Origin of the sequence: Chromohalobacter canadensis (assembly GCF_029544075.1) — a bacterium.
Lineage (GTDB): Bacteria > Pseudomonadota > Gammaproteobacteria > Pseudomonadales > Halomonadaceae > Chromohalobacter > Chromohalobacter canadensis_A.
Window position 1 is genome coordinate 1 of sequence record NZ_JAJQJH010000010.1, and the last position, 115,343, is coordinate 115,343.

The 115,343-nt window shown below is 58.1% G+C and carries 101 protein-coding genes and 1 tRNA gene (1 of these 102 running past the window's edge); 53 read left to right on the forward strand and 49 right to left on the reverse strand.

Translation table 11 applies throughout. From position 1 onward, the window contains the following. Window positions 1–214 precede the first annotated feature (214 nt). Window positions 215–1,486: an ATP-binding protein gene (locus LUN51_RS12310; protein ID WP_246894603.1), complete on the forward strand. Its 1,272-nt coding sequence runs from the start codon at window positions 215–217 to the stop codon at window positions 1,484–1,486. Window positions 1,487–1,503: 17 nt separating this feature from the next. Then, entirely contained in the window at window positions 1,504–2,043 is a 540-nt protein-coding gene (locus LUN51_RS12315) for a response regulator transcription factor (protein WP_246894602.1), read from the forward strand. 13 nt (window positions 2,044–2,056) lie between these two features. Here the strand turns inward: LUN51_RS12315 and LUN51_RS12320 are convergent, their stop codons facing one another. Then, a complete protein-coding gene (locus tag LUN51_RS12320; protein WP_246894601.1) occupies window positions 2,057–2,833 on the reverse strand; it encodes a 3-hydroxybutyrate dehydrogenase in 777 nt (258 codons plus the stop codon). 155 nt (window positions 2,834–2,988) lie between these two features. On the opposite strand from LUN51_RS12320, the gene LUN51_RS12325 reads away from it, so the two are divergent. The 3 genes from LUN51_RS12325 to LUN51_RS12335 all read left to right on the forward strand — a co-directional run bounded on the left by LUN51_RS12325 (window position 2,989) and on the right by LUN51_RS12335 (window position 5,132). Beyond that, window positions 2,989–3,822, forward strand: a complete 834-nt coding sequence (locus LUN51_RS12325) for an inositol monophosphatase family protein (protein WP_246894600.1) — start codon at window positions 2,989–2,991, stop codon at window positions 3,820–3,822. Window positions 3,823–3,941: 119 nt separating this feature from the next. Continuing rightward, a complete protein-coding gene (locus LUN51_RS12330; RefSeq protein ID WP_075368723.1) occupies window positions 3,942–4,214 on the forward strand; it encodes a GrxA family glutaredoxin in 273 nt (90 codons plus the stop codon). A 156-nt stretch (window positions 4,215–4,370) separates the two neighbouring features. Continuing rightward, complete coding sequence (locus LUN51_RS12335; RefSeq protein ID WP_277811499.1) at window positions 4,371–5,132, forward strand: DUF1338 family protein; 762 nt, start codon at window positions 4,371–4,373, stop codon at window positions 5,130–5,132. Here the strand turns inward: LUN51_RS12335 and LUN51_RS12340 are convergent. Beyond that, window positions 5,129–6,475: an MFS transporter gene (locus LUN51_RS12340; RefSeq protein ID WP_277811500.1), complete on the reverse strand. Its 1,347-nt coding sequence runs from the start codon at window positions 6,473–6,475 to the stop codon at window positions 5,129–5,131. The genes LUN51_RS12335 and LUN51_RS12340 overlap by 4 nt on opposite strands. A 481-nt stretch (window positions 6,476–6,956) precedes the next feature. On the opposite strand from LUN51_RS12340, the gene LUN51_RS12345 reads away from it, so the two are divergent. From LUN51_RS12345 to LUN51_RS12365, 5 genes are all read left to right on the forward strand, one after another. Further along, window positions 6,957–8,906, forward strand: coding sequence for an acetoacetate--CoA ligase (locus LUN51_RS12345; protein WP_277811501.1), 1,950 nt, complete (start codon window positions 6,957–6,959; stop codon window positions 8,904–8,906). 85 nt (window positions 8,907–8,991) lie between these two features. Continuing rightward, window positions 8,992–9,879: an acyltransferase gene (locus tag LUN51_RS12350; protein WP_277811502.1), complete on the forward strand. Its 888-nt coding sequence runs from the start codon at window positions 8,992–8,994 to the stop codon at window positions 9,877–9,879. Continuing rightward, a complete protein-coding gene (locus tag LUN51_RS12355; RefSeq protein WP_277811503.1) occupies window positions 9,810–10,736 on the forward strand; it encodes a LysM peptidoglycan-binding domain-containing protein in 927 nt (308 codons plus the stop codon). Before LUN51_RS12350 ends, LUN51_RS12355 begins: the two co-directional genes overlap by 70 nt. 131 nt (window positions 10,737–10,867) lie before the next feature. Beyond that, window positions 10,868–12,025 carry a glycosyltransferase family 4 protein gene (locus LUN51_RS12360; protein ID WP_277811504.1) on the forward strand — a complete coding sequence of 386 codons (1,158 nt, stop codon included), beginning with the start codon at window positions 10,868–10,870 and terminating at the stop codon, window positions 12,023–12,025. Continuing rightward, window positions 11,997–12,563, forward strand: a complete 567-nt coding sequence (locus tag LUN51_RS12365) for a phosphatase PAP2 family protein (RefSeq protein WP_246894596.1) — start codon at window positions 11,997–11,999, stop codon at window positions 12,561–12,563. The genes LUN51_RS12360 and LUN51_RS12365 overlap by 29 nt, the downstream gene beginning before the upstream one ends. Before the next feature lie 125 nt (window positions 12,564–12,688). Here the strand turns inward: LUN51_RS12365 and gcvT are convergent, their stop codons facing one another. Both gcvT and LUN51_RS12375 read right to left on the reverse strand, forming a co-directional pair. Beyond that, window positions 12,689–13,804, reverse strand: a complete 1,116-nt coding sequence (gene gcvT / locus LUN51_RS12370; protein WP_277811505.1) for a glycine cleavage system aminomethyltransferase GcvT — start codon at window positions 13,802–13,804, stop codon at window positions 12,689–12,691. Between the two features lie 56 nt (window positions 13,805–13,860). Next, entirely contained in the window at window positions 13,861–15,246 is a 1,386-nt protein-coding gene (locus tag LUN51_RS12375; protein ID WP_246894594.1) for an alanine/glycine:cation symporter family protein, read from the reverse strand. Between the two features lie 574 nt (window positions 15,247–15,820). Between LUN51_RS12375 and gcvH the strand changes: the two genes are divergently transcribed. Continuing rightward, window positions 15,821–16,216 (forward strand): glycine cleavage system protein GcvH, encoded by a 396-nt coding sequence (gcvH, locus tag LUN51_RS12380; RefSeq protein WP_040243435.1) that lies wholly within the window; start codon window positions 15,821–15,823, stop codon window positions 16,214–16,216. Between the two features lie 107 nt (window positions 16,217–16,323). Beyond that, a complete protein-coding gene (gcvP, locus tag LUN51_RS12385; protein ID WP_277811506.1) occupies window positions 16,324–19,224 on the forward strand; it encodes an aminomethyl-transferring glycine dehydrogenase in 2,901 nt (966 codons plus the stop codon). 90 nt (window positions 19,225–19,314) lie between these two features. On the opposite strand, the gene LUN51_RS12390 is transcribed toward gcvP, so the two are convergent. Continuing rightward, on the reverse strand, window positions 19,315–20,238 hold the full coding sequence (locus LUN51_RS12390; RefSeq protein WP_040243441.1) for a LysR family transcriptional regulator: 924 nt from the start codon (window positions 20,236–20,238) through the stop codon (window positions 19,315–19,317). 302 nt (window positions 20,239–20,540) lie between these two features. Here LUN51_RS12390 and ppnN point away from each other — a divergent pair, with 302 nt between their 5' ends. After that, window positions 20,541–21,905: a nucleotide 5'-monophosphate nucleosidase PpnN gene (ppnN, locus tag LUN51_RS12395; protein ID WP_277811507.1), complete on the forward strand. Its 1,365-nt coding sequence runs from the start codon at window positions 20,541–20,543 to the stop codon at window positions 21,903–21,905. Between the two features lie 191 nt (window positions 21,906–22,096). Then, on the forward strand, window positions 22,097–23,230 hold the full coding sequence (locus tag LUN51_RS12400) for an alkene reductase (RefSeq protein WP_277811508.1): 1,134 nt from the start codon (window positions 22,097–22,099) through the stop codon (window positions 23,228–23,230). A gap of 103 nt (window positions 23,231–23,333) precedes the next feature. Here the strand turns inward: LUN51_RS12400 and LUN51_RS12405 are convergent, their stop codons facing one another. The 12 genes from LUN51_RS12405 to LUN51_RS12460 form a co-directional block, all read right to left on the reverse strand. Beyond that, window positions 23,334–23,711 (reverse strand): hypothetical protein, encoded by a 378-nt coding sequence (locus LUN51_RS12405; protein ID WP_040243448.1) that lies wholly within the window; start codon window positions 23,709–23,711, stop codon window positions 23,334–23,336. A gap of 16 nt (window positions 23,712–23,727) precedes the next feature. Beyond that, window positions 23,728–24,189 (reverse strand): flavodoxin domain-containing protein, encoded by a 462-nt coding sequence (locus tag LUN51_RS12410; protein WP_040243451.1) that lies wholly within the window; start codon window positions 24,187–24,189, stop codon window positions 23,728–23,730. 161 nt (window positions 24,190–24,350) lie between these two features. Continuing rightward, entirely contained in the window at window positions 24,351–24,659 is a 309-nt protein-coding gene (gene ihfA / locus LUN51_RS12415; RefSeq protein ID WP_040243453.1) for an integration host factor subunit alpha, read from the reverse strand. A 28-nt stretch (window positions 24,660–24,687) separates the two neighbouring features. Next, window positions 24,688–27,069, reverse strand: a complete 2,382-nt coding sequence (gene pheT / locus LUN51_RS12420) for a phenylalanine--tRNA ligase subunit beta (RefSeq protein ID WP_246894591.1) — start codon at window positions 27,067–27,069, stop codon at window positions 24,688–24,690. A 26-nt stretch (window positions 27,070–27,095) separates the two neighbouring features. Beyond that, a complete protein-coding gene (pheS, locus tag LUN51_RS12425) occupies window positions 27,096–28,115 on the reverse strand; it encodes a phenylalanine--tRNA ligase subunit alpha (RefSeq protein ID WP_246894590.1) in 1,020 nt (339 codons plus the stop codon). Between the two features lie 146 nt (window positions 28,116–28,261). After that, the gene (gene rplT, locus LUN51_RS12430; RefSeq protein WP_040243460.1) at window positions 28,262–28,615 is read right to left on the reverse strand and encodes a 50S ribosomal protein L20; all 354 of its coding nucleotides are present in this window, start codon (window positions 28,613–28,615) and stop codon (window positions 28,262–28,264) included. A 52-nt stretch (window positions 28,616–28,667) separates the two neighbouring features. Continuing rightward, window positions 28,668–28,862 carry a 50S ribosomal protein L35 gene (gene rpmI / locus LUN51_RS12435; RefSeq protein WP_097023764.1) on the reverse strand — a complete coding sequence of 65 codons (195 nt, stop codon included), beginning with the start codon at window positions 28,860–28,862 and terminating at the stop codon, window positions 28,668–28,670. An 82-nt stretch (window positions 28,863–28,944) separates the two neighbouring features. Next, entirely contained in the window at window positions 28,945–29,514 is a 570-nt protein-coding gene (gene infC / locus LUN51_RS12440) for a translation initiation factor IF-3 (RefSeq protein WP_075368739.1), read from the reverse strand. Between the two features lie 7 nt (window positions 29,515–29,521). Then, entirely contained in the window at window positions 29,522–31,417 is a 1,896-nt protein-coding gene (gene thrS / locus LUN51_RS12445) for a threonine--tRNA ligase (RefSeq protein WP_277811509.1), read from the reverse strand. A gap of 275 nt (window positions 31,418–31,692) precedes the next feature. After that, window positions 31,693–32,574 (reverse strand): OmpA family protein, encoded by an 882-nt coding sequence (locus tag LUN51_RS12450; protein ID WP_277811510.1) that lies wholly within the window; start codon window positions 32,572–32,574, stop codon window positions 31,693–31,695. Window positions 32,575–32,838: 264 nt separating this feature from the next. Next, window positions 32,839–33,990 (reverse strand): amidohydrolase, encoded by a 1,152-nt coding sequence (locus LUN51_RS12455; protein WP_246942338.1) that lies wholly within the window; start codon window positions 33,988–33,990, stop codon window positions 32,839–32,841. Between the two features lie 21 nt (window positions 33,991–34,011). Continuing rightward, window positions 34,012–34,479, reverse strand: a complete 468-nt coding sequence (locus LUN51_RS12460; RefSeq protein WP_246942340.1) for a DUF2489 domain-containing protein — start codon at window positions 34,477–34,479, stop codon at window positions 34,012–34,014. Window positions 34,480–34,681: 202 nt separating this feature from the next. Here LUN51_RS12460 and LUN51_RS12465 point away from each other — a divergent pair, with 202 nt between their 5' ends. Continuing rightward, entirely contained in the window at window positions 34,682–36,127 is a 1,446-nt protein-coding gene (locus LUN51_RS12465) for an SLC13 family permease (RefSeq protein ID WP_277811511.1), read from the forward strand. A 155-nt stretch (window positions 36,128–36,282) separates the two neighbouring features. Here LUN51_RS12465 and LUN51_RS12470 read toward each other — a convergent pair whose 3' ends face one another. Together LUN51_RS12470 and LUN51_RS12475 are read right to left on the reverse strand one after the other, a co-directional pair. Next, window positions 36,283–37,011: an LrgB family protein gene (locus tag LUN51_RS12470; protein WP_277811580.1), complete on the reverse strand. Its 729-nt coding sequence runs from the start codon at window positions 37,009–37,011 to the stop codon at window positions 36,283–36,285. A 2-nt stretch (window positions 37,012–37,013) separates the two neighbouring features. Next, window positions 37,014–37,397, reverse strand: a complete 384-nt coding sequence (locus LUN51_RS12475; RefSeq protein WP_277811512.1) for a CidA/LrgA family protein — start codon at window positions 37,395–37,397, stop codon at window positions 37,014–37,016. Window positions 37,398–37,646: 249 nt separating this feature from the next. Between LUN51_RS12475 and LUN51_RS12480 the strand changes: the two genes are divergently transcribed. Further along, a tRNA-Pro gene (locus tag LUN51_RS12480) sits at window positions 37,647–37,723 on the forward strand. A 142-nt stretch (window positions 37,724–37,865) separates the two neighbouring features. Beyond that, window positions 37,866–38,069 carry a hypothetical protein gene (locus tag LUN51_RS12485; RefSeq protein WP_277811513.1) on the forward strand — a complete coding sequence of 68 codons (204 nt, stop codon included), beginning with the start codon at window positions 37,866–37,868 and terminating at the stop codon, window positions 38,067–38,069. 89 nt (window positions 38,070–38,158) lie between these two features. Here LUN51_RS12485 and LUN51_RS12490 read toward each other — a convergent pair whose 3' ends face one another. The 3 genes from LUN51_RS12490 to LUN51_RS12500 all read right to left on the reverse strand — a co-directional run bounded on the left by LUN51_RS12490 (window position 38,159) and on the right by LUN51_RS12500 (window position 39,504). Beyond that, the gene (locus tag LUN51_RS12490) at window positions 38,159–38,293 is read right to left on the reverse strand and encodes a hypothetical protein (protein ID WP_277811514.1); all 135 of its coding nucleotides are present in this window, start codon (window positions 38,291–38,293) and stop codon (window positions 38,159–38,161) included. Between the two features lie 96 nt (window positions 38,294–38,389). Further along, on the reverse strand, window positions 38,390–38,821 hold the full coding sequence (locus LUN51_RS12495; RefSeq protein WP_277811515.1) for a hypothetical protein: 432 nt from the start codon (window positions 38,819–38,821) through the stop codon (window positions 38,390–38,392). After that, window positions 38,818–39,504: a TetR/AcrR family transcriptional regulator gene (locus LUN51_RS12500; protein WP_277811516.1), complete on the reverse strand. Its 687-nt coding sequence runs from the start codon at window positions 39,502–39,504 to the stop codon at window positions 38,818–38,820. The genes LUN51_RS12495 and LUN51_RS12500 overlap by 4 nt, the downstream gene beginning before the upstream one ends. A 246-nt stretch (window positions 39,505–39,750) precedes the next feature. Between LUN51_RS12500 and xdhA the strand changes: the two genes are divergently transcribed. The 9 genes from xdhA to LUN51_RS12545 all read left to right on the forward strand — a co-directional run bounded on the left by xdhA (window position 39,751) and on the right by LUN51_RS12545 (window position 51,464). Further along, entirely contained in the window at window positions 39,751–41,193 is a 1,443-nt protein-coding gene (xdhA, locus tag LUN51_RS12505; protein WP_277811517.1) for a xanthine dehydrogenase small subunit, read from the forward strand. Continuing rightward, entirely contained in the window at window positions 41,177–43,576 is a 2,400-nt protein-coding gene (xdhB, locus tag LUN51_RS12510) for a xanthine dehydrogenase molybdopterin binding subunit (RefSeq protein WP_277811518.1), read from the forward strand. Before xdhA ends, xdhB begins: the two co-directional genes overlap by 17 nt. After that, window positions 43,573–44,451, forward strand: coding sequence for a xanthine dehydrogenase accessory protein XdhC (xdhC, locus tag LUN51_RS12515; RefSeq protein ID WP_277811519.1), 879 nt, complete (start codon window positions 43,573–43,575; stop codon window positions 44,449–44,451). The genes xdhB and xdhC overlap by 4 nt, the downstream gene beginning before the upstream one ends. 53 nt (window positions 44,452–44,504) lie before the next feature. Further along, on the forward strand, window positions 44,505–45,863 hold the full coding sequence (gene guaD / locus LUN51_RS12520) for a guanine deaminase (protein WP_277811520.1): 1,359 nt from the start codon (window positions 44,505–44,507) through the stop codon (window positions 45,861–45,863). A 138-nt stretch (window positions 45,864–46,001) separates the two neighbouring features. Beyond that, on the forward strand, window positions 46,002–47,384 hold the full coding sequence (locus LUN51_RS12525) for a uracil-xanthine permease family protein (protein WP_277811521.1): 1,383 nt from the start codon (window positions 46,002–46,004) through the stop codon (window positions 47,382–47,384). A 29-nt stretch (window positions 47,385–47,413) separates the two neighbouring features. Next, window positions 47,414–48,640, forward strand: coding sequence for an FAD-dependent urate hydroxylase HpxO (gene hpxO / locus LUN51_RS12530; protein ID WP_277811522.1), 1,227 nt, complete (start codon window positions 47,414–47,416; stop codon window positions 48,638–48,640). 99 nt (window positions 48,641–48,739) lie between these two features. Continuing rightward, window positions 48,740–49,345, forward strand: coding sequence for a hypothetical protein (locus LUN51_RS12535; protein ID WP_277811523.1), 606 nt, complete (start codon window positions 48,740–48,742; stop codon window positions 49,343–49,345). A gap of 56 nt (window positions 49,346–49,401) precedes the next feature. Continuing rightward, complete coding sequence (locus LUN51_RS12540) at window positions 49,402–50,067, forward strand: response regulator (RefSeq protein WP_277811524.1); 666 nt, start codon at window positions 49,402–49,404, stop codon at window positions 50,065–50,067. Continuing rightward, window positions 50,064–51,464 carry a sensor histidine kinase gene (locus tag LUN51_RS12545; RefSeq protein WP_277811525.1) on the forward strand — a complete coding sequence of 467 codons (1,401 nt, stop codon included), beginning with the start codon at window positions 50,064–50,066 and terminating at the stop codon, window positions 51,462–51,464. Before LUN51_RS12540 ends, LUN51_RS12545 begins: the two co-directional genes overlap by 4 nt. Window positions 51,465–52,608: 1,144 nt before the next feature. On the opposite strand, the gene LUN51_RS12550 is transcribed toward LUN51_RS12545, so the two are convergent. After that, window positions 52,609–54,261, reverse strand: a complete 1,653-nt coding sequence (locus LUN51_RS12550; RefSeq protein WP_277811526.1) for a phosphoethanolamine transferase — start codon at window positions 54,259–54,261, stop codon at window positions 52,609–52,611. Between the two features lie 13 nt (window positions 54,262–54,274). After that, window positions 54,275–55,015 (reverse strand): phosphatase PAP2 family protein, encoded by a 741-nt coding sequence (locus tag LUN51_RS12555; protein WP_277811527.1) that lies wholly within the window; start codon window positions 55,013–55,015, stop codon window positions 54,275–54,277. 159 nt (window positions 55,016–55,174) lie between these two features. On the opposite strand from LUN51_RS12555, the gene LUN51_RS12560 reads away from it, so the two are divergent. From LUN51_RS12560 to LUN51_RS12570, 3 genes are read left to right on the forward strand one after another with little or no spacing between them, the layout of a single operon-like run. After that, the gene (locus LUN51_RS12560; protein ID WP_277811528.1) at window positions 55,175–55,933 is read left to right on the forward strand and encodes a glycosyltransferase family 2 protein; all 759 of its coding nucleotides are present in this window, start codon (window positions 55,175–55,177) and stop codon (window positions 55,931–55,933) included. Then, window positions 55,926–56,213, forward strand: coding sequence for a lipid-A-disaccharide synthase N-terminal domain-containing protein (locus tag LUN51_RS12565; RefSeq protein WP_277811529.1), 288 nt, complete (start codon window positions 55,926–55,928; stop codon window positions 56,211–56,213). Before LUN51_RS12560 ends, LUN51_RS12565 begins: the two co-directional genes overlap by 8 nt. 4 nt (window positions 56,214–56,217) lie before the next feature. Continuing rightward, window positions 56,218–57,927 (forward strand): ArnT family glycosyltransferase, encoded by a 1,710-nt coding sequence (locus tag LUN51_RS12570; protein WP_277811530.1) that lies wholly within the window; start codon window positions 56,218–56,220, stop codon window positions 57,925–57,927. 123 nt (window positions 57,928–58,050) lie between these two features. On the opposite strand, the gene LUN51_RS12575 is transcribed toward LUN51_RS12570, so the two are convergent. Further along, a complete protein-coding gene (locus LUN51_RS12575) occupies window positions 58,051–59,463 on the reverse strand; it encodes a mannose-1-phosphate guanylyltransferase/mannose-6-phosphate isomerase (RefSeq protein WP_277811531.1) in 1,413 nt (470 codons plus the stop codon). A gap of 148 nt (window positions 59,464–59,611) precedes the next feature. On the opposite strand from LUN51_RS12575, the gene LUN51_RS12580 reads away from it, so the two are divergent. After that, window positions 59,612–60,316: a hypothetical protein gene (locus LUN51_RS12580; RefSeq protein ID WP_277811532.1), complete on the forward strand. Its 705-nt coding sequence runs from the start codon at window positions 59,612–59,614 to the stop codon at window positions 60,314–60,316. Window positions 60,317–60,344: 28 nt separating this feature from the next. Continuing rightward, on the forward strand, window positions 60,345–61,421 hold the full coding sequence (locus LUN51_RS12585; RefSeq protein ID WP_277811533.1) for a glycosyltransferase: 1,077 nt from the start codon (window positions 60,345–60,347) through the stop codon (window positions 61,419–61,421). Window positions 61,422–61,520: 99 nt separating this feature from the next. Here LUN51_RS12585 and LUN51_RS12590 read toward each other — a convergent pair whose 3' ends face one another. The 5 genes from LUN51_RS12590 to LUN51_RS12610 all read right to left on the reverse strand — a co-directional run bounded on the left by LUN51_RS12590 (window position 61,521) and on the right by LUN51_RS12610 (window position 66,553). Continuing rightward, entirely contained in the window at window positions 61,521–62,861 is a 1,341-nt protein-coding gene (locus LUN51_RS12590) for a UDP-glucose dehydrogenase family protein (RefSeq protein ID WP_277811534.1), read from the reverse strand. Window positions 62,862–62,923: 62 nt separating this feature from the next. Then, window positions 62,924–63,925, reverse strand: coding sequence for an NAD-dependent epimerase (locus tag LUN51_RS12595; protein WP_277811535.1), 1,002 nt, complete (start codon window positions 63,923–63,925; stop codon window positions 62,924–62,926). A 75-nt stretch (window positions 63,926–64,000) separates the two neighbouring features. Continuing rightward, on the reverse strand, window positions 64,001–64,462 hold the full coding sequence (locus LUN51_RS12600) for a hypothetical protein (protein ID WP_277811536.1): 462 nt from the start codon (window positions 64,460–64,462) through the stop codon (window positions 64,001–64,003). A gap of 246 nt (window positions 64,463–64,708) precedes the next feature. Further along, window positions 64,709–65,476: an SDR family NAD(P)-dependent oxidoreductase gene (locus tag LUN51_RS12605; RefSeq protein WP_277811537.1), complete on the reverse strand. Its 768-nt coding sequence runs from the start codon at window positions 65,474–65,476 to the stop codon at window positions 64,709–64,711. 102 nt (window positions 65,477–65,578) lie between these two features. Continuing rightward, complete coding sequence (locus LUN51_RS12610) at window positions 65,579–66,553, reverse strand: LysR family transcriptional regulator (RefSeq protein ID WP_277811538.1); 975 nt, start codon at window positions 66,551–66,553, stop codon at window positions 65,579–65,581. Window positions 66,554–66,692: 139 nt separating this feature from the next. Here LUN51_RS12610 and LUN51_RS12615 point away from each other — a divergent pair, with 139 nt between their 5' ends. The 6 genes from LUN51_RS12615 to LUN51_RS12640 all read left to right on the forward strand — a co-directional run bounded on the left by LUN51_RS12615 (window position 66,693) and on the right by LUN51_RS12640 (window position 72,942). Beyond that, window positions 66,693–67,826 carry an iron-containing alcohol dehydrogenase gene (locus LUN51_RS12615; protein ID WP_277811539.1) on the forward strand — a complete coding sequence of 378 codons (1,134 nt, stop codon included), beginning with the start codon at window positions 66,693–66,695 and terminating at the stop codon, window positions 67,824–67,826. Window positions 67,827–67,997: 171 nt separating this feature from the next. Continuing rightward, window positions 67,998–68,975: a tripartite tricarboxylate transporter substrate binding protein gene (locus LUN51_RS12620; RefSeq protein WP_277811540.1), complete on the forward strand. Its 978-nt coding sequence runs from the start codon at window positions 67,998–68,000 to the stop codon at window positions 68,973–68,975. Window positions 68,976–68,988: 13 nt separating this feature from the next. After that, a complete protein-coding gene (locus LUN51_RS12625; RefSeq protein WP_178999925.1) occupies window positions 68,989–69,456 on the forward strand; it encodes a tripartite tricarboxylate transporter TctB family protein in 468 nt (155 codons plus the stop codon). Between the two features lie 3 nt (window positions 69,457–69,459). Next, window positions 69,460–70,968 (forward strand): tripartite tricarboxylate transporter permease, encoded by a 1,509-nt coding sequence (locus LUN51_RS12630; protein WP_277811541.1) that lies wholly within the window; start codon window positions 69,460–69,462, stop codon window positions 70,966–70,968. Next, window positions 70,965–72,032: an Ldh family oxidoreductase gene (locus LUN51_RS12635; protein ID WP_277811542.1), complete on the forward strand. Its 1,068-nt coding sequence runs from the start codon at window positions 70,965–70,967 to the stop codon at window positions 72,030–72,032. Before LUN51_RS12630 ends, LUN51_RS12635 begins: the two co-directional genes overlap by 4 nt. 19 nt (window positions 72,033–72,051) lie before the next feature. Continuing rightward, window positions 72,052–72,942 carry an NAD(P)-dependent oxidoreductase gene (locus tag LUN51_RS12640; RefSeq protein WP_277811543.1) on the forward strand — a complete coding sequence of 297 codons (891 nt, stop codon included), beginning with the start codon at window positions 72,052–72,054 and terminating at the stop codon, window positions 72,940–72,942. Window positions 72,943–73,073: 131 nt separating this feature from the next. On the opposite strand, the gene LUN51_RS12645 is transcribed toward LUN51_RS12640, so the two are convergent. Beyond that, the gene (locus LUN51_RS12645) at window positions 73,074–74,042 is read right to left on the reverse strand and encodes a GntR family transcriptional regulator (protein ID WP_277811544.1); all 969 of its coding nucleotides are present in this window, start codon (window positions 74,040–74,042) and stop codon (window positions 73,074–73,076) included. A gap of 79 nt (window positions 74,043–74,121) precedes the next feature. Next, window positions 74,122–75,651 carry a UxaA family hydrolase gene (locus LUN51_RS12650; protein ID WP_178999920.1) on the reverse strand — a complete coding sequence of 510 codons (1,530 nt, stop codon included), beginning with the start codon at window positions 75,649–75,651 and terminating at the stop codon, window positions 74,122–74,124. A 321-nt stretch (window positions 75,652–75,972) separates the two neighbouring features. Here LUN51_RS12650 and LUN51_RS12655 point away from each other — a divergent pair, with 321 nt between their 5' ends. The 5 genes from LUN51_RS12655 (at window position 75,973) to LUN51_RS12675 (ending at window position 81,850) form a co-directional block, all read left to right on the forward strand. Then, a complete protein-coding gene (locus tag LUN51_RS12655; protein WP_075370379.1) occupies window positions 75,973–77,289 on the forward strand; it encodes an L-fuconate dehydratase in 1,317 nt (438 codons plus the stop codon). Window positions 77,290–77,495: 206 nt separating this feature from the next. Continuing rightward, window positions 77,496–78,566 carry a TRAP transporter substrate-binding protein gene (locus tag LUN51_RS12660; RefSeq protein ID WP_247620113.1) on the forward strand — a complete coding sequence of 357 codons (1,071 nt, stop codon included), beginning with the start codon at window positions 77,496–77,498 and terminating at the stop codon, window positions 78,564–78,566. Between the two features lie 101 nt (window positions 78,567–78,667). Further along, window positions 78,668–79,150 carry a TRAP transporter small permease gene (locus LUN51_RS12665; RefSeq protein ID WP_277811545.1) on the forward strand — a complete coding sequence of 161 codons (483 nt, stop codon included), beginning with the start codon at window positions 78,668–78,670 and terminating at the stop codon, window positions 79,148–79,150. After that, window positions 79,147–80,403, forward strand: a complete 1,257-nt coding sequence (locus tag LUN51_RS12670; protein WP_247640651.1) for a TRAP transporter large permease — start codon at window positions 79,147–79,149, stop codon at window positions 80,401–80,403. Before LUN51_RS12665 ends, LUN51_RS12670 begins: the two co-directional genes overlap by 4 nt. A 25-nt stretch (window positions 80,404–80,428) precedes the next feature. Then, window positions 80,429–81,850 (forward strand): FAD-binding oxidoreductase, encoded by a 1,422-nt coding sequence (locus tag LUN51_RS12675; RefSeq protein ID WP_261506411.1) that lies wholly within the window; start codon window positions 80,429–80,431, stop codon window positions 81,848–81,850. 35 nt (window positions 81,851–81,885) lie between these two features. On the opposite strand, the gene LUN51_RS12680 is transcribed toward LUN51_RS12675, so the two are convergent. Beyond that, the gene (locus LUN51_RS12680) at window positions 81,886–82,641 is read right to left on the reverse strand and encodes a FadR/GntR family transcriptional regulator (RefSeq protein WP_040243547.1); all 756 of its coding nucleotides are present in this window, start codon (window positions 82,639–82,641) and stop codon (window positions 81,886–81,888) included. 161 nt (window positions 82,642–82,802) lie between these two features. Between LUN51_RS12680 and LUN51_RS12685 the strand changes: the two genes are divergently transcribed. The 8 genes from LUN51_RS12685 (at window position 82,803) to LUN51_RS12720 (ending at window position 91,357) form a co-directional block, all read left to right on the forward strand. Next, window positions 82,803–83,543, forward strand: a complete 741-nt coding sequence (locus LUN51_RS12685) for an SDR family oxidoreductase (RefSeq protein ID WP_277811546.1) — start codon at window positions 82,803–82,805, stop codon at window positions 83,541–83,543. Window positions 83,544–83,583: 40 nt separating this feature from the next. Further along, window positions 83,584–84,426 carry a fumarylacetoacetate hydrolase family protein gene (locus LUN51_RS12690; protein WP_277811547.1) on the forward strand — a complete coding sequence of 281 codons (843 nt, stop codon included), beginning with the start codon at window positions 83,584–83,586 and terminating at the stop codon, window positions 84,424–84,426. Between the two features lie 228 nt (window positions 84,427–84,654). Continuing rightward, complete coding sequence (locus LUN51_RS12695; protein WP_277811548.1) at window positions 84,655–85,704, forward strand: zinc-binding alcohol dehydrogenase family protein; 1,050 nt, start codon at window positions 84,655–84,657, stop codon at window positions 85,702–85,704. After that, on the forward strand, window positions 85,701–87,341 hold the full coding sequence (locus LUN51_RS12700) for a UxaA family hydrolase (RefSeq protein ID WP_277811549.1): 1,641 nt from the start codon (window positions 85,701–85,703) through the stop codon (window positions 87,339–87,341). The genes LUN51_RS12695 and LUN51_RS12700 overlap by 4 nt, the downstream gene beginning before the upstream one ends. Next, window positions 87,338–88,474, forward strand: a complete 1,137-nt coding sequence (locus tag LUN51_RS12705; RefSeq protein ID WP_277811550.1) for a mannitol dehydrogenase — start codon at window positions 87,338–87,340, stop codon at window positions 88,472–88,474. Before LUN51_RS12700 ends, LUN51_RS12705 begins: the two co-directional genes overlap by 4 nt. 38 nt (window positions 88,475–88,512) lie before the next feature. Continuing rightward, the gene (locus tag LUN51_RS12710) at window positions 88,513–89,499 is read left to right on the forward strand and encodes a C4-dicarboxylate TRAP transporter substrate-binding protein (RefSeq protein ID WP_277811551.1); all 987 of its coding nucleotides are present in this window, start codon (window positions 88,513–88,515) and stop codon (window positions 89,497–89,499) included. A gap of 94 nt (window positions 89,500–89,593) precedes the next feature. Beyond that, on the forward strand, window positions 89,594–90,061 hold the full coding sequence (locus LUN51_RS12715; protein ID WP_277811552.1) for a TRAP transporter small permease: 468 nt from the start codon (window positions 89,594–89,596) through the stop codon (window positions 90,059–90,061). Between the two features lie 12 nt (window positions 90,062–90,073). After that, window positions 90,074–91,357 carry a TRAP transporter large permease gene (locus LUN51_RS12720; protein WP_277811553.1) on the forward strand — a complete coding sequence of 428 codons (1,284 nt, stop codon included), beginning with the start codon at window positions 90,074–90,076 and terminating at the stop codon, window positions 91,355–91,357. Window positions 91,358–91,411: 54 nt separating this feature from the next. Here the strand turns inward: LUN51_RS12720 and LUN51_RS12725 are convergent, their stop codons facing one another. Then, complete coding sequence (locus tag LUN51_RS12725) at window positions 91,412–92,602, reverse strand: ROK family transcriptional regulator (protein ID WP_277811554.1); 1,191 nt, start codon at window positions 92,600–92,602, stop codon at window positions 91,412–91,414. Between the two features lie 326 nt (window positions 92,603–92,928). On the opposite strand from LUN51_RS12725, the gene LUN51_RS12730 reads away from it, so the two are divergent. The 3 genes from LUN51_RS12730 (at window position 92,929) to LUN51_RS12740 (ending at window position 96,079) form a co-directional block, all read left to right on the forward strand. Continuing rightward, on the forward strand, window positions 92,929–93,666 hold the full coding sequence (locus LUN51_RS12730; protein ID WP_277811555.1) for an SDR family NAD(P)-dependent oxidoreductase: 738 nt from the start codon (window positions 92,929–92,931) through the stop codon (window positions 93,664–93,666). Window positions 93,667–93,713: 47 nt separating this feature from the next. After that, window positions 93,714–95,120: a sugar porter family MFS transporter gene (locus LUN51_RS12735; RefSeq protein ID WP_277811556.1), complete on the forward strand. Its 1,407-nt coding sequence runs from the start codon at window positions 93,714–93,716 to the stop codon at window positions 95,118–95,120. A 68-nt stretch (window positions 95,121–95,188) separates the two neighbouring features. Then, complete coding sequence (locus tag LUN51_RS12740) at window positions 95,189–96,079, forward strand: SMP-30/gluconolactonase/LRE family protein (protein WP_277811557.1); 891 nt, start codon at window positions 95,189–95,191, stop codon at window positions 96,077–96,079. A 115-nt stretch (window positions 96,080–96,194) separates the two neighbouring features. Here LUN51_RS12740 and LUN51_RS12745 read toward each other — a convergent pair whose 3' ends face one another. From LUN51_RS12745 to galE, 15 genes are all read right to left on the reverse strand, one after another. Further along, the gene (locus tag LUN51_RS12745) at window positions 96,195–98,315 is read right to left on the reverse strand and encodes a methyl-accepting chemotaxis protein (RefSeq protein ID WP_277811558.1); all 2,121 of its coding nucleotides are present in this window, start codon (window positions 98,313–98,315) and stop codon (window positions 96,195–96,197) included. Between the two features lie 4 nt (window positions 98,316–98,319). Further along, the gene (locus tag LUN51_RS12750) at window positions 98,320–99,501 is read right to left on the reverse strand and encodes an ABC transporter substrate-binding protein (RefSeq protein WP_277811559.1); all 1,182 of its coding nucleotides are present in this window, start codon (window positions 99,499–99,501) and stop codon (window positions 98,320–98,322) included. 123 nt (window positions 99,502–99,624) lie between these two features. After that, complete coding sequence (locus LUN51_RS12755; RefSeq protein ID WP_277811560.1) at window positions 99,625–100,869, reverse strand: NAD(P)/FAD-dependent oxidoreductase; 1,245 nt, start codon at window positions 100,867–100,869, stop codon at window positions 99,625–99,627. A 59-nt stretch (window positions 100,870–100,928) separates the two neighbouring features. Continuing rightward, window positions 100,929–102,959 (reverse strand): sensor domain-containing diguanylate cyclase, encoded by a 2,031-nt coding sequence (locus LUN51_RS12760; RefSeq protein ID WP_277811561.1) that lies wholly within the window; start codon window positions 102,957–102,959, stop codon window positions 100,929–100,931. A 255-nt stretch (window positions 102,960–103,214) separates the two neighbouring features. Then, the gene (locus LUN51_RS12765) at window positions 103,215–104,432 is read right to left on the reverse strand and encodes a hypothetical protein (protein ID WP_277811562.1); all 1,218 of its coding nucleotides are present in this window, start codon (window positions 104,430–104,432) and stop codon (window positions 103,215–103,217) included. 225 nt (window positions 104,433–104,657) lie between these two features. Continuing rightward, a complete protein-coding gene (locus tag LUN51_RS12770) occupies window positions 104,658–105,824 on the reverse strand; it encodes a hypothetical protein (RefSeq protein WP_277811563.1) in 1,167 nt (388 codons plus the stop codon). Between the two features lie 2 nt (window positions 105,825–105,826). Beyond that, window positions 105,827–106,465 carry an HAD-IB family hydrolase gene (locus LUN51_RS12775; protein WP_277811564.1) on the reverse strand — a complete coding sequence of 213 codons (639 nt, stop codon included), beginning with the start codon at window positions 106,463–106,465 and terminating at the stop codon, window positions 105,827–105,829. Further along, window positions 106,462–107,217, reverse strand: a complete 756-nt coding sequence (locus LUN51_RS12780; RefSeq protein WP_277811565.1) for an SDR family oxidoreductase — start codon at window positions 107,215–107,217, stop codon at window positions 106,462–106,464. Before LUN51_RS12780 ends, LUN51_RS12775 begins: the two co-directional genes overlap by 4 nt. After that, window positions 107,214–108,515, reverse strand: coding sequence for an FAD-binding oxidoreductase (locus tag LUN51_RS12785; RefSeq protein WP_277811566.1), 1,302 nt, complete (start codon window positions 108,513–108,515; stop codon window positions 107,214–107,216). Before LUN51_RS12785 ends, LUN51_RS12780 begins: the two co-directional genes overlap by 4 nt. Beyond that, the gene (locus LUN51_RS12790) at window positions 108,512–109,483 is read right to left on the reverse strand and encodes a lysylphosphatidylglycerol synthase transmembrane domain-containing protein (protein WP_277811567.1); all 972 of its coding nucleotides are present in this window, start codon (window positions 109,481–109,483) and stop codon (window positions 108,512–108,514) included. Before LUN51_RS12790 ends, LUN51_RS12785 begins: the two co-directional genes overlap by 4 nt. Continuing rightward, entirely contained in the window at window positions 109,480–110,352 is an 873-nt protein-coding gene (locus LUN51_RS12795; protein WP_277811568.1) for a decaprenyl-phosphate phosphoribosyltransferase, read from the reverse strand. Before LUN51_RS12795 ends, LUN51_RS12790 begins: the two co-directional genes overlap by 4 nt. Window positions 110,353–110,487: 135 nt before the next feature. Continuing rightward, entirely contained in the window at window positions 110,488–112,290 is a 1,803-nt protein-coding gene (locus LUN51_RS12800) for a hypothetical protein (RefSeq protein ID WP_277811569.1), read from the reverse strand. Window positions 112,291–112,350: 60 nt separating this feature from the next. Further along, window positions 112,351–113,727: a lipopolysaccharide biosynthesis protein gene (locus LUN51_RS12805; RefSeq protein WP_277811570.1), complete on the reverse strand. Its 1,377-nt coding sequence runs from the start codon at window positions 113,725–113,727 to the stop codon at window positions 112,351–112,353. 257 nt (window positions 113,728–113,984) lie between these two features. After that, the gene (locus LUN51_RS12810; RefSeq protein WP_277811571.1) at window positions 113,985–115,079 is read right to left on the reverse strand and encodes a glycosyltransferase; all 1,095 of its coding nucleotides are present in this window, start codon (window positions 115,077–115,079) and stop codon (window positions 113,985–113,987) included. Between the two features lie 157 nt (window positions 115,080–115,236). Next, window positions 115,237–115,343, reverse strand: the end of a protein-coding gene (gene galE, locus LUN51_RS12815; RefSeq protein ID WP_277811581.1) for a UDP-glucose 4-epimerase GalE. 1,015 nt of this gene lie beyond the right edge of the window; the window shows 107 of its 1,122 coding nt (coding positions 1,016–1,122); its start codon lies beyond the right edge, outside the window; the stop codon is at window positions 115,237–115,239.

Here is a 115,343-nt window from a genome sequence, read left to right on the forward strand (position 1 = left end):
CCACCGCTGGCCACGAAGTCCGTCGCCGGCAGCGGATGCGTACTTTACGGCCCACAGGGGCTGAACGCAAGGGGTTTCGTAAAGAGTGAAGATGGCACTCTCGCGGTTTGTTATATCGTGAATGCTGGGTGCGGCATTATTACCCTCCCCGTTTGGCTGTCGCTCTTTCGTCTATCGGTTATCATATCGTTCGTGTCGCACGCCCGGAGCCTACATGCATCAGCCCTTACCCCTATCCACCCCCAACCGTAATCTAGTACGGCTGACCATCGTGCGCGGCATCACCTGGACTGGTTTCCTAGGGGCGATCATTTTCGGGATAGAAGTACTGAGCTTTCAGCTACATGTGATGCCTGTCATTCTAGTCATCATCGCCATGGGATTGGTTAATGTCGCTACTTGGTGGCGACTGGGACGCCCAAGGGCCGTGACTGACATCGAATATCTCGTGCATTTATTGATAGATGTGGGCGGCTTGAGCCTCTTGTTTTACTACACGGGCGGATCCACCAATCCCTTCATTACCTATTATCTCGTCCCGGTAACCATCGCCGCAGCAACACTCCCCTGGCGTTTCGCCTGGGTCATCGCCGCCGCTTCCTTGACCAGTTACACCGTCATGATGCTGTTTTACGAGCCAGTCCCACAGTTAAGCAACGGATTTGTGGGCACCGGTATTCGCCTTCATATCATCGGCATGTGGCTGAACTTCAGCCTGTCCGCTGGTCTCGTGACATTCTTCATCTTCAAGATGGCACATGCATTGCGGCGGCGCGACCTCACGCTTTCGCGTACCCGCGAGACAGCTTTGCGCAATGAACAGGTACTCGCCGTGGCGACGCAGGCTGCGGGTACTGCCCATGAGTTGGGAACGCCGCTATCCACCATGGCAGTGCTGCTCAGCGAGATGCGGCAAGAAGCACGCGACAATACACCACTCGTGGAGGATATCGATTTACTGCGGCAGCAAGTCGACACCTGCAAGGCGCGTCTCCAGACCCTCGTGGCCAATGCCGACAGAAGACGCCTAGCAAAGCCGGAGATCGCTGCGGCCGAAACTTGGCTGCGTGATGTGCTACAACGTTGGCTGGTGTTGCGACCTGACGTAAGCCATCGAATCGATATACAAGGCAAGCGCGGCACTCCTTATATTGCTACCGATACCACGCTCGAACAGGCGCTCATGAACCTACTCAACAACGCCGCCGACGCCAATCCCATGGATATTTCCATCTTGCTCGACTGGACGCAGGATGACGTCATCATCGACATCCGCGACCATGGCCCTGGGGTCTCGATGGACATTGCCGACCAATTGGGCGAAACCTTCATTTCAACCAAGAGCAAAGGCATGGGGATCGGCTTATTTCTGACCCACGCCACCATCAACCGGTTTGGCGGCGGCGTCAGCCTCTACAATCACGAAGAAGGCGGTACGCTTACCGAGGTCAAACTGCCACGGGCGACGGCAGACAATCCTGCTTGAAAGCGACGGAGAACATCATGTCAGCAGATGCTGAACGGCTATTGATCATCGACGATGACGAACAGTTTTGCTTTGTAATGGCACGCGCCATGCGCCGGCGAGGTTTCGAGGTCACGACCGCCATGACCGAAGAGGAAGCGTTGGCCAGCGTGCGGCAAGCGCCACCTCACATGGCAACGCTCGACTTGAAGCTCGAACACTCTTCGGGGCTCAAGCTACTTCCTGAGCTGCTGGCGCTTGCTCCGTCCTGTCGTGTGGTCGTGCTGACCGGATATTCGAGCATCGCAACCGCTGTAGAGGCCATCAAGCTGGGCGCCGTCAATTATCTGTGCAAGCCAGCCGACGCCGACGAGATACTGGCGTCGCTGGAGCGAGAAGGCGGCGACCCCGATATCGACATCGCCGATAGCCCGCCTTCCGTGAACCGAGTGACCTGGGAACATATCCAGAAAGTGCTGCAGGAACATGATGGCAATATCTCTGCTACCGCACGCGCCTTAGGCATGCATCGCCGAACACTGCAGCGCAAACTGCAAAAGCGTCCCGTCAGGCGCTAGCCGACATAGCCATTTACTGCGCGGTCCAGCCGAGATCCATGCTCCAGCATGCCCCGGTCACCGCGCCGGCCTGTTCCGATGCCAGATAGCTGACCAACGCCGCCACCTCGTCGGGTTCGATGAGGCGTTTGATGGCGGCATTTTTCAGCATGACCTCTTCAATAACCTGCTGTTCATCCATACCATTGAGACGCGCCTGATCCGCGATCTGGCGTTCCACCAAAGGCGTGCGCACATAGGCGGGGCAAAGCGCATTGACCGTGATGCCTGCCGCGCCACCTTCCAGGGCCGCCGTTCGCGTCAGTCCCACTAAACCATGCTTGGCACTGACGTATCCCACTTTGCCCTGCGATGCGACGCTGGCATGGATCGACGCCATGTTGACGATCCGCCCCCACTGCCCTTGACGCATATGGGGCCACACTGCCTGCGTCAGCAAGAAAGGAGCCGTCAACATGAGGTCGATGATCTGGCGCCATTTGGCTTCGGGAAAATCTTCCAGCGCCTCCACGTGTTGAATGCCTGCGTTATTGACCAGTATATCGACGTGCCCGAAACGCTTGATGGCCTCCATCACCGAGCCACGGCAAGCTTCCGGGTCGGTGAGGTCTGCTTGGTAGAAGACGGCACCCGCTGCTTCTGCGATGTCCACGCCTTGCGGATTGGCATCCACTGCCAATACCTGCAATCCCTCTTGGCAAAACTGTTTGACCACCGCTTCACCGATACCGCTGGAACTGCCGGTTACGATCGCGACACGCGGATGGCCCAGTGTGGAAGGGGCTACCATGGCACTCTCCTCGATGACGAGACGAACTACGCTTAGCATAAGACGTGAGTTGCGAGATATGCCAGCACGGTGCATCACTTACGCCATGCGACAGGCCTGTTAGACTAAAGCTAACATTGAGCACTGGCAGCAACGCATTGACCCGAGGAGACTGCATGGAGCCTTCCCAACGGCTTGCCGAAGCCGAGCGTATCGCACGGCTAGCAGGAGAGCGCATCGTGGCGGCGCGCGAGTCGCAAGCGTTTCAGCAACGCTACAAACGCGGCGACGAACTCGTGACAGACGCCGATGTCGAAATCGACCGGCTCATCGCTTCCGAGCTCGATGCTAATTTCCGCGACGATGCACGCCTCACGGAGGAAATTTCTCCAGACCGCGATGTGCTCGAAGACAATGACGCTGTATGGATCGTCGATCCTATTGATGGCACGGTGAATTTTGCGTACGGACATCCCCATGTAGCGGTTTCTATCGCCTGGGCATCGGAGGGGAAGCTACGCTTGGGGGTCGTTCATGCTCCCTTCCTGGGAGAAACATTCACGGCGCTACGCGGAGAAGGCGCTTGGCTGAACGGCGAGCCCATTCAAGCCAGCAATGCGAGTGAATTGTCACGCAGTTTGGTTGCTACGGGATTCCCCTATCGCCGCGATGCGCGTGCCCCCTTGTTCCGCCGCCTCGCTGGCGTGCTCACCAGTTGCCGTGACATACGCCGCAACGGGTCGGCCGCACTGGATCTATGCCACGTCGCTTGCGGCCGTCTTGATGCGTATTATGAAAGTGTCTCGCCTTGGGATTTTGCCGCTGGCTTGCTGATCGCCCGTGAAGCAGGCGCCAAGACAGGGCATCTCTATCAGTGCCCCGACCGTATTCCGTCCGAACTGTATGGGGAAAACATACTGGTAGGCGCGTCGGGGATATACGGCGCGTTGCGCGAGATCCTCTTGAAAGCCGACGACGACAGGCTCGAAGAGATCGAAGCACAAAATTGATTTGCTATAGATCCCTCCAATAGCGGGTGTAGCAAGACTCTATTGGTATCCTATGCGTGATTCCGGAACAATGACTACCAATTTAATGTCTACAAATTCCTAAATTTAAGGAGACTCCTATGTTGACAGTGATTTTCGGCCGACCCGGCTGCCCTTTCTGTGTACGCGCCAAGGAGCTTGCCGAACAGCTGAGCGAAGCGCGTGACGATTTCGGTTTCCGTTATATCGACATTCACGAAGAAGGCATCACCAAAGCCGATATGGAAAAGACCATCGGCAAGCCCGTTGAGACGGTTCCGCAGATCTTCATCGACCATACTCATATCGGCGGCTTCACTGAGTTCGACCAACACGTTCGCGATAATGAACTGATGCCTGCGACTCAGAGCTAACGACCCTTCAGCGCCAACCCATCGTTACAGGTGTTGGCGCTGCCTATCTTTTGCCGGCCTTCCGCAGACACGTGTTAAAGCGTTGAATCCGCATCCGCCTATGCAATGAGAAAGCACTATACTGGGTGCATTGCGACAGGAGGCGAGGTGTCAATCATGCAACGCGATGAATTCCTGCAGCAACTTTGGCTGGACTATATCCATTGCCACCCCGATATAGGGGCCTTGTCGCTTTGGCCGCTCGAAAACCGTACTGAGTATTGCGTGCTGGTGACACTCAACCGGGCACCTTACCAAGCGCAGCGCTTGCTCCCAGCGCTTTATCATTTCGGTTATCGGCGTGTTGGTCACCATGCCATGGCCGACCGAGGCATACTGGCCCATGTGCTAAGCCCAGGTAATGACGATGCATGGATTTTGCTTATCGAGCTGCAACTGGACACGCTGACACAAGCACCACGCCAGCATTTGGAAGCGCTCATCAGCCGTGCTCATCCACAAGACAGCCAGGGCCAGAACCTTCTTTCTCGAGGCCGCCCTTGGCCAATGCCCGAGTGGGCGATTTACCAACAATTGCATGAAACCCACCCACTCGCCGCCTGGTTGGCCATCATGGGGCCCCGCATGCACCACGTCGGCTTCGATTGTCAGCGGTTAGGACACGATATCGCCGAATATGCCGACGTAATTGCCGAAGCGGGACTGAAGCCGGGAGGTCAGACACTTCTACCTATCTCCCCTCTGCTCGATCACCGCTACTATGCTTGCTGTACGCAGCGCGCCGTCTTCGCCGCCGGTGATGAGCATCGCGTCGCCACCGGTGGCCTTGCGCTCGTACAGAAGCGGCTTGCCGGAACCCGCGAACGCACGGCGGAGCTCTTGTTGCCGCAGCACACACGCTGCGAGCTGAGCGCCTAATATTGCGCCTCTTCTTCCGCTTCTGGCCGTGGCTCGCTATTATCGTACGCCGCCCAGTCGTCTTCGTAGGACGGCTCGAAATCGAGCTCGAATTGCTGAGGCTCGAAACGCGGGTCCATCTCACTGAGATAATGCGTTGACTCTACCATTGGCACTGCCGCCACATACGGCTCTTGTTCCACTTCCGGAGAAACTCCCTTATAGCTGTAGAGCCTCGCCATAACGAACATCGCCAAGGCCAGCGCGGCGCCTCCCAAGAATAGCCACAGCCCATCCGGGCCAGTCACTTCCATGATCACAGAAGCACTATAAGGCCCGACTACCGAGCCAATGCCGTACCAGATCAGTAGCTTGGCATTGGCCTGAATGGTTTCCTCGGGTTCGAGCCAGTCGTTGGTGTGCGACAGGCTCAAGGAGTAAAGCGTATGCAGCATCGCGGTATGGAAGCAGGCCACCACGAGTAGCACCCAGAAATCGAACCGTGCCGCCACCGAAATCATGGCACCGGACACCGCCATCACCAAAGCCATGCATAAGATCACTTTGCGGCGATCGAAACGGTCGGAGATACGCCCTAGCGTCCATTGAGCTACCAATGCCACTAGAGTCGTAATAGCCATGAACTGTGCCGTTTGTGACGTCGATAGACCGATCTCCTGCCCATAGTAGGGCGTCATCGCAAAAAAGGACTGAACCATCAACCCTGCCGTGAAGGCACTGACCAATCCAACCGGCGCGCGGCGATACAATTCTCGCAACGAGATTTTGCTGGAAACCTCATGCGACGAACGCGTCGGCCCCTGGATCCGGTAAATCGACAACGGTATCAGTGACAGCGTAAACAGGATCCCCGAGACCGAAAACAGCACGAATGTCGCTGGGTCGGCGACATTGAGCAGCCACTGGCCGACCGCCAAGGACGAGGTCGAAATGACCAGGTACCACCCCAACACTCGCCCCCGGTTATCATTCGTCGACTCACCCGAAACCCACGATTCCATGACCATCAGCAAGCCCGCAGTCGCTGCACCGCCGAATAGGCGCCACACCAACCACGCCCAGGGATCCACCCATAACCCATGCAGCATCGCCGTCACCGCCAGCACGGCCGCACAAGCCGCAAAAACGCGAATATGCCCCACCGTGCGGATGCGCTTCTCGATCAGATAACTCCCGATGACGAAGCCCAACGAGAAGCTCGACATCAACAAGCCCGCCATCTGTGAGGGAAACCCCTCCAGCGACATGCGCACGCCAAGCAAGGTCATGATCAAGCCGTGGCCGAGCAGGAAACTGATTTCACTGAGAAATAGAATGGGAAGGGTTGCGGGCAAGCTGCGCAAATCGACCTCCTGGCGATAGTGGCGTATGAGTTCGGCATGCCTCCCTGAGGCACGCCCTGGCAGTGCGTCGGGCAAGCGCACTAGTCTACCTGTTAGCGTGCATGACGACATCCGCTCCTACCTGAATATCGCTGTCCCCAGTTCAGCATAGAAGATCAGATATGCCCTTTTCAGAGGATGAGAAAAACCATCCACAAAAACTGTGGATAACGCTGTGCATGAGCGGCGTCGAAGACGCTATTTCGGCTTGTCGTTTCCCACCTCGTCCTGGATTGGTCAGATTTTCATCATCCCACTGTCATCATGACGCCAAATGCTTATGCCGCGCTATCACACTCCCCCTTTCGTCGAGTGGACAGCGCACTACCGACTTGTTTTTAATGACATCATGGTGCAACGCAACATCATCGCGCGGCTCCCATGCCGCTCCATGTAACGTCGACCTGAAGACAGGTAGCGGCATAGATGACTCGGAGGTCACATGACCACGCCCCTTTGGGAGCCGTCGACAACGGCCATACAAAGCACGCAAATGTATGCGCTGATGCAGCGCATCAACCGTGAGCATGGCACATCGCTGACGGACTATGAGGCACTACATGCCTGGAGCGTCGAGCATCTGGACACTTTTTGGGAGCTCCTGTGGGATGAGCTCGACATCGTCGCCGAGCGGCGTGGTGATGACGTTCTGGTACGCCCCGATGCCATGCCCGGCGCACGCTGGTTCCCGCAAGCACGCTTGAATTATGCTGCCAACATGTTGCGCAGGCGTGACGAACACCCCGCCTTGATCGTTCGCGATGAACGCCTTCGGCGACGCGTAATCAGCTATGCCGAGTTATACGCCAATGTCGCCAGGCTGGCCCACGCACTCAAGGCTAGCGGTGTCACGGAAGGCGATCGTGTCGTGGGCTTCGTCCCCAATAGTGAACATGCCATCATCGCTTTGCTTGCTTCAGCCAGCCTCGGTGCGGTGTGGTCTTCCTGCTCGCCGGAATTCGGGCTTAACGGCGTATTAGACCGCTTTGGGCAAATCGCCCCTAAGGTATTGATCGCCACCGATGGCTATACTTGGAACGGCAAGGCTATCGACACTCGGGAACGCATCGCCGATATCGCCAATGCCATAGACTCGCTCAAGCATGTCGTGGTGTTCCCCTTCCTCGAAGACGCACCGGTTCTCGATGATATCCCTCGCGCCATCGCCTGGGCCGACTACTTGGATAACAACACCAGCGAAATCGATTTCCAAGCACTGCCCTTCGAGCACCCGCTTTACATTCTCTACTCCTCGGGCACCACGGGTGTTCCCAAGTGCATCATCCACTCGGCAGGCGGCACCCTGCTGCAGCATCTTAAAGAGCACCGTCTGCATACTGATATCGACGCCGACGATGTCTTTTTCTATTACACGACCTGTGGCTGGATGATGTGGAACTGGCTGGTCTCCGGACTCGGCTCCGGCGCCACGCTCTTGCTCTACGATGGATCACCGTTTGCGCCATACCCCAACACGTTATGGCAAATCGCCAGCGATGAGGGCGTCACGGTTTTCGGCACCAGTGCAAAGTACCTCTCAGCCTGTGAAAAGGAAGGTCTGGCGCCCGGCAAGCAAGTGGACCTTTCACCGCTACGCGCACTGCTCTCCACTGGATCGGCCTTGCCCCATGAGTCATTCGATTACGTCTATGCCGAGATCAAGCGCGACCTCATGCTGTCCTCGATCTCCGGGGGAACGGATATCGTGTCATGTTTCGCACTAGGGTGCCCGATCCGCCCTGTCTACCGCGGCGAATTACAATGTCGCGGGCTCGGCATGGCCGTCGACGTTTTCGATGACCATGGACAAAGCATCACTGGTAACAAGGGTGAACTCGTTTGTACACGCCCCTTTCCTTGCATGCCTACTGGCTTCTGGAACGATCCCGATGGTGAGCGCTATCGCGACGCTTACTTTTCGACCTTTCCAGGTATCTGGGCGCATGGTGACTATGCCGAACTGACAGCCCACGGGGGCGTCATCATCCACGGGCGTTCGGATTCCGTCCTCAATCCCGGTGGCGTGCGTATCGGCACCGCCGAGATCTACCGGCAAGTCGAAAAGGTAGATGGCGTGCTCGAATCGCTGTGCATCGGCCAAACCTGGCAGAACGACGTGCGCGTGGTACTTTTCGTCCGCTTGCGCCCTCATGTTGTGCTCGACGAAGCCAAGCGCGACGAAATCCGGCGTACCATACGTCAGCATACGACCCCAAGGCACGTACCCGCCAAGATCATCGCCGTGGAGGACATTCCCCGCACGCTATCGGGCAAGATCGTCGAAATTGCCGTGCGCAACGTTGTCCATGGCGAGCCCGTCAAGAATCGCGACGCGCTGGCCAACCCCGAAGCCCTTGAACTTTTCGTAGATCTCCCTGAGCTCGCCGAGTGATACGCACACCATCGCCTTGTCCGAGACTGGGCAGCCGCTACACGATCCAGTAGCATAAGTTGCCAAGTCATTGAAGGAGAACGGCATGGCGACCCTCAAGGGGCTGATAAGCGTGCTGTTGCTGATCGCCAATACGCTTTTCTGGGGCGTGCCGCTTTATCTGCTGACGCTCCTCAAGATCATGACACCGACGAGGCGTTTGCGACTACGTGTACTGGCGGGACTCAACGCCATCGCCCTAGCCTGGATCGCCACCAATAACTGGTGGATCCGTCATTGGGTCAAGCCAAAGATCACCGCGCACTTACCCGAAGGCCTGTCTCCCAGCCAGTGGTGGCTGGTCATCGCCAACCACCGCAGTTGGACAGATATCTTCGTCATGCAGTACGTGCTGTACAGACGGACTTCGATGCCCAAATTCTTTCTCAAGCGAGAGCTGATATTCGTCCCCATCATAGGTCTTGCCTGGTGGGCGCTCGAGTTCCCCTTCATGCGCCGCTATGCACGCAGTGAGCTTACCCAGCGGCCACAGTTGGCAGAACGTGATCGCCGCGCGACGCAACGCATGTGCGAACGTGCGCGGGAAATGCCGATGACAATCTACAATTTCGTCGAAGGCACGCGCTTCACTCCCGCCAAGCGCGATCGGCAAGCGAGTCCGTTTCGACATCTGCTGCGCCCCAAGGCCGGCGGCACAGCTCAAGTCATACGTCTAATGGGTGATCGTTTAAGCGGCATTCTTGACGTCACGCTTCATTATCGCCATGCGGCCCCGAACTTTTGGCATTTCCTTTGCGGTCGCGAAACTCCCATACACATGGAGGCACGCCGGCTCGACGTGCCCGCCTGGATGAGCAATGGCGACTATCATCTGGATCCGCATTACAAGGAACGCTTCCATTCATGGCTGAACGCGCTATGGGAGGAAAAGGATCGTGCGCTCTCATCGCTCCCCTCCTCCTCTTTGTCTTGATACTCACTGGCTGCGCTGGCGGGCCTGGCGCCGGTGGCTATCGTGGCAGCAACATCGCTGGCAACTGGGTCTCCATCCAACGCGGCGACACACTAGGACAAATCGCCAAGCAAGCAGGTGTCCCGTTACTGCGCTTGCAACGATTCAATCCAGGTGTCGATGCGCGTCGACTGGCCATTGGCCAACGCATTTTGGTACCCACCCATCGCGAACGCGCGCCTGGTAGCGGCCCTTATCGCTATCAAGTGCGTCCGGGTGACACCTATTCAAGCATCGCCAAGCGCTTTGGTAGCACTGCGCGGCGCTTGCAAACAGCGAACCCCCAGTTTTCGGCCAACGCCCTGAATGTCGGCCAGTTAGTCAAAGTGCCGCTAGGAGGCTCTGCTCGTACCACCGCCTCAGCGGCCCAGGCCTCGTCGTCAACGTCGTCCAAGTCCACGACGCGAAGTCGTACGCTTCCCGATCCGGGTGCGCTACCCGATAGCGCTAACACATGGCACTGGCCGCTCAAGCAATATGAAATCGCACGTGCCTATGGCACCGATTCGCGCGGCACCCTACAGCCGATGTTGCTTTCAACCTCTACGGATGCCCAGGCACTTGCCGTTGCCGATGGCACCGTTCGCTTTGCCGATAGCATGCGGCAACTGGGACGTGTGGTGATCATTCATCACCGTGACAACATGCAAAGTGTCTATGCATTATGCGAGCGTCTACTCGTCGAAGATGGCGATGAGGTAACACAAGACACGCCCGTTTGTGATGTTGGTTACCGACACGACACAGGACGCCATGATCTGTTGTTCGATGTCCGGCATGGCGGAAAACCCGTGGACCCCAAACAGGTGCTACGCTAGACAAGGAATAACTGCCCCATCAACAACACGGTGATCCCGGTTGGCGACATCGTATCGTCACGATGCTGTCGCACTGCTGTCATCAGGATGCTTGAACCTGGCACTGTCTTGATAGGCCACGGAGGTGCATCATGCGAGTCGCATTGGTCAGTGAAACCTGGGCACCCGAGATCAACGGTGTGGCGCACACGCTGGACCAACTGGCCCATCACCTCGCCACCCGCAACGTCAACCTGCAGCTAGTGCGTCCGAGGCCCCAACAAGGCGGCCGAGAAGGACGCGCCGAGCGTGACATGCAAGTTCGTGCATTCTCCCTACCTGGTTACGCCGATGTGAAGGTCGGCTTGCCCGCCTGGCGGCGCTTATCAAACTTGTGGCGAGAGTCACGTCCCGATGTCATCTATATCGCGACTGAAGGTCCGCTGGGCTGGGCCGCGCTGGCCACGGCGCGTCATTTATCGATTCCTGTCGTCGGTGGTTTCCATACCAATTTCGACCAATACGCGGCGAACTATCACTTGAAGTGGGCCAGCGGCATCGTGGGCGCGGGATTACGTTACTTTCATAACCGCTGCCAGATGACGCTCGTGCCCACCCGCGCCCAGGCCGAGCGTTTATACCAAAGAGGCTTCCAGCGCGTGAACATATTGGGACGTGGCATCGACGCTCAGCGTTTTTCCCCTGCCCGACGCGACGCTCATCTGCGAGCTCAATGGGGAGTCGATGGCGACCAGCCCGTGGCCCTCTATGCGGGACGCTTGGCCAGTGAAAAGAATACGCCGCTGCTTGTGCGCACGCTACGCGCGATGCAGGAGGCATACCCGAGGCTACGGACTGTACTAGTCGGTGATGGCCCCGAAAGGCAGCATCTGGAGCACCAGCTTCCCGAGGCGATTTTTACCGGCTTTCTAAGCGGGGAAACCTTGGCACGCCACTACGCCAGCGCGGATATATTCCTGTTTCCATCGCACTCGGAGACATACGGCAATGTGGTCCCCGAAGCCATGGCCAGCGGACTTCCCGTAGTAGCTTTCGATCAGGCGGCCGCTAGCGAATTGATCGCGGATACCCACGAAGGATGCCTCATCGATGCCAACGACGACGACGCCTTTGTGCAGGCCTCCGTCGATCTCTGCCTCCAACCCGCCAGCCGCGCCCGCATGGGACGCGCCGCCCGCGAGAAAGTCGCCCACCAGAGCTGGGACCTGGTCGGCGAGCGCTTTTTCACCTATTTAACACTGACGGCCCAGGAGACGCCGCATGCGCTCACGACCCCTCATCATGTTTGACCGGCTCGATACCCTCGAATGGCAGCTATGCCAGCGTATCGCTCTGCTCAGTCATCGGCGTCTGGTCTATGGGGTGTTTCGGTTCTGCAGCAGAGCCGGGGATTGGCCGGCCTGGGTTGCCCTTGCCCTGCTGCAGCCGGTCGTACATGGCCAGACGGGATGGCGTCTGACGTTGATATGGGGCCTATGTGCCGCGACTGGGGCTACTTTCTATCGCTTCCTCAAGACACGCCTGTGTCGAGAGCGCCCTTACATCACTTTTTCGAGCATTCCCTGCACGATGCCAGCGCTGGATCGCTACAGCTTTCCAAGCGGCCACACGTTACATGCCGTCATGTTCTGCACGCTGTCAGCAGCTTCATCACCTTGGCTGCTCGTGGTGGTCTTGCCGCTGAGCGTCCTCATCGCCGCCTCACGGGTCATTCTCGGTCTGCACTACGTGAGTGACGTCGCCGCCGGCGCCATACTGGGGTTCAGCATTGCTCAAGCGGGCCTCTGGGTTGCCATGCGGGGTCAATGGCTACCTCTTCCCGTTTGAGGACGCTTGCTCCAGTCGTTTTTCCTTGCAGCTTTCCCTATACACCGCATAGAAAAACCTCAAGCACTGCTTGAGGTTTTAAAAACAAGATAACGGTATAACGTTCCTTCGTTACATGCCGCGAGCTATCCGCGATAATAGTTGGCAGGCACGAAAGGCATGCGCGTCACATGCATAGGCAAGCGCTTGCCGCGGACGTCCGCATATAGCGTCGTATCGACGACAGCCAACTCGACATCCACATACGCCATGGCTACGGGTTTGCCCAGTGTTGGCCCGAAGCTGCCGGAGGTCACTTGGCCGACATGACGGTCGGCAGTGTCGTAGAGCGATGTTCCCTCACGCACCGGCGCTCGTCCTTCACCAAGCAGACCGACACGCTTACGGGTGATCTGCTTGGTCTCGATCTGGGGCAGAATGACATCAGCCCCCGGGAAGCCCCCTTCTCGTTCGCCTCCGATGCGCCGAGGTTTGCCCACGGCCCAGATAAGGCTCGCCTCGGCGGGCGTCGTCTGAGTATCCAAGTCATGCCCATACAGGCACAGCCCGGCTTCCAGACGCAGCGAGTCGCGTGCACCCAGGCCGATAGGCTCAACCTCGGGCTGCTCTAGCAACCACGTAGCGAGGCGCTCGGCGGCATCCACAGGCACGGAGATCTCGAAACCGTCTTCACCGGTATAACCGCTGCGGCTGATCCACAATGAGGTACCGAGCGCCTCAAATTGGCCATGATGCATAAACACTAGATCGCAGGCCTCGGGGCACAGACGCACCATGACGTCTTTGGCTTGCGGCCCTTGCAACGCCAGCAAGGCGCGGTCAAGCACTTCCACCTGATGCTCGGCATCGAGCCCGGTACGGAGATGCGCCACGTCTTGGTCCTTACAAGCAGCATTGACGACGACATACAGATCTTCGCCGCGATTGACGATCATCAGGTCATCGAGCAGACCGCCTTCATGGCTGGTGAAGAGCGCATAACGCTGCATACCTGCTGGCAACCCGACGATATCCGCCGGCACTAGCGTTTCGATGGCACGCGCCGGTGAGGGCCCTGAAACGGTGAGCTGCCCCATGTGCGATACGTCGAATAAGCCGCACGCATGTCGGGTATGCTCATGTTCTTTTTTGACACCCAAGGCGTATTGCACCGGCATGCTGTAACCGGCAAAGGGCACCATCTTCGCACCATGCGAGACATGCATGTCATGCAACGGCGTATGGTGAAGGTCGTCGGACATCGTCGCTTCCTCGTCGTTATCCGTGAAGGGGCGACGATTGCCGCCCCCAAGACAGCTCAGCGTTTATCGTCCAAGTCTTCGCCAGGCAAGACGGTCTTGCCGGCAAAGTGATCATTGGTGAGCTTGAAGACCACCGGCGAGAGTAGAGCCAGTGCAATCAGGTTAGGGATCGCCATCATGGCATTGAAGACGCTAGCCATCAGCCAGACGAATTCAAGCGGCGCGACGGCCCCGACGAGAATCGCCAGAATATAAACCACCCGGTAGATCTTGATCGAAGCGACGCCGAACAGATACTCGAAGCACTTTTCGCCATAAAAAGCCCAGCCGAGGATGGTCGTGAAGGCGAACACTGCCAGCGCGAAGGACACGACATACTGGCCGATGCCCGGCAGCGCACCATCAAACGCCATCGCGGTCAACGCAGCACCGGTCTCGCCGGATGTCCACTCGGTGCTGGTCAAGATTGCCAATGCGGTGACCGAGCATACGATGATGGTATCGATGAACGTACCCAACATCGCCACCAGCCCTTGGCGGACTGGATTCTTGGTCTGTGCTGCGGCGTGCGCTATCGGCGCACTACCCAGCCCTGCTTCATTGGAAAATACGCCTCGCGCCACGCCAAATTGAATCGCCTTGGCCACGGCGGCGCCCGCAAAACCACCAGCGGCAGATACCGGCGTAAAAGCATGGCCAAAAATCAGTCCCAGCGCGGCACCGACCTGATCCATGTTGATAATCAGCACCAGCAAGCCACAGACGATATAGGCAATCGCCATGACCGGCACCAGCTTGCCAGCTACCTTGGCAATACGCTTGATCCCGCCGAGAATCACAGCACCCGCCAGTATCATGATGATCATACCGGTCAGCCAATGCGGCATCCCCAACGACTCGCTGAGACCATCGGCGACCGAGTTGGATTGCACGGTATTGCCAATCCCGAAGGCAGCAACAGCGCCGAAAAACGCAAACAAGCCACCCAACCAGGCCCACTTTTTACCCAAGCCATTGCGGATGTAATACATCGGCCCGCCCACGTGATCGCCCGCCGCATCGACTTCACGGTAGCGAACCGCCAGTACCGCCTCGGAAAACTTAGTAGCCATACCTACTAGTGCCGTGATCCACATCCAGAATACAGCGCCCGGGCCACCCAAGAAGATGGCAGTGGCGACACCCGCGATATTACCGGTACCAACAGTGGCCGAAAGCGATGTCATCAGCGCATTGAAGGGAGAGATTTCCCCCTCGTCTTCATCCCCTTTTTCGGCCTGGCGCCCTTTCCAGAGCAGCCGGAAGCCCGCTCCCAGCTTGCGAATGGGCAACAACTTGAGCCCTAGTTGCAGATATACGCCCACCCCCAACAACAAGATGAGCATCAAGGGACCCCATACAACATCGTTGATGGCGCTAAAAATTGCGTTGAGTGTTTCCACGAGATGTCCTCCCAGACATTTGTTGTTATCCAGCGCAGTGTTTGCACTGTCGTCGACGGCGTTGGCTCAAGAAGATAACCACCAAACCCTCTCGACTTTAGCGGATCATCTTGGCGCTTCTCCATACCCGCAAAGCAAAATAGCGCTTCAAGCGTTACGGACAGAAACCTCTATCGCTTACGCGCGTGGTCATGCAAGCAAAACATGAGCACAACAAGTTTCTTATTAGAAACGAAGGCTAATCGCTGTCCTGCGGCTTGGCAACCGAAAGACATCTCTCCTTCTCTCTCCTGAATAGCAGACTGGCCCCCACATTTTCGATGCGCGTAAAGAGCACCATCACAAAAACTCATCAAATCAGGATGTCGCGGCTTCGCTTGAGCCCAGGCATGCCAAGCTTATAGGCAGTATGGCTTTTTGCTGGACGCTCGCCGGTATCCTGTCCACCCTGACTAGGCGGTCGAGCCGAATGGCATGAAGAAATGCATGATGACGATGCCAAGGGCGAATCAATGAGGCATAATGGCACTCATATTCCCCAAATCAGAAAATCTTTTCGTATAGGAAAATCACGATGAGCCACATCCCTGCCAACCTTCGCTATACCGACAGCCACGAATGGGTCCTCGACAACAATGACGGCACTGTTACGATCGGCATCACCGATCACGCTCAGGAATCCCTAGGAGACGTCGTCTTCGTCGAGCTACCCGACACAGGCCGTCAACTCGACGCTGGAGAAGAATTCGGTGTCATCGAGTCCGTCAAGGCCGCCTCCGACCTATACCTCCCGTTGAGCGGTGAAGTCGTTGCCGTAAACGAGTCGCTCGAGGACTCTCCCGAAGCCGTCAATGACCACCCTTACGAGGACGGTTGGATCATCAAGCTCAAGCTCGCTGAGCCCGACGCGCTCGAGGCACTGCTTGATGCCACTGCGTATGACGCACTCGTCAGCGCCGAGGAAGGCTGACGCGTCTCGCACGTTGCACTTGTCCTGTTCTGCCGGCGACATCTTCGTTACATGTCGCCGCTTCGTGTCGAATCGGGCTCGACCGCCCGCCAACGCTTGAGGGTTTCATGGCAAACGACAACCGCAGCCTGGCCGAATTGGCCAATCACGACGACTTCTTGACGCGCCACAATGGGCCTGACGGGGACGATGTCCAGCACATGCTGGCGACCTTGGGGCTTCCCGACACCGAGTCGCTGATCGCCAAGACGCTTCCTGGCGATATTCGCCTGGAACGCAACCTGTCGCTCGAAGAGCCGCGTGGCGAAGCGGAAGCGCTGACCTACCTCAAGCAGCTGGCACGCCAGAACAAGACCTTCAAGAACTACATCGGTCAAGGCTATTATCCCACGCATCTACCAGCCGTCATCCAGCGCAACGTACTGGAGAATCCCGGTTGGTACACCGCTTACACGCCTTATCAGCCGGAAATCGCCCAGGGGCGCCTGGAAGGACTACTGAACTTCCAGCAAGTGGTCATGGACTTGACCGGTATGCCGATCGCCAACGCGTCCCTGCTCGACGAGGCGACGGCTGCCGCTGAAGCCATGGCCCTGTGCCGGCGCGCCAACAAGAAGGCCAAGACCGAGCGCTTCTTCGTGGCAGACGATGTGCTACCTCAGACGCTCGATGTCCTGCGTACCCGTGCCGCCTATTTCGGTTTCGAGCTCATTATCGCGCCCGCCGAGACTCTGGCCGATCACGATGTTTTCGGCGCATTACTGCAATACCCGGGAGCCACCGGACAAGTACGCGATATCAAGGCGCAACTCGAAGCAGCCCAGCAACGGCGCATCATGACCTGCGTCGCGACTGACCTGATGAGCCTGGTACTGCTCAAGGAACCCGGTGCGCTGGGCGCCGACATCGTCGTGGGCAGCTCCCAGCGTTTTGGTGTTCCCATGGGCTACGGTGGCCCGCATGCGGCGTTTTTCGCCGCTAGCGACGCCCTCAAGCGTTCACTCCCCGGGCGCATCATCGGCGTTTCCAGGGACAGCCGTGGCCAACGTGCCTTGCGCATGGCCATGCAGACGCGCGAGCAGCATATCCGCCGCGAGAAAGCGACCTCCAATATCTGTACCGCTCAGGCATTGCTCGCCAACATCGCTGGCTTCTATGCGGTCTATCACGGTGCCGAAGGGCTGCGCACCATCGCCACGCGGATCCATCGCCTCACGACCATTCTCGCTGAGGGGCTCAAGCGTCACGGCGTGAAACTCGCGCACGAAAGCTGGTTCGATACACTCACGCTGGTCGGTCTCGATCACGGCCAGGTACATGGCCGCAGCCTGGCGCACGAAATCAACCTACGCTACGACACCAATGGTCATATCGGCATCAGCCTCGACGAGACCACTACGGCAGCGGACGTCGTCACGCTGTTCGACGTATTGCTGGGAGACGAGCATGGGTTGTCGGTACGCGAGCTCGATCGTCACGTCCACACACAGGGCATGACCGGCATCCCCGACGCTTGCGCGCGGGAAAGCGATTTCCTCACCCACCCCACATTCCAGCGTTATCGCAGCGAAACCGAGATGCTGCGTTACCTAAAGCGTCTCGAAAATAAGGATCTATCGCTTACACACGCCATGATCCCCTTGGGCTCATGCACCATGAAGCTCAATGCCACCAGTGAGATGATCCCCATCAGCTGGCCGGAATTCGCCAATATCCATCCCTTCGCGCCGCAGGACCAGGTCGCCGGCTACAAGCAGATGATCGATGAGCTCTCGGCATTTCTCGTCGAGATCACTGGCTATGACACGATTTCCATGCAGCCCAACTCCGGCGCACAGGGCGAATATGCGGGCCTGGTGGCCATTCGGCGCTATCAGAAGTCACAAGGCCAGGGCCATCGCGATATCTGCCTGATCCCGAGCTCGGCCCACGGCACCAACCCGGCCTCTGCCGCCATGGCACAGATGAAAGTCGTCGTCGTCGAATGCGATAACGATGGCAACATCGATATCGACGACCTGCGCAGCAAGGCCGACAAGCACCGCGAGGTGCTATCGGCGATCATGCTCACCTACCCATCGACGCACGGCGTGTTCGAAGAAAGCGTCAGCGAAGCCTGCCGTATCGTGCACGACAACGGTGGCCAGGTGTATATCGACGGGGCTAACATGAACGCCCAGGTCGGACTCTGCCGACCGGGTGATTTCGGGGGTGACGTTTCGCACCTCAATCTGCACAAGACATTCTGTATTCCGCATGGCGGTGGCGGTCCCGGAATGGGGCCGATTGGTGTCAAAGCGCATCTAGCCGCGTTCGTGCCCAACCACGTCATCACGCCTCTGCCGGGTGTCGAAACGGATTCCGGCGCGGTCTCGGCAGCGGCCTACGGCTCGGCGTCGATCCTGCCGATCTCCTGGGCCTATATCAAGATGATGGGCGGGCGCGGCATGAAACTCGCCACGGAGCTGGCGATACTCAACGCCAACTACATCGCCAAGCGTCTCGAAGCGCACTACCCCGTGCTTTATAAAGGACGCAACGGCACCGTCGCTCATGAATGCATCTTGGATGTCCGCTCTCTCAAGACGGCTTCCGGCATCAGCGAGGAAGATATCGCCAAGCGCTTGATGGATTACGGCTTCCATGCTCCGACGATGTCCTTCCCCGTGGCCGGCACCTTGATGGTCGAGCCGACCGAATCGGAATCGCGCTATGAAATCGATCGCTTCTGCGATGCCATGATCGCCATTCGTGACGAAATCCGGCGCGTGGAAACCGGTGAATGGCCAGCGGATAACAATCCCTTGTCCATGGCGCCACATACGCAAGCGGACCTGATGGCAGACGACTGGGAACGGCCGTATTCACGTGAACTGGGCGCCTTCCCCACCGAGGCCACCAAAGCCGCCAAGTATTGGCCGACGGTCAATCGCGTCGACAATGTTCATGGCGACCGCAACCTCATCTGCAGCTGTCCCCCCATTGAGGCGTATCGAGACGCTACCTGAGCACTGAGCGCCCATCGCACCTCACGCAAAACGGCCCCATCAAGGCTTACCTTGATGGGGCCGTTTCAGTCGAGAACGTAACGCCTGTCGTCAGGCGTCTTCCTCGAGTGGCGGTGCCTCGGCGTAACCGTAGAGCACATTGCGGCGCTGCAACCGAAACTCGCCAAGCAGCTGCTCGTAACGACGCGGCATCTCGACGCCACGCTTGGTCACGACATACAGTGTTTCGTATACCGATTCAGTCACGGGCAGCTCCTTGACCTGGCGCTGCCAAGGCGACGTCTCGAGTACCGTCCGGGGGATCACGGTAAAGCCCAAACCACGCGCCACCGCATCCAGCACCATGCTGATCTCGTTGGAAAAGCCCTGCTGTGGAAAGTGGCTCATCGAGCGAAACTCCCCGGCAAAATTGCGCCGCAACAGCAAGCTGGCGTTGTTGATGCCATCGGAATAGTTCATGAAGCCCAGCGCCATGAGTTCGCTGATAGTGGTACCAGCGAAGTCCGCCGGAACGACCAGGCATAGTGGCTCCTGATGCCAAGGCTCGAAATTGAGATCGGGATGTTTGGTGATGTCGGTGACGATGCCCACGTCGAAGCGTCCGGCCAGCACCGCATCGACGATCTCGCCGTTGAAGGCAAAATCATACGTCACCGTCAGCCCCGGGTGCATTTGCTGATAGCCCAAAATGAACGGATAGAACATCAACCCCACGCTACCCGGCGATGCCACGCGACACTCCCCGGTGTCCGGCGAGTCATTGTCCAGCGAGTGGCGGAACTGCTCATGCTCGGCGAACAGCTTGACGGAATAGTCATAGGCACGCCGCCCCGCCTCGGTCAGTGTGAAACGGCGCCCGTGCCGCTGCAGCAAGGACTTGTCGAGATAGCGTTCCAGCTTACGTATATGTTGACTGACCCCAGGCTGGGTCATTTCCAGCTTGCGTGCGGTATGCGTGAAGCTACCCGTTTCGACAAGCGTGATAAAAGTACGAAAATATTGCGCGTTGAACATGAAGTGAGGGTCCACCGGCTGGCGTTTCGGGGCAGCTGCTTATGTGCCGAAGCCATGACACGATCAACGAAGGTTAGCGTGGCAATAACCGTGGCTTCGGGGGTTGTGATAACGGCATCATAGCAAATTATGCTACACCTCACATCGCTGCGTGGCCGAAGATCGCGTGTTAGCATCGAAACATGAAGCAGCCCCCGGATAGTGTTGTGACCGAGCCAGGCGCACAGCGCGCCAGTGACGTTCGGCCCGACGCCTCATGCGGAGCTTTTCTTCGGCCTTAGTGCCGCCACAAGGATGCGTCAATGCCCCAGAAACTTTCTACCATTATCTCTCCCGAAGGGAGCCTGGAAGTCCTCTCGCAGCAAGAGGTCAACCGTCTGCGCGACACCTCCGCCAACGGCCTGCACGATCTTTTGAGACGCTGCTCGCTGGCCGTGCTCAACTGCGGCAACCCTACCGATGACAGTCGCGCGCTCATGCAGGCACACCACGACTTCGAGATCGAAGTACTCCAGCAGGACCGCGGTATTCGCCTCAAGCTCGACAACGCACCCCACAGCGCTTTCGTCGATGGACAGATGATTCGCGGGATTCGCGAGCACCTTTCCGCCGTGCTACGCGATATCGTCTATGTTCATAACGAAATCCAGCACACGCCCAAGTTCAACCTCCAGCGTGGGGATGGCATCACCAATGCCGTTTTCCATATCCTGCGCAACGCCGGAACGCTGAAATCCGCGCGCGAACCCAGCCTCGTGGTGTGCTGGGGCGGTCATTCCATCACCCGCGAGGAATATGATTACAGCAAGGACGTGGGTTACCACCTGGGTCTCCGCGATCTCGACATCTGCACGGGATGCGGCCCCGGCGCCATGAAAGGCCCCATGAAAGGCGCCAACGTCGCGCATGCCAAGCAGCGTCGCCACAATGGTCGTTACTTGGGTATTTCCGAACCCGGCATCATTGCCGCCGAATCGCCCAATCCCATCGTCAATGAACTGGTGATCATGCCCGACATCGAGAAGCGCCTCGAGGCCTTCGTGCGGGCCGGTCATGGCATTGTGATCTTCCCTGGCGGCGTGGGGACCGCCGAGGAAATCCTCTATTTGCTGGGCATTCTGCTACACCCAGACAACGCCGATGTCCCCTTCCCGATCGTTTTTACCGGCCCCCGCGACAGCGCCGACTACTTCAAGCGCATCGACGAGTTCCTGGCCTTCACACTTGGGGAAAAGGCCCGTGAACGCTATCAGATCATCATTGACAACCCCGCCGAGGTCGGTCGTGCCATGCGCCGAGGCGTCGACGACGTGGGTGCGTTTCGGCGTAGTCAGAACGACGCTTTCTATTTCAACTGGCGCCTCAACGTCGATGCCGGCTTTCAATTGCCTTTCGAACCTACCCACGAAAGCATGGTCGAGCTTGCCCTGCATCGCGAGCAGCCCGTCCATGAACTCGCGGCCAACCTGCGGCGGGCGTTTTCGGGCATCGTCGCCGGCAACGTCAAGGAAGAAGGTATTCGCGCCATCGAGGAGCGCGGCCCTTTCCATTTGCATGCCGAACCGGATTTGATGGCACATCTCGACGCGCTCTTGACCTCGTTCGTGGCCCAGGAGCGCATGAAACTGCCAGGGAGCGAATACGTGCCCTGTTATACGCTAGGCTGAGAGCCGACTGAAGACAACGCCTAGCATGCGAGGGTAACGATCGGAGCTAGATAACCTTTGCTTATCAACTTGATCACCTCATGCAATTGTTAAAATGCTAACAATCTTCTAGACTCTTAGACGTACGCGAGCCCATCCTGTGGCTCGCGTCTTCGTTTCCATCCACCGCCTGCCTGCAAGGAGAGCATCGCATGGCTTCACTCTTCGAATCCTTCGATCTCAATGGTACGCGCTTGAACAACCGCATCGTGATGGCGCCCATGACGCGTTCACGTGCACCGGAGGACATCCCAACCGAGATGGGTGCCCTCTATTATCGCCAGCGTGCCAGCGCCGGGCTGATCATCTCCGAAGGCACGCCCATTTCGCGGCAAGGCCAAGGCTATCTCTACAATCCCGGCATTTTTGGCCCCGACCAACTTGCCGGTTGGGCCAAGGCCACGCGCGCCGTGCACGAGCGCGACGGTATCTTCTTCGCCCAGATCTGGCACGTGGGGCGCGTTTCCCATACCACAGTGCAAGTTGCCGGCGCGTCACCTGTCGGCCCCAGCGACAAGCAAGGCGGCATGGCCTTTGGCTATAACGACGACGGCCAGCCAGATATGCTCAAAGCTAGCCAACCGCGCCGTCTCGAGACGCACGAAGTACACGATGTCGTGCGTGACTTCGCCCAAGCTGCAGTCAATTCCCGCGATGTAGGCTTCGATGGCGTCGAAATTCACGGTGCCAACGGCTATCTCTTCGAGCAATTCCTCAACCCCGGCGTCAACGACCGTAACGACGAATACGGTGGGTCGCGTGAGAATCGCTGCCGTCTGTTGCTTGAGGTCGTCGATGAAGTCAGCAAGATGATTGGCGCGCGGCGCGTTGGGGTTCGCCTGTCACCGTTCGGCACGCTGTTCGACATGCCGGAATACGACGATAACGGCGAGACCTATCTCCACCTCGCACGCGAATTCAATAAACGCGGCCTTGCTTACGTGCACCTGCACGACCAGGGCGGGCAAGGCATGCCCCCGATGCCGCGCGATTATCTGCGCCAGTTCCGTGACGTCTATCAGGGCAACCTGCTGCTCGCCGGCAACCTCGATCAGGCAGAAGCTGAAAAACTGGTGAACGAAGGCACCATCGACCTTCCGGTGTTCGGTCGTTATTTCACATCGAACCCCGACCTGGTCGAGCGGATGCAAAACGACTGGCCTTTGGCGGACTTCGATGCCAACACGTTCTATGGTGGTGATGCGCGCGGCTACGTGGACTTCCCCACCTATCCCGAGGAACAAGCACGCTTGGCGCGCGAAGAGATGATTCGCGAAAAATCCTGATAAGGAGATAGAGCGTAAGACGAAAACCCCCGATCCACAGGACCGGGGGTTTTGCGTTCAAACCGAGCGCGGCTCAAGATTCGGCACGGCGCGCAGAGAAGACTCACCGCCGAGCCCGCCAGCCTGTCGAAATAGCATGAAGTAGCAAGCCTGCTGTAGCACCATGCGACAGCACGGTCGCCCACTCAGCCCGGGCGCTTGCCAGGCCGTAATGCCAAGTGGCCATCACCATCCCTCCGACCACGAATGACATGGCCAACCACTTGAGCCGTGTCGGGAGCAGATGTCGCTGCTTTTCGGTCATGCGTCGCCAGTAGGCGATGATGACGACAACCAACCCTAAGGCGACCATGACCAACAAACCACTGTGGGTGTCATAGCCCCCTAGTTGATAGCGCGGCCAAGAGCACAGCGTCACGAGAAGAAGCCCGATCATGACGCTCAAGCGTGCAGCGGAGGGTGACGTCGTAGTGTCACTCATGTCGTAGTGTCACTCGTCACGTGGCCTGCAGCCCTTGCTCGTCGATCCATGATTCGACCCATGGAATGGCGGCATCATCGGCCATGAAAGTCTCCATGGCGTCGATTTCCAAACGCTCGCCCAAGCGTTGGGCACCAAGATCCTCCAGCAAGGCATCCAGCGCCCGCCCTGCACCACAGAACGTCTCGCCATAGGAACTATCTCCCAGGGCAATCAATCCATAGCGACACTGGTTTAGCGCAGGTGGCGATTCACGGAGATCACGCGCAAAGGGCACGAAGTTGCCGGGAAAATCACCACTACCGGTCGTGGAAACGCAGAATAAGGCGAGATCGGGTAAAGGATCGAGGTCGTCGAGAGTAGGCTGTTCTATGATCGACACCTCATAGCCTACTTGCTCGAAAAGCGGCGCCACCTGCTCGGCAACGTCTAGGGCACCACCGTACATGGTACCTACGAAGATTTTGATGCTTGGCATGCAGTTCAGTCGTCGATTAACGGTAAAATGTGCGCGCCATGTTAGCACATGCATGACACGTCGTTAGCGTCTCGAATGAAGATGAACGACACAAACCCGGGCGCTCGTAAGCACCCGAGATCACCCGAGATTGTGTTATCGCATGGGCGGACACTGCAGCGTCAGTGAATAACGTCTGCGTCGTCGAAATCTTCGACCCGCGCCTTGAGCTTCTGTCCAGGGCGGAACGTCACCACGCGACGCGCCGAAATCGGGATTTCTTCGCCGGTCTTGGGATTACGTCCCGGACGTTCGCGCTTGTCGCGCAAATCGAAGTTTCCGAACCCGGACAGTTTAACCTGCTCGTTTTCGCGTAGGCAGCTGCGAATTTCTTCGAAGAAGGCTTCGACCATCGACTTTGCTTCGCGCTTGGAAAAACCCAGCTCAGCATGTAGATGTTCGGCCAAATCCGCTTTGGTCAGCGCCCCCATGCTCTCATCCTCGTAACGGCTAATGGGATTAACTCCTCAAGACCGCCGCGAAGCGCATTTTCGCCTCGCCGACGATGGCATCGACTAACTGATTGATTTCATCGTCATTCAGCGTGCGCGAAGGATGCTGCCAGGTCAAGCCCAAGGCAAGACTCTTGTGGCCTTTTTCGATTCCCTCGCCTTGGTAAACGTCGAAAAGTCGCATGTCGACCAGCCATTCCCCGGCCTGCTCGCGCATGGCATCCATCAAGGCCATGACCGGCACATCGTCACTCACGACCAACGCCAGATCGCGACGCACATCCGGATGCCGTGACAAAGGAGCGAAGGTCGGTAGGTTCCCCTGAGTCAGCGCCTCCAACTCCAGTTCGAATACAAAGGCATTGGTCTTGATACCCAAACTAGCACGCACCCCGGGATGTAAGGCACCGACCCAGCCCACATGGCGATCGTTACACAGAATCCGAGCCGTCTGACCGGGATGAAGCCCCGGATGCTCGCCGGCATCGAAACGCCATGCATCAGGCTGCTGAGTCAACGCCATCAGACTTTCCAGATCCCCCTTGAGATCGAAGAAGTCGACGCCCTCGCGAGAAGAAGACCACCCTTCTGGTTGTCGCGGCCCACACACGATGCCCCCGAGCATCGCAACCTGCTCGAGATCATCCAGCTCACCACGGAACACGAGCCCAGTTTCAAACAGCCGGATACGTGCTTGCTGACGGTTGAGGTTGTGACTCAACGCCTTGACCAGCCCAGGTAGCAAGCTCGCCCGCATGACCGACATATCGGACGAAATAGGGTTGGCCAGATAAGGCGCCACCGCCCCCGGGGTCAACGCCTCTTGCAGCTCGGGCGCGACGAAGCTATAGGTAATCGCTTCCTGATAACCGCGTGCCACCAAGTGTCGACGCAGACGCGCCAGCGGCTGGCTCGATTCGTTGGAGGCACTTAATTTCAGACGTGCGGAAGGGCGTCGCACAGGGACCCGGTCATATCCATGAATACGCGCCAGCTCCTCGATGAGATCTTCCTCCAGCGCGATATCGAAACGCCAGCTAGGCACCGCCACCCGCCAACCTGAGTCGATGGCGTCGACGCGCATACCAAGGCGCGACAGGATGTCAACGACATCGTCACCGGCCATGACCAGGGCCAAGCACTGATCGAGACGCTCGCGACGCAAGACCACTTCATGCCCCAGCGGCAAATGATCGGGGCTCATGACGTCGGTCACGGGGCCCGGCTCTCCCCCGACGATGCTCAACAGTAGCTGCGTGGCCCGCTCGATGGCGACTTGCGCCAATTGCGGGTCGACGCCGCGCTCGAAACGGTGTGACGCATCGGTATGCAGGCCATAAGAACGCGCCTGTCCCGCCACCGCCAGTGGCGAAAAGAACGCCGACTCCAGGAAAATATCCTGCGTCGAGGCATTGACGCCGGAAGACTCACCACCCATTACCCCGGCAATCGCCAACGGTTGCTTTTCGTCGGCGATCACCAGAGTGCCCTCGCGCAAGGCAATTTCCTGGCCATCGAGCAACGTCAAGCGTTCCCCATCTTGCGCTTCGCGGACCACGATGGCGTCATTCAAGTTTGCCAAGTCGAAGGCATGCATCGGCTGCCCGAATTCCAGCATCACGTAATTGGTGACATCGACGATCGGGTCGATCGTGCGAACACCGCTGCGACGCAGGCGCTCAGACATCCATAGCGGTGTGCTCACCGAGACATCGACGCCACGGATGATGCGCCCTGCATAACGCGGACATTTCGCTGGCGACTCGACACGTACCGGAAACGACGCTTGATGCACCGCCGGGACCATGTTGGCATCCGGCACCGTTATCGGTAGACGGCTCAACACACCCACTTCACGCGCTATGCCCTTGAGACTCAAGCAATCGCCACGGTTAGGCGTCAGATCCACCTCGATGGCATGATCGTCCAGCGCCAGCCAGTCGCGCAGGGACACGCCAATGGGCGCCTCGCCGGACAACACCAAAATGCCCGCCGAGGTACCTTCTTCCAATTCGAGCTCAGAGGCCGAGCAAATCATGCCTCGCGATTCCACACCACGCAGCTTGGCTTTCTTGATCTTGAAATCGCCGGGAAGCGTTGCATTCACCCGAGCGAAAGGCACCTTCTGCCCGACCGCCACGTTGGGAGCGCCACACACGACTTGTACCGGTTCATCGCCACCATCATTGACCTGGCAGACATTGAGCTTGTCGGCACTGGGATGAGGCTCTTTAGCGACCACCTCGGCGACGACGACACCTTCGAAGTCGCCCGCTACTGCCTCGATGGCATCGACTTCTAGCCCGGCCATCGTAATCCGGTCTGCAAGCGCCTGCGTCGTGAGTTCGGGCGACACCCAATCGCGCAACCATGTTTCGGAAAATCTCATGTTTCTTCCTGTGTCCTAGTCGCAGATCAGCCGAACTGGCGCAAGAAGCGCAAGTCGTTCTCGAAAAATAGCCGCAGGTCATTGACGCCATACCGCAACATGGTCAATCGCTCGGCCCCCATACCGAAGGCGAACCCCGTATAACGCTCGGCATCGATCCCTGAATGCCGAAAGACTTCGGGATGAACCATGCCGCAGCCCATGACTTCCAACCAGCCGCTATGGGAACAGACGCGACAGCCTTCACCACCACACATCACGCACTGAATATCGACTTCGGCGGAGGGCTCGGTGAATGGGAAATAGGATGGTCGAAAGCGGACAGAAAGCGTCTCACGCTCGAAGAAAGCCTTGAGGAAGTCTTCGATAGTGCCCTTGAGATCAGCAAAGCTGACGCCTTCATCGACCAACAAACCTTCCACCTGGTGGAACATCGGCGTATGCGTGAGATCGGAGTCGCTACGATACACGCGCCCCGGGCAGACGATGCGGATCGGCGGCGCTTGCTCCTTCATGGTACGCACCTGAACCGGTGACGTGTGCGTGCGCAACAATCGCGAAGCATCGAAATAGAAGGTGTCGGCCATGCCCCGCGCCGGGTGATGCGCAGGAATATTGAGCGCTTCGAAATTATGATAATCGTCTTCGATTTCGGGGCCCACGGCCACATCGAACCCAATATGCGCGAATAACGATTCGATACGCTCAAGCGTACGCGTAACCGGGTGCAAGCCGCCCGTCGTCTCGCCACGGCCAGGTAGAGTCACGTCGATGCGCTCTCGTGCCAAACGCGCATCGAGCTCGGCATCCTTAAGCGTTTGCTTACGCGACTCAAGCTCATCCGATAATATCTGCTTGGCCTCGTTGATCCGCTCACCCGCTTTAGGGCGCTCCTCTGGCGGCAGTTGACCAAGACCTTTGAGAAGCGCGGTAATCTCACCCTTCTTGCCCAGAAAATGCACTCGAACCTCGTCGAGCGCCTGGACATCCTGCGCGCCCTCGATGGCGGCGCGAGCCTCGGCGACCAGTTGTGGGAGGTGGTCCATCCGTCTAGCTCCGATGCTAAGTGCCCATGATAGACCATCGCATATAAGGGGATGGCCCAGACAAAAAAACAGGGGAAGAGCGGCTGCTCTCCCCCTGCGGCTTCATGCGCATGATGAGACACTCATAAGAATATCTCATCCGGCCATTACTGAGCAGCCTTGGCCTTGTCGACGATCGCGGCAAAGGCAGACTTTTCATGGACAGCGAGATCGGCCAGTACCTTGCGGTCGATCTCGATGCCGGACTTCTTCAGACCGGCAATGAAGCGGCTATAGGACAGACCGTTAGCACGAGATGCCGCGTTGATACGCGCGATCCATAGCGCACGGAACTGACGCTTGCGCTGACGACGGTCACGATAGGCGTACTGACCTGCCTTGATGACCGCCTGTTTGGCAACGCGGAATACGCGAGAGCGCGCGCCGTAATAGCCTTTGGCCTGCTTCAGAATCTTCTTGTGCCGACGACGAGCGACGACACCACGCTTAACACGAGTCATGGCTTACTCCTGACTTTTAAAATCGACAACCTGTACTTTTGAATACAAGTACTTAGAGGTTCGGCAGCATGCGTTGAACCAGGTGCTTGTCGGCATCATGAATCTGCTTCATGCCGCGCAGCTGACGCTTACGCTTGGTCGACTTCTTGGTCAGGATGTGACTGCGGAAAGACTGCTTGTGCTTGAAGCCATGGGCAGTCTTCTTGAAGCGCTTCGCAGCGCCACTGTTACTCTTGATTTTAGGCATGAGGGAAAACTCCACTCGGTTTCTTCAGAAAACCCGGGGCCGGCAGTCGGCGGTGCCGACTGCCCGTTCAACCGCCAACGGATCACTTCTTTTTGGGCGCCAAGATCATGATCATTTGACGGCCTTCCATCTTAGGGAAAGACTCGACAGATGCCATGTCTTCGAGGTCAGCCGCGATCCGTTCCATCAGCTTGCGGCCGATGTCCTGGTGCGCCATCTCACGACCTCGAAAACGTAGCGTGACCTTACCTTTGTCGCCCGCTTCGAGGAAACGAATCAGGTTTTTCAACTTCACCTGATAATCGCCCTCGTCAGTACCGGGCCGGAATTTGACTTCCTTGACCTGGATCTGCTTGGTTTTCTTCTTCTGAGCCGCTTTTTGCTTTTTCTGCTCGAAGATGAATTTGCCGTAATCCATGATCTTACAAACGATCGGATCGGCATTGGAAATCTGTACGAGGTCCATACCTTCTGCTTCGGCACGCTCCAAGGCATCGCTGGTTGGCACGATACCAAGCTGTTCACCGTCGCTGGCGATCAAGCGAACTTGATCTTCGGTAATCCGCTCGTTCATTGGTGGGCGCTTTTCCTGTGGACGCCCTCTTGGGTTGCTTCTCTTGATGGTTCCGTCTCCACTTTTGCCTTGGAAGATGTCGCTATTACCGCTCGGCCTTCACCTTGTCGATGAAAGCGTCCACCGTCATGCTGCCTAGGTCTTCGCCGCCGCGCGTACGCACAGCTACCGAGTCGGCCTCGACTTCCTTATCTCCAACCACAAGGAGATAGGGGACCTTCTGCAACGTATGTTCGCGAATTTTAAAGCCGATCTTCTCATTCCTCAAGTCTGTCTTGACACGCAGACCGAGTTTCTGCAAACGCAGCGATACCGACTCGGCGTGATCGCGCTGGGCATCCGTGATATTCAGGACCACTGTTTGCAGAGGTGACAGCCACAACGGCATAGCCCCCGCATAGTGTTCGATGAGAATGCCAATGAAACGTTCCATTGACCCCACGATGGCGCGATGCAGCATGACCGGCGCCTGACGAGACCCGTCTTCGGCCACATACTGTGCCCCCAGGCGGGTCGGCATCATGAAATCGACCTGCATCGTGCCCACCTGCCACTCACGCCCCAGGCAATCACGCATATGATATTCGATTTTAGGCCCGTAGAAAGCCCCTTCACCGGGAAGTTCTTCCCACTGCACGTCACAGCGACCCAAAGCGGTACGCAACGCCTCTTCCGCTCGATCCCAATTCTCGTCGCTTCCCAGACGCTTCTCGGGACGTAACGCAATTTTGACGGCGATCTCATCGAAGCCAAAATCACGATAGACTTCCAAAGCCTGGCGATGAAAGGCCGTCACTTCAGACTCGACTTGCGCTTCGGTGCAGAACACATGGCCATCGTCCTGGGTAAAAGCGCGGACACGCATGATGCCATGCAAGGCGCCTGAAGGCTCGTTGCGATGGCAGCCACCGAACTCGCCATAACGCACCGGAAGCTCGCGATAGCTGCGCAGGCCGGAATTGAAGACTTGCACATGCCCAGGGCAGTTCATCGGCTTGAGCGCATACTCGCGCTTTTCCGATTCGGTGAAGAACATGTTGTCGGCGTAATTGTCCCAGTGGCCGGACTTCTGCCACAGCGAAACATCCATGATCTGCGGACACCGGATTTCCTGATACCCACTGTCCTGGTAGACCTTGCGCATGTATTGTTCGACAGTCTGCCAGAGCGTCCAGCCTCGCGGGTGCCAGAATACCATGCCCGGCGCTTCTTCTTGCATGTGAAAGAAATCGAGCTTGCGGGCCAGCTTACGGTGATCGCGCTTCTCGGCTTCCTCCAAGCGCTGGAGGTAAGTCTTCAAGGCCTTCTTGTCCGGCCACGCCGTCCCGTATATGCGCGTCAGCATTGGCTTGGTGGCATCCCCCCGCCAATAGGCGCCCGCCAGTTTAGTAAGTTTGAAAGCTTTCAGGTGCCGCGTATTCGGGACATGCGGCCCACGGCACATATCGATGTATTCTTCATGATGATAGAGACGAACGGTCTCACCATCGGCGATGCCTTCGACGATTTCTTGCTTGTACGGCTCAGCGCGTTCAGCGAAAGTCGCCAGAGCCTGCTCTTTCGACACGTACTCACGAACGACATCGTATTCACGCTCGATAAGCACCTTCATACGTTTTTCCAGCGCGTCGAGGTCGTCCGGCGAGATTGACTGGCCGAAATCGATATCGTAATAAAACCCATCGTCCACGACCGGCCCAATCGCCATTTTAGCGTCGGGATAAAGCTGCTTGACGGCGTGCCCCAGGAGGTGGGCGCAGGAATGGCGGATAATCTCCACCCCTTCATGATCGCTCGCCGTCAGGATGCTGACCTCGGCGTCACGCTCGATTAGATCGGCCGCATCGACGGCAACGCCATCTATCTTTCCCGCCACACAGGCCTTGGCAAGCCCCGTGCCGATAGATTCGGCAAGCTGCATGACGGTCAAGGGTGAATCGAAAGTTTTCTGACTGCCATCAGGCAGGGTCACGATGGGCATGCAAAATCCCTTATATTCAGTGGTGGCCCATACCAGGGACCACATGAAACGATGAAGATGAAAAGCAATGAGGGAAAGCTATCGGCCTACTTCCTTTCCCTTGCGTGTCATACGCTTGCAACCCCACGACTGAGACTGGAAGGCAGCACAAACGCATGAAACGATGAATTGCGCACACTAGCAAGCCCGCGGAATGCCGTCTAGTCGTGCCAGTGGCACAAATAAAAAGAGGCGCCCGAAGGCGCCCCTTTCTTCGATCATGAACTGAGCAATCGTTATTCTTGCTCGCCCATCTCAACGCGACGGTTTTCAGCACGGCCTTCAGCCGTCTCGTTGGTGGCGATCGGATCCTGCTCGCCATAACCCATGGTCGTGATGTTGTCGCCATCCACGCCCTTGGAAACCAAGTACTCCTTCACAGAGTCGGCACGACGCTGAGAAAGATCCTTGTTATAGGAAGCGCTACCGATGGAATCGGTATACCCTTCCAGGCGGACATTCACACTCTCGTTGGCAGCCAGTTTCTCGGCAACGCCATCGAGAATGTTTTCCGCATCGCTGGTGAGCGTGGCGGAGTCGAACTCGAAGTTCACATCATGCAGCACCAAATCTGCCGGGCAGCCTAGCGCATTGACTTCTTCGCCTGCCGGTGTGTTGGGGCACTGATCCTGATAATCCGGGACGCCATCACCGTCGCTATCAAGCGGGCAGCCCCGAGCATTGACGTCGACACCTGCCGGTGTTCCCGGGCATTCGTCTTTGTAGTCCGGAACGCCATCGCCGTCACTATCAAGCGGGCAACCTTGGGCGTCTACCGCAACGCCAGCCGGCGTGTTGGGGCACTGATCACGGTCATCGGGAACGCCATCACCGTCACTGTCCACTACCTTGTCGGAATAATCAGCGCATAGCAAAGCCCCTGCTGTCGCACCGCCGACGCCACCAAGGGCAGCACCGGTATCTTCGTCCGAGTCACTGCTCGATGCATAGCCAATGCCACCACCGATCAAGCCACCAGCCAAACCACAGACAAAGGGTGACTTGTACCATGCTTGATCATCGGAATGGGACATGGACTGAGAACCCGAAGTAGCACAGCCTGAAAGGCCGACCATCATCGCGGAACCGAGCAGCAAGCCAGTCGTAGATTTTTTCATATGTAAGACTCCTTCTTAACACAGCGCTAGTCGTAACGGGACGTTACCCAGCGGGGTCCGAGTATAGAAGCGGTTCCCGGTGGGAGAAAGACTTTTCACCCTTCCCTCATCAAAAAAGAAAGCACAAAGCCTTTCGTTTAGCCAGTGCTTTACCCTTCACCAGCGCTTCTACCGATGAGTTCCCCTTCATCATTATGCATTATCGGAATTGATGCAAACCCAAATGAACGAATGCCCCCCTGATGTCTCATTTTTGTACAACTATCACGCGCTCCCCTGGTAGCGTCTAACCAAGCGTTCGAACAAGTCGATGCCTGGAGTCAGCATGGCGTCCGGAAAATCGTAGCTGGGATGATGCAAAGGATGGCATTGCTCGCCACTACCCAAGGTCAATAACGCCCCCTCGCCTTGCGCGGCAAGCCATCCAAAGTCTTCCGACCAGCGATGCGCCGCAGACAACTCACGCAGCGGTAACGCCAAGGCCTCTACTTCCTCACGTATCGCCTCGACGGCGCGTGGATGATTGTGAGTCGCCTGAAAGACATCGCACCAATCGATTTCGATTCCTAGATCGTCCTCTTCGGCCTCGACCCGGGCCAGCGATACTGCCGCTTCCGCCAGGGCACGCATCATCGCGTCGTCTTCGGTACGCAAGGTGGCCATCACCTCGGCCTGCCCCGGCGACGTGCCAAAGGCCACTTCCCCCAGACGCGCATGAATCAGCGTCACCATGACCAGCCCTTGATCGTCTGGCAATTGCTGCGGCAGACGCTTCAATCCCTGCAGAATCCGGCACATTGCCAAGGCCGGATTACGGCCCTGCTCGGGATGGGCCGCATGCGTGCACACCCCATTGAGACGCACGATCAACCCTCGCGAGGCGCACGTGAATGCCCCTGACCTTACTGAGACCTCACCTAACGGCTCACCTGGCAAGTTATGCAGTGCGAAAATATGATCGGGAGCGATTTCCTCAAAACGTGACGACTCGACGACACCCCGAGCGCCTCGGCCCGTCTCCTCGGAGGGCTGAAACAGCAGCACCGTTTCGCCATACGCTGGTGGATTTTTCGACAAGCGTTGCGCAAGCCCAAGCAATGTCGCCATATGGCCATCATGGCCGCAACTGTGTGCCACATGCTCGCACTTCGACCGCCATGCCACCTCCGCAGTCTCGCCAATGGGAAGCGCATCGAGCTCGGCACGAAACATCACCCGCGGCCCGGGGCACTCGGCGGCGAAAATCCCCGCTACGCCATGCCCTCCCAAGCTTGTCACGATACGTGTCGCTCCCGCTTCCTCAAGCCATTCGGCGATGCGCCGCGCTGTCGCGACCTCTTGTCCCGACAACTCTGGCTCAGCATGCAAACGGTGGCGAATTTCAGTCGGATCAAGCGACATAAACCGATCTTCCATGCCCTTCTCCTACGTCATGGTTCACTGCGCGCCTGTCGGCCATTCGCGTTTGAACACCAGAACCTGCCGCGCCGCCTCGTGGAGCCCCGCATAGCGCTCTTCTTGCAGCGCGATACGCTCGCGATCCTCCGCAAAGCGTTGCTTGGCCGACAAATCCTGGCGCGAAGAATGCGTGTGCAGATGCTCCGTGCGCCGATAAATCTCGGCAAAGACCTTGAAATCCTCGCGCTCGAGCAACGCGGGATCGATGATATCAAGCAGCACCTTACAGCGGAGCGCCCCCTCCACCAGGTCCACTTGATCCCCCTGCATAGCCGTCGCGATCGCCTCGAGGCTCTCGAGACAATTACGGTGAGCCCGCGCTATTTCCTCACGCTGTGCCGCCTCACGGCGCTGCACTTCTCGCCATAATCGCCATGCATATCCCACCAAACCAGCGACGACCAGCACCGCCAACACCACCAAACTCCAGCCCACCGCTACGGACATGCTCGCACCTCAATCAAATACGTTTAGTTAATCGGCAACGAGCGCGGACATTACCGAGCTTGCCACGTTGCAACAAGCCATGTAGGCAAGGCCGCACAAACGTGCTTAGACCAATGACTAAGCCACCAAGCATTAATACTTTAGTAGCATTACAAGCATCGTAAGCCAATTAATCATTGTGCCGCTCGCAAGGAGGCAATACATGAGCGAAGAGACTAATGACAAGCGCGGCCTCAGTGCTTCGCAAATCGGCCTATGGCTAGGGCCGCTATGGGTCATCCTATGCCTGGCCGTACCTGCGCCAGCCGATATGTCGTCACCGGCATGGGCATGTGTCGGCTTTGCATTGCTGATGGCTACCTGGTGGGCCACCGAGGCCATTCCCATCCCCGCAACCTCGTTGCTGCCCATGGTGCTGGCCCCCGTACTGGGCATCGATGAACTCGATGCCGTAGCAGCCAGTTACGCCGACCCTATCATCTATCTCTTCCTGGGGGGCTTCTTGTTGGGCATCGCGATGCAACGCTGGAACCTCCATCGGCGTATCGCCTTGAAAGTCCTCAGCATCGTTGGTCAGAAACCACGCCAGCAAATCGCGGGGTTCATGATCGCTACAGGCTTCATCAGTATGTGGGTCTCCAATACGGCCACCAGTATCATGATGCTGCCCATTGGCATGTCCGTCGTCAGCTTGCTGGGTGATGGCGACTCACGTGAGGTCTCGCGCTACGCTACCGCCCTGCTGCTCGCCATTGCTTATTCTGCCAGCATAGGCGGCGTCGCCACACTCATCGGCACCCCGCCCAATGCCTTGCTCGCGGGATATCTCTCCGGCGAAGGTATCGATATCGGCTTCGCCCAATGGATGACCATCGGCTTGCCGGTCAGCATCGTGATGATGGCCGTGACATGGTGGTGGTTGACTTACAAAGGGTTCGATTTGCAACAAAGCAACGATGGCGGGGAGATGATTCGACGCGAACTCGAATCGCTCGGCCCAATGACCTCCGCCGAGCGCCGGGTCGGCCTGATCTTTCTCATCGCTGCCGCCACCTGGATGCTGCGCCCTCTTTTGAATCAGGTTGGGCTCGACTGGCTATCGGATACCACCATTGCCCTGGCTGCCGGTATTGGGCTGTTTCTCGTCCCCAGTCGAGACAAGACACGTGGCGCTCTGCTCGACTGGGATAGTGCCAAGGAGCTTCCCTGGGGTGTGCTGCTGCTCTTCGGCGGAGGGCTGGCGTTGGCAGGAATGATCAAGAGCTCCGGTCTGGCCGAATGGATCGCTCAACAGCTTTCGATCTTCAGCGTATTCCCGTTATTGATGCTGGTGGGCATCATCGTGCTGGTCATTATCTTCCTGACTGAGGTCACCTCGAATACGGCCACGGCAGCGGCCTTCCTGCCGCTTCTAGGTGCACTCGCCATCTCGCTGGACATGGACCCGTTGCTGATCACGGTCCCTGCCGCCATTGCCGCCAGCTGTGCTTTCATGATGCCGGTCGCGACCCCACCCAATGCTATCGTGTTCGCGACGGGGCACATGAAGATTCAATCGATGATACGTGCCGGACTGTTGCTCAACATCGTTGGCACTCTACTGATCACGCTGATCACCGTATCCCTGCTTCGCCTTCTATGGGCTTGACTACTTCATAGGATAAGCGGTCATGGCATATTGAAAGTCGGCGTATGGCAACGCCTTACCGGGCGTTGCCATTTTGGTTACCGCTTTTTAGCTTTAGGCAGATTCTTCGATGGTTGTTCGTAATAGAGGCCATGAAAAAGATAACGGTATAAACATTAAAATCCGAACAAATGCACCAGAGGTGGCAAGATGAAAGCCGTCAGCAGTCCCGTCAGGCCCATCGCCAGTCCCGCAAAGGCACCCGCCACTGCACCGATCGAAGAAAAGGAATAGGCCGTTCCGAAGCCATGAGCCGCCACCCCCATAGTAAAGCCTTGAACACTAGGATCGCGCACCCTGACAAGACGGAAGATGATAGGTCCCAAGGCACATCCAAGAGACCCCGTGATCAGCACCAGACCCGCCGCCAGTGACGGAATGCCGCCCAGCTTCTCTGCGATTCCCATCGCGATGGGTGATGTCACCGACTTCGGCGATAGCGTCAACACGGTTTCGCGGCTGGCCCCCATGAGCATCGCGACCCCCACAGCCGAGGTCACCGCCGTCACGATGCCTGCGGCGCAGCTAAGCAATATCGGCACCAGCATACGCCTGACACGCTCCCGGTAATCATATAGTGGGATCGCCAAGGCAACGGTGGCGGGTCCCAAGAGGAAATGGATGAACTGGGCGCCCTCGAAATACGTCGCATAATCAGTGCCCGTCAGCGTCAGAAAGGCAATGATTATCGCGATGGTGAGCACGACCGGGTGCAAGAAAGGCGTGCCTCCCAGGAGACGATTGAGGTAACTCGCCCCCATGAAGGCCAGAAACGTTACCAGCAAGTGCAACAACGGGCTGGCGGAGAGATATACCCATAATTGCTCGAGCGCGGGAGCGGGCATGCTCATGGACGCTCCTCCCGCCATTCGTCGCGCGGATCTCTGGGTATCGACCGCGTCAACCAAGACATTACTTTTGCCGTGACGGCCAAGGTCAAGGCGGTCGACACCACGAGCGTGACGGTGATAGGCCAGAAGTCCGCCTTGATTAGATCGAAATGCACCATGATGCCCACCCCCGCGGGCACGAAGAGCAGGGTCAAGTAGCGCAGCAGCCCTTCACCACTCGTACGTAGCCCCGTAGGCACGCGGCCATTGATCATCAATCCCACCAAAAGCACCACCATGCCCACGACGGGCCCTGGCACAGGAAGCTGAAGCCCATGCACCAGGATCTCGCCGAGAAACTGGCACCCCAACAGCACACTCATTCCCGCAATAAGAGGCATTGCGTCATCTCCACATGAAACGGCCACATCCTACATCTTTCGTCTAACCTATGCCGCTGTACACTCCAGCTCATGGCATGCCACTCCACTGCCTTATACCTTTCTTCGACGGACATTCATCATCGCCGGGCACTGGCAAGCAGTTGAAAAAAAAGCGCTATCAAGGGTTTTCATTTCCCGGAAGCCAAGGTAGTATACGCAGCGTTCCACGGGCGGCACCGGTTTGAAAGCCTTCCGGAAGAACGTTAACGGAGCGTGGCGCAGCTTGGTAGCGCGCTGCAATGGGGTTGCAGAGGTCGCTGGTTCGAATCCAGTCGCTCCGACCAAGATTGTCAAGAAAAACCGCCGCTTATGGGTCAACCATAGCGGCGGTTTTTCGTTGTGTTAGCATCATGGTGATGATTGCTTGGAACACTCGTTGATATGACGAGTCCCACGTTCAGATACCGCCCTTCCAGTGAGGCCAATATGCTGCATGACGCCATTGAGATACGGAAAATCGCCGGCCCTGATGAGAACGACGTCCGTTATGAAGTCTACGATAGCGATACGGGCGTGAGCCTGGGGCTTTACCAAAGCATGGAACACGCCGAAGCCGAGCGTCAGCGAATGAAGGCGTCCGACAATGAGGTCAAGTCAGGCGAAGCGGACGACGACCCCAGCGTGGAATGAACATTCCAAAATGGCTTGGCAATCTCTGCCAAGCCATTTTGGCTACACACGCAAGAAGTTTCAGCGCCAAGCAACCATCCATGACGCCTCTACCGATGGCGCCATAGATCCCACCCGATTCCGCCAGCGATGCCAGCAATGACGCCCACCAGCACATTGCCGACCACTAACCACGTGACTAGTCCAACCATGATGCCAAGCAGTGCTCCAGGAAGTTCTTTCATGGCATCTCCAAAAAGCCTTAGATGCTGAACGAGAAACTGAGTTACATAGGGCTGAACGCATCATGATGCACACAGGCCCATGCATCCCAACACCCGTCAAGCCATCTGCTGCCACTCGATCAAGGCCGCTGCCACAGCGTTAGGGTCCCATCCGCTGCGATGCAGACTCGAGGACATGATCGCAGCCTGCGCACCTTGGCGTGCCACGAACAAGCGATACCCCAGATAATCGCCACGTTCACAACGTGCATTGACTTGCCCACATACCACGCGATTGGACGGTCCGCCGACACGAGGACCAACGGCGCGGATATCGCGAAAAACCGCGGTAGCGGGATATTTGAGCAGCTTCCGGACGCTTGCCTGAGCCAGATACATCTCTTCATCGGTCGCCGACGTCCATTGCAAGTGATCGCGTGCAATCTGCGCCGTGATCGCTCCTGGTTTATCGGGGGGCTGCGCTGGCAGCGACGATGAATCGTCGAGTAAGCCGCCGCTGACCAGGAGCAAGATGCCCCAAAGTTTCATGTTAACTCCTTACCTTGGATATCTTGGAAATGACGCTTGCTGTCGATGTCAGATGGAGGTCGAACGCCACATCCCTTGAGGATGACGTGACACAAGAAATCGGTGATCGCACGGTAATCGCTTTCCCCAAGCGCCCCCTGGTCGGTGATGCTCAGTATCTGCGCCTCGAAATCTGCATAATGTTGAGTGGCCGACCAGATCAAGAAAATCAGCCACACCGGATCGACGGGATCCATCAAGCCTTTTTCCGCCCAGCGCTCGAAGACACGCGCCCGCGAGCGCACCCACTCGCGCAGCTCGCCGTGCAAGTATTCCTGCAGAAAAGGCGCGCCTTGAAGCACTTCGGCGGCGAACAACCGAGAGCCTTGGGGATGTTGCCGCGTCAGGCGCATCTTGCTGCGGATGAAGCCTTCCAGCACCTCGCCCGGATCGTCGTCCTCGCCAATATCGTCAAGCATAGCGTTCCAGCGCGCCATCATACGCTCGAGCAGCGCCACGTACAGCTTACGCTTGCTGCCTACATAATAAAGCACGTTGGATTTAGGGAGCCCTGCCGCTTCAGCGATGGCCTGCACGCTCGCACCTCGATAACCATGAGACGCGAACACACGCTCGGCCGCCTCGAGAATCACGCTTTCATTGCGTGCCCGCGTTCCCAATTCGGGTGAATTCATCGATGTCATGGCCGCTCTCTTTGTCTGCCGGTAGAGAAGTCTGCCCCAGCGAGCGTCGCCAGTGCAACGCACACTAACGCCCTGCCGCCGCAGTCGAGCGATCAATTTAGCCCACCTCGGCGCGCGATAAACAAGCGCAAAAGGGACTTGTCATACGCGCTGTTTTGATTAAGGCTTAACAGAGTTGACCATATGGTCATATCGGCATGCGCAGTGCGCGCCTCGGATCACAATGACAACCCGATGGACACTCCGATGATCGAGTTTTATCTCAATGGCGAAGCGCAACGCTGCGCATCGCTAGCGCCGGAGACCAGCATTCTGGAACTCTTGCGCAACGAATTACAGCGAACCGGCACCAAGGAAGGCTGCGCCTCGGGCGACTGCGGTGCGTGCACGGTCGCCATCGGAGAGCCAGGCCGCGGCGGTCGTCTTGACTATCACAGCACTAATGCCTGCATCACCCCAGCCCATCAACTGCAGGGTCGGCATCTCGTCACCGTTGAGGGGCTCGCGCGCGGCGATGCCTTGCATCCCGTCCAAGCCGCCATGGTCGAATGCCATGCTAGCCAGTGCGGTTTCTGCACACCCGGCATCGTCATGTCACTGTTTACACTCCACGAACGCCAGCGCCAGTCACCGGTAGCGCTAGACGATGCATGCCTCGAAGCAACGCTGGGCGGCAATCTATGCCGTTGCACGGGATACCGCCCCATCCAGAAAGCCGCACGCCATATGGCCGATCAACCCGACGTGCGACCGCCCTGGGCGGAAGACCCAAGGCTCGACGACAATGTCGCAGCCCTGGGTGACACGCTCGAGGCCACCGGCTATGCCATCCCGAACACATTGGAGACCTTGCACGCGCTGCGTCGCCAATATCCGACAGCGCGCCTGGTGGCCGGCGCCACCGACCTGTGGCTCGAGGCCACGCAACGGCTCGAGGCCTTCGAGACCCTGATCGACGTCAGTCGCGTCACCGAATTGCAGGCAATCGACGAGACACCCGACGGCTGGTGGATCGGGGCTAGCGTCACCTACGCCCGCCTCGAACCGCTGCTCGATGCGCATTATCCCGCGTTCGCCCGACTATTGCGGAGACTGGGCTCCGCACAGATCCGTAATCGCGGCACTCTAGGTGGTAACATCGCCAATGCTTCGCCCATTGGCGACACGCCACCGATCTTGCTCGCGCTCGATGCCCACTTGGCACTGGAAGGCCCCAATGGCGCCCGCACACTGCCCTTGGATGCCTTCTTTCTCGACTATAAGCGTACCGCCCTCGAGCCCGGCGAATTCATCCGCGCCATCTTTCTGCCACGCCCCGAACACGACCAGCATCTCGAGGTCTGGAAACTTTCCAAGCGCCGCGAGGACGATATCTCGGCGGTACTCGGCGCCTTTGCCTGGCGCGAGGAAAATGGTTGTCTGCACGATGTTCACCTGGCTTTCGGCGGCATGGATGCCACGCCACGGCGCGCCCAGGCCACCGAAGCCGCCCTGGAGGGGCATCCCCCCGATATGGCGACATTCGATGCGGCTCGCCAAGCGCTCGCACGTGACTTCCAGCCACTCGACGACGTCCGTGGCTCTGCCGCCTACCGCCGCCTCGCAGCCGCCAACTTGCTCGAACGCCTGCGCCTGACGATCGACCACGACGCTACCCAGGAGGTCTGCCTCGATGCGTACGCTCACTGATCTCTCACGCCCGCCGGCCGGCCCTGAAACAACCGACCGCCACACTGCACCGGCAGAACCCCGGCAAGCCCCCACGCATGACAGCGCCACGTTGCATGTCACCGGCCGCGCGCGATATCTCGACGATCAGCCCGCACCGGTGGATGCGCTACATGTTGCGGTGGGGTTGAGCCCGACCGCACGCGGCCGGCTTACGCAGCTGAATCTCGACGCCGTTCGCCGTGCCCCCGGCGTTGTCGATGTCATCACCGTGGTCGATATTCCCGGCAAGACCGACGTCGGCCCGGTGTTTCCGGGCGATCCACTGCTCGCCGATGCCGAAGTGCGCTATGTCGGTCAGCCGCTGTTCGCGGTGGCCGCCACCGATTTCAAGGCAGCGCGCCGTGCCGTGGCACTTGCCGAGGTCGAGATCGACGCTCAGCCCGCGCAGCTTGATGCCGTTGCCGCCGCCGAGGCCGAGGAATGGGTCCGGCCACCGCATGTTCAGCAAAGTGGTAATTGGCAACAGGCTCTTGCCGGGGCCGCTCATGTGCTCGAGGCCGAGCAATTCGTCGGTGGGCAGGAGCACTTCTACCTCGAGGGGCAAGCCTGCCTGGCACTGCCCAACGAGGACGACGGCGTCATTGTGCATACCTCAAGCCAACATCCCAGTGAAGTGCAGAAACTCATCGCCGAGGTGCTAGGCGTGGCATTTCATGCCGTGACCGTCGAAGTGCGTCGCATGGGCGGCGGTTTCGGCGGCAAGGAAACCCAAGCCGCGCCGTGGGCGTGTCTGGCCGCGCTGCTCGCCCGTCGCACCGGGCGCGCCGTCCGCATGCGCCTGCCGCGCGGCGATGACATGCGCGCCACCGGCAAACGCCATCCCTTTCATAACCGCTATCGGTTGGGATTCGACGCTCAGGGCGTGCTGACAGGAGGTGATATTACCGTCATCGGTGACTGTGGCCATTCGCCGGATCTGTCCGAAGCCATCGTCGACCGCGCCATGTTCCATGCCGACAACGCCTACTCGCTGGGTGACGCCCGGGTCACCGGGATCCCTGCGCGGACGCACAATCCATCCAATACCGCTTTTCGCGGCTTCGGCGGCCCTCAGGGCATGATGATCGTCGAACGCGCCATGGACGATATCGCGCGGCACCTGGGCGAAGATCCGCTGACGATCCGCAAGCGCAATCTCTATCGTCCCGGCCGAGATGTCACCCATTACGGGCAACACGTCGAGCAGACCGCGCTACTGCATGAGATCGTCTCGCGGCTAGAAACCGACAGCGACTACTGGGCGCGACGCGACGCCATCCGCACTTACAACGCCAGCAGTCCGGTGCTCAAGAAAGGCCTGGCGCTGACTCCGGTGAAATTCGGCATTTCGTTCACTGCCAAGCACCTCAATCAGGCCGGAGCACTGTTGCACATCTATACCGACGGCAGCGTGATGATCAATCACGGCGGCACCGAGATGGGCCAGGGGTTGCACACTAAAGTCGGGCAAGTCGTGGCCCGCGAGTTGGGGCTCGACAACAGTGCCGTGCGCATTTCCGCCACGCGCACCGACAAAGTACCCAACACCTCACCGACGGCTGCCTCCAGCGGTGCCGACCTCAACGGTATGGCGGCCCGCAACGCGGCCATGCAGGTGCGCGAGCGGCTTTTCGATTTCGCCGCCGAGCATTATCAATTCGACCGCGAGGCCATTCGCCTGGAGAACGGCGATCTTGTGGTGGGCCATGGCGAGAACGAACACCGCATCGCCTGGGGTGAGCTCATTCAAGCTGCTTACCTGGGGCGCGTGTCGCTATCGGCAACGGGGTTCTATGCCACGCCGTTGATTCACTACGACCGCACCACCGGCCAAGGGCGCCCCTTCTACTATTACGCTCATGGTGCGGCCGTCTCGGAGGTCATCGTCGACACGCTGAGCGGCGAATATCGTGTGACCCGCGTGGATATCCTGCACGACGTCGGCGACTCGCTGAATCCGGCGATCGACACGGGCCAGGTCGAAGGCGGTTTCATTCAGGGCATGGGCTGGCTGACCAGCGAAGAGCTCAAGTGGGACGCCACCGGCCGCCTGCTGAGCGATGGTCCGGCGACCTACAAAATCCCCACCATCGGCGATACACCGCCCGACTTTTGCGTCTCCCTGCTCGAGGGACACCCCAATTCACAGGCCAGCCTGTACCGCTCGAAGGCGGTGGGCGAGCCTCCCTTCATGCTGGCGATTTCGGTATGGTCGGCGCTCCGCGACGCACTATCGAGCCTCGCCGATTATCGCGTGAGACCCGCCCTGGATACCCCGGCCACGCCGGAGCGCGTGCTCTTCGCCGCGCAGGATTTACGCCGAGTGCCTGAAACGAAGACGCCAGCGGAGACGCCGCGATGAGCGCTGAGACCTGGCACAGCGCCTTGCACCGCCTGCAAGACGAAGCCGCGCCTCACGTGCTGATCAGCGTCGTTGGCGCCGAAGGCTCCACGCCGCGCGAGCCCGGCGCCAAGATGGTGGTGACCGCCGACGCCTGCCACGACACGCTCGGCGGCGGCCGTTTCGAATACCAGGCCATCGCCTGTGCACGCGAGATGCTCGCTGCCAGCACCCGTGGTGAGCAGGCAACCACACCGCGTCTAGAAGCCTTCCCCTTGGGTGGGCGCAGCGGGCAGTGTTGCGGCGGGCATGTCAGCTTGCTGTTCGAGTACTTCGCGGGCGCCGAGAAACACATCGCCCTATTCGGTGCCGGCCACGTCGCACAGGCTCTCGTGCCCTTGCTGGCACCACTTCCCTGGCGGATACACTGGTTCGACAGTCGCGCCGAGGTCTTCCCGGCACTTGTACCCTCAGCGCGCGTCGCTTGTCATCGCCTCGACGAGAATGCCCTTGCGCCGGCCATCGAGACGGCCCTGGAAAGCCTGCCCCACGGTGTCCATACGCTCGTCATGACCCATGACCATGCCCAGGACCGCCGCCTCGTCGACGCCTTGCTCAGCCATGCCGGCGTAGCCTCTATCGGATTGATCGGCTCGCAAAGCAAGTGGGCGAGTTTCCAGCGCCCCCTGCGCGAGGCCGGACACGACGCGACCGCATTATCGCGGGTACGCTGCCCAATCGGTATTCCCGGCGCGGGCGGCAAACATCCCTACGAGATCGCATTGGCCATCGCCGCCGAATTACTGACCTTGGCCCCGGCCGAGGTCCACGCGCCACAGCGTGGGGTACTGCCCGCCACTTGGCGCCACGTCACCGGCCAAGATGTATGCCTCTGAGACCGGGCGCCGGAGCTCCTTTTCCGTCATTTTCTGTTTACAAGAGCGTTTCCATGACCCACTCCCAACTGCTACGCGGCACCGTGCTGACCTTCGACGCCGATCCCGGCGAGGCGCCTACCCCAGACGCCGATAGCCTACGCTATTGGGAAGACGGCGCCGTGTGGGTGGAAGGTGGCCGCATTCGCGCCGTCGACGACTTTTCGGCCCTCGCCCCGCATGTGCCCGAAGAGGTCGAGATCGTCGACTACCGCGGCAAGTTGATCATGCCCGGCTTCATCGACAGCCATGTGCATTATTCGCAGCTCGACATCATTGCCTCGTTCGGTCGCGAATTGCTCGACTGGCTCAACGACTACACCTTTCCCGCCGAATGCCGCTTCGCCGAACGGGCGCACGCCGAGGAAGTCGCCGAGCGATTCCTTGATGAACTGCTGCGCGGCGGCACAACCACTGCTCAGGTATTCTGCACCTCGCATCCCGGCTCGGTGGACAGCATCTTCTCCGCCGCCCAGCAGCGCCGGCTGCGCTTGCTGGCGGGCAAGGTGCTGATGGACCGCCATGCCCCGGAGACGCTCACCGACACCGCGACCGGCGGCATCCGCGATAGCGAACGGTTGATCGCCGACTGGCACGGCAAGGATCGTCTGGCGTATTCGCTGACGCCGCGTTTCGCACCGACTTCGAGTCGCGAACAACTCGATGCCGTTGGCGGCGTTCTGCGCAACGACGCGAGCCTGTATCTACAAAGCCATCTCTCGGAACACCGGGGCGAACTTGCCTGGGTCGCCGAGCTGTTTCCCGAGTGTCGGGACTATCTCGCCGTCTACGAACGCTACGGCCTGGTCGGCCCGCGCAGCACCTACGCACACGGTATTCATCTCTCCGAGGACGAACGCGCGCGACTTGCCGATGCCGGTGCCAATATCGCCTTCTCGCCGACATCCAATTTGTTTCTGGGCAGCGGGCTTTTCGATCGCCTCGCCACCCGTGACGCCGGTGTCGTCACATCCCTGGCCAGCGATGTAGGCGCCGGCACCGGGCTATGCGGGCTGACAACACTGCAAGGTGCCTATCAGGTCGGCGCCCTGCTTGGCCAGCCGTTGACCGCTTGGCAGGGGTTTTATCGGCTTACGCTTGGCAATGCCAAAGCGCTGCACCTCGATCATCGTATCGGACGAATACAAGCCGGGTACGAAGCCGACATGGTCGTCCTGGATTTGGCCGCCACGCCCCTATTGGCACGCCGTACCCAAGTGGCCGAAACATTCGGCGAGCGCCTCTTCGCGATGATGATACTGGGTGACGACCGCTGCGTGTACGCTACCTGGGCCGACGGCCGCCTCGTGCACCAGCGTGACGCACACGATCACCATGAAGCACCACAGAAGCGCGCGCCCGCATCTTCGTGAGGCGTCGACCCTCGCCAGCCCCCATGCATACGGCGAGCCTGGCGATAACACACACTTGGCACTCCTATTGCTTATGCATTGCAGCGTGATTTTGTATACATAAAGCCCGCCGCACGATCGGGCACAAGGAGCCAAGCCATGTCAGTCGATCAACCCCTCTATCGCCTCGAGGATCGTCCCGGGCCTCTGGCCTCGCTGCTCGCCGCCGTACAACACGTACTCGCCAGTTTCGTGGGCATTATCGCTCCCAGCCTGATCGTGGGTAGCGCCTTGGGGCTCGATCAGTACATGTCATATCTGATCAGCATGGCGCTGTTCGTCTCGGGCGTGGCGACATGGGTGCAGTCCCAGCGTCTCGGGCCGCTCGGATCGGGACTCCTGAGCGTCCAGGGCACGAGCTTCTCGTTCGTGGCCGCGCTGATTGCCGCCGGCGAAACCGCTCGTGCCGGCGGCGCCAGCGACGAAGCCGTCATCGCGACGTTGCTCGGCGTCTGTGCCGTAGGCAGTTTCATCGAGATCGCCCTCGGCGGCATGCTGCATCGTCTCAAGCGCATCATCACGCCCACCGTCACCGGCGTGGTCGTGACCTTGATCGGCCTCTCGCTGGTCAAGGTGGGGGTCACCGACATGGCCGGCGGGTTCGGTGCCGAGGATTTCGGCAGCCTCGCCAACCTCGGGCTGGCGGCACTAGTGATCGTCGTCGTATTGGCTTGCCAGATGTCCCGATACACCTGGCTGCGCATCGGCTCGGTCTTCTTCGGGCTCGTCATCGGCTGTCTCGTGGCCGCGATCACCGGCCAGTTCGAAGGTCGCCCGGAGGCACTCGATTGGTTCGCCCTGCCGCAACCGCTGCGCTTCGGTATCGGCTTCGACTGGACGGCTTTCGTCCCCGTGGCGTTCATCTTTCTGGTTACCGCCATCGAGACCGTGGGCGACCTCACCGGCACGTCGCGCGCCTCGGGCGAGCCCGTCAGCGGCCCGGTATATCAACGCCGGATACGCGGCGGCGTGCTGGCCGATGGCGTCAACTCATTGCTCGCCGCCCTTTTCAACACCTTCCCCAATACCACCTTCAGCCAGAATACCGGCGTGGTGCAGTTGACGGGGGTGGCCAGCCGCCATGTGGGGCGCTACGTCGCGGTCATCCTGCTGCTACTGGGGCTCATCCCTGCACTCGGCACTCTGCTGCAGTTCATTCCACGCCCCGTACTCGGCGCCGCGACGACCTTGATGTTCGGACTGATCGCCGTCTCCGGCATCCGCATCCTCAGCGACCAGGCGATGACCCGCAAGACGATCATGACCATCGCCGTGTCGGTGGGAATGGGGCTCGGCGTCCAGCTCGTTCCCGAAGCCCTCGCCGGGCTGCCCGAGACCGCCGAACGCATCTTCTCTTCACCGATCACCACCGGCGGGTTGACCGCCATCCTGTGCACTCTGTTGCTGCCAAGCAGCACCGAAGATGCCAAGGAGACCGCTGATACGACGGAAAACGCCACGACACCGCATCAATCTACGTAAGACATAACAATCGATTGAAGGAGTTCGCCATGTCTCGCTCAGCACAACACACTTCTCCCTTGCACGTACTCGTCGTCGGCGCGGGGATGGGCGGCCTGAGTGCCGCGCTTGCCTTTCAACGCCAGGGCCACCGGGTCACCGTCGTCGAGCGTGTCCAAGAAATACGCCCGATAGGCGCGGCCATTTCTCTGTGGCCCAACGGGGTCAAGGTCATGCATCGTCTGGGACTCGGCGAGACCATCGAGCGATTAAGCGGCGAGATGACCCGCATGCGCTACCTCACCCACCATGGGCAGACCTTGACCGATTTCAGTCTTGCGCCACTGTTCGAGGATGTCGGGCAACGCGCCTGTCCCATCGCACGCACCGCCTTGCAGCAGAGCCTCTTCGATGCCGTGGGGGCCGAGCACATTCAGTTGGGGCGGCGTTGCCTCGACTATACCCAGGACGACGACGGCATCACGGCACATTTCGAAGATGGCGGTAGCCTCCACGGCGACTTGTTGGTAGTCGCCGACGGCACGCACTCACGGCTGCGCAGCAAACTCACGGGGCACGCCGTGGAACGCCAGTACGTAGGTTACGTCAACTGGAACGTACGCGTACCCGCCGATGATGATCTGGCCCCGCTGCATAATTGGGACCAGTACGTGGGCGACGCCAAGCGAGTTTCCTTGATGCCGATGGGTAGCGGCGGCAATGACCAGGGCGCGCCGGAATTCTACTGTTTCTTCGACGTGCCATTGCCCGCCGGCACGCCCAACGACTCCCAGCGTTACCGTGACGAACTGCGCGAACACTTCGCCGGCTGGGCCGAACCGGTACAAGCGCTGATCGAACGCTTCGATCCCGAGCACATGGCGCGCGTCGAAATTCACGATATTCCACCGCTCGATACGCTCACCGCGCCCCGCGTGGCGCTGCTCGGCGACGCCGCGCACGGCATGGCGCCGGACCTTGGCCAGGGCGGCTGCCAAGCCATGGAAGACGCCTGGGTGCTGGCCGAAGCCGTGCAGTACGCCCTCACTGAACACGCTGACACCTCGACGGCAATTGCCACGGCGATGACACACTACGATGCAGCACGTGTCGAGCGCGTCGGCGAGATCGTCTCACGTGCCCGCAAACGCGCAGCGATGATTCATGGTTTGGAACCGGAGCAAACCCGCGCCTGGTACGACGAACTCGCCCACGAAGAGGGAGACGCCATCCTCGCAGGGCTCAAGAAGACCGTTGTCGGCGGGCCACTGGGGTAAATCATTGGGACTGGCGTCTCCGCGAGCGACGTAAGCATCTCTTAAGCGTTACCGTGCGAGCGTTGCGATTCTTTCATCTCCGCCATCGGCAGGTATCCCATGGATTGGTCGGAACGTCGCATTCTCATCACAGGCGCTGATACACCTTTCGCGGAAACCCTCATCGATTGGTTGCTACCGCGCGGTGCCTTGTTATGGACGTTGGGCGAGAACCAGGCCGCACTCGAGCGACAGGTGCGCGGCATGCCGACGCGCGTCCAGCCCATGGCGGCCACATGTCAGACACAACAAGCATGCTGCCGTGAGACCGTCGCGCGCGGCAGCATCGAGATGCTGATTCATGTGCGATCGACCGACACGAATGACGCTATGAGCGTCGAGGGTGCACTGCATGTCGATATCGGCCTCGTCACGGCAAACGAAAGTCGGTCACGACGCCAATGTGTCTCGCGGGTGCGGGAATCGTCGCGGCCAGACAGGCTCGTACTTAGCGTCGACCCCGCCCCGAAGCGCGCCCGCTATTCGCACCTAGCGCCCGAGGACATTCCTCATGTCCATCACTTGACGGCGCTACACCACGCCGCACGGCGCGTGATACAGGCCATCGAGCGACACAATCATCCTTCCCTTGCAGCTCAATGGCGAGGCCACATTCATTCCTATCAGCGTCGGCGTGCGGCGGCCGATGGTTTCACCCCGCCTTAAGAAACACTTAAGCTTTACCCATCATGCTACGCTGGCGCCAACACTGAGGAGGCCCCATGCGTATACTCTTGGTCGAAGACGATCCCCTTCTGGGCGATGGCATCAAGACCGCGCTCACCCGCGACGCCTATACCGTGGACTGGTTCACTGAAGGGCATCATGCCATCGAGGCGACACACAACGAGTCCTTCAGTGCCATGATTCTCGATCTGGGCCTCCCCGACATGGACGGCATGGTAGTACTCAAACGCCTCCGCGAGGCCTCCTCCTCACTGCCAATACTCATCCTCACCGCACGCGACGCCGTCGAAGAACGCATTCGTGGACTCGATGCCGGCGCTGACGATTATGTACTCAAGCCCTTCAATCTACAGGAATTGCTGGCGCGCCTGCGCGTCATCACGCGGCGCGCCGAGGGCCGCGCGTCACGCACCCTGACACTCGGCGCCTTGAGCATCGACGAAGCCAGTCACAGCGTCAGTTGGCAAGGACAGGCCATCGCGCTGGGGCGCCGCGAATACGCCCTATTGCTCGAACTGGCACGCCACCCCGACAAGGTGCTCTCGCGCCCCCGGCTGGAAAGCCTGCTCTACGGCTGGGGAGAGGAAGTCGCCTCGAATGCAGTGGAGGTCCACGTTCATCATCTGCGCAAGAAGTTCGGTAAGTCGCTCATCATGACCGTCCGTGGTATCGGTTATCGCCTGGATCGTCGCGCAGTATGACGTCCATTCGCTATTACCTACTCCGTACGCTGACGCTAGTACTCGTCGTGTCCGGTGGCGTGGCGGTGCTCGCCTCGTATTTGATCACCGATCACGAGCTGGAAGAAGTGCTCGACACCCAGCTCAGCCTCCACAGCCGCATTGTCGCCGGCCAACTACCGGAGAACGCCAGCGATGTCGCGTTCAAGCGGCTGGCCAACCGGCTCAGTATCCCCGATTATCCGGCACGCCTCTATCACGATGGCCAGCCCGTCGCGCTTGGAGCTGATGACACCACCCCGGCCAAGCTGTATCACGAGGAAGAACGCAAACTCGCGCTGGGTTTATGGAAGCCCGACAAGACACCACGTCTCCTCCAGGGAAAGTGGGTACAAGAGGCGCCTTTTCCCGCCCCCGACGAAGAAGGTTTCCGCTGGGTCGACTACGATGGCCATCGCTGGCGCGTCTTCAGCATGTTCGACGATAGCCATGACCTGTGGATCAGCATGGGCCAACGCAGTAATTTCCAGCGCGAGATCGTGGCGCGTATCACCTGGAACAACCTACTTCCAATGCTGGTCCTATTGCCGCTCATGCTGTGGCTGATGAACCGCATCATCCGCCGTGGCTTGATCCCTATTCGGCGTCTTTCGGACCAGGTACAAGGGCGACATGCCAGTGATCTTCGGCACATCGAACTCGACGTTCCTCGCGAACTCGAGGGACTGCATCACTCGCTGAACGACTTCATCGACCGGCTGGGTGAAACCCTGGAACGCGAACGCCGGTTCACTGCGGACGCCGCGCATGAGCTGCGCACCCCGCTGGCCGCGTTGCGCATCCACCTGGACAACGTCAAGGCCGGGGAAACCGCATCGCTGCAAAAGGCCTATACCGGCGTCGAACGTTTGCAACGTGTCGTCGAACAACTGCTGGTGCTGGCGCGGCTGGATCGCACACCGGACAGCCACACCGCGCCGATCGACCTCTACTCCATCGTCATCGACCTCATGGCCGACCTGTGGCCCCTCGCTCATGAGCGCCAGCAACAACTGACGCTCGAAGGGCTCAAACAGCTGCACGTTCATGCCGATGAAACTGAAGTCGGCATCCTGTTCCGCAATTTGCTCGATAACGCCCTGCGCTATACGCCGGAAGGCGGCCATGTCGAGGTGGAACTGAGCGAAACCTCGGGCGTCGCCCAGTTGTGCGTGCGCGACAGCGGCCCCGGCATCCCCGATGAACTGCTCGAGAAGGTGACCGAGCGTTTCCGTCGCGCCTCCGACCAACGCACCACCGGTAGCGGCCTGGGACTTTCCATCGTCGTCGAACTGGCTCAGCGTCAGCAGGCAACGCTTCACTTGCGCAACCGCCCTGAACACGGCCTGGAAGCCACTATCGTCTGGAGAACACCATGAACTGCAAAAGGCTCGTCAAGGCGAGCCTTTCTCGCCTACGGCATTCCTCTATCATGCCCTTGCCTTGAGCACTCAGATTGCTTACCCAGGATTAATAACAGAAAGTCAGACACACGCCCCTAGCTTGTTACATGTCTCTTTGCCCTCAGCAGTGTTTTTCTTTTCACCGGTATCACTTAAGAAAAGCGTCAGAATATCTTCCTAACATGTAGCCTCCAATAGCTGCTTTTCAAGCAATAGACCGACCCTATTGGGTTTTGTCTTCATGCCAAGAATGGAGAAGCCTGATGACGCACAAAGAAAAACATCCGCAAAAGTTAAAGATCTGGGACCCAATAGTAAGGATACTACACTGGACATTGGTTCTAGCATTCATGACAGCCTGGCTGAGCTCTGGCCAATGGCAGACACTACATGAATGGGCAGGGTATACAGTAGGCGTAGTAGTAATATTACGAATCATATGGGAATCATAGGGACTCGACACGCACGGTTCATCAACTTCACTTACTCACCAAAAGAAATACTTCAACATTTACGAAACATGCGACATGGGCATGAACGACATTATGACGGCCACAATCCCGCCGGCAGCGCCATGGTCTTTTTACTATTAGGAGGACTTGGACTGCAAGCAATATTGGCTGGCTTCTAACAACGCACACCTTTCATGAAAACGCACTGATAGAACTGTACACCCAATATTAGGAAGCGCCCTTCTTATTGCAGCAATACTACATGTTATTGGTGTGATAATTTCAAGCAAGTTAACAAAACAAAAATCTTTCCAAGGCGATGCTTACTGGTCAAAAAACAAAAAAACGCCAAGAATAATTGAAATAGCCGCCTCAAGGCGGCTATTTCAACTCACGCCCCTCCGCCGACCTTCGCAAGAACATACCTGACGATCTTATAAAAGCCAAGCACCAGTGCAAAAGGCACAACAAGCGTCCCAAGCAAAATGCATAAAGTAAAATACAGGCCTCGAAAAAGAAACATCTAAAGAGAGCCTCACCAGCTATGCTACGGACGGCCCTGGCTAAGTTTCTTATAATCCGAAAAGGCCTTGCTAACACGTCATACTGAAACCTATAAACCATCATACACTCCCCAGCTCGGTGCCGCTGCATGCAAGCCTATAAAGTCATGTGCGACACGTTGTCGTTATGTCTTGCTCGGGCTTATATACCGATGTCGTTACTTGCATCAATCCCAAAATGCTTGAAAACAAATTGGCATGACTATACTCACCCTCTACACTTTTTTCTAAACAACCAACATTTAGCCCCGTGGAACTAAGAAACTGCTTACTCAACCACCACGTCATGGGCACATGCGTTTGTTCTTTCGGTGCAATCGAATAAGGCAATCCATGTAAATAAACACCATTTTCACCTAACGACTCACCATGATCGGCCACATACAACATGGCAACCGAATATTGAGACTGAGACTTTAAGGCGGCAATCAGACTATCTAAGACACTATCGGTGTAAAGAACGCCATTGTCATATGCATTTACTATCTCATTTTTTTGGCACTTGTTTAAATCAGCAGTTTCACATACCGGGGCAAATCTGCCAAAAGGCTCAGGATAACGCTGGTAATAACTAGGGCCATGATTGCCTAATTGGTGCAACACAACGACCTTATCATCGTTAGAATACGAATTTTTCTTCAGCTCATCTTTTAAACGCTCTACAAGAGCCTCATCATAGCAGCGGCCCGATGCACAAAGATCAGGAAAACTCTGCAGAGACAATGTTTCGTTTTTAACGCCTTCACATACTCCTTTACATCCCGATTGATTATCAAACCATTCGACATCAATACCGGCATGCTTTAACACATCAAGAAGTGACTCATGACTTTTAATATAGCGCTCGGCATAGTCATCGTGACCAAGCGGAGAGAACATGCAAGGCAAAGAAACTGCCGTACTTGTGCCACAAGATGTCACATGAGGAAAATTGATCACGTTGCGATCATTCAACTTCGGTGTCGTCTGCCTCTCATAGCCATTGAGCCCCCAATTGGCAGCCCGCATCGTCTCACCGACCACAATGACGAGCAGCTTAGGCTTGCTATTACCATTCGATGCCGCGGCTGCCAGTTTCGCATCGCTCTCAAGCGGAATTTTCTTATCAGGCAGAGGAGCTTGTGCAGGAGCTAAAGCTTGAACAGCAGAGACTATCGCGTTACCCGGAGTGACCAAGAAACGCAGCTCATGATGCGTCCTCATCAAAGCCGACACGCTTTGAAATGTCAGTAAAATGAAGCCGCTCAATACCAGGGTGCTTGCTAGCACCACCACTGCGCGTCTCAAAACAGACCTCAAAAGGCTCTCTCTTTTTATACGCACCCAGATAACAAACAGTGAAGGAATAGCGGCATAAACAATCATGTATCCAAGGAACCCCCAAGTAAACAGCTCACCAGCTTCGTTGGTATCCGTCTGCAGAACGTTGTTCACCATATCGGTATTGAAGTATACGCCATAACGGCTTGTATAAAAGTTAACGGCCGCTGCCAAGCATATTATGGCAACAAGAAAAGGTTTCGCCAGCCAACGATTCACTAAAAAGACAAATACAAAAAACTGCAGAAAAGTAAGAACAACCCCATACTCGAGCAAAAGCAACCAGTCCATTATTCCTGCTGGAGAGATATAATCAAAAACCTCACCCCAAAAAGTCGTATTATAAAACAATGTAACACCAAGGCTCACCAAAAAGGTCAGGAAGTCCGTCGTCAAAACCGGACGCAGGAAGCTCAGCCTTGAAAATAAATTATACATAAACGACCTCACCTCAAGAATTAACAAGATCACCAACAGCGACTTTTCGATTTTTAATTAAACCAAAAAACAGATACGCCAATATTCGGGAAACACTAAAACTAATCATCAATGTCCACAAATCATGCGACAAAAAATGAGCCCCACGAACTTGCTGATCAATACCAAAAAGAAGGCCCATAGACATAGCACCCCCTGCACCTAAACGTCTCCACTTAGAAGAGACAAAGAGGTAGTCGAAAAAGAAGTACAAGGCAATCCAGGCATAACCCGCACTAGCATGCCCGGCAGGAAAGCATGCAATATCTGGAAACTTAGAAGGCCACTCTTGGAAAAAACCAACGTAAGGAATATTCCCTCCGTAGCGTACTAAATCCCAAGGACATGCCACATTAATGCTGTTCTTTATAGAAGAAACTATTAATGCGGAAAGTGCCACTGATACAAAGAGATACACCAAAGGACGACGCAGACTTTTCATTGCCCCTACAAAGAAGCTTGTAACAATTGACACCAAAACCACCACACCTAAAGATATACTAAAGCGTCTCCCTATATCATGCAGAACATACTTAGTCAGCCAGAAATCCGATAACGCCCAATCACCTCCCTCCATCGTGTAAACGGTATCAGCAATCCTGAAATCTAATCCAAAATAAGCTATTCCAATAATTAACAGGATGAATAAAACCCACATCTTCAACAAGGGCACCCAAGGTGATTCACTGTATTTTAAAAAAGTTCTGGGGAGCATGTGCACATCAACTTTATATATAACAAGGATACTTCATGATGTCACCCCACTTCTTAACTCATGCTTACGCGCAACAAATAAATTCATCAAAAGACTTAAGAATACCTTAAGAAAAAATATTTATAATCAAGACAAAGCCACTACTTTATATATGCAATCATGCGACCAAAAACACTATCAGTCATCATTCCTGCAAAAGATGAAGTTGAAAACTTACCAACGTTGCTTGATGAAATTGATCAGGCACTTGTTTCAATTGAACACGAAATCATCGTTATCGATGATGGCTCTATAGATGACACCCAAAATTGGCTTGCAAATGAAGCCAGGAAAAATCCACGGCTACGCGCATACCGCCACCACAAAAGCTCCGGACAAAGCACGTCTATCTGGCAAGCGGCAAGGCTAGCGGAAGGGGATTGGTTGGCGACTATCGATGCCGATGGACAAAACGACCCGGCAGACATACCTATCCTTTATCAATATGCGAGCACTAACACAGTCACGATAATTGCTGGGCACCGCAATAAAAGACGTGATATTTGGCATAAGAGGTTTTCTTCAAAAATCGCCAACCGTATCAGGAGCAAACTACTGAATGATTCAACACCCGACACCGGGTGTGGCCTTAAATTAATAAACAAAAATGCGTTTCTTAAACTGCCATACTTTAACCATATGCACCGCTTTATACCTGCGCTTATTCAAGCGCAGGGAGGGACCTGTATTTCTATGAATGTAAACCACCGAGAACGTCAAAACGGACACTCACACTATGGTTTACATGACAGACTTTGGGTAGGAATTATAGATATTCTAGGTGTCATGTGGTTGCGCCGCCGATCACGACTACCGGCAAATTTAATGTCGCTGGTAGATTCATACCCTACTGACAACGACTCCGATAAACATGTTTAAACCCGATTTAACCTGGATGATTGTTGGCTTTCTTGGCCAAGGTTTTTTTTCGGCCCGTTTCTTGGTCCAATGGATTGTGAGCGAAAAGGCGCGACGCAGTATCGTACCCAACGCTTTTTGGATATTAAGCCTGGGCGGAGGCGCCACACTTTTTGCTTATGCAATTTATCGCCAAGACCCTGTATTTATCGTTGGACAGGGAGCAGGGCTTTTTATATACATGCGTAATATGATTTTAATTCGTAATGAAATACATCGGAAATCAACGAAAAGTGATTAGCTATATGCGTTTTTCGCCCTTGCCAATAACGGTGGCTCGCCATAATCGGTTTTTTTGGTACCTTTTCCTTCTGGGCAGTTTTGTACTTTTAGCGATTGGGCTGGGGCTACGTGATCCATGGCCAGCGGATGAACCACGCTTTGCACTCAACGCACTCGAAATGCTTAAAACGGGTCAGTTTTGGTTTCCTCATCGCGCCGGTGAAATTTATCCCGACAAACCCCCTATTTTCATGTGGGCAATGGCAATAGGTATTGCTCTAACTGGCTCAGTACGTTGGGGGTTCATGCTTCCCTCTCTACTTGCCGCTTTCGGAACTCTTTTTTTAGTAGCAGATTTAACAAAAAGACTCTACGGTATACGCATCGCACTATTAGCCGGCGTTGCCCTGTTGAGCACTTTCCAATTTGCTCTTCAAGCTCGGACGGCACAAATAGACATGTCTCTCACTTTTTTTACTACGTTAGGGGCTTACGGGTTTCTACGCTATTCATTAATTGACGCCAAGAATATCTGGTGGTATGTCAGTTGGATCGCAATGGGCATCGGTATATTGACCAAGGGGGTAGGCTTTCTGCCCTTGGCGTTAATACCCGGCTGGATATTATTCTATAAACAAGGAGTAGTGCATCACCCTGCATGGAAACAGTATATAAAGGGTTTTTCATTACTTATCTTGACGGTTAGCTTGTGGGTCGTGCCCATGGTCTTGATCGCCACATTTGGAGACGATTCAAGTCTCACAGCTTATCGGGATAATATCCTTTTCAAACAGACGGGCGAAAGATATGCCAATTCATGGCATCACTTGAACCCTTGGTATTACTATCTAGCCAGTGTCATTCCTTGGGCATGGCTACCTCTAATACTGGCCTTCCCATGGCTTATTAAACACTGGCAGCGTCGATTGAGAAGACGCGATGCCAAGATTTGGATGCCTTTGAGCGCAATATTGCTGATCCTTCTGTTTTTTTCGTTGTCGCCAGGCAAACGAGGCGTTTATATATTGCCTACAATCCCATTGTTAATATGGGCGGTCGCGCCGTCCATACCCGGCCTATTGCAACAAAAGGGTCTCAATTATTTGGCAACATTTACTATCATCGCCATTTCAGGCACTTTACTAACTGCAGGAGTCTTAGGTAGTTATGGAGTCAGTAGCCTAAACGAATTATCGCAGCACTATGGAGTAGTGCCTTGGAATTGGTGGATGACGATTGGTGCGCTGTCTATCCCCCTCATCCTCTGGTTAAAACCGCACCGTGGAATGTTGATATTTGTAATATGGATGCTGGCCTTCTGGGTTTCATGGTCTACATGGGGCTATGTACTAATGAATACAGCCAGGTCGCCTCACGATATGATGCAAAACGTTCAGCGCATCACAGAAAAAGGCGCTTCATTGGCGCTCCCGGATTTCGATGAAGAATTTGTTCTGCAGGCACAACAACCTGTCGTGCAATTCGGCTTTAAAACCCCGCTAGAAGAACAATTACAACGTGCTTACGCATGGGTCAAACAGTCTCCCGATGAGCGCTGGATATTAATACGAGCAGATCAGGCAAAAGGAGAAACCTGTATCGATCAATCCGAAAAGCATGATCTGGGTATTCAGAACAGTGATCATTGGTGGCTTCTTCCCGGCAGCGCTTTTTCTCAGTGCCCAGGAAACGAAAAATCTGCGCCGCATTACGAAGCTCCCACGACAAAATAGTCATTCCCACCCTAAAACCCCGTCAAAGAGAGGCTTTAAGCCTCTCTTGATATCGCTTATTTTTATACATCTAAGCCTTTCTCCCAAGACCCATATGGAAACTGGGAGATTTTTCTTTATTCATCAGTCGCGCTGGTAGTCGTCATCAAAGCGCACGATATCGTCCTCGCCGAGATACGCGCCGCTTTGCACTTCGATGAGTTCCAGTTCGATGCGACCGGGATTTTCCAGACGATGTGCGATACCTAGTGGGATATATGCGGACTGGTTTTCACCCAACAGGAAAACCTCGTCACCCCGGGTAACACGCGCCGTTCCCGAGACCACGATCCAGTGCTCGGCGCGATGATGATGGCGTTGCAGCGACAGGCGGGCGCCAGGATGTACGCGAATATGCTTGACCTGAAAGCGTGCGCCCTGCTCGACGCATTCGTAGCTGCCCCAGGGGCGATAGGCACGCCGATGAGCGATGCCTTCCTGACGCCCGAGCGATTGCAGACGCGCGACCAGGGTTTTGACTTCCTGGACGCGGTGGCGATCCGCTACCAGTACGGCGTCAGCGGTTTCGACGACAACCAAATCCGAGATCCCGAGCGTTGCGACCAGGCGCGACTGCGACTGCACCCAGGCGTCTCGCGTGTCTTCCGCGATGACGTCGCCGCGCAGCAGGTTGCCGTCATCGTCTTTCGACGCGACGTCCCATAGTGCCTGGTAGGAACCGACATCCGACCATCCCGCCGCCAGGGGGATGACGACACCGGCCCGGGTATGCTCCATGACGGCGTAGTCGATGGATTCGGCGGCGCATGCGGCGAATGCGCCCGCCTCGGGACGTAGAAAATCGAGATCTGTGCCGCGCCCGGCCCATGCCTTCTCCACCGAGGCATGCATGGACGGGCGCCAATGTCTCAGCTCTTCGAGGTAACGATCACCGCGCAACAAGAACATTCCGCTGTTCCAGAGATGATGGCCGTCATCGGCAAATTCACGCGCGCGGGCGGCATCCGGTTTTTCCACGAAACGTACGAGCGGCTGCAAGCCCGCCGTGACATCGGCGACCTCCAGATAACCATAGCCGGTTTCCGCTCGCGTCGGCACGATGCCAAACGTCACCAAGTCACCTCGCCCTGCCGCCGGCAGCGCCGTCTTCACTACTTCGTGGAACGCCGCCACCTCGTCGAGGTGGTGGTCGGAAGGCAATACCAACAGAGGCGCGTCACGGTTCGCGCTGTCTTCACGTGCCTGCTGGCAAAGCGCCGCCATGGCGATAGCCGGTGCGGTGTCGCGCCCCTCGGGTTCGAGCACGATATCCGCCTCACAGTCGATTTCACGCAACTGCTCGGCGACCAAAAAACGGTGCGCATCCGCGCATACGACGATGGGACGTGCCACACCGATGCCCTCCAGGCGCAAAAGCGTCGCTTGCAGCAGGCTCCGCTCGCCAAGCAGCGCCAGGAATTGCTTGGGCGTATCGCGACGCGACAGCGGCCACAGGCGCGTTCCATTACCGCCAGCGAGAATCACGGGCGTCAGCATGGCATCTTCCTCATCCGGGGATATCTCTGAGCGTACGGTAACCAGCCGCCACGGCAGGCGCCAGTCCTGTCATGACATCGCCTTGACAACCTTCCCCCGCTTCCCGAGGATTAGCGCCTTGTTTCCCGAACGAGGCGGATCGCCACTCATGCCGTTGTATCGTGTCTCGCTCAATGGCGTTGCGCGCTGGTATTACATGCGCACACGCTTTGCGTTCACCTCCCGCCTCACGTTGTCGCAACCCGGCACGACACGACAAATGGAAGCGGTGGGCAGCAGTCGCTTCTTCCTCGATGCGGCGTCGAATACGCTATTCAAACTGGTGGCCGACAAGTACACGGTACGGCGCCACCCCATCAAGTGGTGGATTCGCGACATCCTGGAAAAACGCCTGCTGGGCGGTTTCGATGCCCTCAAGGAATGGCGAGCCAATGCTTGCATCCGCCGGGCCGGACTGCGCGCCATCGAGTGCCGTGGTGTTGGCGTGGCCTTAAACCCCTTCAACCCGCTGGGGTCACTGTTGGCCATGGAACACCTCGGCCGAGGCGAGTCCGGTGCGGATTACTTTCGCCGCCAGGAAGAAGAAGCACGCTTGGCGTTTCTGCAACGCGTCTGTGACGACGCCGTGGCCCTGATTCGTCACGGCTACTATCATCGCGATTTTCATTATGGCAACTTGCTGCTCGATGACGCTGGCGAGATCGTCTGGATCGACACCCACGTCAAACGTCTGCCTCAAGATGCCCGCCAACGCCGCCAGACCATTGTGGCCATGCTTAGCCCCACGAAATTGCAAGGCGAGCGCTACCGAGCATTTGCCGAAGCGTATTTGATTCGCCAACTCGCGCTATAGGGATTAGCCCCCACCAGGGAAGACATTCATGCCAACGCCCAAACGCTTTGCCTTCGTCATTGCCGATCTATACGGCGGCGGCGCAGAAAAATCGCTGCTTTATACGGCCGACGGTCTTCGCCAGCGCGGCCACGTCGTCAAGGTCTTCATCCTGCGCGACAAGATCGAGCACCGCCTGCCGGAAGGATTAGAGATCGAGAATCTCGGGGTCATCAACCGTTTCAGCAAGATGTTGTCAACGCCGCTGGTGGAAAAATGGCAGGCCGCGCGTATCGCATACGCATTGAGCGCTTTCGGTCCGGATGTCGTGCTGTCATGTTCTTGCGACAAGATCACTCGACATCTGACATTCCCCAACCTGTGGTTCTGGATCAAGAGCGATATCTCGGCGAAATTCAGCGATCCCGGTAAGCGCGCCAAGGCATTCGCCAAGGTGCATCGCTTCTATAGTGGACGCAACGTCGTCGCTGTCTCACAGGGCGTCAAGGATAACTTGCTCAACGTCATCGGCCTCCAACCCGCCGAGATTCGCGCCATCTACAATCCTTACGAGCGAGAGCCCTTCCTGCGCATGGCCGAGGAATCGGCGCCAGTGCCGGACGGCGAATACCTGATCAATGTCGGCACGTTTGAAGCCCGCAAGCGCCATGACCGCTTGCTGCGCGCCTACAAGGCCAGCGGCGTGACGACCCCGCTGGTCCTGCTGGGCAAGGGCAAGGGCGACGAAGAAGCTAAGCTCCGCGCGATGATCGAGGATATGGGACTCACCGAGCGCGTCATCCTGCCCGGCTACCAGACCAACCCCTATCCGTTCATTCGCAACGCCAAGGCCTTGATTCTGACCTCGGACGCCGAAGGGTTGCCACGCGCGCTGATCGAATCGCTGCTACTGGGAACGCCCGTGGTCAGCGTCGATTGTCCCTCCGGTCCGCGTGAAATACTCGCCGGCGAGCTTGCCGACTTCCTCGTCCCCCGCGAGGACGAAGCGGCCCTGGCCGATGCCATCGCCCGCATGGACGCCGCCCCCGTCACCGTCACCGAGGCGCACTACCGCCCGTTTCTGAAGGAGACCGTACTGCCACAGTTCGAAGCCTTGGCGGAGTAATCGAGCGCGCCATCTCGATTGACGGGCACTCCAACGCAAAACGGCGCCCTCGGGCGCCGTTTACATATCCAACTGACTCGTATATTCCACTGAGCCAGCTCACGCCGACTGGAGTGAATCTCCCCGGCCCACGGCGAAGTAAAGCAAGCCCGCGCGCTTGACCGCCTGCGGGTCGAACAGATTACGCCCATCGATCACCACCGGCATGCGCAGCGTCTCTTTGAGCCAGCCGAAATCGATGCTACGAAATGTCTTCCACTCGGTGCAGATCACCAAGGCGTCGGCTCCTTCTACGGCTTGTTCGCGATTCTCGACAAGGGCAAGGTCGTCGCGCTGGCCGTATATTCGGCGGCATTCGTTCATGGCTTCCGGATCGAAAGCTTGTACGCGTGCCCCCGCAGCCCATAACGCCTCCATCAAGGCACGACTGGGTGCTTCGCGCATATCGTCGGTATTAGGCTTGAAGGCCAGTCCCCAGAGAGCGATGGTCTTGCCAGCCAGATCGCCGTCGAACGCTTGCGAGAGCTTGGCAAACAAGGTGGCTTTCTGGCGCTGGTTAACGCCTTCCACGGCCTCGAGCAGTTCGGCGCGATATCCGATCTCTCCGGCGGTGCGCGCCAGTGCCTGCACGTCCTTGGGAAAGCACGATCCGCCATAACCGCACCCCGGATAGATGAAGTGATACCCAATGCGCGGGTCGCTGCCGATGCCGCGACGGATCTGTTCGATATCGGCGCCCAGGCGTTCGGCGAGATTGGCGATCTCGTTCATGAAGCTGATCTTGGTGGCCAGCATGGCATTGGCCGCGTACTTGGTCAGCTCGGCGCTACGGATATCCATGAACATCAACTTTTCATGGTGGCGGTTATAAGGACCGTAGCACTCGCGCATGATATCGCGTACACGTTCGGCATCGGTGCCGACGATGATCCGCGCACCATGGGTGAAGTCCTCGATGGCAGCGCCTTCCTTGAGGAATTCCGGGTTAGAGCAGACATCGACGGTGAGCGCAGCGCCCCGCGCGTCGAGCTCGCCCTGAACAGCACCGCGCACCTTGTCCGCCGTCCCCACTGGCACGGTCGACTTATCGACGACGACCTTGTCGTCGCGCATGTATTGGCCGATGCTGCGCGCCACGGTCAGCACATATTGCAGATCGGCACTACCGTCTTCGTCGGGTGGCGTACCCACGGCGATGAACTGCAGCGGTGCGAAATCGACGGCGAACGCCACATCGGTGGTGAAACGCAGGCGTCCTTCCTCGACATTGCGACGCACCATTGCTTCCAGCCCCGGCTCGTAGATGGGGATCTCGCCGCGTTCGAGGCGCGCGATCTTGTCGGCATCGACGTCCATGCACATGACCTCGTGCCCCACGTCCGCCAGGCAGGTTCCCGTGACCAGGCCCACGTATCCCGTGCCGAAGATACTGATCTTCATCGTGTGTCGTCCTTTGCGTGTCATGTCATCAAAAAAGCGTGGGCGTCAAGCCCGAGTGGGCATCAAACGTGATAGAACGCGCGATACCAGTCGACGAAGCGTGCCACGCCTTCCTCGACGCCGACCGTCGGGCGGTAATCGACCGCGTCGAAAAGGGCCTCGGTATCCGCCCAGGTACGCGGCACGTCACCCGGCTGCATGGGTTGATAATCGCATTGCGCGATGCGCCCAGTCACCCGCTCCAGGGCGCGCACGAAATCCATCAATGCCACGGGGCTCCCATGGCCAATATTATAGAGTGCGAACGGCGCGGTACTTTGATCCGGCGCCGTCGCTTGCCGTTCGGTATCGGCCTGGGGAATTACGTTCTGAATGCGGATCACGCCCTCGACGATATCGTCGATATAGGTGAAATCCCGCGATAGATCGCCGTGGTTGAAGATCGGCAGCGGTTCGCCGGCAAGAATCGCCCGAGTAAACTTGAACATCGCCATGTCCGGGCGTCCCCACGGACCATAAACGGTGAAGAAGCGAAGCCCCGTGGAAGGAATGCCGTACAAGTGGGCGTAGCTGTGCGTCATCAGCTCATTGGACTTCTTGGTCGCGGCGTAGAGGCTGATGGGGTGATCCACGGCGTCGGCGGTCGAGAACGGCACATGCGCATTCTGTCCGTATACCGAGCTCGACGAGGCATAGATCAGATGCGGCACTTGCTGATGGCGGCAGCCTTCCAGCACGTTGAGGTGGCCGACGAGATTGGCCTGCGCGTAGACATGCGGGTTGTCCAGCGAGTAGCGCACGCCGGCCTGCGCGGCGAGATGAATCACTCGCTCGAAGCGCTCACCGGCGAAGAGCGCTTGCATGGCCGCCTGATCGGCAAGATCGATGCACTCGAAGCGCACATTGGGATACGCGGCCAGATCGTCGAGGCGCGCCTGCTTGAGCGCCACGTCGTAGTAATCGTTTAGATTGTCGATGCCGACGATGGTGTGGCCATCGGCCGCCAGGCGCTTGGCCACGGCATGACCGATGAACCCGGCCATGCCCGTAATCAGAATATTCATGGGGTTACCGGTCTCTCCTGTGATGGCGCGCACTATAGCATGGCGCTTGGGGCGCGCCGATCCATGCATCGCGCTTCATTGACGAGGCGCAAGCCAGGCGACGATACCCACGAACAAGAGCATCAAGGCAAGCAATGAAATACCGTCGAGCACGTTTTCCAGCGACGGCAAGCGCGGATCGTTCGCAGCCACCTGATGCGCATTGTGCATGCCCTGCAACGCCAACTGCCCCACAGCCGCGATCAACGTCAGCATCATCCCCAACGGCAGGCTGGCGCGCAGCCATGTCGGCAAGCGCAGGAACGACAGTCGAGGCCGAGAGGGAGACTGTTTCTGCGTCTTGGCGCTCGCCTGAGAGGAACCTTTGCGTGAGGCGGCATTGGAACGCTTGGACGCAGCATTCTTGTCACGTGACTTCCCGCGTGGCTTAGAAGACGAGGCACGCCGCCCCATCCAGCGATAAACCAGCATGGTGAAAGCAGCCGTCAACGCCACCGCAGAAATCAGGATGGAAAGAAATAAAGAAAGCGAGGCCATGGCATCCCGTTATCTTTCGAAGAGGAATAACGACAAGGATACCAGCGATGGCCTCGCGGTTCAGGCACCGCGTGGGCCGATGCCTGCGTCTCAACGCATCGAATCAGGCGCTGTCTGCAAAGTCGGCGAGCGAAGGCCAGACAAGGCAAAAATCGGCGAAAGGGCGGAGTTTACGCGTTGTAAATGAGCACCTTGAGCCGATTTTTAACGCCGTATGGGCAAGCGCAGACACTTTTCAGATAGTGCCTAGGGCATCAACTGCCCGCCATTGACCTCGACGATCTGGCCGGTGACATAACCGCTCAAGGCATCGGTGGCCAGGAACAAAAACGCCCCCACGCACTCCTCGGGCGTGCCAAGCCGCCCCATGGGAATGCCGGCGCGCATGGCTTCGAGCTGAGCGTCGCTACTGTGCCGGTCATGGAACGGTGTGACGATGACCCCCGGCGCCACGGCGTTGACGCGAATGTTATCCGCCGCAAGCTCCTTGGCCATGCCCCGCGTGAACGAACTCACGAACGCCTTGGCCGAGGCATACAACGACGCGCCGGGGCCGCCACCGTTGCGTGCTGCCACCGAAGTGGTGTTGATGATCTTGCCGCCCTCGCCCTGACGACGGAAATGCGCGATGGCCGCACGCGTTGCCAGGGTCACCGAGCGGGCGTTGAGATCCATGACCCGGTCGTAATGCTCAGCCTCGATATCGCCCGCCGGTACGCGCCCCAGCATGTCGCCGGCGTTATTGATCAAAATATCCAGGCCGCCCAATTGCGAGACGGCTCGGTCGACGACAGCGACCGCTCCCTCAGCGGTACTGACATCCTGCTGCAGCGTGAACGCCTTGCCGCCGTCGCGTTCGATAGCCTCGACCACCTGACGAGCCGGGGCTTCGCTGGTGTTGTAGTGCACGACGACATGCGCGCCGAGCGCACCGAAACGCTGGGCAACGGCGGCCCCGATCCCTGTGCTCGCCCCCGTGACCAGCACACGCTTGCCATGCAATTCATCGAACATCGTGATCTCCTTGAACGCTAAGACGTGCCATGCACGCGCTGTCATACATCACACAGAATGTCGTTCAAGGATTTCAGATCGTCGCGCCCTCGGGCATTAGACTTAGGTGTCGTTCGCGCCGTCCGCCGGCAACAGCGCCTCGCTGGCCAACTGCCGCAGATGAGCGATCAACTCGTCGGCGGCCGCGGAGTGTGGCTCTTGACGACGCGTAATGATGCCGTAGTAGTCCAGCGGCTTGCCGATCACACGTTCGAGCACGACATATTGTCCGCCCGCCAGCGGACGTCGCATCACCGAACGCGGCAATACCGCCAGCATGTCCGAGGACTGCAGCAATTGCAGGGTTGCCTGAATCGAAGTGGTTTCGACCACATTGGCCGGCGTGGCGATGCCCTCTTCCGCCAGGGCCGACTCGAATACGCCACGCATGGGACTCGACAACGGATGCAGGATCCAGGGCCAGTGACTCAGTTCGTCCAATCCCGGGGCGTGCTCAAGCCGCGTCAAGGGATGATCGCGGCGCACCACGACCCGCAGCGGCTCGTCCAGTAGCGGCTCGAAGTCGAATACATTGTGCTGACTGACATGCGTCAAACGTCCGATGACGACATCCAGGCGCTTGTGCTCGAGCTCGAGCAACAAGCGATCGCTGGTTTGCTCCTGCAGGCTCACCGATAAACGTGGCCGATCACGCTTGAGCCGCGCAATCGCTGCCGGCAGGATTTCCGGCGCGGCAGCGGCGATGGCGCCGATCAGAAGCTGACCATAGCCCCCTTCACGCAGATCGTTGATGTCATCCACCAGGCGTTCCATGTCATTGAGCAGGATCCACGCATGGCGAATGACCTGCTCGCCCAGTTCGGTGGGCTGCATGGCCCGCGGCAAACGTTCGAAAAGTGCGAAACCGAAATACGCCTCCAGATCGCGCAGCATCTTGCTCGCCGCCGGCTGACTCAGATGCATGGCTCGCGCCGTCGCATGCATGTTGCGGCTCTCGGCCAAGGTGGTCAGCAACATCAGATGCTTGAAACGCAACCAGGCACACAGATGTGCATGTGAAAGCTTGCTCGCCGTCATGATCGCCCTTCCTGATAACCAGAACGAATCACAATGCCATAAACTTCGATTGGATTGTGATTTCAATGCGGCCATAGCCTGAGCGAAACGCTAACAACAATTCCCGCCTTGGCAATGCCAAGGTCACAAGGAGTCCGCCATGAGTTCGATCATCAACTACCTCACCAAGATACGCTTCGGCGACGACGCTCTGGACGATCTGGCCGACGAATTGGCGCAGCTCGGTGTCGCCACGCCCTTGATCGTGACCGATGCCGGGCTCACCGCCAGTGGCTTGGTGACGCGCGTTCAAGAGGCCATCGGCGGTACATGCCCGGCCCCGGTCTACGACGGCACACCCGCCAACCCCACCGAGGTCGCCATCGAGGACGCCGTAGCCTGCTACCGCGAACATGCCTGCGATGGCATCGTCGCGCTGGGCGGCGGATCGAGCATCGATTTAGCCAAGGGCGTCGCCCTGCTGGCCAGCCATCCCGCGCCACTGCGGCAATATGCGGTAATGGAGGGCGGCGCAGCCCGTATCGGCAGCCAGGTGCTGCCGCTGGTGGCCATTCCCACCACGGCGGGCACGGGCAGCGAGGTGGGACGCGCCGCACTGATCAGCATGCGCGATGAACGTAAGCTCGGCTTCCTCTCGCCGCATCTGATTCCCGACGTGGCGATCTGCGATCCATTGCTGACCCTCTCGCTGCCGGCGCACCTGACCGCCGCCACCGGCATGGACGCCATCGCGCATTGTGTCGAGACGTTTCTCAGCCCACGCTTCAATCCACCCGCCGACGCCATCGCCCTGGATGGATTGCAACGCGCCACGCGCTATATCCGCACCGCCGTAAACGATGGTAGCAACCTAGAAGCACGCCGAGAGATGTTGATGGCCGCCACGCAAGGCGCCTTGGCGTTCCAGAAAGGCCTCGGCGCCGTGCACTCTCTTTCCCACGCCCTGGGCGGCTTTCACGATCTAAAGCTTCACCACGGCACACTCAATGCCTTGCTGATGCCCATCGTACTGCGCTTCAACCAGGACCATTGCGGCGATAAGTTCGCCCGGCTGCGCGATGCGATGGGGTTGGCCCCCGGCACGGATGTCGTCGAGGCCTTCATTCAACTCAATATCGACTTGGGCTTGCCCACGCGTTTGAGCGACCTGGGCGTCACGCGTGAGCGTCTGGCACCGGTTGCCCAGTGGGCGCTGGAAGACCATTCCACTGCCACCAATCCGCGTGCCCCAACGCATGACGATTTTCAGCGCATGCTCTTGGAGGCGCTATGAAGATCGCTTTTAAAGAAATTTAACTAACTGAAAAAAGAGGAGATTCAACCTCCCCGGTAGACCAAAGTCTAGATAAATGAATATTGCGTACAATGTACATTAAGAACTAACTTGAAAGACGCATCCCATGCACGACAACACTTCATGACACGCCAATAACAAGGATCGATCATGCTCAAACTGCACAATAAAGCCGGACTCGCCAGCATCGCCGTCCTGCTTACCGCCATCGCCGGACCGGCTCTCGCCGAATACCCCGAAAAACCCATCACTATCATCGTACCGTGGGCTGCCGGCGGCGGTACCGATGCCACCGCGCGCACCATCGGCAAGGCGCTGGAAGAAGAACTCGGCGCGACGGTCAACGTCGTCAACCGCACCGGCGGGAGCGGCGTGGTAGGCCACAGCGCCATCGCCCGCGCCAATCCCGACGGTTACACGCTCGGGTTGGTGACGGGTGAGATCAACATGATGCATTGGCAAGGCCTCACCGACCTGACCTACCGTGACTACACGCCCATCGCACAGATCAACTACGACTACGCGGGCGTTCAAGTGGCCGCCGATGGTCCCTTCGATGACCTCGAAGACCTGGTCAAAACCGTAGGCGAACAACCCAAGGGCACTTACACCGCCTCCGGTACCGGCCAAGGGGGCGTCTGGCACCTGGCATTCGCCGGCTTCTTGATGGACCAAGGCATGGAACCCGACCGCGTCACCTGGATTCCCAGCCAAGGCGCGGCGCCCGCCATGACCGAACTCGCCGCCGGCGGCATCGACATCGTGCCCAGCTCAGTGCCCGAAGGCCGTTCGATGATAGAAGCCGGACGTGCCAACAGCCTGGGGATCATGGCACCCGAACGCCTGGATAGTTTCCCCGACGTCCCCACGGTTCAGGAGGCCATCGGCAGCGACTACCAGATCGGTGAATGGCGCGGTATCGCAGGCCCCAAAGGCATGGATCCCGAGATCGTCTCGACGCTGGAAGACGCGCTGGAAGCCGCCTACAACAGCGATACCTACCAAGGGTTCATGGCCAAGCAAGGCTTCGGGACCGAATGGCGCAACGCCGAGGAGTTCGGCCAGCTGATGGCGGACATGGACGAACGCTTCGGCAAGATCGTCGAACAAGTCGGTTTGGCCAAATAGCCGGGAGGCCACGATGAAAGACTTCCTCCTCGGCCTCGCGTTCATGGCAGCGGGCGCTATCGTCTATCTCGTGGCCCAGCAGTTCCCCACCATGCCGAGCCTGCAGTATGGGCCTTCACTGTTTCCCTCCCTCATCGGGGGAGGGTTCATGATTGGCGGTCTGATACTCGCAATCAGTCATGTCGGGGCACTCAAGGGCATCGGACACGGTATGACCTGGCGCATGGAGCGTGAGCAGCTGCGCAACACGCTGCTCTCGCTGCTGCCCGCCCTGGCCATCGTTTTCTATATTCTCACCAGCGAGTGGCTGGGCGCCCTGCTCAGCCTCGCCCTGGTCATGTTCGTATTGATGCTGGCACGGCGCACACCGCCTCTGCTGGCACTTGGCGTTTCCCTCGTCGCGGCGCTGATCGTCGATCTTTTGTTCTCTCGTTACCTGCTCATTCCCCTCCCCGAGGGCCTCATGAGCATCTGGGGGTAAGCCATGGATGCATTTCTGCAAGGCCTGGCGCTGGTCTTCAATTTCCAGACGCTGCTGGTGATCATCGGCGCGGCCATTTTCGGCGTATTCGTGGGCGCAGTGCCCGGGCTGACCGCCACCATGGCCGTCGCGCTACTGGTGCCCATCACCTTTTACATGGACCCGACGCCCGCCATCGCGGCGATCGTCACCACCTCGGCGATGGCTATTTTTGCCGGCGACATTCCCGGCACCTATCTCAATATTCCCGGTACGCCCGCCTCGGCCGCCTATGTCGGCGAATCGCATCAGCTGGCACGACAAGGGCGCGCGCGCGAAACGCTGGGTACTAACTTGGTGTGCTCGATGTTTGGCGGGCTGTTCGGCACGCTGGTGCTGGTTTTCGTGTCACCTTCGCTCGCCGAGGTCGCGCTCAAGTTCAGCTCGTTCGAGTATTTCTGGCTGGCCCTGCTGGGTCTGAGCTGCTCGATCTTCATTTCCATCGGGTCCAAGACCAAGGCCTTCCTGTCGCTGCTGGTGGGCCTGCTACTTTCCACCGTCGGGCTCGATATGATGAGCGGTGCCCCACGCTTCACGTTCGGCATCCCGGACTTGATGGCCGGCGTCAATTTCATCCCCGTGATGATCGGCATGTTCGCGCTCAACGAGCTAATGATGTTCTACGGCTCGCGCAACGAGGGCCGCAACGTCCCCGCCGTGCATAAGGACGAGGTCTTCAGCAGCGTTCCCAAGCACCTCAAGCGCTACTGGCGCAACCTGCTTCGCGGGAGCTCGACCGGCACCCTGATCGGCGCGCTGCCCGGCGCCGGTGCCGATATCGCGGCCTGGATTTCCTATGCCATGGGCAAGAGCCGGTCGAAAAACCGGGACGCCTACGGCACCGGCCACATCGAGGGCATCGTCGACGCCAGCTCGGCCAACAATTCCGGCATCAGCGGCGCCTGGGTGCCGGCACTGGTGTTCGGCATTCCCGGCGATTCGATCACCGCCATCGTCATCGGCGTGCTGTACATGAAAGGCATGAACCCCGGACCGACCATCTTCATGGACGGCGGCGGGCTCATCTATGCCCTATTCATCGTGTTCTTCATCGCCAACTTGATCATGCTGCCCATCGGCTATATCGCCATTCGCTCGGCCAAGGTCTTCATACTGACTCCGCGCAAGATATTGATGCCGATCATTTTATGCTTCTGCATCGTCGGGGCCTTTGCCATCAACAATACGATTACCGATGTCTGGATCATGCTGATCACCGGCTCGGTCGCGTTCATTCTGGCACGCAACGACTTCCCCATGGCCCCCGCCATTCTGGGTCTGGTACTCGGCGGCACGCTGGAGAACAACTTCATGAGCTCGATGCTCAAGAGCAACGGCGACCTGCTCAGCTTCTTCTCGCGCCCGATCAGCGCGAGCCTGGGCGCCATGGTCATCCTGATCTGGTTCCTGCCGTTATTCATTCGTCTCTATCGCCGTTATCGCGGCGCTCCCCAATCCCCGAGGACGCCATGACCACCTACTCCCCTGAACACCTCCATGAGCTCTTGACGGCCCTCTTCGAGGAGGCCGGTGCACATCGCGAGGTCGCCGACATCACCGCCGACGTGCTGGTCGAGGGCGACCTTCTCGGCCACCACACACATGGCATCAAGCTCGCGCACGGTTATCTCAAGGACCTCAAGGCCGGTAAAGCAAGCGGCAACCCCGATGCGCTCGAGATGACGGAAAGCAGCCCCGTGGCCGCCGCGATCGATGGGCATTATGTGTTGGGGCCATACCTGGTCAGGCGCGCGCTGAAACATGCACGAAAAGCGGCCGAGGGCTTTGGCATCGGCATCGTCACGCTCAAGCGCTCCCACCACATCGCCTGCCTGGCGGCCTATCTGCGCCCCCTCGTCGAACGCGACCTGGTGCCCATCGTGCTCAGCTCAGACCCCGCAGTGGCGTCAGTCGCCCCCTATGGCGGCGTAACGCCTGTGTACACGCCGAACCCACTGGCGATCGGCATTCCGGGTCGCGACAACCCCATGCTGATCGATGTCAGCATGTCGAGCATCACCAACGGCACCGTCAACAAGACACGCGCCGCAGGCGGCAAGCTCGCGCACCCGGCCATCCTCACCAACCGAGGAACTGCCAGTGACGACCCCGAGGACTTCTTCACCACCCCGCCCGGCAGCATTCTGCCACTCGGGGGGCAAGCCTTCGGCCACAAGGGATTCGCCCTGGGACTGATGGTCGAGGCGCTGACCTCGGCTCTCGGTGGTTTCGGGCGCAAGGACGCTCCCACGCAATGGGGCGCCTCGGCCACGGTGATGGTCATCGACCCAGCGCGCTTCGGCGGCACCGATGCCTTCGTCGAGGAAACCGACTTCCTCACCCAGCGCTGTCTCGATGCCGAGCGCGCCGATCCCGATGTCGCGGTCCGTCTACCCGGCCAATCCGGCCTCGCCAAACGTCAGCGGTATCTACGTGAGGGAATTCCCCTGCCCGATGATGTCGTCGACTCGTTACGTCAGGCCGTCGCCGACTCGACGCTAGCGGGCAGCTCATTGAGTCGCACACTGGGGTTATGAAATGACACGAGGTAAGCGCATGCACGACATCAATACCATCGGTGTCATCGGCACTGGCCTCATGGGCGCGCCGATGGCCCGCCGCCTCGCCGAGGCGGGACATCGAGTCCGCGCCTGGAATCGTACGCCCGACAAGACAGAGACACTGCGCGAGCACGGTATCGAAATCGCCCCATCGGCGAACGATACCGCCACCGACGCCGATCTCATCATGGTCATGCTCAGCTCGGGACCGGTATGCGATGACATCTTGCTAGGCGACGACGGCGTGATCGCCCACATGGCACCCGGTGCGATTCTAGTGGTAATGAGTTCGATCCCGGTCGAGACGGCCAGGAGCCAGGCCCAGGCCGCCGAGGCAGCGGGTGTCGGCTATCTGGATGCACCGGTGTCCGGTGGCGAACGTGGCGCCATCGACGGCACGCTAGCGATCATGGTCGGCGGCGAAACGGCCACCCATGCTCGGGCACGAGCGCTTTTTTCACACCTCGGTCGCGACGTGCACGTCGGCCCCGCGGGGAGTGGCCAACTCACTAAACTCGCCAATCAAACGATCGTCGCCAACACCATCGCCACCGTGGCCGAAGCCTTGCTGCTCGCCGAACGCGGCGGTGCCGACCCCGGCAAAGTGCGCGAGGCCTTGCTGGGCGGCTTCGCCGATTCGACGATCCTTCAAGTCCACGGCGAACGCATGCTTAGGGAAGATTTCAGCCCCGGCGGCCCCGCCAAATGGCAGTGGAAGGACACGCAAACCGCCCAAGCGCTAGCGGATGAGCTATCACTCGAGCTTCCCGTATCCCGTCTGGTGGATGGCTTGTTCGCCGATATGGTCGCGCACGGCGACGGCGACCTGGACCACAGCGCCCTGATCCGTGAGCTACGCCGGCGCAACGGCGAACGCCCAGGCTGATCAACACCGAACCGTTAAGTCGGGGCAGGTTGGCGCAAGGGTCTTTCGACAGGAGGTCGAAAGTAGCGCCCAGGGAAGGGTTTATAGCGCCCTTGCGGAAACCTGCTCCAGGGGTTTGTTTTGTCGCGCACTCAAGAAGGCGCGACCTCGCGCAGATAATCCGGCACTTCAATGGCACCGGCCTCGCGGAAGTCGCTCAGGCGCGCCTGCACCTGGGATTCGGAGCGCGCCAGATGTTCTTCGAGCGCGCGCCCTGCGGCTTCGCCGCGACGGGCACGCGCTTTTTCGAACACATGGCGGTGTTCGTCGAAGAACGGCGCCACGCTAGGCAACTCGATCGACGAACCCAATAGGTGCTTGCTAATCAATAGAATCGGCCGTGTACGACGCAACATGGTCATGATTTCGGCGTTGTTGCCGCGCATCAATGCCTCATGGTGTAGGTCATTTTCGAGGGCATCGAGCAAGGCGCTGGGGACCTGGGGGTAATCGCGCGCGGCATCGTCCAAGCGCGTCAGATAACGCTGGATATCCGCGTCGCTCAACGTCTCGGCGGCACGGGTCATCATGAACGGTTCTAGCTGACGCCGTGCCTGGTAAAGATCGTGCAGGCGCGTGTCATCCAGCGGCACCACCGTCCAACTACTGTACTTGACCTTCTCCACCACACCGATGCTCTGCAGATACAGCAGGATGCGATGCGTCAGGGTCCGACTCACCGCCAACGAACGCGCCAGTTGCAGTTCATTGAGTTCGAAGCGCCCTTTCATCGAGCACAGCACCACGTCGCGCTCTACGCTTTCGGCATGCGCCCGCCAAGTATCCGTGCGTTCGATACGTGAGGCGCGGAAATCGCTCCTGCCCAACGAGCGGCGCACCGCATCGCCGGGTTGCGTCCCCACTTGGTAGCCGCGCCCTTCGAAGCGACAGATGCGCCCTTCCTCGTGAAGGCGAGCCAACGTCTGGCGTACCGGCGATCGGCTCATTGCGAAATGCTCGGCGAGATGGCCTTCCAGCAGCACCAATCCCGGCTCGAGACGCCCATCCTCGATGGCCTCGCGGACTACCCGATAAAGTTGATCCTTCAACGATCTGGCCATGCGGCTGTCGTACTCCCCCCGATTAGTGCGCGCACGCGCGGTTCGAGTGCCCTTGAACGTGATGGAAATGCAGTGTCCGTCAGGTGATCGCGCCGACCATCCAGGGCACGAACTCATTGCTGCCATAGCCCAGCGACTCGCTGGCACTGGCATCTCCGGACGCAACGGCGACGATCCGTTCGAAGATAGCCTCACCCATTTCCTCCACCGAAACGTCACCGTCGATGATGGCGCCGCAGTTGAGATCCATATCCTCCTGCATGGTCTCATACATGTGCGTGTTGGTGGCTAACTTGAGGCACGGCGCTGGCTTGAAGCCAGAGACCGAGCCACGCCCGGTGGTGAAGCAGACCACGGTCGCCCCCGAGGCGATCTGTCCGGTGACCGAGACCGGGTCATAACCGGGACTATCCATGAAATTGAAGCCCGGCACCTTGAGCGGTTCGGCGTATTCGAGTACATCGTTCAGGCTCGACGAGCCCCCCTTTGCCACCGCGCCCAACGACTTTTCCAGAATCGTCGACAGCCCGCCGGCCTTATTGCCCGGCGAAGGATTATTATTGAGTTCCGCACCGTTGATCTCGGTGTAGTGCTTCCACCAGGCGATACGTGCCAGCAGCTTACGCGCGACGTCCACATTCACCGCGCGATCCAGCAACAGATGCTCGGCGCCATAGATCTCCGGCGTTTCGCTCAAGATCGCACTCCCCCCGTGGCGCACGATCAAATCGGCGGCATGCCCCAGCGCCGGATTGGCGGTGATACCCGAGTATCCGTCCGAACCACCGCATTGCAGCGCTACGCTCAAGTGATGGAGCGGCGCGGGACGGCGCTCATCGCGTTCATGGCTGCGCGCCATGTCCAGCACCTTGTCGCAGGCCATCTGGATGCTGGCGCGCGTGCCGCCGACCTGCTGAATGTTGAAGTACGCCAGGCGCGCGGCATCCTCCAGGTCAGACTTCTCCACCAACTGCTTGACCTGGTTGGTTTCACACCCCAGCCCAATAATCACCACGTGCGCGAAGTTGGGATGCCGCGCATAGCCTGCGATGACGCGCTCGAGAAATGCAAACCCCTCGGACTCGGTATTCATCGCGCAGCCCGAACCGTGGGTAATCGGCACCACCCCATCAAACCCCAATGCCGCGATTTCACCCTCCGCATTGAGCCGTTCAGCAGCGACCTTGGCCACGGTCGCCGAGCAGTTCACGGTCGACAGAATACCGATGTAGTTGCGGGTGCCTACCTGCCCATTGGGACGGTGATAGCCCATGAAGGTGCGCCGCGAATCACTCGCCGACGTGCGCGGAAATGGCTCGAAGCCCTCCAGCGCCGTATCGCGCTCGAGCATGGCAAGATTATGAGTATGCACGTGTTCGCCGACGTCGATATCGCGGCTCGCCCGGCCGATGACCTGGCCGTACTTGATGACGTTGTCTCCCTCAGCGAGCGGTGTCAGCGCCACCTTGTGTCCGGCATCGATATTGTGACGTGCCACGCACTCGTCGACGCCGAGCGGCAGGCCTTCCGGCACGGCACGCGTGGCGACCCCCACGTTATCGGTCGCATTGAGTCGGATGACCGACGGTGTCGTATTGATGAGCTGCATGATGGACCTCGGTAACAAGGACACGCCTCGCCGCCACGGTGGGACGCATCGGTTTCGGGACATTGCTTCTAAATCTACTCTCAGACGCCGATCGGAAAACGTCGATTAGACCAACGTCACAATATTGAATATTGCACACAATGTTCAATTAAAATCTTAACGCACCATGAGCAGCCTCGCGAGCCCTCGCATCACGCGATAACTAGAAGAAATCGCCACAATAAAATTGCGATTGGCCTGTTATTGATGGTTCGCCTTAGTCTGATCCTGAAAACACTCGTTGACGCGGCGCAGACCGCTCTCTCTTCAGGACCCTAGATCATGACCACGATTACCCACCTGCAAGCGCGTGATATTCGCTTCCCCACCTCGCGGCAGCTCGACGGCTCGGACGCCATGAACGCAGCGCCGGATTATTCGGCCACCTACGTGACCCTCACCACCGATGCCGACGATGACCATCAAGGCCATGGCCTGACCTTTACCATCGGGCGCGGCAACGATGTCTGCGTCAAGGGCGTCGAGGCGTTGGCCTCGCGTATTGTGGGGCGCGATCTCGACGCGATAACCGCCGATATGGGCACCTTCTGGCGCGATCTCACCAGTGGTGATAGCCAACTGCGTTGGCTGGGACCGGAAAAGGGCGTCATGCACCTGGCGGCGGCGGCCATCGTCAACGCCGTATGGGATCTATGGGCCAAGCGCGAAGGCAAACCGGTCTGGAAGCTGCTGGCGGACATGTCCCCCGAGCAACTGGTCCGCTGCCTGGACTTCCGTTTCGTCACCGACGCGCTGACGCCGCAAGAAGCCATCGCCCTACTCAAGCGCAAGGAAGCCGGCAAAGGCGAGCGCGAAGCCCATATGCGCGCCGAGGGCTATCCCGGGTATACCACTTCCGCCGGCTGGCTCGGCTACTCCGAGGACAAGATGCGGCGCCTGGCGCGCGAAGCGCTGGCCGAAGGCTGGACGCATTTCAAGCAGAAGGTCGGCGGCAACCTCGAGGAGGATCGCCAACGCGCCCGCATACTGCGCGACGAAATCGGCTGGGACCGCGAGTTGATGATGGACGCCAACCAGATGTGGGACGTGGACGAAGCCATCGCCAATATGCGCGACCTGGCGGAATTCGATCCATTATGGATCGAGGAGCCCACCAGCCCGGACGACATCCTCGGCCATGCCGAAATTCGTCGCCGCCTCGACCCCATGGGTGTCGCCACCGGAGAGCACTGCCATAACCGCGTAATGTTCAAGCAGCTATTGCAGGCCGATGCCATCGACTATTGCCAGATCGATGCCGCGCGGCTGGGTGGACTCAACGAAGTGATCCTGGTGCTGCTGATGGCCGCCAAGTTTGATGTGCCGGTCTGCCCGCACGGCGGTGGCGTGGGGCTGTGCGAGTACACGCAGCACATCTCACTGTTCGACTATATCGCCGTCTCCGGCTCGCTGGACGGCCGCATCCTCGAATACGTCGACCATCTTCATGAGCATTTCGTCGATCCGGTACGCATTGAACGTGGCCGCTATCAGGTACCCGAAGCTCCCGGCTACAGCATCACCATGCATGACGACTCTCTCGAACGTCATCGCTACCCCGAGGGAGAGGCCTGGCATGCGGCTTCCAACGAAAATTAATTGGCCATCTACGACTAACGATGAAGTCTCAACGGGGGGCATCTAGGTGTATGTTCAACATTAAGATGCTCAAGAGCAGACACACACTCTGCCGTAGACATCGCGCGACCCATCAGTAGGCAAGGGTTTTTGGTGCAGGTCGCGATGATACCGGTGTCATTCGTGACACACATGCCAGCACTAACCATCAGTTCCAGGAGGACAAGATGACAACAACCACAACGACACGCTTTGTTTCGGTCGTCGGCGGCGCCTTTCTCGGCTTGACCGCACTGAGCGCCTCCGCGGCGACCGAAATGCCCGCGCTGCCCGACGTCACAGGCGACAAGGTTCAAGCCGATGGCGACTTCAAGATCAAATTCAGCATCGGTACTACGGAATCCGGCGCGCAATACCGCGGCCTCGAGTACTTCGAGAAGATCGTCGAACAACGTAGTGACGGGCACATCCAAGTGGATCTCTTCCCCGGTGCGCAGCTAGGCGATGACCGCGAAGCCACCAGCGCACTCCAGGCCGGCACGCTGGAAATGACCATGCCGTCCACCTCACCGCTCGTGAACATGTTCCCGCAGTTCGCCGTATTCGATCTGCCGTTCCTGTTCCCACAGCCGGAAATGGCGGATGCCGTACTGGATGGCGAAATCGGCCAACAAATGCTGGAAGATGCGTCCTCTCAGGGACTGGTCGCCATCGGCTGGGGCGAGAATGGCTATCGCCAGTTGACCAACAGTCAGCATCCCGTCGAAAAGCCGGAAGATCTCGATGGTCTGAAGATCCGCACCATGGAAAACGATCTCCACCTGGATATCTGGCGGACACTGGGCGCCAATCCCACGCCGATGTCCTTCGCGGAACTGTTCACGGCGCTTGAGCAAGGTGTCGTCGATGGCCAGGAAAACCCCTGGATTACCATCGAGTCGTCCAAGTTCAACGAAGTTCAGGACTACGCCACTGAAACCAACCACGTTTATACGCCGTTCATTACCTTGGTCTCTGCACGCTTCTGGGACCGTCTACCGGAAGACTATCAGCAACTCCTGCGCGACGCGGCTACCAAGATGGGCGATTACCAGCGCCACGTAAGCCGTACGCTGAACGACCAGATCAAGCAGGACCTGAAAGATTCAGGCATGCAGATCACCGAACTGAGCCCCGAGCAAGTCAAGGTCTTCCAGGAGAAACTGGAACCGGTCTATGAAGATTGGCGCGATGAGATCGGCGGCGAGCTGATCGACAATATCCGCGAGCAGGTGCAGCAGGCACAAGAGCAAGAATAAGCACCACACATCCTCAGTAACACACGTACGCAGGGAAGGTCGGCCACGCCCTTCCCTGCTTTTGGCATCAACACGATAAGCATCCCCTCCTTGGAGGCTTCATGAAGTCACGTTCGGGTAACGCCTACTTGAACAAGCTGATAAGCGGATTGGACGTCATCATCGGGCTCCTCGTCATTGGCGTGGTCGTTACCGTCTCGATGAACGTCTTCGGACGCTTCTTATTCAGCTACTCCTTTGCCTGGGCAGCGGAAATCTCACGCTTGTTCTTCATCTGGATGGTGCTACTCGGTGCGGGCATCGCCAGTCTAACCAACGAACACGTCGCCGTGACCTTATTCAAGGACAAGGCGCCTCCCATACTGCAGAAGATTTTCGCCTTGCTTGCAGCAGCGATCATCTATGCCGTGTGCATCAGTATTTTCTTCGGTTTCAACAACATCGTTTCAGGTTATGTGGGGACGACCCCCTTCCTGGGCATTTCCAAGACCGTCCTCTATAGCGCGATGGTGGTCATGGCAGTACTCACCATCATCGGTAACACCATTTTTCTCTATAAAGTCTTCAAGCGAGGTGCGGCATGATCCTATGGAGCATTCTCTTAGGGCTGTTCGCCTGCATCGTGATCGGCATGCCGATCTCGTTTGGCCTGGCCGCGATCTGCCTGTTCATCTTTCACTTCGCCGACTACGGCCTCTCCTCGCTAGTATCGGAAGCCGTCAACGGGCTTGATTCATTCCCCTTGCTGGCCATTCCTCTATTCATCCTCGTTGGCGAGGTCATGAGCTCGGGCGGCATCGCCAAGCGCCTAGTACGCCTGGCCAGCGCCATGGTCGGCTTCGTCGCCGGCGGTCTGGGCCAAGTGACCGTGTTGACGTCGATGTTCTTCGGCGGCATCAGCGGCTCCGCCGTGGCGGACGCCTCCGCGGTGGGTAGCATGATGATCAACCCCATGAAGCAACACGGCTATTCGGGGCCGCGCGCCACCGCCATCGTCGTCGCAGCTTCGGTGGTCGGCATCATCATTCCGCCATCCATCCCGATGATTCTCTTCGGGGTCGTGACCGGCACCTCGATTTCGCAGCTGTTCATGGCCGGTATCGTACCGGGGATTCTAATCACCCTGGGCCTCGCCATGGCGACGTATTTCCAGTCCAAGAAGACCGGCTCCGCGCAGCCATTCGACTTCAAGGAACTGATCGCTGCCCTCAAGGACTCGGTGCTCGCGTTGCTGCTGCCGATCATCATCGTCGGCGGAATCTTGAGCGGTGTCTTCACACCCACCGAAAGCGCCGCGATCGCCCTGCTGTACGCCGTGGTGGTTTCGATGTTCGTGTATCGCAGCCTCACCTTGAAAAGCTTCTTCGCCCTATGCGTTTCCACCGGCCGCTTGACCGGGGTGGTCTTGCTGTTGCTGGCATTTGCCAGCGTCCTGGCGTGGCTTTTGACCGCCAACCTGATTCCACAGCAGATCGTCGTCATGCTCTCTGAGCTGTCCCAGAACAAGTACTTCATTCTGGGTATTCTGACGCTGTTCCTGTTGGTCGTGGGCTTCTTCATGGACCTGACGCCGGCCATGGTCATTCTGGCGCCGTTGATGACGCCCGTGGTGGTCAAGCTCGGCATCGACCCGGTCTACTTCGGCGTTCTGATGTCGTTCGTACTCGGTATCGGCCTGATCACACCGCCAGTGGGCACCGTGCTCTATGTCGGCTGTGGGGTCGGCAAGGTCAAGCTCGAAGAACTGGTCAAGAGCCTGCTCCCCTACTACTTCACGCTGATCGCGCTGCTCATCGCGTTCCTGGCCTTCCCTGGCCTGGTGCTCTGGTACAAGTGACATGAAAGGACAACGAGACGATACGATGCCGATCGATACCGCCGAGCTACATCGTTTTCTGACCGAGCTGCTGGGCGCTAGCGGGGTCATCGACGACCCCGCAGAGTTTGCTCGCTATACCACCGACTGGGCCGGCGACAAAGGCGGCGATCCCTGGATGATCGCCCGTCCCGGCACTCCCGAACAGGTCGCCGACATCGTCGCGTTCTGCCATCGCCACCAGATTCCCATGGTGGCGCAGGGAGGCCATTCAGGCCTCGTCGGCGGCGCGCAACCCGACCCTGAGCGCGGCGAGCTGATGATCAGCCTAGAGCGGCTGAACCGGATTCGGCATCTCGATCCCATCAATTTCAGCATGAGCGTCGATAGCGGCTGCATCCTGCAAAACGTCAAGGATGCCGCCGAAGAGGCGGATTGCTATTTCCCGCTCGCCCTGGGCGCACAAGGTAGCTGTCAGATAGGCGGCAACGTCTCCACCAACGCCGGCGGACTCAATGTGTTGCGCTACGGCATGATGCGCCAGCTGGTGCTGGGGCTCGAGGTCGTGCTGCCCGACGGTCGCCTGTGGAACGGCATGCATGCCCTGCACAAGGACAACCGCGGTTACGACCTCAAGCAGTTGTTCATCGGTGCCGAAGGCACGCTGGGCATCGTCACCGGCGCCGTGCTCAAGCTCGCGCCTCGGCCGCAGACGAGTCGCACCGCGCTGATCGCGGTGCCCGATGTCGCCTCGGCATTGGCGCTTTACGCCCAGGCACGCCGTAGTTGCTGCGACCTGCTCTCGGCGTTCGAGTTGATCCCTCGTGTGTGCATGGAACTGGCATTCGAAGCGGCGCCGGATCTCCCCGACCCGCTCGACGAAGCACACCCGGTCTATGTCTTGATGGAGGTCTCGGCCAGTGGCCCGGCGGATCTCGATACGATGATCGAGCATCTCTTCGAGACGGGCTCGGAGCAGGGCCATGTGCTGGATGGCGTACTCGCCAGCAGCGAGTCTCAGGCGGCCCAGCTATGGCAGATACGTGAAAGCATGCTGGAAGGCCAGCAGATGCGCGGCGAACACCTGCGCACCGATATCTCGCTGCCCATTTCGTCGTTGACGGCGTTCTGTGACGCCGCCAATCACGCCATGGCCCAGCGCTCGCCGGAGACACAGGTCATCGCCTACGGCCACATCGGCGACGGTAACCTGCACTTCAATCTGCTACCGCCCGCGAACCTCGATCTCGAGGCCAAGAAAGCGCTATTGCATGAGCTGGAAGAGGTCTTGTTCGATCTCGTCGATGCGCACCATGGCAGCATCAGTGCCGAGCACGGCATCGGGCGCGTCAAACAGGCACCTTTCCTCGAGGATTTGGGCGAGACCGAGTACGCGCTCTTGAAAGGTCTCAAGCACCTCTTCGACCCGGAGGGGCTAATGGCAGCCGGCCGCATCCTGCCGCGCTGATCTCGGGAAAGCCCGATATATGGGAAACAGGACAGCTACTCCGCGAAAAAAACCCTCAGTACATGATCGAGGTGGACTTCCATGGCCTGGCGCGCCGCGGCCGGGTCGCGCGCCTCGATCGCTGCCACCAGGCGCTCGTGATCTTCCTGCGAGCGCTGCGGCATGCCGGTCTCCATGAACAACTCCTGCAGGCGCCGGAACATGACCCCGTACTGGTGGCCCAGCAGGTGCTTGATCAACAGCGCATAGGCCGCATTGCCCGAAGCTTCGGCGATGCGGATGTGCAGCAATCGGTCCCCCGCCAGGTTTCCCCCACCGTGGTTGTTATCGTAGATGTTGCGCTCCAGCGCCGCGCGTATGGCACTGAGGTCCTCGTCACTGGCGTTCATCGCCGCCAGAGCCGCATTCTCGGGTTCCAGGTAACGCCGCGCCTGCAATAGGGAAAACGGAGGTATTTCCTCGTCGAGATTGAGTTCGATCTCGCTGGTGAACTCAGGGTCGAGCGCCCATGGTTCCTTGCGAGCCGCAGCCTGCATCACCGAGCCCGGCGGCATGGCATCGACTTCCTTTACCAACACCCCATGTCCCACGCGCACCTCGACGATGCCCACGACTTCCAGAGCGATCAGCGCCTCACGCACAGACGCGCGGCTGACACCCAGTTGCTGCGCCAGATCCCGCTCGGGCGGTAATAGTGACCCTGGGGGAAACTCACCGTCACGAATCAGTTGTTGCAACTGATCGGCGATCTGCCGGTACAGGCGTTGTGAGCGAATGGTTTGAATCGGCATCGCGTCGTCTCTCCGCACCGCGTTGCGACTAAAGTTGATGGCAATTGACTTGCCGCCGAGACCTAGCCCAGTAGATGATGGCCCAATCATTGGTCAGGCCTCTGGATCTTCGAATGGCTGGCCGCGTCATGTTCCCACGTTCAGCAGGGATTCGCCACACCATGAGACTTCAAAACAAGACGGCACTGGTTACCGCCGCAGGCCAAGGCATCGGCCGCGCCACGGTGGAGCGCTTTCTCGCCGAGGGCGCCAGCGTCATCGCCACCGATATCGATACCAGCCTCCTCGCCGACCTCGAAGGCGCCAAAGTGTATCGGCTGGATGTCACGCAACGCGCTGAAATCGACGCGCTGGCAAGTGAACTTGGCGAGATCGATATTCTGTTCAACTGTGCCGGCATGGTCCCGGGCGGCTCGATACTGGAATGCGACGACGCCACCTGGGAGCGCAGCTTCGGCCTCAACGTGACCGCCATGTTCCATATGATTCAGGCCTTCCTCCCCGGCATGCTCAATCGAGGCGGCGGCAGTATCGTCAACATGGCTTCTCTGGCCTCCAGCATCAAAGGCATCCCCAACCGCTTCGCCTACGGCACAACCAAGGCCGCTGTCATCGGCTTGACCAAGTCGGTGGCCGCCGACTACATGACGCAAGGCATCCGCTGCAATGCCATCTGCCCCGGCACCGTCGAATCACCCTCGCTGCATCAACGAATCGAGGCCCAGGCCCAGCAACAGGGGCGCGACAAGGCGGCGGTATTCCAGGAATTCATCGACCGCCAGGCCATGGGGCGACTCGGCAGACCGGAAGAAATCGCCGCGCTGGCGACGTTTTTGGCCTCCGACGAGGCAGCATTCATCACCGGCACCGCCCAATTGATCGACGGCGGCTGGGCCAACTGACACCCGACTTACACACCATCGACCCATACGAGGACACTTCATGAAACTGCTACGTTTCGGCCCCCAGGGCCAGGAAAAACCCGGCCTGCTGGATGCCAACGGCAAAATTCGCGATCTTTCGTCGCTCATCAAGGATGTCGCCGGCGAGTCGCTCGACGACACCGCCCTGGCTAGCATCGCGCAAGCCGACCCCGAGAGCCTGCCGGAGATCCCCGAAGGGACGCGTCTGGGGCCCTGCGTGGGCCAGGTCGGCAAGTTCATCTGCATCGGCCTCAACTACTCCGACCACGCCGCCGAAACCGGCGCCGAGGTACCGCCAGAGCCGGTGGTCTTCAACAAGTGGACCAGCGCCATCTGCGGCCCCAACGATGACGTGGAGATCCCCCGCGACTCGCACAAGACGGACTGGGAGGTCGAGCTGGGCGTCGTCATCGGCAAGGGCGGACGCTATATCGACGAGGCCGATGCCATGAATCACGTCGCCGGCTACTGCGTGGTCAACGACGTCTCCGAGCGGGAATTCCAGCTCGAGCGCAGCGGCAGCTGGGACAAGGGCAAGGGCTGCGACACCTTCGGCCCACTCGGTCCATGGCTGGTCACCCGCGACGAGATCGCCGATCCCCAGGTACTCGACATGTGGCTGGAAGTCGACGGCAAGCGCTACCAGGACGGCAACAGCCGCACCATGGTCTACCAGATCCCCTATCTGGTTGCGTATCTGAGCCGCTTCATGAGCCTGCAGCCCGGCGATGTCATCTCCACTGGCACGCCTCCCGGCGTGGGCGCGGGTCAGAAACCCCAGGTCTTCCTCAAATCCGGTCAGACCATGCGCCTGGGCATCGAAGGCCTCGGCGAGCAACGGCAGCGCACCAAGCAAGCTTGATCGCGCCAGAGACCGTCCAGGCGGCGGTCTCGGCCTTCAATATCGTGCATATCGTGGCGTTAGACCAAAGACGACCACGACTTATGTCTAGGCCTCGTTACTACTAAAACGCTTGAAGTCAGGTCCATCGCTTAGGCATCTTGTTAGCCAATTGGCCTGACCTCTAGATCAAAAGACCGCTAGGCAACTGGCCTGACCATCTTGCCTAGCGATGCCGAAGGAAGTCTTATGCACACGATCGTCTGCACACAGCCTCAAGACATGGAATTGCGCGACGTGCCCGAGCCGCAGTGCGCACCCGGCGAGGCCATGCTCAAGATTCGTCGCGTGGGTATTTGCGGTACTGACATTCATGCCTACGGCGGCAACCAGCCCTATTTCACCTATCCCCGCGTGCTGGGCCACGAGCTGTCCGGCGACATAGTCGGCGTCGGGGAAGGCGTCGATGAAGCGCTCGTCGGCCACAGCGCTTATGTCATTCCTTATCTCCATTGCGGCGAATGTCGCGCTTGCCGGAAGGGACAAACCAACTGCTGCCAGCACATGCAGGTCATCGGCGTGCATCGCGATGGCGGCATGGCGGAGTATCTCAGCGTGCCCGTGGATCACCTGGTCACCTCGAGCACCCTCGATGCCGAACAGTTGGCGCTGGTCGAGTGCCTTTCCATCGGCGCGCACGCCGTGCGCCGCAGCGGTATCGAAGCCGACGAACTGGCCGTAGTGGTCGGCGCCGGGCCGATCGGAATCGGCATCGTGCAAATTGCCCAGAGCCGTGGCGCGCGGGTGCTGGTGGTCGACACCAACCGCGAGCGCCTGGCCTTCTGCCGCGATACGTTAGGCGTGGAGGAAGTGCTGCACGCGCTGGACGATGACGTGGAAGCTGCCATCGAGCGCCACAATGACGGTGCCCTGGCCGACGTCGTATTCGACGCCACGGGCAGTCCCGCCGCCATGAATCGCGGTTTCGATTTTGCCGGCCATGGCGGGCGCTACGTGCTGGTGAGCGTGGTCAAGGCCGACATCACCTTCAACGATCCCGACTTCCACAAACGCGAGCTCAGCCTGCTGGGCAGCCGCAATGCCACGCGTGAAGACTTCGAGACGGTGGCCCGCCTGATGGAAGAAGGCCGCATGCAGTCGACGGCAATGATCACGCATCGCGGCCGTTATACCGACCTGCCTTCGTTGATGCCGCAGTGGTGCGACCCGGCAACCGGCGTCATCAAGGCGATGGTGACGTTCGATGATGCCATCGCTGAAGGAGGCCGCTCGGCATGACCCAGACCATCGCCTCCGACCAGCTTCAGCAGCCCAGTCTGCGTGTCCATGCCCACGACAACGTGCGTGTTGCACTGCGCGACTTGCCCGAAGGCATGGAAATCGACGACAACGGCCACCGCCTGTGTCTGTCCGAAGCCGTACAGCACAAACACAAGTTCACGCTGCACGCCATGCAACCCGATGAACTCATCGTGATGTATGGCGTGACCGTGGGACGTGTCGTTGAGCCCATCGCCGCGGGCGCCGCCATCACCACGGCCAACGTCGAGCATTCCACCGCCAATGCCAAGCCCCAAGGCCACCGCGAGCATTGGGATGCCCCGGACGTTAGCGCCTTCACCGGGCAAACCTTCGACGGCTACCACCGCCCCGACGGGCGCGTGGGCACCGCCAACCATTGGTTGGTCATCCCTCTGGTGTTCTGCGAGAACCGCAACATCGAGGTGCTTCGCCAGTGCGTCGAGGACGCCATTGGTGATGATCCCTACCGGGATTACAAGCACATGGCCCGCCGCATGCTCCACGGCGACACGCAGGCGGCCCCAGCCCCGACGCCCGACGCATCTCTGTTCCCGAACGTCGACGGCGTGCGCTTTCTGACCCACACGCTGGGCTGCGGCGGCACCGACGACGACGCCCAGTCGCTGTGCCAGCTACTGGCCGGTTACATCTGTCACCCCAACGTGGCCGGCGCCACGGTGCTCAGCCTGGGATGCCAGAAGGCCCAGATCGAGATGCTCAAGGAGGCGGTGGCCAAGCGCGACCCCAAGGGTCTGCGTCCCGTTCACTACTTCGAGCAGCAGGCCACCAACACAGAGCCCGAGCTGATCCGTCAGGCGCTAGGCAGCATCTTCGACGGCCTCAAGGTCGCCAATGCCGTCGAACGGCATCCCGCCCCACTTTCCGAGCTCACCATCGGCGTGGAATGCGGCGGCTCCGACGGTTTCTCCGGCCTCTCGGCTAATCCGCTGGTCGGCGCCGTCATCGACCGCCTGGCGACCTTGGGCGGTAGCGGCATCCTGAGCGAGTTCCCCGAGCTATGCGGTGTCGAGCATGAATTGCTGGCGCGTTGCCGTGATGACGCCACGGCCTCGCGCTTTCAGGAGCTCATGGAGGCCTACCAGCGTCACGCCGCCTCGGTGGGCGCGCACTTCTCGATGAACCCCTCGCCCGGCAACATTCGCGACGGTCTGATCACCGACGCCATGAAGTCCGCCGGCGCGGCCAAAAAAGGCGGCGACAGCCCCATCGTCGACGTGCTGGATTACACCGAGCCCCAGGTACGCAAGGGCCTCAACCTGCTCTGCTCGCCGGGCAACGACGTCGAGTCCACGACCGCCCTCGTCGGCTCCGGCGCCAACCTGGTGATGTTCACCACCGGTCTCGGCACGCCCACCGGCAATCCCATCACACCGGTCCTGAAGCTCGCCAGCAACAGCGAGCTGGCGCGCCGCATGCACGATGTCATCGACTTCGATGCCGGGCCCATCATTCGTGGCGAGGCGGACATCGCCGAACTCGCCGACGAACTCCTGCGCCTGTGCATCGACACCGCCTCGGGGCGGTACCGCACCAAGGCCATGCGCCTCTCGCAGCTCGATTTCATTCCCTGGAAACGCGGAGTCTCCCTGTGACAGCGCCAACGCTCGCCGAGGCCGGTATCGTGCAGTTCGGCACCAGCCGCTTCCTGCTGGGCCACGTGGCCGCGTTCGTGCACGCCTCGCGGGAGGCCGGCCATACGCGCGACGGCATCCTCGTGGTACAGACCTCGCCGCGCGAGGCCGGCAAGCAAAAAGCCCGCGATCTGGATGCGCACCGGCAATATCCGCTGGCGATTCGCGGCCGTCGCGACGGCCTCGACATCGACACCCGCGAGACCGTCACCAGCGTCGCCGGCTGCTGGATCGCCGACGAGCAGTGGGACGCGCTGGAACGACACGTCGTCGAGCACGCCCGTTTCGTGGTGTCCAACACCGGCGACAGCGGCTACCGCGTCGATGACGACAGCGCCCTGGCAGCGGTGCCGACAAGCTTTCCGGGCAAGCTTACAAAACTGCTGCACGCGCGCTACAGCGCGGGGCGCGAGGGCCTCACCGTGCTGCCCTGCGAGCTTGTCAGCCGCAACGGCGAGCAGCTCCTGGCTCTGGTACGGGAACTAGCGCAGCGCGACTATGCCGATGCCGACTTCAACGCCTGGCTGACGACCCACTGTCTATGGGCCAACACCCTCGTCGACCGTATCGTCTCGGCGGCACTGGAACCGGTCGGCGCCGTCGCCGAGCCGTATGCGCTCTGGGCCATCGAGGACCAGCCCGGCCTCGAACTGCCCTGCCAGCATCCCGACGTGCAGCGCGTGACCTCCCTGGCCCCCTACGAGATGCGCAAGCTGCACATCCTCAACCTGGCGCACACCTATCTCGTCCACCGCTGGCAGCGCGAGCCGCACTCGCACATCCGCTTCGTGCGCGAGGCCATGGCCGATCCGGCATGGGCGGCGGAACAGCGCCAGGTGCTCGACGACGAAGTGCTGCCCACCCTGGCGGAACACCTCGAACGGCCCTCTCTCGAGGCCTATCGCGACGCCACGCTCGAGCGTTTCGCCAACCCTTATCTCGACCACGCCCTGCAGGACATCGCCCAGCACCACGCCACGAAGTGCCAGCGACGCCTGCAACCCGTGGTCGAATCGGCGCGCCGACGAGGCATCGCCACGCCGCGACTCGATGACGCCATATCGAGCGCACAATCCACGACGCATTCCCGGTAACCCGGCTGCACGATCGACAACAACCAAGGAGCACGACAATGCGTTTCAAGAAACTCACGCTCATCGCCACCAGCCTCTCCATCGCCGGCCTCGGCAGCCTGAATCTCGCCCAGGCCGCCACCGAGATCCGCGTCGCCTACGGCAACCAGCCGGGTGAGCCGGTCGATGTCGCCGTCAAGGAATGGGCGGAAAACGTCGAGCAAGCCAGCGATGGCGAACTCACGCTCAGCGCGTTCCCCGCCAGCCAGCTAGGCTCCGAGACGGATGTCATGGAACAGGCGCGCTTCGGCGCGCCGATCATCACGATCACCGCCTACAGCAACTTCATGAGCTCGGTACCCAACTTGTCGGTGCTCGACGCGCCCTACCTGGCCGACAACTTCGACGACAAGCTCAAGGTCTTCGACTCCGAGTGGTTCGCCGAGCAGAGCCAGAAGGTCGAGGAAGCCGGTTATCACATCGTCATCCCCAATACCGTGTACGGCACGCGTCACCTGCTCTCGCGCGAGCCCGCCACCACGCCCGAGGAGCTCGACGGCGTGAAGATCCGCGTACAGAACTCGCCGATGTATGTCGAGGCCATGCGCTCGATGGGCGCCACGCCGACTCCCATGTCGCTGGGCGACGTCTACCCGGCGCTGGCCCAGGGCATGGTCGACGGGGTCGAGAACCCCACGCCGGTACTGTTCGGCGGCAAGTTCCACGAAGTCGTCAAGCACCTCAACCTGACCGGCCACATGAACACCGTAGCGCCGTTCGTCACCGGCAAGGCGTTCTGGGACCAGCTCAGCGAGGAAAACCGGCAGATCCTGACCGAGACCGGGCAGGACATGGCCACCCATCTACGTGAACTGGTCGAGAAGCAGAGCGACGTCGCCCTGCAGAAGCTCAAGGATGCCGGCGTCGAGGTCCACGAAGTAGATACGCAGCCGTTCCGCGAACGCGCCGCAGAGCAGGTGCCCGCCGCCTTCCCGCAGTGGAGCGACGGCCTGTACGAACAGGTTCGCCAGATCATCAACGGATAAGCGTTGAACGACCGCCGGCGCCACAAATGCCTGTGGCGCCGGCACGCGTATCACGGACGGCAACACAGTAATTGCCGTGACCGAGGAGCCTCACATGAAACGCGTACTCCATTGGATCGACCGCATCATGCGTCTCGATGAAGTGTTGGCCAGCGTGGCACTCTTCGCGATCTTTCTCGTCGCCATCAGCAACATCTTCATGCGTTATATCTTCAACACGCCGCTGGCCTGGACCGAGGAGGTCCTTCAGCTGCTCATGGTATGGGCCACCTTCCTCGGCGCCAGCGCCCTGGTACGGCGCAACGAGCACGTGCTCATCGGCATGCTGTCGGAAAACCTGCCGACGTCGCTCGCCCGCTGGAACGACCGTCTCTTCAATGTCGGCATGGTGCTGATCGCCGCCATCGTGCTCGGCTACTGGGGACTGCAATTACTGCCCTATTCCAATTTCCGCAGCACGCCCATGCTGCAGATCCCGTACATGTGGATCCACGTCGCCATCCCGGTCAGTGCCGTCATCATGGCCTACCACTGCCTCGTCCGTCTGGCTCGCGATACCTAAAGGATACTACCCATGGCCGTAGGCATAGCACTCGCAGCGCTGTTGCTTCTTTTCGTGCTGGGCACCCCCGTCGCCTTCGCACTGTTCCTGTCGACGTTTCTGTATTTTCTGTTCGGCGCCGACCAACCCACCATGCTGCTCATCCAGCGCCTGGCCGGGGGGCTGGAGTCCATCTCGCTGCTGGCGATCCCGTTCTTCATCATGGCGGGAGTGTTCATGAACCACTCCGGCATCACCGACCGCCTGCTCAAGCTGGCCGAGCTCATGACCCGGCGCCTGCACGGCGGACTGGCCCAGGCCAACGTGCTGCTGAGCACCTTCATGGGCGGTCTCTCCGGTTCCAACATCGCCGATGCTGCCATGAACGCCAAGCTGCTGGTGCCCAGCATGACGGCCAGCGGCTATCCCAAGCCGTTCTCCACCGCTGTCACCGCCGCCTCATCGCTGGTGACCTCGACCATCCCGCCGGGGATCGCGCTGATCGTCTACGGCTACGTCAACAACGTGTCGATCGGGCGGTTGTTTCTAGCCGGCGTGGTGCCCGGGGTCCTGATGGCGGTATGCATGATGCTATTGGTATCGCGCCAGTGCCGTCGACTGGGCTACCAGCCGCCGCGCAAGGAACGGGTCTCGCGGCGTGAATGGGTCAGTGTGACGCGCGCCGGCATCATCGCCTTGCTGCTGCCGGTCGTGGTCATCGGCGGCATTCGCGTCGGCGTCTTCACGCCGACCGAGGCCGGCGCCATGGCCGTACTTTATGCCTTGATCGTGGGGATGTTCGTCTACAAGGAAATGAACGTGAGCAACGTCGCCGTGGCCACGCGGGAATCGCTGTTCGCCTCGGTCAACGTGCTGTTCATCATCGCCGTGGCCTCTGGGTTCGCGCGCTTTCTGACCTGGGAGCACATCCCGCAGGACATCGCCATGCTGCTCTCATCCGAGGTGGGAAGCGCGGTGGCGTTCCTGTTGCTCGCCAATTTCCTTTTGCTGACGCTGGGCATGTTCCTGGAAGGCAACGCCATTCTCATCGTGCTCTCGCCGCTGCTGGCCCCTGTTGCCGCCCAGTTCGGCATCGACCCGGTGCACTTCGGCATCATCTTCATCCTCAATGCCTCCATCGGCACGATTACGCCGCCCCTCGGCACGGTAATGTTTACCACCTGTAGTATCACCGGCGTCAGGGTGCCCGATTTCATCCGCGCCATCATGCCTTATTGGCTGCTCTTGGTCGGCATACTGTTGATCGTGACCTTCGTGCCTGCCGTATCGATGACACTGCCCAACGTGATTTTCTGAGCGCAAGCACTTTCCTTAGCACCGGTACTTGTCTTAACACCGGAACGGCCGCCCTCACGCCTCCAACGCCGCCTTGGCCATGACTTGGGCGGCGGCTCCCCGCGCGGCGGTGAAGGTGCTGTCGTGAATCACCTTGATAGGGACGCGTTGCGTCCCTCGCAGCAAGTCGTTCTGGTGAGCTTCGAAGTAGGCCAGCGCCGGCTCGATTAGACGCTCACCCAGATGCATTAGCGATCCACCAAGCACCAGCGTGGCCGGATTGAGCGTGTGGTGCAGGTTAAGCATGAGAGTCCCCAAGGCTTCACCGGCACGCCGCAGGACAGCATTGACGTCGGGGTCATCGCCGCGCGCCGCTATCGCTGCTTCCAGATTCTCGGTATCGGCGATGCCCAACGCGGCGCGAATCGCCCAACCACTGACCAGGGTTTCCGCACAACCGCGATTGCCACAGTGGCAATAAAGCCCCCCCGGCTGCACGATGGTGTGGCCGATCTCGCCCACCAGCCCCTGCACGCCACGCGGAACCAGAGGGTAATTGTCGCCGGTAACCAGGCCACTACCGATACCGCTCCCAGCGCTGATGTAGACGATGGATTCCGGCGGGATACCGTCGTGGAAGTAGAACTCGCCGAAAGCGGCGGCGTTGGCTTCGTTATCCAGTAACCAGGCACCGTCGAGCTCCGGCAGATACGGGCGAAGCACCTCAAGGAAAGCGACATCGACCCACCCTAGATTAGGCGCGAGCCGCAGGATGGGCTGCTCCGGGGCAACCGGCCCCGGCACCGTCACACCCAAGCCCAAGCAATGCCGGTCGGCGATGCCAGGGTCGTCACGCATGTCGCGCAACATCGCGGCCAAACGCGCCGCCGTTGCTTCGGGTGTCGTAGGCGGCTCGGTGACATAGCGCTGCAGAAGCACCTCGCCGCCGAGCGTGCACGCCACGATACGTAACCCCCTCACGCCGATATCCGCCCCTAAAAGGACATGATGGGCGTCATCCAGATACAGGGCCCGCCCCGGGCGCCCTCCGCCCCGTGGCTGCAACTCACCTTCCCGCAACCAGCCGCGCTCCAGAAGCGCTTGCACCACGCCCCCCACGGTGGCCTTGGTTAGCTGCGTGCGCGCTGCGATGTCAGCACGCGTCGCACCGGGATAGCGGCGCACGGTGCCCAGAATCGAACTGCGATTGAGCTTCTTGAGAAAATTGAGATCACCGGCGGCTTGGGGAGCAAAGGTACTGACCATGGCAATAAAAGGTGCCTCGCTGAAATGCGGATCGAGTTACGTAATATATCAAATTATCTCCCTCTCGCCGCCGGGGCTCGACGAAATTGACAATACATTACCAGCGTATCCATAAAGTACCAGCCTCTATCGCGGCCAATACGATGTCGCCCCTGTCCTGGGGCTCCTTCGGGTGATGTCCATGACCTCCTATCAGTCGAGCGTATGACTATCGTCGCATGGAAATAACCGTTTCTCTGAACGATCATTCACTTAGTTAAATCTATTAACTAAAGAACGAAAGATCGCCTAGCGACAGCCGCTCCCCAATGCGATAGAGGTCCTGTATGAGTTCCGCGATTTATCCAAGCCTCAAAGGCAAGAAAGTGGTCATCACCGGCGGTGGTTCCGGTATTGGCGCCGGTTTGGTCGAAGCCTTCGTCAACCAGGGTGCGGACGTCCATTTCCTGGACGTCGCCGAGACGCCTTCTCGTGAGCTGGTCGAGAAATGCGGCGGCGCACCGCATTTCCATCATTGCGACCTGACCCAGCCCGAACAGCTCAGCGCCACGCTGGGCGCCATCGGCCATGTCGACGTGCTGGTCAACAATGCCGCCAACGACGACCGCCACAAGCTCGAGGACATTACGCCCGAGTATTGGGACGACCGCATGGGCGTCAATCTGCGCCACTTGGTACTCGCCGCCCGTGAAGTGGCGCCAGCCATGCGCCGTCAAGGCCAGGGAGCGATCATCAACCTGGGCTCGATCAGCTGGCACCTGGGGCAGCCCGACATGCTGCTCTACGAAACCGCCAAGGCCGGTATCGAGGGCCTGACTCGGGCCTTGGCGAGCGACCTGGGCGGCGATGGCATCCGCGTCAACTGCATCATCCCCGGCAACGTCAAGACGCCACGTCAATCGCGTTGGTATAGCCCGGCGGACGAGGAACAAATCGTCGAAGAGCAAAAGCTCAAGGTCCGCATACACCCGCATCACGTGGCCGCGATGGCACTGTTCCTGGCCTCGGATGACGCCGCTGCCTGTACCGCCCATAACTACTGGGTCGACGCCGGCTGGATGTAATCTCTAGTCGCTGGCGCCCGCGCCACCCAACAACAACGGAGCACACCATGCCAACATATAGCGATTCGCAACGTTCCCTTATCGTTTTCCTCACTTGCTGTGTCGCCGCCATCGGCGGCTTCCTGTTCGGCTTCGATAGCGGTGTCATCAACGGCACCGTCGATGGCCTGCAAAACTCGTTCAACTCCGACAGCGTCGGCACCGGTTTCAATGTTGCCTCCATGCTGCTGGGTTGTGCAGTGGGGGCGTTCTTTGCCGGTGGTCTGGCCGATAAGTACGGCCGTCGTACCCTGCTGCTGGTCGCCGCCATCTTCTTCATCGTCAGCGCCTGGGGCTCGGGTGTCGCCGGTGGCTCACTGGAATTCGTCATCTATCGCATCCTGGGTGGCTTGGCCGTGGGTGCCGCGAGTGTCATGGCACCGGCCTACATCAGCGAAATCGCTCCCGCACACCTGCGTGGACGCCTCGCTACCATCCAGCAAGTCGCCATCATCTCGGGGCTTTTCTTCTCGTTTTTGAATAACTACTTGCTGGCCAACGTCGCCGGGGGCTCCACCTCCGAATTGTGGTTCGGCTTTACCGCTTGGCGCTGGATGTTCTGGATGGAACTGATCCCCGCGACGATCTTCCTGGTGGCGCTGTTATTCATTCCGGAAAGCCCGCGCTATCTGGTCAGCGCGCGTCGCGACGATCGTGCCGAACACGTGCTGCACATGATCTATAACGAAAGCGACGCCAAAGAGCGCCTGGCTCAAATCCGCGACTCTCTATCCGAGCAGCGCAAGCCACGCTTTAGCGACTTGATCAATCCCAAGACCGGCAAGGTAATCAACTTGGTCTGGGTCGGGATCGGCTTGGCCGTGTTCCAGCAATTGGTGGGGATCAACGTCGTCTTCTACTACGGTGCCGTCCTCTGGCAAGCCGTGGGCTTCTCCGAAGGCGATGCCTTGCTGATCAACGTCATCAGTGGCGCGGTGAGTATCGCAGCCTGCTTCGGCGCCATCGCCTTGATCGACCGTATTGGACGTAAGCCGCTGCTGTGGGGCGGTTCCGTCGGTATGGCCATCACGCTCGCCATTCTCGTCTATGCTTTCTCCACCGCCGAAATGGTCGATGGTAGCCTGAAGCTCTCCGATAGCAACGGCGTGCTCGCGCTGATCGCTGCCAACGCCTATGTGTTCTTCTTCAACAGCTCCTGGGGCCCGGTGATGTGGGTCATGCTCGGCGAGATGTTCCCCAACCAGGTACGTGGCTCAGGGCTCGCCGTCGCTGGTCTGTTCCAGTGGGTCAGTAACTTCGCCATCACCATGACCTTCCCGATCATGCTCGCCTCCATCGGCCTGACCGGCGCTTACAGCTTCTACGCCATTTGCGCGGTCATCTCGATCTTCTTCGTCATCAAATTCGTCCGCGAAACGAAGGGACGTGAACTCGAAGACATGGCTTACGCATAATTGCCATTATTCCGGTGTCGGAGGAAACTCCGACACCGGTTTTTTGTTTTTGGCCCCAGGAGGTCACGATGCCTACACTCATAGCTCCGCAGGCAACACCGCGCGTCGTCCATCCGGCCCACAACATCCTTGGTGAAGGGCCGCTATGGGACGACACGGAACAAGCGCTTTACTGGGTGGATATCAAAGGCCACCAGCTCCAGTGTCTAGCCGGCGGTAACGTGCGCCAGTGGTCGTTCGACGAGGAAATCACGAGCGTGCATCGTCACGCCGAAGGTGGGTTCATCGTCACGCTACGACACGCCATCGCGCGTCTTCAACTGCCCGAAGGTACGCTCGAAAAGTGGCTCACCCCCGAGCCTGAGCTTCCCGGAAACCGCTTCAACGATGCCGTCGTCGATACCAGCGGCACGCTATGGTGCGGCACCATGGACGACGCCGAGGGCCACACTAGCGGCTCGCTCTATCGCGTGCGTCTCGACGGCGACTGCCAACGCCAAGACAGCGGATACATCGTCACCAACGGCCCGGTGCTCTCACCTCAGGGGGATTGGCTCTACCACACAGACACGCTGGAACGCCTCATCTATCGATTCGCCGTGGATGAACATGGCAACCTTTCGGACCGTGAACCCTTCATCCGCATCCCCCAGGATCAAGGCTGCCCCGACGGCATGACCACCGACCGCGACGGCAACCTCTGGGTCTGCCAATTCGGCGGCTGGCGTATCAGCATATTCGATAGCCAAGGCCAACTGCGCGAAGAAATCCCCATGCCCGTCGCCAACATCACCAGTTGCACCTTCGGTGGCCCCGACCTTTCCACTCTCTACATCACCACCGCACGCAAGGGGCTCGACGATGCAGCGCTCGCGGCGCAACCCGATGCCGGTGCGCTATTCGCCATCGACACTCAAGCACAAGGCTTGCTTGCTGGAACCTTCGGCGCTCTTCGCTAAGCCTCACCGCTAAGCCAATGCATCAGCGTTCTTCGGTATCACCAAAAACGCCTTCACCGCGCTAGGCAGTGAAGGCGTTCTTCATGCCAGCCCGGACGGGGCTGGCAAGCTACGATCACGTTGCGGGTAACGCCTTGGGCGAGGCGCTGTCGTCCGTGACGTCGTCTTCCGAGTAGGCCGAACCGCTCACCTTGAAGCGTCCCACCAGCACATGCATGTCGTTGGCCCGTTCGTCCAGCGACAGGCTGGCCGAGGAGGCTTCCTGCACCAGCGAGGCATTCTGCTGGGTCACCTGGTCGAGCTGAGCAATCGCCTGATTGATCTGGTCGATCCCCGTCGACTGCTCTTGCGTGGCCTCGGCGATTTCGGAGACGAACTGCGATACCTTGTCGACGCTATCGACGATCTCGCGCAGATGCCCTCCCGTCTCTTCGACCAGGTTAGCGCCCTCACCCACCTTGGCCACGCTGTCCTTGACCAAGTGGCGAATCTGCTCGGCCTCATCGGCACTACGGCTGGCAAGACGACGCACTTCCTCGGCGACGACGGCGAAACCACGACCGTGCTCACCGGCGCGGGCCGCTTCCACCGAGGCGTTCAAGGCCAGCAGATTGGTCTGGAAGGCAATGGAGTCGATCGCCTCGACGATCGTGGAAATCTTGGCACTGGATTCGCGAATCTCCTGCATCGCGCTATGCGTCCGATCACCCACGTCGCCCGCTTCACGGGCGCGCTGACCGACCCCATGGCTCATGTCGCGCGCCTGGTGGGCATAGTCGGCAGTTTGCTTCACGGTCGCGGTGATTTCCTCGAGGCTCGCCGCCGTTTCGGCCAGCGACGAAGACTGCTCGTCGGTACGTTGCGCCAGATCCTGATTGCCGGAGGCGATCTGACGACTGCTGGACGCCACCGACTCGGCCCCGTCGCGAATCTGCGCAATCAGCCGCTCGAAGGTCACCATCATCTGATTGAAGGCCTGCGCGGTATGACCAATTTCATCGCCATGGCGCACCTTCAAACGCATCGACAGATCACCGGTTTGTCCCGCCGCCCCGCTAATGCTTTCCATCTGGCGACGCATTTCACCGATGGGCTTGAGCACGCGTGTCATCACGCGCCAACCTACCGCCGCCAGCACCACGATCACGATCAGCAGCACCACCAGCTGCAATACGCGCCCGGCCTGCGCCGTCGCGGCAGCTTGTTCGGCGGCTTCATCGGCACGCTCGGCAGCATAGGCCTCGACGCGCTCCAGGCTCTCGCCCATGCCGTCCATTGCCTGGGAAACGCCCGCCAAGGCCTGTTGAGAGCGCTCGCGCAAGCCAAGCTGACGATCGCGCAACGCATAAACAGCGTTGTCGCCCGTCAGCATCAATTCATTCAGTTCGGTCACGACATCTTCCAACTGACCGGCACTTTGCTGCTGGGCCGGCGTCGCCCCTACCGCGCCCTCGATACTCGCCAACGCCTGATGAATCCGCGAAATCTGCTGAGCGATCTGGTTATAGCGCAGGTCGACCAACGCATCGTGACTATCGACCTGCATCAGTTGACGCCCCTGGTCGGCCAACTGCGCCACTAGCATCTGCACATCGCCGCTGAGTCCGGCGATGTTGGCGCGCCGCTCCGTCAGCGTTTCGAGCATCGAGATCAGCACCATCGACAGCCCATCGTCCTGCATCGACTGGATGCGCCGGATCAGGGCCCGTTGTTGACGTACGTCCTCGAGGGTCGCACGCCCCGCCATCGATTCGGCGTCGGTCAATACTTCGCCGATCTTATCTTGCATCTCGGCGATACGCGTACGCATGGAGGCGGTCAGCGCCACGTCTTCGCGACGCACCTCTTCCAGTGCGGTATCGGCCTGGCGCAAGTCGGCGTAATCGCTATCCAGTGTCTCGAACAACGCCTGGTTATCGTCGCCAATCAATGCAGCGAGCCGTCCACGCCCCGCCGTGAAGGCTTCATCGGCTTCGGCCTGGTCGACGACATCATCGAAGGCAGCCTCGCTGTCGGCGGCAAGCAGGTCCGACTGGCGTTGACGATAGCGCGTCAACGCATCGCTCATGTCACGACTGGCCGCCTGCTGCGGCAATATCTCGTCAGTGAACAGATGCTGCGCTTCAATCAACCGCTGGTTGGACAAGAATCCTGCCGCCGCGGGAATCAAAGCGCCGAGCACCGCGGCCACGAACAACCCGATCAACATCGCCCGTAGGCTCAAACTCTTTTTCATGGGGTTACTCCTTGGCCGCGCCGTCATCGAGCAAGGTGAACCAATCGACAGGTTCGAATTGGCCGTCGTGAATACGCGTGGTCCATACGGAATTGCTCGCTTGATGATCCTTGGGACCCAACGTCAGTGACTTGCCAATACCGAGATCGATGTCGCCCAAACCTTGCAGGCCATCGACGAGGGCCTCGCGATCGGCATCGGCCCCGGCCGCTTCGAGCCCTTTGATGAACAGCGACGCCGCCATGTAGCCCTCCAGCGACACGAAATCGCCGCCGCTGTCGGTATCGTTGGCCTGCAAGGCGGCGCGATATGCCTCGACGCCGGAAAGGTCCGAGGTATGTGGCGGCACTACCTGGGTCACGATCACGCCTTCGGCGGCATCGCCCAGCTCATCGAGCAGCGCCTGGCTACCCACGAAGGAGACATTGAGAAACAGCGCATCGGGCAGGTCCTTGCGGGCTTCGCGGATGAAATCCGCCGCCGGCCCGTAGGTGCCCACGATGATCACTGCCTTAGGCGTAACGGGTGCCTGCAAGACATTGGCGAGCCCACGATGAACGTTGCGCGTGCCACGCGTATAGCGTCCATGTGCCAAGCGTTCGGGGTGGGAATAACCGTGATTGGCCAACGAGCGCAGCGCGCCTTGGTAACCGGCATCGCCGTAACCGTCGGCCTGGGTAAAGAAGGCGATCTCCTCGGGGGCGATGCCGGCCATCAGCAAGCCTTCGATCATCGTCGCGGTTTCCTGGGCATAACTCGCGCGATAGTTGAAGACATAGCGATCCGGCGGGGACTGTCGCAAGACACCGCTGCCGGTGAGTGCGCCGATTAGCGGCATCTCGTGGTCGAGCAGGATGGGCAGGTTGACGATTGCGGTGGGCGTACCGACATTGCCCAGCATCGCCAATATATCGTCGTCTTCCAGAAGCTCGCGTGTCGCCTTGGCCGAGCGCAACGGCTCATAACCGTCATCGCGTGTCACCAACGTCAGCGTCTCGCCATGCACACCGCCCGACTCGTTGGCCTCGGCGAAGCGCGCCTCAATACCGCGTTTCATGCCTTCGCCCAGCGATGACGCCGCCCCGCTGAAGGGCGCGACCATCCCGACCTTGACCTCCGCCATGGCCGGCATGGCGACCAGGGCGAGCGCTAATGCACCCGCCAGCCCCCTGTAATGAACCTTCATGTATCCCTGCCTCTTTTAATAGTGATGCACGCTAACGCGGGGCTTATCGGCTCGCCCGCGACGCTTATGCAGACACTATCGGCAGTGGATCAGAAAAGTTGAATCGAGCAACCTGAGCGAAGCTTAGAGGAAACGTTCGGCACTGAAGGGCTCCATCTCGATGGCCGGCACCTCACCTTCCATCATCGAGGCCAGAAGCTGTCCAGTCGCAGGTCCCAGCGTAAAACCTTGATGGGCATGACCGAGCGCGAACCATAACCCCTTGTGGCGTGGCGCCGGGCCGATAATGGGCTTCATGTCCGGTGTACACGGACGCGCCCCTTTCCAGGGACGTGACTCGAGGCGTTCCCCAAGCGGGAATAAGCCCCGCGCTGCAGTTTCAGCCGCTTCGAGCTGAGCATAACCGGCAGGCGCGTCACGCGGTGCCAGCTCAGCGCCGGTGGTCAGGCGAATGCCCGCGCGCATCGGCGACAGCAGATAGCCGGTCTCGGCATCCAGCAACCAATGGTGCAATGTCGCCTCGTCACGCGTGGCGTAATGCATGTGATAGCCGCGTTTGACGAACAGCGGCAGGCGATACCCCAGCGTGGCCAGCCACTCATCCGCCCAGGGGCCCAACGCGAGCACGATATCGCGTGCCTCGAAGGTGCCGGCGTCCGTCGTCACGCGCCACCCCTCACCGTGGCGTGTAACTGCTTGGATCTCGCCTTGCAGGCATTCTCCGCCTTCGGCCTCGAAAGCCCGTGCGTAGGCTGCCACCAAGGCGCCGGGGTCGGCTACGCTCCAAGGGTCACGCCAATGCACGGCCCCGATGGCTTGGGCGTCCAGATCGGGCTCACGCTCGCGCAATTCACCTGCATCCAAGGTGTCGTGCGCCAGACCGAAACGCTCACTCAATACCCGTGCTTCGCTGAAGCGCGTCTCCAGCGCCCCCGGCGTGCGAAAGACTTCCATCCACCCGTCACGGCGAATCAATGCCTCGGCGCCCGATGCCTCGATCATCTCCGCATGCGTCGTGATCGACAGCTCGATCAGCGAGGCATATTCGGGAACGATCCGCGCATAGGACTCAGGCGCACTGTTCTGCCAGTACTGCCACAGGGCACGCCCCGCCTGCATCACGCCACACGGTGTATAGCGAATATCCACGCCCTGGTTACCCAGCACACGCCACAGCGTGTGCATGTCACGCGGAAAGGCATGCGGCGCCACTGCTTCACGCTGGATGATGCCGGCATTACCGTAAGAGGTTTCACGGCCCGGCGCACGGCGATCCACCAACCCCACCCGGCGGCCACGGCGCGCCAAGTGATAGGCCACGCCTACGCCCACCATGCCCGCACCCAACACCAGAGTATCGTGCTTCATCGTCTCGCCATTCCTCTCTTATGTTGTATACAGGTGCGTATTGCACACAGGGCGCAGCGTCATTCGCAACGGGCATCGTTCATCATGCGGTTCTTACCCTCAGCCTTGGCCTCATAACTCGCCGCATCGGCGCGCTTGACCATCGCCTGCGCGTCGCTGTCATCGGCGCCCAGGCATGAAACCCCCAGGCTCACAGTGACACGATAACGCTTATCCTTGCGCAGCACCGACAACTCGCTTACTGCATGGCGGACCTGCTCGGCGATGCGCACGGCCTGCGCGTTGCCACACCCAGGCAGCAGGATGGCGAATTCATCACCGCCCAAGCGCGCTAAGTGATCGTCGCGGCGCACACAGCCTTCCAGACAGCGAGCGATCGCACACAGCATTTCATCGCCCAGGGCGTGACCACCTTCGTCATTGATGGGCTTGAAGCTATCCAGATCGAACAGGATCAACGATGCGTTCTCACCACGCTCCTGGAAGACATGGAAGGTTTCCTCCAGACGCCGATCGAAGCCACGCCGGTTGAGCAGACCGCTCAATGGGTCGTGTTCGGCTTCCCAGAGCTGACGTTTCTGTTGTTCACGTAGGTGGGTGATGTCTTTGATGAAGCCCACTACCCCCTGAGGCTGGCCGTCGTTCATCACCTGGCTAGTGTAAAGTTCCAGCCACATCATGCCCCTCGCTCCGCAGGAAAAACGCATATGACGATGCAGCTCGTGGCCGCCATCCCTCGCGTCGCGCCATAGCGCATACATCACCGAACGATCCTCGGGATGCAGACGACGCAACCAGGCGCGATGCCGGAACGACGCCGCCGACAACCCTGTCAAGGCCTCCAGGGCCGGATTGACATAGCTGATACGGCCATTGATATCAGCCAGGAACATCGGCAACGGCGACGAACTCAACACCGCATCGAGATAGGCCTGGCGGCTGCGTCGCTCCGTACGCTCGCGATTGCGCTCAAACTCCACGCTATTGAAGGTCTGGGCGATACGCCGCAACTCCTCCAGCGAGGTATCCAAGGAAATCCGCGTGATATCCCCTCGCCCCACTTGCGCGATCTGACGCGCCAGGCGCCGGAGCGGTGAAAGCCCCAGATGCAGCAACCACCACAACAAGGGCAGCATCGACAGCACTACGGCCACGGCCACCCACCATTGACGTCGCACGTAGTCGATAATCGGCTGGCGCGTTTGACTCTGCGGCTGGAAGACACCCACGACCCAGTCCGGTTTCCAAACCTGGTAGTAACTCATCAACGCCGGCTCACCGTTGACGAGATGACCGGTACCGGTGCCCTGCCAACCATCCAGTGCCTGCTCGAGCACCGGACTCTCAAGCGTGGAAGGGATATGCTGCATGATCAGGGAGCTATCGGGATGGCTGAGCACCGTCCCATCACTGGTCATCAACACCGCATATCCCTCCTCGCCGATGCGCAGGCTGCGCAGGTCGAGGAAGAAGCGTCCGTCGCGCAGATTGACCACGCCACCCAGCATGCCCGCGAAACGGCCCTGTGCATCTGTGAGCGGCACGCCCATCACCACCAGCGGGCGGCTATCGTGGAGTTTGCTAATGATCGGGCGGCCCACGAAGGGACGACCCACTTCCTCGACGAAGCGAAAATACTCACGGTCGGCCACATTCAAGCCCACGGCGCCCGGCAACGACGGCGTGAAGCCCATGACATCCCCCTCGGCATCGACGACGAATGCCGAATCGAACAACTCCAACAGCGCCGTGTGGTCGCTCAAACGCGCCTGCACGTCCGCGTCGCTGTCTTCGGCCAGCGGCACATCGCCCTGCAGTGCCCCCGCTTGCGAGGAGGCGATGGTCTTAAGCGTATCGAGTCGCAACGAAATGGATTGCTGAATATTACGGGCGATCAGCGAAGCTTCGTAATCCAGGTGCGCCCGATTGATCTCCTCGGCGAGGCCGCTACCGCCACGCATCGATACCCACAGGATGGCGATGACCAACACACTCCAGCCCACGCCGGTGCCAAGGATCAAACGCCCCAACAGTGTTTTGGGTAGCAATGCCTTGAAGAATCGTCTTACGCGATGTGGCCATATTCGCATTATGCGGCGCCGGGTTGTGTCATGGATGTAAACGGGCGACAAGCGTATCCCAGCGTCTCCAGTGAGCAAACCCCACGCCCCGACCTCTCCCCTTCGCGCAGCAGGCTTTCCCTCCCGGCTGATAGCGCCACGCCAAGGCGATAACAAAAAACGCCGGTGCACGAGGCACCGGCGTCAGGGGCAGACACGGTTGAAGAGTAAGGTGTCAGTCAAGATAGTCGAGTGTATGAACGCTACGAGTGCTGCAGTTATTTATCACCCAGGAACAATAGACCCCACAATTTTTGCTGCATATACAACCACATCAAAACTTTCTGTAACACCCAAAGGGCCAGACACAAAACCAAACAGTACAACGAAGGAAACTAGCCTCACCCTGTCTTCAAAAAATGACAGTATGCCATCTCGGATGGCCTTGTCACTCAAAACAATAAAGCATATTGACAGCACAATATTTGTTATGGCCAATGACCACCACCTAAAATGATCCTGACCCAGGGGATAAAGGGATAATGGAGATAGTGACGCTATAAAAATAAGCTTAACCCTTAAATCAGCCTGACCACGTATTGACATGTAAAGCTTATACATCATGTACGCAAAAGGCATCATAAAGAAAACAAGAGCCCCATGATGCACTAAGCGTGGAAAACTAAACCCAAGCCTTATTGTTCTATCTATATTTTCCTCAAGAGAAGAGTTATGAATAACAGCAAGAGAACTACTAACCACCCTATCACCATAAACACCTCTCAATACTTCCAGGTGATCTTCAAACCCAAGCGCACTATATCCTCCGCGCGTAGAGACCAAAAATGTCATAAAAAAGATAGCTGCAAAACTGATGCCTTGAAAAACAAACCCTTTTTTAGAGGGGTCAATGTAGTTCCAAAAAACAAGAGTGAGAGGCAATATCATAAAAAATGCGGCTTCATGCACTAGGACAGCAAAAGAGAGACCTGCAACAACAGTAACAAAAGTTGCATAAACACTCCTTTCGGCAAGAAATTTTATTGATAAAACAATTAGTATAAAGACTATATATATGATCAGATCAAACCTTCCAACATCAAAGGCGAAGTGTTGCAATGTCGCTGGGGAAGTAGCAGCAAAGATCATGAGTAAGAAGGCACCAAACCTACCCCCATAACCTACGTAAGGCTTAGAAACAAATAAAAAAAACAAAAAGGAAAGCCCCCCGAGGGATACATATGAGACAAAATTGACTAAATCATATGAAATATACCCTACAAGGGTCTTTAGAGATTCCCCGATAACTCCTCTTTTCACAAAGCCATCGTCATAATTAAAAAGGTAATGAGTATATTTCCAATCACTCAGGTAGCTAATGCCATTTAAAAACAGGTCGGGGCTCGACCTGCCCCAGACAATCAGCGCCACAAAAGAACACACCAGAATAAAACTTACTTTTCCGGCATCCCGAACACCCCACGCATTTGATTTAATATCCACTCTTCCCACCTAAATAGAAGAAACAGAAGAACATCCCTTTTCGAAAACAAACCCATGATCTACTAGCTCAAGTATAGGCAAGTCTCCGTAAGAGGGCGAACACTCAGGAACTGGACCTAATTTTTTTGAACTCAGGCTTAAAGCTCTTAAACTCACCAACCATAACAGAAAATAAGCATGCTATAAGATAGAATGCCGTAGTATCAAAATAGAAAATCTTGAACCTTATATTAGGCAGCCAAAAGAAAGCAACAACCCCCCCGCCAAAGCCATTGACCAATGGAGAAAAACTATATCAACAAACTTATTTTTGTATAAAAGAACAACAGATGCAGCGATAGAGACCAAGAGGAAAGAAAATACAATGAAGTCCCCCGCCCCTCTGAAAGACATGCCATGTGAATGCATTACCTTCCTAAAAGACAGATTTAGCATCCTTTTAGTATCTTCAGACCATATGCGAAAAGCAATATCTTTAGAGACTTTGTCCATCAAATATTTGCTCGGCTGACTATTTATTAAAGCGACCTCTTCAGAAGAGATCTCAGGGAACTCTCCTCCATATGCATTAAGCAAGTACTCCCTATGTATTGCTTCGTTGTCGGGCGCCATTCCAAATGAATGGTGCCCAGTCCCCACGAGAAGGTTATACCCGCCTGTCGTTGTAGCAACCCAATCCCCCATCTCGCTTTTCAAAAAAACTAACCATGGGGAAATCATCATAACAGTAATTAACGCGAGAGCAGACACCCTAAAAAACCTTTTAGCAAAACTGCCAGCCCCAAAGAACAAAATATAAAGGCCAAAGGGAACAGATATCAATATATTATTTGCTTTAAAAAGAAAAAGCACTGCCAAACATAGAGGAAACCCTATAAAAGAAAGGGCTAGGAATTTGTCCGAGTTTTTCATTCTGAGCGTTATAATTATAAGGATATTCAAAAAAAGGAATGAAGCAGCCTCAGCATAAACACTAAATGCAAGAAGGTAATATGCTGGCCAAGCCGAAGTAAACATTGCCATTAAAAGGTATTTTTTCCTTTTACCGCTTACCATATACTCATAAGACCAAAGAGCTGGGACCATACTAACAAATGCAATATTCGTCATTCTTGCCAAGTTAAGCAAGGAGCTTGTATCCACGAAAATATTAAAAAATGCTATAAGTAACGGCAAAAGCGGAGGCCGCCATCCATCTGACAACGCAGACCACCCATTCTCGAAGAACTCAATGCCTCGATTAATATAGTCAGTTTCATCACCAGCAGCTGGCTTGTGGTGAATCCCAAGAAATAAAAACAAGAGCAGCCAAACAGCAAAGACGGTTAAAAAAACCCCTAACGGAAAAAGCTTCACCCCCCGCCTCACAACCAAGTGGCTAGTATTATCCATGATCAAACAACCCTTCTAAATGATTTTTTTGTAAAAATAAACCCGTTCCCAACATAAGTTAGCATTGGTATGTCTCCAGATGTATCACCATATGCGTACATTTCTATTGGGCTACAATTGACTTGCCACTTCATCACCCTCTTCAGCTTTTCCTTACCATGACAATTCTTTCCCTGAAACTTGCCTGATACATGGCCCTCCTTGCCAACTTCTAGCGCTGTGCAGATCACCTCCGAAAAACGTTCTCGCTTAGCCCACGACTTCAGGTAAACATTCATCGAGGCACTCACCAGCACGCACTCATGGCCTTGATCCTGGTGCCATCTGAGACGCTCCATGCCTTCTGGGCGCAGCATGGTGGGGATCACTTCTTCACTGAAACGCTCTCCAAGTGTAAAGAGTTCATCAATGTGGTACCCCCCTAAGTACTGTTTGAGCACGATTTGCTTGGCGATGTCGTTACGCAGTAGCTTCGCATAATAAGCACCGAGTACTGGGCTCAGCAGTGCAAGCTTGGCGTAGTAGATCGGTGTGCCGACGACGAACTTGAGAAACGGCATCAATGAATCACCGGTCGTCAAGGTTCCATCGAAGTCAAAAAACGCGACGGGACGAGCATCGAACTCAGGAAACTGATTCATAACGACATCCGTTTGAAGATAGCTTCAGGGATATGCTTGATGATCAGCATGATGCCCCACCAGAACCATGGCAGGTACACTTCGCCCTTGCCCTTCTGCATGGCCGTGATGATGCCTTTGGCGATCTGTTCAGGCTTGGCCCACAGCGGCCCACCTTTATCGAGCTCGGCGGTCATAGGGGTATCGACGAAACCGGGCTTGATGGTCACCACGTCGACATTGCTCTTGGCCAGCCGGTTGCGTAGGCCCTGGAGAAACAACGTGACCATGCCCTTGGCGGCGCCATAGACATAGTTGCTCTGCCGCCCCCGATCGCCGGCTACCGAGCTGATCACGGCGATCACGCCGTACTGTTGCTGCTCGAACTGGTTGGCGAGCAGGGTCAGCAGATTGATCACGCTCAGGGCGTTGGTTTCGATCTCCTGGCGAGTCAAGGCGGCGTCCGACTGACAGGCCTGCTGGTCCGGCAGAGTGCCGTGGGCGATCAGCACGCCATCGATGCCGCCCAGCGCTCGCTCGCCAGCGTCGATAAGCCGAGCATGTTGATCGCTGTCGGTTAGATCGGCCGCACACCCATCGATCTGTTGCTGGTCGCTGGCCCGTACCTTGAGGTCATCAATAAGGGCCATCAGCTTGTCACGGTTGCGCCCCACGCAGTAGAGAGAGGCGCCCTGGGCAACCAGCTGCCGGGCGGTCTGCTCGGCAATGGCGGAGGTCGCCCCGAAGAGGATCACACTATTGAGAGAGTTCATGAGGTCACTCGCTGCCAGAATCGGGAAGAAAAGCCGGGGTCGATATAATCGCTGAAGGCTTCCCATTGGGTATAGCCGGACTGAAACAGGCTCGCCGGCATACGGGCGTCCTTGCCGGGGTAAAGGGTGCCGCCGGCCTCACGCACGATGGCATCCAACTCCTCGAGAAGGCGCAGGGTCTTGTTGCCCCGGTTGGGGAAATCCAGGGCCAGAGTGGTGCCGGGGCGCGGAAACGACAGCATGCCGAGCGAGGGCTTGTTCCCGAAGGTCTTGAGCACGGCAAGAAACGACCCCTCCCCGCGCCTGGCGATGGTATCGAGCAGCGCCGCGGTAGCGGCCTCGGCCTCGCGGGGCGGAATCACGCACTGGTACTGGTAGAAGCCACGCCGCCCATAGATGCGGTTCCAGTCCTGAATGGCGTCGAGCGGGTAGAAGTACGGCACATAGTGGGTCAGTGACCCCTGGGGCTTCACAGGCTGTCGGTAGTAGAGGGTATTGAAGGCGCGCAGACTCAGGCCATTGACCAGCGAGAACGGTGGATCGACGGGGATCCGCTTGCCGCCCTCCTTGAACACCGGCAGCTCGGCCTGTGCCGCCGCATGCTGACCGGCCAGCAATATCCCCCGGCCCTGAGCCTTGCCCTTGGCCAGGCAGTCGATCCAGGCCACGGTATAGGGCCAGCGAGCCTCGGCACGACGGTTGAGCGCCCAGAACTCGTCGAGGTTGGCGAAGCGCTGCGACTCGACCCACATCCAAGGGTTCTGGATGGGCATCAGCTGCAGCTCGACCCATCGAATCAGCCCAGTCAGGCCCAGCCCGCCGATGGTTGCCGAGAACCAGCCATTGTCGTCCTCGGGCCGGCACACGATAACGCTGCCATCGCTGCGCCATACTTCCAGAGCACGGACGTGGTGACCGAAGCTGCCCACGGCATGGTGGTTCTTGCCATGCACATCGTTGGCGACAGCGCCGCCCACCGTGGCCAGGCGCGTCCCGGGCGTGCTGGGCAGAAACCAGCCTTGGGGCACCACCAGGGCAAGGAGCTCGGCCAGGGTCACGCCCGCCTCACAGCGCAACACACCACGCTGTGGATCGAACTCGATGAAGCGGTCGAGCCCTCGAGTGAGCAGCAGCGTACCCTGTTCGGTCAGGCACACATCGCCATAGCTGCGCCCGCTGCCATAAGCCAGCAACGGCCTGGGCAGGCTATCCGGCACGCCGGCGGAGCGTTGGGTCAACGCATGGACCGCATCGGGAACCACGCGCGGCAGACGGTTCCATGAACGTGGGGCGGTCATGCAGTCTCCTCCGCAGGTGATTCACCATGACGGCTGCGGATCAGCGCCACCAAGCCGATCATCACCGCAAACCACAGCGTTGCCAGGCGAATGAATACGGTCGCCGCGATGGCGGCGGGCATAGTCATGCCCTTGAGGACCAGCAGCGAAACCATCACCGCTTCAGCGCTCCCCAGACCGCCCGGTAGGAAGCTCAGGGCACCGGCCAGCATCGACAGCGCATAAACGAAGATGGCGAACGACAGGGAGATGTCGGCATCGAGCCAGCCCAGCATCCAGTAGAAAGCCAGCGCCTCCGCCCCCCAAGCGATCACACTGATCACGGTGGCTATGCCTAGAAGACCGGGGCGATGGCAGCGGCGCGCGCCCCCCAGCATTTCGCTGACATGGGTCACCAAGGCCATCAGCTTGCCCTGGCGAGCCGAGGCCCAACGATGCAGCCGGTCCAGCAGGGTCTTGCTCGACAAGCAAGCCAGCACCACCACGATCCCCAGTACCCCGGCAAGCACAATGCTCCGCGCCTGGGGGTATTGGGCCAGCCCCACCAGGGTGAGCAGCACGATGGCAACGAGGTCGGAAAGGCGCTCGCTGATGAAAGCAGCGAAGGTCGCCGGAAACGGTACCCCACGCTGCTTGAGGAGTACGCCCCTGAAAGCCTCCCCCGCCTTACCGGGCGTGGTGGTCAGGGCAAAGCCACTGAGATAGATTCGCAGGCTCGGCGGCCAGGCCACGCGATGGCCCAGCTGCGACAAGTAGAGCTGCCAGCGACAGAACCGCAGGGCGTAGTTCATCAGCGACAAGATCAGGGCGATCAGCGTACCTACCAGGCCAATCTGCACGAAAGCGGCTACCACCTCATTCCAGCCTCCCCACAGGGAAAACGCCAAATAGCCGGCGGTGGCGGCCACGATGGATAGGATCAGCGCCCGCAGCCGCCACCCTTCCAGGTAATTCACTGTCGCCGTCATGTTAAGACCCACAGGGTCGACCCCACCCAGCCCACGACCGTGGCCAACAGATGGCGGTCGATAACCAGGTCCTTGGCCGTATCATTGCCCTTGGACTTTTGATGCAGCAGGTAAAGATAACGAAAGATGCCATACACTACGAAGGGTAGGGTGTAGATCAATCCATCACTGCCATGCAGGGCGATCGTCTTTGGGGAAACAGTATAGAGGCCGTAGGCAAGCACCGTGCATGCGGCAGTGACAGCGATGAACTGCTCAAGCATGGCCGGGCTATAGTCATCTAATACACGTCGGGTCAGCCCTCCGTTGCAGTGCTCGTTACTCTCCAGCATCAGTAATTCGGCGCGTCGCTTTGAGAAGCCCAGGAACAGCGTGACCATCAAACCGCACAGCAGCAGCCACGCGGATGGCGCGATGCCTAACCCCACCGTGCCGGCCAGAATGCGCAACATGAAGCCGGACGAGATCAAGAATACATCGAGGATCACGATGTGCTTAAGACGCCAGGAGTAAAAGATGTTGATGACAAAGTAGGTTGCCACAAACAGAGTGACCCAGCCGCTAACCAACAGTGCTAGCATCATCGATGCGGCTATCAGCCCACCAAGCAGTCGTTTGGCCACACGCGTGGAAATGGCACCACTCGGCAAGGGACGACGACACTTCACCGGGTGGGCCCGATCCGCCTCGATGTCCATGATGTCGTTGAGCACATACACCGCACTCGCCATGCAGCAGAACGCCAGAAAGGCCATCAGCGCTTGAGAGAGTGTGAACAGATCCCACTGGTGGGCAAATAACGGCCCGACCAGCACAAAACCATTCTTGAGGTACTGGTGTGGCCTCACCAGCTTTATAACTGAGCGCATATATAGAATCCCTGCGACGAGACATGGACTTGCTATCTTATTTAATCGACCTCGAACCTCTAGAAATCCGCTCACAATAGCCTCGTTATCATTGCGTGAAATCGAATTCGACGGAGCTTTATAAAGTAGACAAGCTCACCCCATAATATTGACAGAGGGACTTAACTCAGGCTCTAAAGAAGCCCGCACCTCGTCTGCTGCACGGTGCTGTAAGTCGGCCATTCTCGTAGCGTCTAATGTTAACATCTTATGCATTCTTATAATCATGAAAACTCTAAACGCGAGAACGTTACCATCGACTGATGGGCGAGCGACCGTATCACGCAGCCGGTTCTTTATTGAGGTAGGTAAAAGCGGGCTTACCAGTCCTTTTATGCTCCATTTTCTCGACTTGCCATTCCCAACTTTTATTTCACTAATAACTCTATCTGCAAAGCCAGACCCAAACAGCTCAGCCGAGTAATCACTTATAATCTCTGATTTCATAAGGTCGACACACTCTTTCTCCCGGAGTATGTCTTCAGGATTAGCATTTGCGCATTTAATGGCAAATGGCACATTAGCTCCCATAGATTCAACTACACTCTTGAACAGATACTTGTCTTCCCTGAGGTCATCAGGCAAGCTTCTAACGACATCCAAAACTGACTTGGAAAGCAGAGGGTTAATTTCCTCCAAATACGAAAATTTTATATCTGATAAGGCAGCAAATACGGTTGGCATACGATATTCTTGATGGACCCTATCCCGCCATGCATAAAGCGTTTCCTCTTCTTTTTTCTGCAACTCAACTGGAATCTCTTGAGAGGAAAAACCAAAATCATCAATAAATTTAGATAAGTTCTTATAATCGTAACACAACCCAAAACCAACTATATTTTTGACATTCAATTCTGATGAAACAGGAAGCTCTCCAAAGCTTTCATCTCCTCTAATGGCTCCATCTACCCCCTCATCATGGAGCTGCTTCCAGATATCCATGCCATCCATGTATCCAGCAATACGATCAACACGACCTTCACTGCAAAAAAGGAAGCGATCGAACACCACCTCGAGTGGCTCTGGAGAAATATCTGTATGGTAGTATTTATGCTGAACTCCCACGGAGTGAGCTAGCTCCTTAGCCACATAGGCATCATTGTCTTTTTCATACTGCGATTTCTCTAGGCCCCACGTTATCGCCTTAAGATTATCGGGAGCCCCTATTGTATTTTTTATAAAAAACAAGATTCCTCGACTATCATACCCCCCGGATAGCGGTAGCACCCATCGCTCGAAATCGACACCCTTAAGAGACTCCATAGTTTGACTGATCGCATCACTCAATACTTTTTTATGGTCTTCCTTCTTACGACTAACCACGGAAAAGTTAATGGGTGTTTGAGTGATAGAGGTACGCCATGACTTCTTGTCAAGCGATAAAGAACTATCTACCGGGAGGCGTTCAATCCTTTTATCCCAAGAAAACTGTGGACCCAACGAGCCTGTCGATAACATCCACGGGATCACTCTTTCATCAAACTCAAATGTCCCAAGAAACATGATTATTGCACGTTGTGATGTTGATGCAATAAAAATCTCTTCATCATGGTAATACCAGACCGTTCTAGTCCCAACACAATCGCTTACCACTTCAAGCTCAGCCTCATCCCCCCTAAACAATGCATAATTACCATCTGGATAGTTTTTCCCGGGTTCATCCCAGCGCACTTTGTGTTTTTCATATAGAAACCCCAAAAGCAAGCTCATCCGGGACTCTTGGAGGGCACCACTATCCATGCATACAGCATATGCCACATCATCTTCGACACGGACTACATGAGGTTTCGGAACATCGATATTGTCAGGAACAAGCTGATTGCAAATTTCATTCAGCTTCTTCTTAGTATTGGGACTGAAACTAGAGTTTCGACTGCAAGCGTATAAAACCTTGGACATGAGGCTTTTCCTTATTGGTGCTGAACTTATAGCCTGAATGCAGGGATTAACCCCTATAGCTCATTTATCACCAGAGACCATACACATAACTCGAGAATTCATAGTACGATTTATCAAGTTTTTTTTCGCATCACGGTCCCACCTAACCGCACAAAAGTAAATCCACAGCATCACCCCGCTATAAGCGACAATACCAATGATAGAAAATATTGCGACTGCCCAGACATCACTATTTAGCCAATAGGCTCCGAGAAAAAAACCAGCAACTTTCCCGCCGGTACTTAAAACCTCATAAAAAAGCAGGCCACGTTGAATGCCTAAAACGGGCACTGCAGCATTACTTGGCTTATTAACTAGATTAAAAAAGAAGAAAAAAGCCAACCACCGAGCATACTCTCCCGCCACGCTCCATTCAGCCCCAAACACTAAACTAAATATCCAAGGGCCAAAAAATATCACAATCGAAAACGGAATGACGCCAATTAAAGCTAATACACCTGTAGCTCGCAAAATGTGTTTAGAAAGATTCTCACTATTATGGGCTGCTTCCGTTATTCGAGAATAAAAAACGTCACTGACAGCCATACCAACCAAAGTAGTAGGCATACCCATCACCATTCTGCTGAGCATGTAGAACCCTGCAGTGGACGGGCCGAAAAATGCAGCCAACATCAACATCGGAAAACTTTGCGATGCGGAGTTGATCATGATTTGTGGAGCTCGGTACAGTGGAAAATCACGATGCCGACGAGCGAGTTCGATGATGCTAAATTTGGGTGCCTCTGAAGGTACACTGCGATCTATCGTAGTGCGCTGCCGGATTCCTATTAACATCAGCAATGCGTGCAACGCTTCTACTAAGGTTGCCAGCACAATAAGTACAGCGCCGATGGGGTTCACGAAACCGGCCAAGGCCCTGGCGCTATTCAGAGCACCGGAAGTTGCCAAGGCGGAACGAGCAATCACACCGAATTCTTTTTTGCGTATCAACCACTGCTGGGCTATCTGCTTCCAGGCCGCGAACAATACAGCCACAGGCAAAAAGTAGATAAAGTTGCCCACGCTTTCTATTTCCAAGAGTGAAATAAACTCTTCTCCCCCCATCCACAAACCGAACGCCAATAAAGCCGCAATAACTACGGAGATATAAGCACTCAACTGTATAATCCCAAGGGCTTCTTCATCTCGTCGTGGTAAAACAATAGAAATCGGATAGGCAAGCGCGCCGACCGGAACCGCCACACCCAGTATGGCCATAAAAGTACCTTGCACACCGTATGCTTCAGGACCATAAAGGCGAGTAATAAGCGGTGCAAAAGCCATCGTGATCGCCTGCGCTCCTGCCGTCCCACTGGCAACGACAGCAACGCTTCTTACAAAGCCGCTGCGCCATACTTCATGGGTTTTCTGTCGCAATGTAATAACTAGGTTAAGCATGCATATCTCTGCCTATCAGAAAGCCCGCCTAACTCACCGGGCCGCGAAAGAAAAGAAGATACCGAGTGGTTTTTATCTTGTAGAATCAGCATGCTCCTACCAAAACACGATTCAGGAAAGCCACTCGCCATAGGTGAAAGGCCATCCCTGAATGCCGCCTGCAACGGCTTTTTTCGTATCGAACTGAGCGGTGAACGCACCACAAGACCTGAACCGACAGCCTGCTCAGTCATTCAGGAGCATAAAAAATCAAGCGGTTAACGGATTGCTTCCAAATATTTTTTTGCGACGGCTTCAACTGAAAACTCATTTGCACGCATTTTAAGTTCTTCAAAGTCCCACGAGCCAACATTGCTTACATGGTTAACTATCTCCGATGAAAGTCGTTCCGCATCACCACAAGGTACTAGTACACCATACTTACCATTAGCAAGTATGGTCCTTGGGCCACCTGGACAATCCGTACTGATAACGGGCGTGCCACATGCCAATGCTTCCACTATCACATTCCCGAAGCCTTCCCAGTCAGAAGACAAAACAAATAAATCTGCCGCTTTATAATACGGGTAAGGATTATTTTGGAAGTCAACAAAATCAACGCTATCCTTAATACCTAATTCACTTGCAAGTTTTTCTAGGTTATTTTTTTCGTCGCCTTCACCTAGAATAACAAGCTTAAGGTCAGGAACCGACCTGACAGCCAAAGAAAACGCACTTAACAAAAGCGCTTGATTTTTTTGGACATGAAGACGACCAACGTGCAAAACAACAAAAATATCAGAGGAAGACAACCAATCATGATATAAAGCACCTCCGGTTTTTTCAACCAAGTCATCATTAATAACCGGATTACCAATCACCTCCACTTGACTTTCTTTAGCCATCCTATCGCTTATCAGATCTTTTTTTGTATCTATAGAATTTGCAATTACGACATCAGCACGCCGGTAGGCGAATCGCATAAGCGCCTTATAAATCAACCTGCGTCGCCAAGATTCACGTCTAACACCATCCATGGTATTAGCTTCACGAAACACAACTCTTGTCTTATTGTTTAATGGAAGAGCTAATCCGACGCATATATTAACATCTCTTAGAACAGATAAAACATGCGTTGGAGACTCAGCCTTCAAGGCTTTTCTCAACTTATCCCAGACATCATAACGCCACCTTTTAGCATTAAAATCTATCAATTTTATAGAACCATCAATTTGATTACGATACGGTCCAACTCCCTCGAAAACAATCAGACAAACATCCAGCCCCTTTTTAGTGTAATGATTTGCTAAATTGATGGCTATTCTTTCTGCTCCTCCTCCTGAAAAAGAGGGCGTAACAATACAAAGCTTCACCACCTGTCCCCTTATTTATAAAAAAGCACATTCCAGAATTATTGATTTTCAGAAGATATCTGCTTACTGTCGAAAAGTTACCGTTATGGCACGAGCGATATATAAAGATACTAGAGCGCAGTTGGTTGGCCGTACCCGGTATCCTCTTGCCAGATTGTCACGATGCCACTCGGTTGGCGCGTGTCGTGTCGATGAGGTAGATCTTCGGCAAGGCGTTGGCCATGCCGCCAGGCTTGCCGAGGTTGTCACGTCGCACTACGCGTT

What these genes read in the sequence shown, in the direction of transcription:
- LUN51_RS12310 (WP_246894603.1), top strand. Translation starts at nt 215, where the DNA reads ATGCATCAGCCCTTACCCCTATCCACCCCCAACCGTAATCTAGTACGG.
- LUN51_RS12315 (WP_246894602.1), top strand. Translation starts at nt 1,504, where the DNA reads ATGTCAGCAGATGCTGAACGGCTATTGATCATCGACGATGACGAACAG.
- LUN51_RS12320 (WP_246894601.1), bottom strand. Translation starts at nt 2,833, where the DNA reads ATGGTAGCCCCTTCCACACTGGGCCATCCGCGTGTCGCGATCGTAACC.
- LUN51_RS12325 (WP_246894600.1), top strand. Translation starts at nt 2,989, where the DNA reads ATGGAGCCTTCCCAACGGCTTGCCGAAGCCGAGCGTATCGCACGGCTA.
- LUN51_RS12330 (WP_075368723.1), top strand. Translation starts at nt 3,942, where the DNA reads ATGTTGACAGTGATTTTCGGCCGACCCGGCTGCCCTTTCTGTGTACGC.
- LUN51_RS12335 (WP_277811499.1), top strand. Translation starts at nt 4,371, where the DNA reads ATGCAACGCGATGAATTCCTGCAGCAACTTTGGCTGGACTATATCCAT.
- LUN51_RS12345 (WP_277811501.1), top strand. Translation starts at nt 6,957, where the DNA reads ATGACCACGCCCCTTTGGGAGCCGTCGACAACGGCCATACAAAGCACG.
- LUN51_RS12350 (WP_277811502.1), top strand. Translation starts at nt 8,992, where the DNA reads ATGGCGACCCTCAAGGGGCTGATAAGCGTGCTGTTGCTGATCGCCAAT.
- LUN51_RS12355 (WP_277811503.1), top strand. Translation starts at nt 9,810, where the DNA reads ATGGCTGAACGCGCTATGGGAGGAAAAGGATCGTGCGCTCTCATCGCT.
- LUN51_RS12360 (WP_277811504.1), top strand. Translation starts at nt 10,868, where the DNA reads ATGCGAGTCGCATTGGTCAGTGAAACCTGGGCACCCGAGATCAACGGT.
- LUN51_RS12365 (WP_246894596.1), top strand. Translation starts at nt 11,997, where the DNA reads ATGCGCTCACGACCCCTCATCATGTTTGACCGGCTCGATACCCTCGAA.
- gcvT (WP_277811505.1), bottom strand. Translation starts at nt 13,804, where the DNA reads ATGTCCGACGACCTTCACCATACGCCGTTGCATGACATGCATGTCTCG.
- gcvH (WP_040243435.1), top strand. Translation starts at nt 15,821, where the DNA reads ATGAGCCACATCCCTGCCAACCTTCGCTATACCGACAGCCACGAATGG.
- gcvP (WP_277811506.1), top strand. Translation starts at nt 16,324, where the DNA reads ATGGCAAACGACAACCGCAGCCTGGCCGAATTGGCCAATCACGACGAC.
- LUN51_RS12390 (WP_040243441.1), bottom strand. Translation starts at nt 20,238, where the DNA reads ATGTTCAACGCGCAATATTTTCGTACTTTTATCACGCTTGTCGAAACG.
- ppnN (WP_277811507.1), top strand. Translation starts at nt 20,541, where the DNA reads ATGCCCCAGAAACTTTCTACCATTATCTCTCCCGAAGGGAGCCTGGAA.
- LUN51_RS12400 (WP_277811508.1), top strand. Translation starts at nt 22,097, where the DNA reads ATGGCTTCACTCTTCGAATCCTTCGATCTCAATGGTACGCGCTTGAAC.
- LUN51_RS12405 (WP_040243448.1), bottom strand. Translation starts at nt 23,711, where the DNA reads ATGAGTGACACTACGACGTCACCCTCCGCTGCACGCTTGAGCGTCATG.
- LUN51_RS12410 (WP_040243451.1), bottom strand. Translation starts at nt 24,189, where the DNA reads ATGCCAAGCATCAAAATCTTCGTAGGTACCATGTACGGTGGTGCCCTA.
- ihfA (WP_040243453.1), bottom strand. Translation starts at nt 24,659, where the DNA reads ATGGGGGCGCTGACCAAAGCGGATTTGGCCGAACATCTACATGCTGAG.
- pheT (WP_246894591.1), bottom strand. Translation starts at nt 27,069, where the DNA reads ATGAGATTTTCCGAAACATGGTTGCGCGATTGGGTGTCGCCCGAACTC.
- pheS (WP_246894590.1), bottom strand. Translation starts at nt 28,115, where the DNA reads ATGGACCACCTCCCACAACTGGTCGCCGAGGCTCGCGCCGCCATCGAG.
- rplT (WP_040243460.1), bottom strand. Translation starts at nt 28,615, where the DNA reads ATGACTCGTGTTAAGCGTGGTGTCGTCGCTCGTCGTCGGCACAAGAAG.
- rpmI (WP_097023764.1), bottom strand. Translation starts at nt 28,862, where the DNA reads ATGCCTAAAATCAAGAGTAACAGTGGCGCTGCGAAGCGCTTCAAGAAG.
- thrS (WP_277811509.1), bottom strand. Translation starts at nt 31,417, where the DNA reads ATGCCCATCGTGACCCTGCCTGATGGCAGTCAGAAAACTTTCGATTCA.
- LUN51_RS12450 (WP_277811510.1), bottom strand. Translation starts at nt 32,574, where the DNA reads ATGAAAAAATCTACGACTGGCTTGCTGCTCGGTTCCGCGATGATGGTC.
- LUN51_RS12455 (WP_246942338.1), bottom strand. Translation starts at nt 33,990, where the DNA reads ATGGAAGATCGGTTTATGTCGCTTGATCCGACTGAAATTCGCCACCGT.
- LUN51_RS12460 (WP_246942340.1), bottom strand. Translation starts at nt 34,479, where the DNA reads ATGTCCGTAGCGGTGGGCTGGAGTTTGGTGGTGTTGGCGGTGCTGGTC.
- LUN51_RS12465 (WP_277811511.1), top strand. Translation starts at nt 34,682, where the DNA reads ATGAGCGAAGAGACTAATGACAAGCGCGGCCTCAGTGCTTCGCAAATC.
- LUN51_RS12470 (WP_277811580.1), bottom strand. Translation starts at nt 37,011, where the DNA reads ATGCCCGCTCCCGCGCTCGAGCAATTATGGGTATATCTCTCCGCCAGC.
- LUN51_RS12475 (WP_277811512.1), bottom strand. Translation starts at nt 37,397, where the DNA reads ATGCCTCTTATTGCGGGAATGAGTGTGCTGTTGGGGTGCCAGTTTCTC.
- LUN51_RS12485 (WP_277811513.1), top strand. Translation starts at nt 37,866, where the DNA reads ATGCTGCATGACGCCATTGAGATACGGAAAATCGCCGGCCCTGATGAG.
- LUN51_RS12490 (WP_277811514.1), bottom strand. Translation starts at nt 38,293, where the DNA reads ATGAAAGAACTTCCTGGAGCACTGCTTGGCATCATGGTTGGACTAGTC.
- LUN51_RS12495 (WP_277811515.1), bottom strand. Translation starts at nt 38,821, where the DNA reads ATGAAACTTTGGGGCATCTTGCTCCTGGTCAGCGGCGGCTTACTCGAC.
- LUN51_RS12500 (WP_277811516.1), bottom strand. Translation starts at nt 39,504, where the DNA reads ATGACATCGATGAATTCACCCGAATTGGGAACGCGGGCACGCAATGAA.
- xdhA (WP_277811517.1), top strand. Translation starts at nt 39,751, where the DNA reads ATGATCGAGTTTTATCTCAATGGCGAAGCGCAACGCTGCGCATCGCTA.
- xdhB (WP_277811518.1), top strand. Translation starts at nt 41,177, where the DNA reads ATGCGTACGCTCACTGATCTCTCACGCCCGCCGGCCGGCCCTGAAACA.
- xdhC (WP_277811519.1), top strand. Translation starts at nt 43,573, where the DNA reads ATGAGCGCTGAGACCTGGCACAGCGCCTTGCACCGCCTGCAAGACGAA.
- guaD (WP_277811520.1), top strand. Translation starts at nt 44,505, where the DNA reads ATGACCCACTCCCAACTGCTACGCGGCACCGTGCTGACCTTCGACGCC.
- LUN51_RS12525 (WP_277811521.1), top strand. Translation starts at nt 46,002, where the DNA reads ATGTCAGTCGATCAACCCCTCTATCGCCTCGAGGATCGTCCCGGGCCT.
- hpxO (WP_277811522.1), top strand. Translation starts at nt 47,414, where the DNA reads ATGTCTCGCTCAGCACAACACACTTCTCCCTTGCACGTACTCGTCGTC.
- LUN51_RS12535 (WP_277811523.1), top strand. Translation starts at nt 48,740, where the DNA reads ATGGATTGGTCGGAACGTCGCATTCTCATCACAGGCGCTGATACACCT.
- LUN51_RS12540 (WP_277811524.1), top strand. Translation starts at nt 49,402, where the DNA reads ATGCGTATACTCTTGGTCGAAGACGATCCCCTTCTGGGCGATGGCATC.
- LUN51_RS12545 (WP_277811525.1), top strand. Translation starts at nt 50,064, where the DNA reads ATGACGTCCATTCGCTATTACCTACTCCGTACGCTGACGCTAGTACTC.
- LUN51_RS12550 (WP_277811526.1), bottom strand. Translation starts at nt 54,261, where the DNA reads ATGTATAATTTATTTTCAAGGCTGAGCTTCCTGCGTCCGGTTTTGACG.
- LUN51_RS12555 (WP_277811527.1), bottom strand. Translation starts at nt 55,015, where the DNA reads ATGCTCCCCAGAACTTTTTTAAAATACAGTGAATCACCTTGGGTGCCC.
- LUN51_RS12560 (WP_277811528.1), top strand. Translation starts at nt 55,175, where the DNA reads ATGCGACCAAAAACACTATCAGTCATCATTCCTGCAAAAGATGAAGTT.
- LUN51_RS12565 (WP_277811529.1), top strand. Translation starts at nt 55,926, where the DNA reads ATGTTTAAACCCGATTTAACCTGGATGATTGTTGGCTTTCTTGGCCAA.
- LUN51_RS12570 (WP_277811530.1), top strand. Translation starts at nt 56,218, where the DNA reads ATGCGTTTTTCGCCCTTGCCAATAACGGTGGCTCGCCATAATCGGTTT.
- LUN51_RS12575 (WP_277811531.1), bottom strand. Translation starts at nt 59,463, where the DNA reads ATGCTGACGCCCGTGATTCTCGCTGGCGGTAATGGAACGCGCCTGTGG.
- LUN51_RS12580 (WP_277811532.1), top strand. Translation starts at nt 59,612, where the DNA reads ATGCCGTTGTATCGTGTCTCGCTCAATGGCGTTGCGCGCTGGTATTAC.
- LUN51_RS12585 (WP_277811533.1), top strand. Translation starts at nt 60,345, where the DNA reads ATGCCAACGCCCAAACGCTTTGCCTTCGTCATTGCCGATCTATACGGC.
- LUN51_RS12590 (WP_277811534.1), bottom strand. Translation starts at nt 62,861, where the DNA reads ATGAAGATCAGTATCTTCGGCACGGGATACGTGGGCCTGGTCACGGGA.
- LUN51_RS12595 (WP_277811535.1), bottom strand. Translation starts at nt 63,925, where the DNA reads ATGAATATTCTGATTACGGGCATGGCCGGGTTCATCGGTCATGCCGTG.
- LUN51_RS12600 (WP_277811536.1), bottom strand. Translation starts at nt 64,462, where the DNA reads ATGGCCTCGCTTTCTTTATTTCTTTCCATCCTGATTTCTGCGGTGGCG.
- LUN51_RS12605 (WP_277811537.1), bottom strand. Translation starts at nt 65,476, where the DNA reads ATGTTCGATGAATTGCATGGCAAGCGTGTGCTGGTCACGGGGGCGAGC.
- LUN51_RS12610 (WP_277811538.1), bottom strand. Translation starts at nt 66,553, where the DNA reads ATGACGGCGAGCAAGCTTTCACATGCACATCTGTGTGCCTGGTTGCGT.
- LUN51_RS12615 (WP_277811539.1), top strand. Translation starts at nt 66,693, where the DNA reads ATGAGTTCGATCATCAACTACCTCACCAAGATACGCTTCGGCGACGAC.
- LUN51_RS12620 (WP_277811540.1), top strand. Translation starts at nt 67,998, where the DNA reads ATGCTCAAACTGCACAATAAAGCCGGACTCGCCAGCATCGCCGTCCTG.
- LUN51_RS12625 (WP_178999925.1), top strand. Translation starts at nt 68,989, where the DNA reads ATGAAAGACTTCCTCCTCGGCCTCGCGTTCATGGCAGCGGGCGCTATC.
- LUN51_RS12630 (WP_277811541.1), top strand. Translation starts at nt 69,460, where the DNA reads ATGGATGCATTTCTGCAAGGCCTGGCGCTGGTCTTCAATTTCCAGACG.
- LUN51_RS12635 (WP_277811542.1), top strand. Translation starts at nt 70,965, where the DNA reads ATGACCACCTACTCCCCTGAACACCTCCATGAGCTCTTGACGGCCCTC.
- LUN51_RS12640 (WP_277811543.1), top strand. Translation starts at nt 72,052, where the DNA reads ATGCACGACATCAATACCATCGGTGTCATCGGCACTGGCCTCATGGGC.
- LUN51_RS12645 (WP_277811544.1), bottom strand. Translation starts at nt 74,042, where the DNA reads ATGGCCAGATCGTTGAAGGATCAACTTTATCGGGTAGTCCGCGAGGCC.
- LUN51_RS12650 (WP_178999920.1), bottom strand. Translation starts at nt 75,651, where the DNA reads ATGCAGCTCATCAATACGACACCGTCGGTCATCCGACTCAATGCGACC.
- LUN51_RS12655 (WP_075370379.1), top strand. Translation starts at nt 75,973, where the DNA reads ATGACCACGATTACCCACCTGCAAGCGCGTGATATTCGCTTCCCCACC.
- LUN51_RS12660 (WP_247620113.1), top strand. Translation starts at nt 77,496, where the DNA reads ATGACAACAACCACAACGACACGCTTTGTTTCGGTCGTCGGCGGCGCC.
- LUN51_RS12665 (WP_277811545.1), top strand. Translation starts at nt 78,668, where the DNA reads ATGAAGTCACGTTCGGGTAACGCCTACTTGAACAAGCTGATAAGCGGA.
- LUN51_RS12670 (WP_247640651.1), top strand. Translation starts at nt 79,147, where the DNA reads ATGATCCTATGGAGCATTCTCTTAGGGCTGTTCGCCTGCATCGTGATC.
- LUN51_RS12675 (WP_261506411.1), top strand. Translation starts at nt 80,429, where the DNA reads ATGCCGATCGATACCGCCGAGCTACATCGTTTTCTGACCGAGCTGCTG.
- LUN51_RS12680 (WP_040243547.1), bottom strand. Translation starts at nt 82,641, where the DNA reads ATGCCGATTCAAACCATTCGCTCACAACGCCTGTACCGGCAGATCGCC.
- LUN51_RS12685 (WP_277811546.1), top strand. Translation starts at nt 82,803, where the DNA reads ATGAGACTTCAAAACAAGACGGCACTGGTTACCGCCGCAGGCCAAGGC.
- LUN51_RS12690 (WP_277811547.1), top strand. Translation starts at nt 83,584, where the DNA reads ATGAAACTGCTACGTTTCGGCCCCCAGGGCCAGGAAAAACCCGGCCTG.
- LUN51_RS12695 (WP_277811548.1), top strand. Translation starts at nt 84,655, where the DNA reads ATGCACACGATCGTCTGCACACAGCCTCAAGACATGGAATTGCGCGAC.
- LUN51_RS12700 (WP_277811549.1), top strand. Translation starts at nt 85,701, where the DNA reads ATGACCCAGACCATCGCCTCCGACCAGCTTCAGCAGCCCAGTCTGCGT.
- LUN51_RS12710 (WP_277811551.1), top strand. Translation starts at nt 88,513, where the DNA reads ATGCGTTTCAAGAAACTCACGCTCATCGCCACCAGCCTCTCCATCGCC.
- LUN51_RS12715 (WP_277811552.1), top strand. Translation starts at nt 89,594, where the DNA reads ATGAAACGCGTACTCCATTGGATCGACCGCATCATGCGTCTCGATGAA.
- LUN51_RS12720 (WP_277811553.1), top strand. Translation starts at nt 90,074, where the DNA reads ATGGCCGTAGGCATAGCACTCGCAGCGCTGTTGCTTCTTTTCGTGCTG.
- LUN51_RS12725 (WP_277811554.1), bottom strand. Translation starts at nt 92,602, where the DNA reads ATGGTCAGTACCTTTGCTCCCCAAGCCGCCGGTGATCTCAATTTTCTC.
- LUN51_RS12730 (WP_277811555.1), top strand. Translation starts at nt 92,929, where the DNA reads ATGAGTTCCGCGATTTATCCAAGCCTCAAAGGCAAGAAAGTGGTCATC.
- LUN51_RS12735 (WP_277811556.1), top strand. Translation starts at nt 93,714, where the DNA reads ATGCCAACATATAGCGATTCGCAACGTTCCCTTATCGTTTTCCTCACT.
- LUN51_RS12740 (WP_277811557.1), top strand. Translation starts at nt 95,189, where the DNA reads ATGCCTACACTCATAGCTCCGCAGGCAACACCGCGCGTCGTCCATCCG.
- LUN51_RS12745 (WP_277811558.1), bottom strand. Translation starts at nt 98,315, where the DNA reads ATGAAAAAGAGTTTGAGCCTACGGGCGATGTTGATCGGGTTGTTCGTG.
- LUN51_RS12750 (WP_277811559.1), bottom strand. Translation starts at nt 99,501, where the DNA reads ATGAAGGTTCATTACAGGGGGCTGGCGGGTGCATTAGCGCTCGCCCTG.
- LUN51_RS12755 (WP_277811560.1), bottom strand. Translation starts at nt 100,869, where the DNA reads ATGAAGCACGATACTCTGGTGTTGGGTGCGGGCATGGTGGGCGTAGGC.
- LUN51_RS12760 (WP_277811561.1), bottom strand. Translation starts at nt 102,959, where the DNA reads ATGCGAATATGGCCACATCGCGTAAGACGATTCTTCAAGGCATTGCTA.
- LUN51_RS12770 (WP_277811563.1), bottom strand. Translation starts at nt 105,824, where the DNA reads ATGGATAATACTAGCCACTTGGTTGTGAGGCGGGGGGTGAAGCTTTTT.
- LUN51_RS12775 (WP_277811564.1), bottom strand. Translation starts at nt 106,465, where the DNA reads ATGAATCAGTTTCCTGAGTTCGATGCTCGTCCCGTCGCGTTTTTTGAC.
- LUN51_RS12780 (WP_277811565.1), bottom strand. Translation starts at nt 107,217, where the DNA reads ATGAACTCTCTCAATAGTGTGATCCTCTTCGGGGCGACCTCCGCCATT.
- LUN51_RS12785 (WP_277811566.1), bottom strand. Translation starts at nt 108,515, where the DNA reads ATGACCGCCCCACGTTCATGGAACCGTCTGCCGCGCGTGGTTCCCGAT.
- LUN51_RS12790 (WP_277811567.1), bottom strand. Translation starts at nt 109,483, where the DNA reads ATGACGGCGACAGTGAATTACCTGGAAGGGTGGCGGCTGCGGGCGCTG.
- LUN51_RS12795 (WP_277811568.1), bottom strand. Translation starts at nt 110,352, where the DNA reads ATGCGCTCAGTTATAAAGCTGGTGAGGCCACACCAGTACCTCAAGAAT.
- LUN51_RS12800 (WP_277811569.1), bottom strand. Translation starts at nt 112,290, where the DNA reads ATGTCCAAGGTTTTATACGCTTGCAGTCGAAACTCTAGTTTCAGTCCC.
- LUN51_RS12805 (WP_277811570.1), bottom strand. Translation starts at nt 113,727, where the DNA reads ATGCTTAACCTAGTTATTACATTGCGACAGAAAACCCATGAAGTATGG.